Annotated in this window: 113 protein-coding genes and 1 tRNA gene; 83 read left to right on the forward strand and 31 right to left on the reverse strand. The window is 48.3% G+C overall.

From position 1 onward, the window contains the following. Positions 1-111: 111 nt before the first annotated feature. The 6 genes from BLS03_RS14585 to lolB all read right to left on the reverse strand — a co-directional run bounded on the left by BLS03_RS14585 (position 112) and on the right by lolB (position 4831). Positions 112-188 (reverse strand) — tRNA-Met (locus BLS03_RS14585). 288 nt (positions 189-476) lie between these two features. Continuing rightward, positions 477-1568, reverse strand: coding sequence for a redox-regulated ATPase YchF (gene ychF, locus BLS03_RS14590; protein ID WP_093275388.1), 1092 nt, complete (start codon positions 1566-1568; stop codon positions 477-479). Positions 1569-1578: 10 nt separating this feature from the next. Beyond that, a complete protein-coding gene (gene pth / locus BLS03_RS14595; RefSeq protein ID WP_093275390.1) occupies positions 1579-2169 on the reverse strand; it encodes an aminoacyl-tRNA hydrolase in 591 nt (196 codons plus the stop codon). 199 nt (positions 2170-2368) lie between these two features. Next, a complete protein-coding gene (locus BLS03_RS14600) occupies positions 2369-3316 on the reverse strand; it encodes a ribose-phosphate pyrophosphokinase (RefSeq protein WP_093275393.1) in 948 nt (315 codons plus the stop codon). Between the two features lie 28 nt (positions 3317-3344). After that, positions 3345-4217 (reverse strand): 4-(cytidine 5'-diphospho)-2-C-methyl-D-erythritol kinase, encoded by an 873-nt coding sequence (gene ispE / locus BLS03_RS14605; RefSeq protein WP_093275396.1) that lies wholly within the window; start codon positions 4215-4217, stop codon positions 3345-3347. Beyond that, positions 4217-4831 (reverse strand): lipoprotein insertase outer membrane protein LolB, encoded by a 615-nt coding sequence (gene lolB / locus BLS03_RS14610; RefSeq protein ID WP_093275398.1) that lies wholly within the window; start codon positions 4829-4831, stop codon positions 4217-4219. Before lolB ends, ispE begins: the two co-directional genes overlap by 1 nt. 162 nt (positions 4832-4993) lie before the next feature. Between lolB and hemA the strand changes: the two genes are divergently transcribed. The 8 genes from hemA to ybaK all read left to right on the forward strand — a co-directional run bounded on the left by hemA (position 4994) and on the right by ybaK (position 13030). Continuing rightward, positions 4994-6253, forward strand: a complete 1260-nt coding sequence (gene hemA / locus BLS03_RS14615) for a glutamyl-tRNA reductase (protein ID WP_093275401.1) — start codon at positions 4994-4996, stop codon at positions 6251-6253. Positions 6254-6274: 21 nt separating this feature from the next. Further along, positions 6275-7363 (forward strand): peptide chain release factor 1, encoded by a 1089-nt coding sequence (gene prfA, locus BLS03_RS14620; RefSeq protein ID WP_093275404.1) that lies wholly within the window; start codon positions 6275-6277, stop codon positions 7361-7363. Positions 7364-7375: 12 nt separating this feature from the next. Beyond that, complete coding sequence (gene prmC, locus BLS03_RS14625; protein WP_093275406.1) at positions 7376-8221, forward strand: peptide chain release factor N(5)-glutamine methyltransferase; 846 nt, start codon at positions 7376-7378, stop codon at positions 8219-8221. 17 nt (positions 8222-8238) lie between these two features. Next, on the forward strand, positions 8239-8622 hold the full coding sequence (locus tag BLS03_RS14630; RefSeq protein WP_093275409.1) for a SirB2 family protein: 384 nt from the start codon (positions 8239-8241) through the stop codon (positions 8620-8622). Positions 8623-8634: 12 nt separating this feature from the next. Then, entirely contained in the window at positions 8635-9444 is an 810-nt protein-coding gene (locus BLS03_RS14635) for a SirB1 family protein (protein ID WP_093275411.1), read from the forward strand. A 21-nt stretch (positions 9445-9465) separates the two neighbouring features. Beyond that, positions 9466-10317: a 3-deoxy-8-phosphooctulonate synthase gene (gene kdsA / locus BLS03_RS14640; protein WP_093275415.1), complete on the forward strand. Its 852-nt coding sequence runs from the start codon at positions 9466-9468 to the stop codon at positions 10315-10317. Positions 10318-10767: 450 nt separating this feature from the next. Then, positions 10768-12429 carry a bifunctional UDP-sugar hydrolase/5'-nucleotidase UshA gene (gene ushA / locus BLS03_RS14645; RefSeq protein ID WP_093275417.1) on the forward strand — a complete coding sequence of 554 codons (1662 nt, stop codon included), beginning with the start codon at positions 10768-10770 and terminating at the stop codon, positions 12427-12429. A gap of 124 nt (positions 12430-12553) precedes the next feature. Then, positions 12554-13030: a Cys-tRNA(Pro) deacylase gene (gene ybaK / locus BLS03_RS14650; protein ID WP_093275421.1), complete on the forward strand. Its 477-nt coding sequence runs from the start codon at positions 12554-12556 to the stop codon at positions 13028-13030. A 139-nt stretch (positions 13031-13169) separates the two neighbouring features. On the opposite strand, the gene BLS03_RS14655 is transcribed toward ybaK, so the two are convergent. After that, positions 13170-14420 (reverse strand): uracil-xanthine permease family protein, encoded by a 1251-nt coding sequence (locus BLS03_RS14655; protein WP_093275425.1) that lies wholly within the window; start codon positions 14418-14420, stop codon positions 13170-13172. 207 nt (positions 14421-14627) lie between these two features. On the opposite strand from BLS03_RS14655, the gene BLS03_RS14660 reads away from it, so the two are divergent. Beyond that, positions 14628-15860, forward strand: coding sequence for a DUF2066 domain-containing protein (locus tag BLS03_RS14660; RefSeq protein WP_093275427.1), 1233 nt, complete (start codon positions 14628-14630; stop codon positions 15858-15860). Positions 15861-15940: 80 nt separating this feature from the next. Here the strand turns inward: BLS03_RS14660 and BLS03_RS14665 are convergent, their stop codons facing one another. From BLS03_RS14665 to bepA, 4 genes are read right to left on the reverse strand one after another with little or no spacing between them, the layout of a single operon-like run. Beyond that, the gene (locus BLS03_RS14665; RefSeq protein WP_425445114.1) at positions 15941-16357 is read right to left on the reverse strand and encodes a DUF2069 domain-containing protein; all 417 of its coding nucleotides are present in this window, start codon (positions 16355-16357) and stop codon (positions 15941-15943) included. After that, complete coding sequence (gene wrbA / locus BLS03_RS14670) at positions 16357-16932, reverse strand: NAD(P)H:quinone oxidoreductase (RefSeq protein ID WP_093275433.1); 576 nt, start codon at positions 16930-16932, stop codon at positions 16357-16359. Before wrbA ends, BLS03_RS14665 begins: the two co-directional genes overlap by 1 nt. After that, positions 16929-17273: an arsenate reductase (glutaredoxin) gene (arsC, locus tag BLS03_RS14675; protein ID WP_093275436.1), complete on the reverse strand. Its 345-nt coding sequence runs from the start codon at positions 17271-17273 to the stop codon at positions 16929-16931. The genes wrbA and arsC overlap by 4 nt, the downstream gene beginning before the upstream one ends. 36 nt (positions 17274-17309) lie before the next feature. Beyond that, the gene (bepA, locus tag BLS03_RS14680) at positions 17310-18764 is read right to left on the reverse strand and encodes a beta-barrel assembly-enhancing protease (RefSeq protein ID WP_093275438.1); all 1455 of its coding nucleotides are present in this window, start codon (positions 18762-18764) and stop codon (positions 17310-17312) included. Positions 18765-19000: 236 nt separating this feature from the next. On the opposite strand from bepA, the gene BLS03_RS14685 reads away from it, so the two are divergent. From BLS03_RS14685 to BLS03_RS14695, 3 genes are all read left to right on the forward strand, one after another. Further along, positions 19001-19225, forward strand: coding sequence for a sulfurtransferase TusA family protein (locus BLS03_RS14685; protein ID WP_093275442.1), 225 nt, complete (start codon positions 19001-19003; stop codon positions 19223-19225). Then, complete coding sequence (locus BLS03_RS14690) at positions 19226-20296, forward strand: AI-2E family transporter (RefSeq protein WP_093275446.1); 1071 nt, start codon at positions 19226-19228, stop codon at positions 20294-20296. It abuts the gene before it with no gap. Between the two features lie 189 nt (positions 20297-20485). After that, complete coding sequence (locus BLS03_RS14695) at positions 20486-22357, forward strand: methyl-accepting chemotaxis protein (protein WP_093275451.1); 1872 nt, start codon at positions 20486-20488, stop codon at positions 22355-22357. Between the two features lie 73 nt (positions 22358-22430). Here the strand turns inward: BLS03_RS14695 and bcp are convergent, their stop codons facing one another. Then, a complete protein-coding gene (gene bcp / locus BLS03_RS14700) occupies positions 22431-22901 on the reverse strand; it encodes a thioredoxin-dependent thiol peroxidase (protein WP_093275456.1) in 471 nt (156 codons plus the stop codon). 12 nt (positions 22902-22913) lie between these two features. Next, positions 22914-23456, reverse strand: a complete 543-nt coding sequence (locus tag BLS03_RS14705; protein ID WP_093275461.1) for a glycine cleavage system transcriptional repressor — start codon at positions 23454-23456, stop codon at positions 22914-22916. A 374-nt stretch (positions 23457-23830) separates the two neighbouring features. Here BLS03_RS14705 and dapA point away from each other — a divergent pair, with 374 nt between their 5' ends. Together dapA and bamC are read left to right on the forward strand one after the other, a co-directional pair. After that, the gene (dapA, locus tag BLS03_RS14710) at positions 23831-24709 is read left to right on the forward strand and encodes a 4-hydroxy-tetrahydrodipicolinate synthase (protein WP_093275465.1); all 879 of its coding nucleotides are present in this window, start codon (positions 23831-23833) and stop codon (positions 24707-24709) included. 58 nt (positions 24710-24767) lie between these two features. Then, a complete protein-coding gene (gene bamC, locus BLS03_RS14715) occupies positions 24768-25805 on the forward strand; it encodes an outer membrane protein assembly factor BamC (protein ID WP_093275467.1) in 1038 nt (345 codons plus the stop codon). Positions 25806-25921: 116 nt separating this feature from the next. On the opposite strand, the gene BLS03_RS14720 is transcribed toward bamC, so the two are convergent. From BLS03_RS14720 to BLS03_RS14735, 4 genes are read right to left on the reverse strand one after another with little or no spacing between them, the layout of a single operon-like run. Further along, positions 25922-26128, reverse strand: coding sequence for a DUF2897 family protein (locus BLS03_RS14720; protein WP_093275470.1), 207 nt, complete (start codon positions 26126-26128; stop codon positions 25922-25924). A gap of 2 nt (positions 26129-26130) precedes the next feature. After that, positions 26131-26811 carry a M15 family metallopeptidase gene (locus tag BLS03_RS14725; RefSeq protein ID WP_093275667.1) on the reverse strand — a complete coding sequence of 227 codons (681 nt, stop codon included), beginning with the start codon at positions 26809-26811 and terminating at the stop codon, positions 26131-26133. Positions 26812-26828: 17 nt separating this feature from the next. After that, complete coding sequence (gene dapE / locus BLS03_RS14730; RefSeq protein WP_093275472.1) at positions 26829-27962, reverse strand: succinyl-diaminopimelate desuccinylase; 1134 nt, start codon at positions 27960-27962, stop codon at positions 26829-26831. A 15-nt stretch (positions 27963-27977) separates the two neighbouring features. Next, a complete protein-coding gene (locus BLS03_RS14735; RefSeq protein ID WP_093275475.1) occupies positions 27978-28325 on the reverse strand; it encodes an ArsC family reductase in 348 nt (115 codons plus the stop codon). A gap of 205 nt (positions 28326-28530) precedes the next feature. On the opposite strand from BLS03_RS14735, the gene BLS03_RS14740 reads away from it, so the two are divergent. From BLS03_RS14740 to modC, 19 genes are all read left to right on the forward strand, one after another. Beyond that, positions 28531-28818, forward strand: coding sequence for a winged helix-turn-helix domain-containing protein (locus tag BLS03_RS14740; protein ID WP_093275477.1), 288 nt, complete (start codon positions 28531-28533; stop codon positions 28816-28818). A gap of 262 nt (positions 28819-29080) precedes the next feature. Beyond that, positions 29081-29962, forward strand: a complete 882-nt coding sequence (gene nifH / locus BLS03_RS14745) for a nitrogenase iron protein (protein WP_093275479.1) — start codon at positions 29081-29083, stop codon at positions 29960-29962. 59 nt (positions 29963-30021) lie between these two features. Then, on the forward strand, positions 30022-31491 hold the full coding sequence (gene nifD / locus BLS03_RS14750) for a nitrogenase molybdenum-iron protein alpha chain (protein ID WP_245696704.1): 1470 nt from the start codon (positions 30022-30024) through the stop codon (positions 31489-31491). Positions 31492-31553: 62 nt separating this feature from the next. After that, the gene (nifK, locus tag BLS03_RS14755; protein WP_093275485.1) at positions 31554-33125 is read left to right on the forward strand and encodes a nitrogenase molybdenum-iron protein subunit beta; all 1572 of its coding nucleotides are present in this window, start codon (positions 31554-31556) and stop codon (positions 33123-33125) included. 59 nt (positions 33126-33184) lie between these two features. Further along, positions 33185-33409, forward strand: coding sequence for a putative nitrogen fixation protein NifT (gene nifT, locus BLS03_RS14760; RefSeq protein ID WP_093275487.1), 225 nt, complete (start codon positions 33185-33187; stop codon positions 33407-33409). Between the two features lie 24 nt (positions 33410-33433). Then, positions 33434-34102, forward strand: a complete 669-nt coding sequence (locus BLS03_RS14765) for a dinitrogenase iron-molybdenum cofactor N-terminal domain-containing protein (RefSeq protein ID WP_093275490.1) — start codon at positions 33434-33436, stop codon at positions 34100-34102. 342 nt (positions 34103-34444) lie between these two features. Beyond that, a complete protein-coding gene (nifE, locus tag BLS03_RS14770; protein WP_093275492.1) occupies positions 34445-35884 on the forward strand; it encodes a nitrogenase iron-molybdenum cofactor biosynthesis protein NifE in 1440 nt (479 codons plus the stop codon). After that, positions 35884-37272, forward strand: a complete 1389-nt coding sequence (gene nifN / locus BLS03_RS14775) for a nitrogenase iron-molybdenum cofactor biosynthesis protein NifN (RefSeq protein ID WP_245696705.1) — start codon at positions 35884-35886, stop codon at positions 37270-37272. Before nifE ends, nifN begins: the two co-directional genes overlap by 1 nt. Beyond that, entirely contained in the window at positions 37269-37742 is a 474-nt protein-coding gene (locus BLS03_RS14780; RefSeq protein WP_093275497.1) for a NifB/NifX family molybdenum-iron cluster-binding protein, read from the forward strand. Before nifN ends, BLS03_RS14780 begins: the two co-directional genes overlap by 4 nt. 116 nt (positions 37743-37858) lie before the next feature. Then, positions 37859-38125, forward strand: a complete 267-nt coding sequence (gene fdxB, locus BLS03_RS14785) for a ferredoxin III, nif-specific (RefSeq protein ID WP_093275500.1) — start codon at positions 37859-37861, stop codon at positions 38123-38125. Between the two features lie 275 nt (positions 38126-38400). After that, on the forward strand, positions 38401-39327 hold the full coding sequence (gene nifU, locus BLS03_RS14790) for a Fe-S cluster assembly protein NifU (RefSeq protein ID WP_093275502.1): 927 nt from the start codon (positions 38401-38403) through the stop codon (positions 39325-39327). Beyond that, entirely contained in the window at positions 39320-40552 is a 1233-nt protein-coding gene (gene nifS / locus BLS03_RS14795) for a cysteine desulfurase NifS (RefSeq protein ID WP_093275505.1), read from the forward strand. Before nifU ends, nifS begins: the two co-directional genes overlap by 8 nt. Before the next feature lie 204 nt (positions 40553-40756). Further along, the gene (gene nifV / locus BLS03_RS14800) at positions 40757-41920 is read left to right on the forward strand and encodes a homocitrate synthase (RefSeq protein WP_218122012.1); all 1164 of its coding nucleotides are present in this window, start codon (positions 40757-40759) and stop codon (positions 41918-41920) included. Positions 41921-41930: 10 nt separating this feature from the next. After that, entirely contained in the window at positions 41931-42233 is a 303-nt protein-coding gene (locus tag BLS03_RS14805; protein ID WP_176765607.1) for a nitrogenase-stabilizing/protective protein NifW, read from the forward strand. Beyond that, positions 42226-42702, forward strand: a complete 477-nt coding sequence (locus tag BLS03_RS14810) for a nitrogen fixation protein NifZ (RefSeq protein ID WP_245696706.1) — start codon at positions 42226-42228, stop codon at positions 42700-42702. The genes BLS03_RS14805 and BLS03_RS14810 overlap by 8 nt, the downstream gene beginning before the upstream one ends. Positions 42703-42710: 8 nt before the next feature. Next, entirely contained in the window at positions 42711-43592 is an 882-nt protein-coding gene (locus BLS03_RS14815; protein ID WP_093275513.1) for a peptidylprolyl isomerase, read from the forward strand. Positions 43593-43930: 338 nt separating this feature from the next. Beyond that, the gene (modA, locus tag BLS03_RS14820) at positions 43931-44683 is read left to right on the forward strand and encodes a molybdate ABC transporter substrate-binding protein (protein ID WP_093275516.1); all 753 of its coding nucleotides are present in this window, start codon (positions 43931-43933) and stop codon (positions 44681-44683) included. Between the two features lie 36 nt (positions 44684-44719). Then, positions 44720-45403, forward strand: a complete 684-nt coding sequence (gene modB / locus BLS03_RS14825; RefSeq protein WP_093275519.1) for a molybdate ABC transporter permease subunit — start codon at positions 44720-44722, stop codon at positions 45401-45403. Then, positions 45396-46466, forward strand: a complete 1071-nt coding sequence (modC, locus tag BLS03_RS14830; RefSeq protein ID WP_093275520.1) for a molybdenum ABC transporter ATP-binding protein — start codon at positions 45396-45398, stop codon at positions 46464-46466. Before modB ends, modC begins: the two co-directional genes overlap by 8 nt. A gap of 86 nt (positions 46467-46552) precedes the next feature. On the opposite strand, the gene BLS03_RS14835 is transcribed toward modC, so the two are convergent. After that, entirely contained in the window at positions 46553-47098 is a 546-nt protein-coding gene (locus BLS03_RS14835) for a cytochrome b (protein ID WP_093275671.1), read from the reverse strand. A gap of 325 nt (positions 47099-47423) precedes the next feature. On the opposite strand from BLS03_RS14835, the gene BLS03_RS14840 reads away from it, so the two are divergent. From BLS03_RS14840 to BLS03_RS14855, 4 genes are all read left to right on the forward strand, one after another. Beyond that, the gene (locus tag BLS03_RS14840) at positions 47424-48536 is read left to right on the forward strand and encodes an NADH:flavin oxidoreductase (RefSeq protein WP_093275523.1); all 1113 of its coding nucleotides are present in this window, start codon (positions 47424-47426) and stop codon (positions 48534-48536) included. Positions 48537-48597: 61 nt separating this feature from the next. Then, positions 48598-49182 (forward strand): sigma-70 family RNA polymerase sigma factor, encoded by a 585-nt coding sequence (locus tag BLS03_RS14845; RefSeq protein ID WP_093275673.1) that lies wholly within the window; start codon positions 48598-48600, stop codon positions 49180-49182. Between the two features lie 116 nt (positions 49183-49298). Then, a complete protein-coding gene (locus BLS03_RS14850; RefSeq protein WP_093275527.1) occupies positions 49299-50303 on the forward strand; it encodes a permease in 1005 nt (334 codons plus the stop codon). 10 nt (positions 50304-50313) lie between these two features. Beyond that, entirely contained in the window at positions 50314-50550 is a 237-nt protein-coding gene (locus tag BLS03_RS14855) for a thioredoxin family protein (RefSeq protein WP_093275529.1), read from the forward strand. Positions 50551-50563: 13 nt separating this feature from the next. Here the strand turns inward: BLS03_RS14855 and BLS03_RS14860 are convergent, their stop codons facing one another. The 3 genes from BLS03_RS14860 to BLS03_RS14870 form a co-directional block, all read right to left on the reverse strand. Then, positions 50564-51325, reverse strand: a complete 762-nt coding sequence (locus BLS03_RS14860; protein ID WP_093275531.1) for a DUF481 domain-containing protein — start codon at positions 51323-51325, stop codon at positions 50564-50566. A gap of 228 nt (positions 51326-51553) precedes the next feature. Then, positions 51554-53329 (reverse strand): purine-cytosine permease family protein, encoded by a 1776-nt coding sequence (locus tag BLS03_RS14865; RefSeq protein WP_093275534.1) that lies wholly within the window; start codon positions 53327-53329, stop codon positions 51554-51556. Between the two features lie 349 nt (positions 53330-53678). Continuing rightward, on the reverse strand, positions 53679-54155 hold the full coding sequence (locus tag BLS03_RS14870) for a peptide-methionine (S)-S-oxide reductase (protein WP_093275536.1): 477 nt from the start codon (positions 54153-54155) through the stop codon (positions 53679-53681). 293 nt (positions 54156-54448) lie between these two features. Between BLS03_RS14870 and BLS03_RS14875 the strand changes: the two genes are divergently transcribed. Next, on the forward strand, positions 54449-55042 hold the full coding sequence (locus tag BLS03_RS14875) for a P-loop nucleotide/nucleoside kinase family protein (RefSeq protein WP_093275538.1): 594 nt from the start codon (positions 54449-54451) through the stop codon (positions 55040-55042). A gap of 166 nt (positions 55043-55208) precedes the next feature. On the opposite strand, the gene BLS03_RS14880 is transcribed toward BLS03_RS14875, so the two are convergent. From BLS03_RS14880 to nifL, 5 genes are all read right to left on the reverse strand, one after another. Beyond that, complete coding sequence (locus BLS03_RS14880) at positions 55209-55793, reverse strand: nitrogen fixation protein NifQ (RefSeq protein WP_093275540.1); 585 nt, start codon at positions 55791-55793, stop codon at positions 55209-55211. Positions 55794-55913: 120 nt separating this feature from the next. Further along, entirely contained in the window at positions 55914-56222 is a 309-nt protein-coding gene (locus BLS03_RS14885) for a 4Fe-4S dicluster domain-containing protein (RefSeq protein ID WP_093275542.1), read from the reverse strand. Positions 56223-56232: 10 nt separating this feature from the next. Then, entirely contained in the window at positions 56233-57528 is a 1296-nt protein-coding gene (gene nifB / locus BLS03_RS14890) for a nitrogenase cofactor biosynthesis protein NifB (protein ID WP_093275544.1), read from the reverse strand. 305 nt (positions 57529-57833) lie between these two features. Further along, a complete protein-coding gene (nifA, locus tag BLS03_RS14895; protein WP_093275547.1) occupies positions 57834-59450 on the reverse strand; it encodes a nif-specific transcriptional activator NifA in 1617 nt (538 codons plus the stop codon). After that, complete coding sequence (nifL, locus tag BLS03_RS14900; RefSeq protein ID WP_176765608.1) at positions 59450-61057, reverse strand: nitrogen fixation negative regulator NifL; 1608 nt, start codon at positions 61055-61057, stop codon at positions 59450-59452. The genes nifA and nifL overlap by 1 nt, the downstream gene beginning before the upstream one ends. A 339-nt stretch (positions 61058-61396) precedes the next feature. Between nifL and rsxA the strand changes: the two genes are divergently transcribed. The 35 genes from rsxA to flhB all read left to right on the forward strand — a co-directional run bounded on the left by rsxA (position 61397) and on the right by flhB (position 93827). After that, entirely contained in the window at positions 61397-61972 is a 576-nt protein-coding gene (rsxA, locus tag BLS03_RS14905) for an electron transport complex subunit RsxA (protein WP_342720444.1), read from the forward strand. 24 nt (positions 61973-61996) lie between these two features. Then, positions 61997-62518: an RnfABCDGE type electron transport complex subunit B gene (locus BLS03_RS14910; protein WP_093275554.1), complete on the forward strand. Its 522-nt coding sequence runs from the start codon at positions 61997-61999 to the stop codon at positions 62516-62518. A 5-nt stretch (positions 62519-62523) separates the two neighbouring features. Beyond that, complete coding sequence (gene rsxC, locus BLS03_RS14915; RefSeq protein WP_093275556.1) at positions 62524-64041, forward strand: electron transport complex subunit RsxC; 1518 nt, start codon at positions 62524-62526, stop codon at positions 64039-64041. After that, complete coding sequence (locus BLS03_RS14920; RefSeq protein WP_093275558.1) at positions 64038-65027, forward strand: RnfABCDGE type electron transport complex subunit D; 990 nt, start codon at positions 64038-64040, stop codon at positions 65025-65027. The genes rsxC and BLS03_RS14920 overlap by 4 nt, the downstream gene beginning before the upstream one ends. A 1-nt stretch (position 65028) precedes the next feature. Next, the gene (locus BLS03_RS14925) at positions 65029-65712 is read left to right on the forward strand and encodes an RnfABCDGE type electron transport complex subunit G (protein WP_093275560.1); all 684 of its coding nucleotides are present in this window, start codon (positions 65029-65031) and stop codon (positions 65710-65712) included. Further along, positions 65705-66424: an electron transport complex subunit E gene (locus BLS03_RS14930; RefSeq protein ID WP_245696707.1), complete on the forward strand. Its 720-nt coding sequence runs from the start codon at positions 65705-65707 to the stop codon at positions 66422-66424. Before BLS03_RS14925 ends, BLS03_RS14930 begins: the two co-directional genes overlap by 8 nt. Continuing rightward, positions 66414-66671: an RnfH family protein gene (locus BLS03_RS14935; RefSeq protein WP_093275562.1), complete on the forward strand. Its 258-nt coding sequence runs from the start codon at positions 66414-66416 to the stop codon at positions 66669-66671. Before BLS03_RS14930 ends, BLS03_RS14935 begins: the two co-directional genes overlap by 11 nt. A gap of 175 nt (positions 66672-66846) precedes the next feature. Further along, the gene (locus BLS03_RS14940) at positions 66847-67380 is read left to right on the forward strand and encodes a flavodoxin (RefSeq protein WP_093275565.1); all 534 of its coding nucleotides are present in this window, start codon (positions 66847-66849) and stop codon (positions 67378-67380) included. Positions 67381-67671: 291 nt separating this feature from the next. Beyond that, entirely contained in the window at positions 67672-68130 is a 459-nt protein-coding gene (locus BLS03_RS14945) for a DUF2919 domain-containing protein (protein ID WP_093275568.1), read from the forward strand. A 125-nt stretch (positions 68131-68255) separates the two neighbouring features. Beyond that, the gene (locus BLS03_RS14950; RefSeq protein ID WP_093275569.1) at positions 68256-69161 is read left to right on the forward strand and encodes a Dyp-type peroxidase; all 906 of its coding nucleotides are present in this window, start codon (positions 68256-68258) and stop codon (positions 69159-69161) included. A gap of 201 nt (positions 69162-69362) precedes the next feature. After that, the gene (locus BLS03_RS14955) at positions 69363-70496 is read left to right on the forward strand and encodes a flagellin (protein WP_093275572.1); all 1134 of its coding nucleotides are present in this window, start codon (positions 69363-69365) and stop codon (positions 70494-70496) included. A 240-nt stretch (positions 70497-70736) separates the two neighbouring features. Then, positions 70737-71870 (forward strand): flagellin, encoded by a 1134-nt coding sequence (locus BLS03_RS14960; protein WP_093275574.1) that lies wholly within the window; start codon positions 70737-70739, stop codon positions 71868-71870. A 263-nt stretch (positions 71871-72133) separates the two neighbouring features. Beyond that, a complete protein-coding gene (locus tag BLS03_RS14965) occupies positions 72134-73267 on the forward strand; it encodes a flagellin (protein ID WP_093275578.1) in 1134 nt (377 codons plus the stop codon). Positions 73268-73343: 76 nt separating this feature from the next. Next, complete coding sequence (flaG, locus tag BLS03_RS14970; protein WP_093275581.1) at positions 73344-73772, forward strand: flagellar protein FlaG; 429 nt, start codon at positions 73344-73346, stop codon at positions 73770-73772. Between the two features lie 27 nt (positions 73773-73799). Beyond that, positions 73800-75800 carry a flagellar filament capping protein FliD gene (gene fliD, locus BLS03_RS14975; protein WP_093275586.1) on the forward strand — a complete coding sequence of 667 codons (2001 nt, stop codon included), beginning with the start codon at positions 73800-73802 and terminating at the stop codon, positions 75798-75800. After that, positions 75787-76110, forward strand: a complete 324-nt coding sequence (gene fliT / locus BLS03_RS14980) for a flagellar protein FliT (protein WP_093275589.1) — start codon at positions 75787-75789, stop codon at positions 76108-76110. The genes fliD and fliT overlap by 14 nt, the downstream gene beginning before the upstream one ends. 12 nt (positions 76111-76122) lie before the next feature. Next, positions 76123-76533, forward strand: a complete 411-nt coding sequence (gene fliS / locus BLS03_RS14985) for a flagellar export chaperone FliS (protein ID WP_093275591.1) — start codon at positions 76123-76125, stop codon at positions 76531-76533. 239 nt (positions 76534-76772) lie between these two features. Next, a complete protein-coding gene (locus BLS03_RS14990) occupies positions 76773-78236 on the forward strand; it encodes a sigma-54 dependent transcriptional regulator (protein WP_093275595.1) in 1464 nt (487 codons plus the stop codon). A 116-nt stretch (positions 78237-78352) separates the two neighbouring features. Further along, positions 78353-79411: a sensor histidine kinase gene (locus tag BLS03_RS14995; protein WP_093275598.1), complete on the forward strand. Its 1059-nt coding sequence runs from the start codon at positions 78353-78355 to the stop codon at positions 79409-79411. A gap of 2 nt (positions 79412-79413) precedes the next feature. Further along, the gene (locus BLS03_RS15000) at positions 79414-80823 is read left to right on the forward strand and encodes a sigma-54-dependent transcriptional regulator (protein WP_093275601.1); all 1410 of its coding nucleotides are present in this window, start codon (positions 79414-79416) and stop codon (positions 80821-80823) included. 95 nt (positions 80824-80918) lie between these two features. After that, positions 80919-81230 (forward strand): flagellar hook-basal body complex protein FliE, encoded by a 312-nt coding sequence (gene fliE, locus BLS03_RS15005; protein ID WP_093275603.1) that lies wholly within the window; start codon positions 80919-80921, stop codon positions 81228-81230. A gap of 16 nt (positions 81231-81246) precedes the next feature. Beyond that, entirely contained in the window at positions 81247-82992 is a 1746-nt protein-coding gene (gene fliF / locus BLS03_RS15010; RefSeq protein ID WP_093275607.1) for a flagellar basal-body MS-ring/collar protein FliF, read from the forward strand. Then, positions 82985-84040, forward strand: coding sequence for a flagellar motor switch protein FliG (fliG, locus tag BLS03_RS15015; RefSeq protein ID WP_093275609.1), 1056 nt, complete (start codon positions 82985-82987; stop codon positions 84038-84040). The genes fliF and fliG overlap by 8 nt, the downstream gene beginning before the upstream one ends. Before the next feature lie 77 nt (positions 84041-84117). After that, positions 84118-84921 carry a flagellar assembly protein FliH gene (gene fliH, locus BLS03_RS15020; protein ID WP_093275611.1) on the forward strand — a complete coding sequence of 268 codons (804 nt, stop codon included), beginning with the start codon at positions 84118-84120 and terminating at the stop codon, positions 84919-84921. Beyond that, complete coding sequence (gene fliI / locus BLS03_RS15025; RefSeq protein WP_093275613.1) at positions 84921-86240, forward strand: flagellar protein export ATPase FliI; 1320 nt, start codon at positions 84921-84923, stop codon at positions 86238-86240. The genes fliH and fliI overlap by 1 nt, the downstream gene beginning before the upstream one ends. Before the next feature lie 6 nt (positions 86241-86246). After that, positions 86247-86702, forward strand: coding sequence for a flagellar export protein FliJ (gene fliJ, locus BLS03_RS15030; protein ID WP_093275615.1), 456 nt, complete (start codon positions 86247-86249; stop codon positions 86700-86702). A gap of 92 nt (positions 86703-86794) precedes the next feature. Beyond that, the gene (locus BLS03_RS15035) at positions 86795-88309 is read left to right on the forward strand and encodes a flagellar hook-length control protein FliK (protein ID WP_093275618.1); all 1515 of its coding nucleotides are present in this window, start codon (positions 86795-86797) and stop codon (positions 88307-88309) included. Positions 88310-88341: 32 nt separating this feature from the next. Next, a complete protein-coding gene (gene fliL, locus BLS03_RS15040; protein ID WP_093275620.1) occupies positions 88342-88842 on the forward strand; it encodes a flagellar basal body-associated protein FliL in 501 nt (166 codons plus the stop codon). Positions 88843-88850: 8 nt separating this feature from the next. After that, entirely contained in the window at positions 88851-89900 is a 1050-nt protein-coding gene (gene fliM / locus BLS03_RS15045; protein ID WP_093275622.1) for a flagellar motor switch protein FliM, read from the forward strand. Between the two features lie 35 nt (positions 89901-89935). After that, complete coding sequence (gene fliN / locus BLS03_RS15050) at positions 89936-90346, forward strand: flagellar motor switch protein FliN (protein WP_093275624.1); 411 nt, start codon at positions 89936-89938, stop codon at positions 90344-90346. Positions 90347-90355: 9 nt separating this feature from the next. Beyond that, the gene (fliO, locus tag BLS03_RS15055; RefSeq protein ID WP_093275677.1) at positions 90356-90745 is read left to right on the forward strand and encodes a flagellar biosynthetic protein FliO; all 390 of its coding nucleotides are present in this window, start codon (positions 90356-90358) and stop codon (positions 90743-90745) included. A 25-nt stretch (positions 90746-90770) separates the two neighbouring features. After that, positions 90771-91610: a flagellar type III secretion system pore protein FliP gene (gene fliP / locus BLS03_RS15060; RefSeq protein ID WP_425445115.1), complete on the forward strand. Its 840-nt coding sequence runs from the start codon at positions 90771-90773 to the stop codon at positions 91608-91610. A gap of 9 nt (positions 91611-91619) precedes the next feature. Further along, entirely contained in the window at positions 91620-91889 is a 270-nt protein-coding gene (gene fliQ / locus BLS03_RS15065) for a flagellar biosynthesis protein FliQ (RefSeq protein ID WP_093275629.1), read from the forward strand. An 8-nt stretch (positions 91890-91897) separates the two neighbouring features. Further along, on the forward strand, positions 91898-92680 hold the full coding sequence (gene fliR / locus BLS03_RS15070) for a flagellar biosynthetic protein FliR (protein ID WP_093275631.1): 783 nt from the start codon (positions 91898-91900) through the stop codon (positions 92678-92680). Positions 92681-92696: 16 nt separating this feature from the next. Then, entirely contained in the window at positions 92697-93827 is a 1131-nt protein-coding gene (gene flhB / locus BLS03_RS15075) for a flagellar biosynthesis protein FlhB (RefSeq protein WP_093275634.1), read from the forward strand. Positions 93828-93842: 15 nt separating this feature from the next. On the opposite strand, the gene smrB is transcribed toward flhB, so the two are convergent. Next, complete coding sequence (gene smrB / locus BLS03_RS15080; RefSeq protein WP_093275637.1) at positions 93843-94373, reverse strand: endonuclease SmrB; 531 nt, start codon at positions 94371-94373, stop codon at positions 93843-93845. Positions 94374-94437: 64 nt separating this feature from the next. On the opposite strand from smrB, the gene prmB reads away from it, so the two are divergent. After that, complete coding sequence (gene prmB / locus BLS03_RS15085) at positions 94438-95370, forward strand: 50S ribosomal protein L3 N(5)-glutamine methyltransferase (RefSeq protein ID WP_093275639.1); 933 nt, start codon at positions 94438-94440, stop codon at positions 95368-95370. Between the two features lie 189 nt (positions 95371-95559). Then, positions 95560-96645 (forward strand): chorismate synthase, encoded by a 1086-nt coding sequence (gene aroC / locus BLS03_RS15090; RefSeq protein WP_093275642.1) that lies wholly within the window; start codon positions 95560-95562, stop codon positions 96643-96645. A gap of 99 nt (positions 96646-96744) precedes the next feature. On the opposite strand, the gene BLS03_RS15095 is transcribed toward aroC, so the two are convergent. Next, entirely contained in the window at positions 96745-97368 is a 624-nt protein-coding gene (locus tag BLS03_RS15095) for a trimeric intracellular cation channel family protein (RefSeq protein ID WP_093275644.1), read from the reverse strand. 90 nt (positions 97369-97458) lie between these two features. Here BLS03_RS15095 and BLS03_RS25675 point away from each other — a divergent pair, with 90 nt between their 5' ends. From BLS03_RS25675 to BLS03_RS15110, 4 genes are all read left to right on the forward strand, one after another. Next, positions 97459-97599 (forward strand): hypothetical protein, encoded by a 141-nt coding sequence (locus BLS03_RS25675; RefSeq protein WP_176765609.1) that lies wholly within the window; start codon positions 97459-97461, stop codon positions 97597-97599. Next, entirely contained in the window at positions 97589-98119 is a 531-nt protein-coding gene (locus BLS03_RS15100) for an elongation factor P hydroxylase (RefSeq protein WP_093275646.1), read from the forward strand. The genes BLS03_RS25675 and BLS03_RS15100 overlap by 11 nt, the downstream gene beginning before the upstream one ends. A gap of 42 nt (positions 98120-98161) precedes the next feature. Further along, positions 98162-98425 (forward strand): YfcL family protein, encoded by a 264-nt coding sequence (locus tag BLS03_RS15105; protein ID WP_093275648.1) that lies wholly within the window; start codon positions 98162-98164, stop codon positions 98423-98425. 126 nt (positions 98426-98551) lie between these two features. Beyond that, on the forward strand, positions 98552-99079 hold the full coding sequence (locus tag BLS03_RS15110; protein WP_093275651.1) for an NADPH-dependent FMN reductase: 528 nt from the start codon (positions 98552-98554) through the stop codon (positions 99077-99079). 101 nt (positions 99080-99180) lie between these two features. On the opposite strand, the gene BLS03_RS15115 is transcribed toward BLS03_RS15110, so the two are convergent. From BLS03_RS15115 to mnmC, 3 genes are all read right to left on the reverse strand, one after another. After that, on the reverse strand, positions 99181-99621 hold the full coding sequence (locus BLS03_RS15115; protein ID WP_093275654.1) for a hemerythrin domain-containing protein: 441 nt from the start codon (positions 99619-99621) through the stop codon (positions 99181-99183). Positions 99622-99704: 83 nt separating this feature from the next. After that, positions 99705-99884 carry a DUF1328 domain-containing protein gene (locus tag BLS03_RS15120; protein ID WP_093275657.1) on the reverse strand — a complete coding sequence of 60 codons (180 nt, stop codon included), beginning with the start codon at positions 99882-99884 and terminating at the stop codon, positions 99705-99707. Positions 99885-100112: 228 nt separating this feature from the next. After that, positions 100113-102131 (reverse strand): bifunctional tRNA (5-methylaminomethyl-2-thiouridine)(34)-methyltransferase MnmC2/FAD-dependent 5-carboxymethylaminomethyl-2-thiouridine(34) oxidoreductase MnmC1, encoded by a 2019-nt coding sequence (gene mnmC, locus BLS03_RS15125; RefSeq protein WP_093275658.1) that lies wholly within the window; start codon positions 102129-102131, stop codon positions 100113-100115. Positions 102132-102257: 126 nt separating this feature from the next. Here mnmC and fabB point away from each other — a divergent pair, with 126 nt between their 5' ends. The 4 genes from fabB to BLS03_RS15145 form a co-directional block, all read left to right on the forward strand. Next, positions 102258-103469, forward strand: coding sequence for a beta-ketoacyl-ACP synthase I (gene fabB, locus BLS03_RS15130; RefSeq protein WP_093275661.1), 1212 nt, complete (start codon positions 102258-102260; stop codon positions 103467-103469). A 226-nt stretch (positions 103470-103695) separates the two neighbouring features. Beyond that, complete coding sequence (locus BLS03_RS15135; RefSeq protein ID WP_093275663.1) at positions 103696-104829, forward strand: 4-phosphoerythronate dehydrogenase; 1134 nt, start codon at positions 103696-103698, stop codon at positions 104827-104829. After that, positions 104826-105839, forward strand: coding sequence for an aspartate-semialdehyde dehydrogenase (locus BLS03_RS15140; protein ID WP_093275665.1), 1014 nt, complete (start codon positions 104826-104828; stop codon positions 105837-105839). The genes BLS03_RS15135 and BLS03_RS15140 overlap by 4 nt, the downstream gene beginning before the upstream one ends. A 218-nt stretch (positions 105840-106057) precedes the next feature. Then, positions 106058-108749: FimV/HubP family polar landmark protein (locus tag BLS03_RS15145; protein WP_281241238.1), on the forward strand; the 2692-nt coding region annotated here is incomplete at its 3' end.

A 108749-nucleotide genomic window follows, 5' to 3' on the forward strand; every position in this document is an offset into this window, starting at 1 on the left:
GAGAGACTTGAACTCTCACACCTTGCGGCGCCAGAACCTAAATCTGGTGCGTCTACCAATTCCGCCATTTCCGCATTATTCCTAAAAACTCTTATAAAAAGCGTTTAGGAATGGTGGCTACGACGGGATTCGAACCTGTGACCCCATCATTATGAGTGATGTGCTCTAACCAGCTGAGCTACGTAGCCATAAATTTTTTGTTTTCTTTGCTCCCAAATCAAGACCACATCTTGCGGGAACGGGGCGCATTATGCGGATATCGATTAGAACCGTCAACTTTTTTTTTGAATAAATCGGGATAAACGAATCGTTCGGTTTCTTTTTAAACAAAGAGGCGCGTTAATGATCAAAAACTGTTAGAAAACACGCTTTTCACCGCAAGTAAGATTGCCGCTAATTTTTATTTTTCTAATAAAAAAGCCAGTTAAAAAACTGGCTTTTTCAAAACAACTTTTAGCTAAGTTTCATAAACTTAATTAGACGTTGAAACGGAAGTGAACCACATCGCCATCTTTAACAATGTATTCTTTACCTTCCAAACGCCATTTACCCGCTTCTTTGGCGCCACTTTCACCATTGAATTGAATAAAGTCATCGTAGCCAACTACTTCTGCGCGGATGAAGCCTTTTTCAAAGTCAGTGTGGATTTTACCTGCGGCTTTTGGTGCGGTTGCGCCAACAGGAATGGTCCAAGCGCGAACTTCTTTAACACCGGCAGTAAAGTAGGTGTGAAGGCTTAGCAGTTCGTAACCTGCGCGAATAACACGGTTTAAGCCAGGCTCTTCAATTCCCATATCAGCGAGAAACTCTTCACGCTCATCATCTTCCAGTTCAGAAAGTTCAGACTCGATGGCGGCACAAACAGGAACGACAACGTTGTTCTCTTTTTCTGCGAACTCGCGTACTGCATCAAGGTATGGGTTGTCTTCAAAACCATCTTCATTGACGTTAGCAATGTACATCGTTGGTTTTAGAGTCAAAAAGTTAAGGTAACCGATAGCATTGAGCTCTTCTTTTGATAGCTCAATGCTGCGTGCCATTCCGCCTTCAGTCAGTACTGGTAGCATTTTCTCAAGCACGGCTAACTCAAATTTAGCGTCTTTATCGCCGCCTTTGGCTTTCTTCGCGTTACGTTGAATTGCACGTTCACAAGAGTCCAGATCCGCCAGCGCAAGCTCTAGATTGATAACTTCGATATCTTCAATTGGAGATACTTTACCTGCTACGTGAACGATGTTTTCGTTTTCAAAACAGCGAACTACGTGACCAATCGCGTCAGTTTCGCGAATGTTTGCCAGGAATTTGTTACCAAGGCCTTCACCTTTAGACGCGCCGGCAACAAGACCTGCGATATCAACGAATTCCATCGTGGTTGGCAATACTTTCTGCGGATTAACGATTTTTGCCAATGCATCAAGACGTAAGTCTGGCACAGGTACTACACCGGTATTTGGCTCGATAGTACAGAAAGGGAAGTTAGCGGCTTCAATTCCCGCTTTAGTGAGTGCGTTAAACAGAGTTGATTTACCAACGTTTGGCAAACCAACGATGCCACATTTAAAACCCATGATAGTAACCTTATTCAGCTTTGAACGTGTGTAATCGATTTTGTGCTTTGCTTAGGCCATCTTTAAGTAAGATATCTAGGCAGCGAACAGATTCGTCCACTGCAGCATCTAAGCATTGTTGTTCACTTGCAGGTGCTTTACCCAGCACATAGCCTGCAACTTTATCTTTGTGTCCCGGATGGCCGATGCCAATCCGCAGACGGTAGAAATCTTTGTTATTGCCCTGCTTACTAATGATGTCACGCAGCCCATTGTGCCCACCGTGACCGCCGCCTTTCTTAAATTTAGCGACCCCTGGGGGTAAATCCAATTCATCATGGGCGACCATGATCTCTTCGGGCGTGATTTGATAGAACTTTGCCAGTGCTGAGACAGCTTTGCCCGACAAATTCATAAAGGTAGCAGGGATAAGAAGACGGAGATCTTGACCATTGACCAGAATGCGTCCCGTCAAACCGAAAAATTTCGGTTCATGTTTTAATACCACGTTGTGTACGCGAGCCAGTTCTTCAACCACCCAAGCGCCGGCATTATGACGAGTGTTTTTGTATTCTGGCCCAGGATTGGCTAGCCCAACCAGCAGTTTTATCTGTTGACTCAAGGTAGGTTCTCTCTGGATTCTTAAAAAGCGCGGTATGATAGCACAGAAATATCGCTTGGTGCGAGACAGGCGATATTTGGCTTAGGATCGTGGTGCGCAAACAAAAAAGCACTCCTATAAAAGAAGTGCTTTTATCTGTATTCGACGGATGTTGACTCGCGACGAATGATTAACAGCGACAGATTGTATACACGCAGTATTACGCGTTAAACATCGCTGAAATAGACTCTTCATTGCTGATGCGGCGAATCGCTTCTGCCAGCATAGTTGAAAGGGTCAATTGGGTCACTTTGCCTGTTGCCGCCATTTCTGGTGCCAGTGTGATTGAGTCAGTGATGATCACTTGGTCAAGCACAGAGTTTTTGATGTTGCTTGCTGCGTTACCAGAGAATACCGCGTGAGTTGCGTAAGCAAATACACGTTTCGCGCCGCGCTCTTTTAGCGCTTCAGCCGCTTTACATAGCGTGCCGCCAGTGTCGATCATGTCATCGACGATGACACAGTCGCGACCTTCAACATCACCGATAAGGTTCATGACTTCAGAAACGTTGGCACGTGGGCGACGTTTGTCAACGATAGCGATATCGATATCACCCAGTGCTTTTGCCGTTGCGCGAGCACGAACCACGCCACCTAAGTCTGGAGAAACCACAACTGGGTTTTCTAGGCCGCGGTTTTCCATATCTTCAAGTAGAACTGGTGTACCGAAAATGTTATCTACTGGTACATCGAAGAAGCCTTGGATCTGCTCTGCATGTAAGTCGATAGTCAGAACGCGGTCAACACCAACGTTAGAAAGGAAATCAGCGACAACTTTGGCGGTGATTGGCACACGGGCTGAACGCACGCGGCGATCTTGACGTGCATAACCGAAGTAAGGAATAACTGCTGTAATACGACCTGCTGAAGCACGGCGCATTGCATCAATCATAACCACAAGTTCCATTAGATTGTCGTTGGTTGGGGCACAGGTAGATTGAATGATGAATACATCGCTACCACGTACATTTTCGTTGATTTGCACTGCGACTTCGCCATCAGAAAAGCGAGAAACGGTGGCATCACCAAGGGAAATGTAAAGACGGTCAGCAATACGTTGGGCTAGTTCAGGCGTTGCGTTACCAGCAAATAGCTTCATATCAGGCACGGTGGAAACCTCAAGGTTGCGTCCAGTTTTAGATAGATTTTTGGTCGACTAAACGATAGTTAGTCAGTGTCTCATGTAACGGCGAAGTGTTCTTGCCTTTTGCCACAAAAGCCGAGGTTGAGTCGGGCAATTTATGAAGGACAGAAAGCGCATCGTCCTGGGTTGAGAATTCAGCAAAAACGCATGAACCCGTCCCCGTCAATCTAGACGGCGCGTATTGTAGCAGCCAAGAAAGTTGCTTATCAACCTCTGGGTAGAGCATTCGAACAATTTTTTCGCAATCGTTTTCGTATGGTGAGTCAAGAAGCGTTGTCAGTGCTCGCTTGGGCGTGTTACGCGTCAAATTTGGGTGAGTAAAAATATCGACTGTCGAAATACTGACGCTCGGCTTGACCACTAAGTACCACTTTTCTTGCGGTTCAGTTGGTTCAAGTCTCTCACCCACACCTTCTGCGAAAGCAGCACTGCCACGTACAAAGACAGGAACATCTGCGCCAAGTTTTAAGCCAAGTTCGGCGAGCTCACCAACCGGTACGTCGGTTTGCCATAAGTAATTCAGTGCCACTAACACGCTGGCTGCATTGGATGAACCACCGCCGATGCCACCGCCCATCGGCAGGATTTTTTGTAGCTCGATATGGGCTCCATACTGACAACCAGTATAGTCCTTGAGTGCTTGAGCCGCTTTCCAAATCAGGTTGTCATGCAAGGCGACGCCTGGAATATCAGGAGTAAGACGGATTTCACCGTCTTGAGTGGCCTCGATGGTAAGTTCATCACCGTAATCAAGGAATTGAAATAGCGTTTGCAGGTCGTGATAGCCGTTGGGGCGTTGACCGGTGATGTACAGAAAGAGGTTTAATTTGGCCGGTGATGGCCAAGTTGTTTTACGTGTGATCATTATTTCACTGTCCATTTCGAAATCACCAAATTAATGGTTGTAGTGTCTTGGGTCAGCTTGAGTTTATGGGGGAGCGGTAAAGTAGTACCGTTTACGTCAATGTCCTGATAAGACTGGTAATCAAGGTGCCAGCGCTGGGCATTGATGGTCTTGTCTAACCAATCTAACGTATTGGTTTGGTTCAATTGGTAATCGTCGGCGTTTTGTGGCGAGCCGAGCAGCCAAGAAGAAAGGGGCGCGATAGGGATTTGTAGCCCGGTTAAGCGATAAATCAATTGCTCTGCACTTTGCGCTTCAAATTGCTGATCGTCATAGGTATCGACGCGCGCGCCTTGCGGCGTGACGGTCATATTGAGAACGGTTTGACCAAGAAAGCTGGTGAGCCTGAGCTGACTTTTAGCGGCAGAATGGGTCCAAACAAAGTTTAGCGATTGACGCTCAGCTGGGGAAATGTAACCCAGTTTGCCAGACACACGATAGTCAGAAATGGTGCTTAAACGCTGTTGATGGCTTTGCCATTCAACGTTGGTGGTACTGTTGTCTATGCTGCTACAGCCTGCTATTAACCAAGTCAAAAACAGCAACCAACCAAAACGGAATTGAGATTTAATCATAAAGGCTCTATATTTTTCAGGCATCTAATCGCATGCGGTGTACTATAACATTGTTATCACTAACTCACGAAAACAAATACCGAATGCCCTTTCATTCATACGGGGCATCAAGTAAAATTCTTTCCTCACTCATTTTGACCAGATTCAGAGAACCCACGATACATGTCCTTGCTCGCTATTGGTATTAATCACAATACGGCGTCTGTCGAGCTGCGCGAAAAAGTTGCGTTTGGCCCCGATAAGCTGCCAGAAGCTTTGCAACAGCTGAGTGTGAATCCAATTGTCAACGGCAGTGTTATCGTCTCTACTTGTAACCGCACCGAAATTTATTGTGATGTGAAATCGTCAGGAAAAAGTAAGCTGATTGATTGGTTATCGCAATTTCATCAAGTTAACCCTGATGAGCTCAAACCCAGCATCTACATTCACGAAGAGCAGGCGGCCATTCGCCATTTAATGCGCGTGTCGTGTGGGCTTGATTCGTTGGTGCTTGGTGAGCCGCAAATCCTTGGTCAAGTGAAGCAAGCGTATTTTGACTCTCGTGGTAATAAAGCCGTTGACCCTGCGATTGAGAAACTGTTTCAAAAAGCCTTTTCAGTTGCGAAACGTGTACGTACCGAAACAGATATTGGTGGCAATGCCGTATCGGTTGCTTATGCTGCATGCACGCTTGCGAAACATATTTTTGAATCTCTGCACGATACCACCGTGTTGCTAGTGGGCGCAGGTGAAACGATTGAACTGGTGGCTAAGCACCTTGCCGCTAATGGCTGTAAAAAAATGATTGTCGCCAACCGTACTCGCGAACGTGCGATGGAATTGGCCAGTGAGTTTGGCGCAGAAGTGATAGGCTTGCCAGAAATTCCCGATCATCTTGCCAAAGCGGACATTGTGATCAGTTCAACCGCCAGCCCATTGCCTATTATAGGTAAAGGTATGGTTGAAACGGCGCTGCGAGCTCGTCGCCATCAACCTATGCTGCTGGTGGATATCGCGGTGCCGCGCGATATCGAAGCGCAAGTCGGCGATTTGAACGATGCTTACCTCTATTCGGTGGACGATTTACAGTCGATCATCGATAGCAACATTGAGCAGCGCAAAGTTGAAGCGATTCAAGCCGAAGCGATCGTTAGTGAAGAAAGCGCAGCCTTTATGTCTTGGATGCGCTCCCTTCAAGCGGTCGACAGTATTCGCGAGTATCGTCAATCGGCCAACCAGATTCGTGAAGAGTTGCTGGCGAAAAGTTTGCAATCTCTTGCTCAAGGCGGCGACCCAGAAAAAGTATTAACTGAGCTGAGTAACAAGCTCACCAACAAATTGATTCACGCCCCGACCCGAGCACTACAAAATGCCGCAGAGCAGGGCGAACCGGCAAAACTGACGGTAATAAGACAAAGTTTGGGTCTTGACGACCCGCAATAATCATCATCCCTGAGTACAACTATGAAACCCTCAATTCTTACTAAGCTAGAAACTCTCGTTGAACGTTATGAAGAGGTTCAGCATCTTCTCGGCGATCCTGGTGTGATTGGCGATCAAAATAAATTCCGTGCGTTATCCAAGGAATATTCTCAGCTCGAAGAAGTGACCAAGTGTTTCCAAGCCTATCAGCAAGCGCAGGAAGATTTGCAGGCTGCTGAAGAAATGGCGAAAGAAGATGATCCAGAAATGCGTGAAATGGCGCAGGAAGAGATTACTGAAGCCAAACAAAATATCGAACGTCTGAGTGACGAGTTACAAATTCTATTACTGCCTAAAGATCCCAACGATGACCGTAACTGCTTCCTTGAAATCCGCGCGGGTGCGGGCGGTGACGAAGCGGGTATTTTTGCGGGTGACTTATTCCGTATGTACAGCCGCTTTGCTGAGAAGAAAAGCTGGCGCGTAGAAGTGATGTCTGCGAACGAAGCAGAGCACGGCGGTTTTAAAGAAGTGATCGCGAAAGTCAGCGGTGACGGTGCTTACGGGATGTTGAAATTTGAGTCTGGCGGTCACCGTGTACAGCGCGTTCCAGCGACAGAATCTCAAGGTCGTGTCCACACCTCTGCCTGTACAGTTGCGATCATGCCTGAAATTCCTGAAGCAGAAATCCCTGAAATCAAAGCCAGCGACTTGAAAATCGATACCTTCCGTTCATCAGGCGCGGGTGGTCAGCACGTTAACACCACTGACTCTGCGATTCGTATTACGCACTTACCGACCGGTACTGTGGTTGAATGTCAGGACGAGCGTTCTCAGCACAAAAACAAAGCCAAAGCGATGGCGGTGCTTGCGGCGCGTATTATTCAAGCCGAAGAAGCTAAGCGCGCAGCGGAAGTCTCAGACACCCGTCGTAACTTGCTTGGTTCTGGTGACCGAAGCGATCGCATTCGTACTTATAACTACCCGCAAGGTCGTGTTTCTGACCATCGTATCAACTTGACGGTTTACCGTTTAAACGAAGTGATGGAAGGCGATTTGCAAAGCTTGGTTGATCCTGTGATTCAAGAACACCAAGCGGACCAATTAGCCGCGTTGGCTGACAACAGCTAATTGGATAGCCTTGTGACCACGATTGAACAAGCGCTTAATCAAACTGCCGCGCAATTTGCACAAAGCGGCAGTGATTCGCCGCAGCTTGATGCCTCGGTGCTGCTTTGTCATGCGCTACAAAAGCCGCGTTCGTATCTGTTTACTTGGCCGGAAAAAGCGCTTACCGACAGTGAACTAAGTACGTTTGCCAGTGTGGTTGAGCGGCGTTTGGCCGGTGAACCTGTGGCGTATATTGTCGGTGAACGTGAGTTTTGGTCGTTGCCGCTTTCGGTTGCGCCATCGACCTTGATTCCAAGGCCGGATACCGAGCGTTTAGTAGAGTTGGCGCTTGAGAAAGCTCCGCAAATTCAAGGCGATATTCTAGATCTTGGCACCGGCACGGGTGCGATTGCGCTGGCGCTGGCGTCAGAGCTGCCTAATCGACAAGTGGTGGGGATTGATTTGCAACCGCAAGCGCGCGATCTTGCCGCCAGTAACGGACAAAAATTGGCGCTCAGCAATGCACAGTTTTTGGCTGGAAGTTGGTTTGAACCTCTGAAAAATGGTACAAAGTTTGCTTTGATTGTATCGAATCCACCGTATATTGACGGCGCGGACCCGCACTTGTCACAAGGTGACGTACGCTTTGAACCACGTAGTGCGCTGGTTGCCGATGATAATGGCTTAGCGGATATTCGTTATATTACTGAGCATGCGCGTCAATATTTGGTCGCCGGCGGTTGGTTGCTGTTTGAACACGGCTTTGAGCAAGGTGAAGCGGTGAGAGCCATTTTTCAGCAATTTGGTTATCAAGATGTGTCGACGCAGCAAGATTACGCCGGCAATGACCGTGTCACCCTGGGTCAATTTACAGATTAAGGACGAGAGAAAATTTTATGTATGAAGGTTTAAAGCACTTTCACCTATTAACCGTCGCGTTAAGCGCAACGCTCTTATGTATTCGCTTTGGCTTAATGATGGCGAACTCGCCTCTTACGCAAAACAAGTTTCTTAAAGTCTTTCCCCACATCAACGATACCTGTTTGTTACTCTCCGGTATCGGTCTGATTTACATCACTGGATTTATTCCTTTTACGCCAGCCGCACCTTGGCTGACCGAAAAAATTACCTGCATTTTGGCGTACTTTGCACTCGCTCTGTTTGCCCTTAAATTGGGGAAAAACCGCTTACTTCGCATCTTTGCGTTTTTAGGTGCGCTCGGTTGGTTGGTGATGGCAGGGAAAATTGCTGTGACCAAAATGCCAATTCTAATGGGATAAGGTGGCCAACCCATGCTAAATCTGTGTGATGAAGATTTTGACGCAATGGAATTGGTGGAAGGGGCGTTGGCATTAAACCAAGCCGTTAATCCTGATACCCAAGTTAGCTGGTGTGAAGCCGAACTGGCGCGTTTGCTCAAAGAAGCAGAACTGGCGTTAGTCAATGAGCGCGACGAGCAGCAACGCTTTGATGCATTTTTACGCTTGTTTTACCATCAGTGGGGATTTGAAGGCGATCGCAATGCTTATTACGATTCTGCCAATGGTTTTATCGATAAAGTCCTCAAACGTCGTAAAGGGATTCCTGTCAGCCTTGGCGCTTTATTGCTGTATTTCGGCAGAAAGCTCGGCTTTCCGCTTGAAGGGGTGACTTTTCCAACTCAATTCTTAATTAAGATCGACTGGTACGGTGAGCAAGCGCGTTATATTAACCCCTATGACGGTGAATACGTGTCAGAGCACACGTTGCACGCTTGGCTGATTGGTCACAGTGGGCCGCTGGCCAAACTTAAGGCCGAACACCTTGAAACCACCGACAACCCAACCGTGATTGGGCGTTGGTTGGCGCTACTGAAAAGTGCCTTGTTACGTGAGGAGCGTTATACCTTGGCGCTGCGCTGCACGGACTTAGCGTTAACCTTTGTGCCAGACGATCCGTATGAAATTCGAGACCGTGGCTTTATTTATCAGCAGTTAGACTGCCATCAGGTTGCACTTTCTGACTTTCAATACTTTATTGAACAGTGCCCAGATGATCCGGCTTCGGAGCTACTAAAAAATCAAGTGAGTGCATTGAGTGAAAACTCGGTGACGCTGCATTAATTTCAAATTAGAGAGAACATTATGCAACAAAAAATTGTTCATGTTGGTGATATCCCAGTTGCTAACGACAAGCCGTTTACTTTGTTTGCCGGCATGAATGTGCTTGAATCGCGCGACATGGCGATGCAAATCTGTGAGCACTATGTAAAAGTGACGGAAAAACTCGGTATTCCATACGTGTTCAAAGCGTCTTTTGATAAAGCCAACCGCAGCTCAGTACACTCTTACCGTGGCCCAGGTCTTGACGAAGGAATGAAAATTTTCCAAGAAATCAAAGAAACATTTGGCGTTAAGATCATCACTGACGTGCACACCGAAGCGCAAGCTCAGCCAGTTGCAGAAGTTGTTGATGTGATTCAGTTGCCAGCGTTTTTGGCTCGTCAAACCGATTTAGTTGAAGCAATGGCAAAAACTGGCGCGGTCATCAATGTCAAAAAACCTCAGTTTATGAGCCCAGGCCAAGTTGGCAATATCGTTGAAAAATTCGCAGAATGTGGCAACGACAAAATCATCCTTTGTGAACGTGGTAGCTGCATGGGTTATGACAACCTAGTGGTTGATATGCTTGGCTTTGGTGTAATGAAAAAAGCCTCTCAAGGCAGCCCAATCATTTTTGACGTGACACACTCACTGCAAACTCGTGAAGCGAGTGGCGCAGCATCTGGTGGTCGTCGTGAGCAAACGGTTGAACTGGCGAAAGCGGGTCTTGCCACGGGTATCGCGGGCTTGTTTATCGAAGCGCATCCAAACCCTGATCAGGCGAAGTGTGACGGACCATCAGCACTTCCACTGGATAAACTAGAGCCGTTCCTTGCGCAAATGAAAGCGCTGGATGATTTGATCAAAAGCTTTGCGCATATCGATATCAAATAAGCGGTTTATATCCGTAATCACAGATGATAGTTGCGCGCTTAGCGTTGCTTATTCTGACCTTGTAAAGGCAGCCATTTGGCTGCCTTTTTTGTGCTCAAAAGATACCCGTGAGCCAAGATAGTTCGATTATCGATGATGACGAGTTATGTGGAATGTGTGATCAAGTTAAAAAACCATGTAGGGCAGTGTATTCAGTGCAAGGAAAAGCGCGCCTAAGCTGATAGTTTGGATCGATTGATATGGCTAAGTATTTGTTTCACCGATTCTTATTCTTAATAGTGATCTAAGCATCATAAATATGAAATGCTTACCACGCTTACGTGAACTTAACTTAGACTGTGTCAAGTTTTATAGATTTGTCTGGCACTTTGGTGCCGCTTGGCTTTAGCTAATATGGACGTCTTTAAAACCAAGGCAGTGGAATCTAGATAAAGATAAAAAGGTATGACAATGAAGCAACGCCTGATTAAAACAACAGCACTGAGTGCGGCGATTTTAGCAACCTTAGTTGGCTGCGCATCGCAACCTGCCCATGAGTGGCAGGCGGATAAAACCTATAAATTAACCGTCCTTCACACCAATGATCATCATGGTCGATTTTGGCAAAACCAATACGGTGAGTACGGCATGGCGGCACGTAAAACGCTGGTTGATGAAATTCGACAGCAAGTACGTGCTGAAGGCGGAAGTGTGTTGCTGTTTTCAGGCGGCGATATTAACACCGGTGTTCCAGAGTCAGACCTTCAGGAAGCGGAGCCTGATTTTAAAGGGATGAGCAAAATTGGTTACGATGCAATGGCTATCGGTAACCACGAATTTGATAACCCACTCGATGTGCTGTTTAAGCAAGAAGAATGGGCAAACTTCCCAATGCTTTCCGCCAACATTTACGATAAGAAAACGGGTAAACGCTTGTTCCAGCCTTATCAAATGTTTGATAAGCAAGGCATTAAAATCGCGGTTATCGGTTTAACGACCGAAGATACCGCGAAAATTGGTAACCCAGAGTATATCGGCGGCCTTGAGTTTCGTGACCCGAAAGTCGAAGCCAAGCAGCTGATTGCTGAAATCAAACAAAAAGAGCATCCGGATCTTATCTTTGCTGTGACCCACATGGGCCACTATGACAACGGTAACCATGGTATCAATGCGCCAGGTGATGTGGCTTTAGCGCGCTATTTAGATGAAGGTTCATTGAACATGATTGTTGGCGGTCACTCACAGGATCCTGTGTGTATGGAAGCGCCAAATGTGATGAAGAAAAACTTTGTACCAAGCGATGAGTGTAAACCGGATCAACAAAACGGCACTTACATTGTTCAAGCGCACGAGTGGGGTAAATACGTCGGCCGTGCTGACTATGAATTCCGTAATGGCCAATTGAATCTTGTCAGCTACGATTTGGTTCCCGTTAACTTGAAGAAGAAAGTTAAAGTCAACGGTGAAAGCCAACGCGTGTTGTACGAAAAAGCCATTCCAGAAGACCAAGCTATGCTTGATTTTCTGCGCCCTTACCAAGAAAAAGGTCAAACTCAGCTTAATGTTAAGATCGCTGAAACCAATGGTAAGCTAGAAGGCGACCGCCATGTGGTGCGCTTCCAACAAACCAACTTAGGCCGTTTGATTGCCACTGCACATATGCAGCGTGCCAAAGCAGACTTCGCGATTATGAACTCCGGCGGCGTTCGTGACTCGATTGAAGGCGGTGATGTTACGTATAAAGACGTATTGCGCGTGCAACCTTTTGCCAACAACGTTACTTATGTTGATATGAGCGGCGCAGAAGTGATGGATTACCTAAACGAAGTAGCAACCAAACCGGTTGATTCGGGCGCTTATGCTCAGTTTTCGGGTATCTCGATGACGGTTGAACACGGCAAAGTCAACAACGTGTTTATCGGTGGTGAACAGCTGCGTTTGGACGACACTTACCGCTTTACCGTGCCAAGCTTTAATGCCGCTGGTGGTGATGGTTATCCGAAGATTACCAATCATCCGGGCTTTGTGAACACAGGTTTTGTGGATGCTGAGGTGCTGAAAGACTTCTTAGAGACCAATAGCCCGTTGGATGTGAATAAATTCGCGCCAGCCGGGGAAATCGTCTACAAGTAATATTGACTCCACGATTGGATTGTCATTAACTAAAACGCCGCACCAATGCGGCGTTTTGTTTTTTTATGTCTATGACGTCTGTTTACACAGCATTTTATTCATCAATGAGGGAGCTTCTGTCGCGATGACACCTGCAATCAATCTCGCTAAAAAGAAAAAAATCGTTCACACCATTCATCAATATGACCACGACCCGCGCGCACAAAGTTACGGTTTGGAAGCGGCAGAAGTGCTTGGCCAAGACCCAAGCCAAGTTTTTAAAACCTTGCTGTTTTGTCTTAACGGGGCCGCGAATCAGTTAGCGGTGGCGATCATTCCGGTTGACCATCAACTCAACCTCAAATTGGCCGCTAAAGCTGCCAAGGCAAAAAAAGCTGAGATGGCGAATCCAGACATCGCGCAAAAGACGACAGGTTATGTCGTTGGCGGCATTAGTCCGCTCGGGCAGAAGAAAGCGCTGCCGACCTTTATTCATGAAAGTGCGCTTGAGCACGCTACGATTTGTGTTAGTGCGGGCAAACGCGGCTTAGAAATTGAACTGGCGCCGAAAGATTTGGCGATGCTGACACGCGGCCAATTTGTTGCGCTGTGCCAAGATTAAACACGCGACTTTTTGGCAGGCAAAATATCGATAAAACTAACATATCGATAAAACCAAGGCGGCTATTTTTAGCCGCCTTGTTGATTTGAGATGCTCAGGCAAGTTTGCCTTATCGCCAATTGACGTTATTCATCGACAATTAGCGTGACTCATCTTCGATTTGCGCGTTATCCACAATATGATTTTCGCCAAGATCTTTTGGCAAAACCAGATTGAGCAGAATCGCGACGATGCCGCAGAGGCTAACACCTTGTAGGCTAAAGTCACCGATGCCAAACGCCATGCCACCGATACCAAAGACTAAGGTCACAGCAACAATCACTAAGTTACGTGATTTGTGTAAGTCGACGTTATTTTTAATCAGCGTATTTAGGCCAACAGTTGCGATAGAACCAAACAGCAAAATCATAATGCCGCCCATCACTGGCACAGGTACGGTTTGCAGCAGAGCGCCTAACTTACCAACTAAAGCAAGAACGATGGCGGTAACCGCAGCCCAAGTCATGATGACTGGGTTAAATGCTTTGGTCAGCATCACAGCGCCAGTAACTTCGCTATAAGTTGTGTTTGGCGGCGCGCCAACCATAGACGCCGCGATGGTTGCAATTCCGTCACCAGTGATGGTGCGGTGCAGACCGGGCTTTTTGATGTAGTCTTTACCGGTTACATTTGAAATCGCCAGCATGTCGCCCACGTGTTCAACGGCAGGTGCGATCGCCACCGGAATCATGAACAGCACTGCGTTGATATTAAATTCAGGGAAGGTGAAGTTTGGTAATGATAACCATGATGCTTGCGTAACAGGCTCAAAGCTCACCACACCAAAATACAGGCTGGTTAAGTAGCCCGCGACAATGCCGCCAAAGATAGGCAGTAGCTTCATAAAGCCTTTGGCAAACACGCTAATAGCAATCGTGGTGATAAGTGAGATCGCCGAAATCCACAGTGATGCGTTAGCGTCAATCAATTGCACCGATCCGTCACCTGCTTTGCCAAGCGCCATATTGACCGCCGAAGGCGCTAGGCCAAGACCGATAACCATAATCACTGGGCCAACAACCACAGGCGGTAGCAGAGTATGAATGAAACCCACGCCACGTACTTTGATGACCGCGCCAAGTATCACGTAGACAAAACCTGCCGCCATAAGGCCGCCCATCGTGGCAGCAATACCCCAGTTTTGGACACCAACAAGGATCGGAGCGATAAAAGCAAAAGAAGAAGCGAGGAAGATAGGAACAGAGCGGCGAGTGATTAATTGGAACAGTAGGGTGCCCATACCAGCACCAAATAGAGCAACGTTGGGGTCAAGTCCCGTAAGGAGAGGAACCAACACCAAGGCACCAAAGGCGACAAACAGCATTTGCGCCCCTTGTATCATATTTTTCATCTCGAACATTCCATGCAGTAAACAAAATTCGCGGGATTTTAGCACCACAGCAATCGTTTGCAATCTGAAATAGATCAAAGTGCGTGTTTAAAACGTTAGTTTGAAGTCAGAATCGTGACTTCACCTCTTTGTTTGGTCGCGATAAAGTTGCTCTAGATGGTATAGTTGCTTATCATCAACCATCTCAATGAATTATGTAGGACAAGTATGCGTAAATTAGCGTTATTGGCATTAGGATTGGTCCACCTTCCGGCCTTTGCTTTTAGCCATGTTGATCTTTATCGTAGCGAAGTTGTGGTAGATCAGGATGACAGCAACGCAGAAGAAGCCGCTCGAATTGCTGGTATGAAAGAAGTGATTGTTCGCGCGTCTGGCGATCAAAATACACTGGATAATCAAGCGATTCAAAAGGCTTTATCGAACAGCGCACACTATTTAGCCCAATTTAGCCAAGGCCAAGCAGATGACAAAGCAACCCTAAAGATGACCTTTAGTGGCAGTCAACTGCGTGATCTTTTTACTCAGGCGCAAGTGCCATTTTGGCCGGAAAATCGTCCCGATGTGTTGGTTTGGTTGGTGGAAGAAAACCGTTATGACCGCACCATCGCGTGGGAACATTCTGATTCAAACATTTTAACTAGCTTGCTTGCGCAAGCCAAAGTGCGTGGTTTGCCATTTACTGTGCCAGTGGGCGACTTCGATGACATTACTGGTATTGAAGTCTCCGATTTGTGGGGCGGGTTTGTTGATCCCCTGCGTCAAGCGAGTAAACGCTACCAAGCTGACGCCGTGCTTGTGGTTAAAGTGCAAGGTCCACAGCTGCGCTGGACGCTATATGACCAAAAGCCAATTATGCTTGGTCAAACCCGTCAAGCACCGCTAGTTGGCAGCGCTTCAGGCGATGATGCCGCTAAAGAGATGGTCAACAAGCTCAGTGATTACTTTGCCAAGAAAGCGGCGGTAGTGGTGGCCAGTGAGTCATCTGAATCGCTTAAAGTGCGCTTCTCTGAAATTGATGATGGCGTGAGCTTCTTTGTGTTGGAGAATAAACTTAAAGCGTTGAGCTCAGTGGCCTCGCTGGATGTTTTAACCATCAAAGCCGATACCGTAACGTTTAATGTTCATCTGTTAACCTCTGCGCAAGAATTTGAGCAGCAAGTGAATAGCATGGGTTTGGTGCTGCAATTGGAAGATACCGTTCTACCAAGCCAGACCGAAACCGCTGCCGCCAATCCTCAATCGCAAGTACAGTCTGAACTTGCTGGTGGCGCATTGCCAATCGAATCCCATGCTCAGGATGCGATTTCAATGAACAGTGCTCAAGTGCCAGTTGTTGCCCCAGAGCGAGTGTTGAACTTCCAATGGCAAGGACAAGGCGTTCATCCTGATTTTAGCGATGATCAGCCACACCTCGATGAAAATGTCGAACTCGAGCAGTAATTTGAATAATAAAAAAGAGCCGTAAGGCTCTTTTTTATTTTCTCTCTGCGGCAAATTGTCAGGGCAAAAGCGCACGAATGTTAGGATTCAAAGTCCTGCTTTTCGCGTTTTTCGACTTCGGATAATTTGCTGAGTTTAAGTCCCAACTCTTTACCGCGCAGCCGTGCAAACAAGGTATTGCCCACAAACGCGCAACTGGTCAGCAGTAATTCAATCAGTGCCAGCCAGCGTTCACCGTTATCCACATAGATTAGTGTTAACGCGTGCAGAAAATACACCATCAACACAAAGTTGGCCCAAGCATGAGTATAAGGTTTGCCAGCCAAGATGCCCGGTAGAGGCAGCAGCAAAGGAATGCTCCAAGCCAGCGCCATTGCCGCGCTATTTAAGTGTGGGTGGGGCGAGATCATCAATTGCCAAGCAACGACCCACAGCAACAGCCCAAGGTTTCCTATTAGCGCCAGCCAGCGTGATGGTCGAGTCAAACTGTTTGTCATCATAGCGGCTCGCGACTGAGTTTTAGCGCTGTGGTGGCCAAACGTTTACCAAGCTGTTTGGCCAGCGTGCTTTCCTCGCTCGACAGGTTTGTTTTGTCATTGCTTAGTGCTGAGGCGCCATAAGGCGTCCCGCCAGATTGCGTGGTATGCAAACTCGGCTCCGAGTATGGAATGCCCATGAGCATCATGCCGTGATGCAGCAACGGGTACATCATGGTGTGCAAAGTGGTTTCTTGTCCGCCGTGCATGCTTGAAGAGCTTGTAAATACGCAGGCTGGCTTATCAATCAAGTCACCTGAGACCCACAGTGCTGTTGTTTGATCCCAAAAATGCTTGAGTGGCGCGGCCATATTACCAAACCACACAGGGCTGCCCATCGCAAGCCCCGCGCAGTTTTTGAGTTCATCAAGCGTAATCACCGGGTCGAGCGGCGCAGGCTCATCCGGGGAAATCTCTGCTACGCAGCGCAGCAAGGCTTCACAGCCGTCAACCGATTCCACTCCGCGAGCAATGAATCGCGCCAAATTGCGCGTGGTGCCATGGCGGCTGTAGTACAAGACGATGATGCGAATCATAGAATCTCTAGGACTTGCTCTGGCGGACGGCCAAGTTTGGCTTTGCCATCTTTAACCACAATCGGGCGTTCAATCAGTTTTGGATGACTCGCCATCGCGGCAAACAGTTGTTCATCGTTGGCATCGGCAAGCGCTAATTCTTTATATTCGGCTTCTTTGGTACGCATCATATCGCGCACATTAGTAAGGCCAAGTTGAGCATACAAGGTTTTTAATTGTTCAACACTTGGCGGTGTATCAAGGTACTTCACGATCTCTGGCGCAATGTTTTTGTCTTCGAGTAGAGCCAGAGTTTCGCGACTTTTTGAGCAACGTGGGTTGTGGTAGATAACGACAGACATGAGCAGTTTCTCCTAATCTTATTGTTGTGGTGATGGCTATTGCAGAGCCATAAATCGGTCGCGCTGCGCCATTAATTGGTCAATGCGAGCATCATAGCGCGCTTGTTCCAGGCTTCCTAAGTCAGCGATTTTGCTGGCTTGAGTGTAATATTGAATCGCTTTATTCCAATCGGCTTTTAAGGCCAGAATTTCTGCGCGAGCGGCGAGATCTTCCGCGTTGTTACCTAAATGGGCATTAGCTTGTGAAAGCAAGTGCCAGCCATTGAGATCATTTGGATTATCGTGGGTATAACGCTGTAATACTCGCACAGCTTTTTGATTGTCTTTTGCTTCAATCAAGCTGTTGGCGTAGTTAATGGTTAGGACTGGATTTCTTGGGTTCACTTTTAGCGCCGCTTCCAGCATAGTCTGAGCTTTTTCTGGATGCTGCTGAGCGATGTACAGATCCGACATCGCATCAAGATAGAAATTATTATCTGGGTCTTTTTTAAGCAGCGCATCAAGCAAGGATTTGGCTTGGTCAAGTTTTTGGCTGTCGAGATACACCAGAGCTCGGCCATAATCAAAGGCGTCTTTGATGCTTGGTGATGATTTTTTCTCTGTGCGATCGAACCAGTCTAATGCGGCGGTACTATCAATGCCGGCATAACGCGCGATGACACGTGCTCGAGTCAGTTGGTAAGGCATCGATGGCGCGAGATGGCGCACCGGATATTGCTGCGCGCGTGCGCGGCTGTCAGTGATTCGATCTTCGGGCAATGGGTGAGTCAGCAGCATTGGCGGAGGCGTACTCGCATAACGGTATTCGTCGGCTAAACGAGTGAAAAATTGCGGCATAGCGCGCGCTTCAAATCCGGCTTTTTCCAGCGTTTCGATACCAAAACGGTCTGCCTCGCGTTCATTGGCACGCGTGTAGTTGATTTGGCTTTGCGCATTTCCCGCTGTGGTTGCGGTGATGGCGGCAATCCCTGCTTCTGGCGCGGCGATGGCTAATAACAATGAGCCAGCAAGCGCCGCTAGGGTTGCCGGTGAGCGACGCGCTTGCTCTTCCATACTTCGCGCTAAATGGCGCTGAGTAATGTGGGAGATTTCATGCGCCAATACCGAAGCCAATTCGCTCTCGCTTTTGGCATGCAAAAACAGCCCAGAATGCATCGCGACATAGCCGCCAAAAAACGCAAAGGCGTTAATATTACGGTCGCGAATCATGAAAAAGGTGAATGGGGTTTTTACATTACTGGCGTTGGCAACCAAACGGTGGCCCAAACTATCGATGTACTCATTGACCACTGGATCGTCGATGATAGGCTTACTGCTGCGCAGCATACGCATGTAAGCATCGCCATATTGGCGTTCTTGAGCAATAGTTAGGGTGCCGCTTGCCGTGGTACCAATGTCGGGAAGATCATTGCTATTGGCATAAGCGGTGAAACTGGGTGTAAGTACGGCTGAGATACATAAGTAAAGCAAAGAACGAGTTCGTTTTAGCATAACAGTGGGTAATAATCCTTATTTCTTATCGGTCTTTGACATCACTAAGGCCATTTTGTTTCAAACTGGCTTTTTGTATCAAACTATGAGTAACCCTATGGAAGCGCTCGACAAATTGGCAAATTCGCCGTCAAATGTCCGGTAAATATAATGCCATTATTTACTGATGCTTTTCACTGACGCTATTTGAAAAACACTATACAATGTCGCTTCTATGATAAGCATCAAACCAGAGAATGAAACCCAATATTTTAGATTTACGTGATGAGCGTTGCCCGATGGCACTATTACTTGCCAAGCGTCACATTAAGGCGAGCAACAGCCCACGTTATACCATTTGGGTTAGCGACAAATCTGCGCAACAAGATATTGTCAATTATCTTCATCATCAAGGGTTTAAGGTGATGTGTACTAACACAGACAGTGATTACTGTTTGGACGCGGTAAAGGAAGTTTATTGAATGTTTGAAATGATCATTCGCTGGTATAAGAGACGTTTCTCTGACCCTCATGCGGTGAGTTTGGTAGCAATCCTTCTGTTTGGATTCATCATTATTTACTTTTTTGGCCACTTAATTGCGCCGCTGTTGGTGGCGATTGTGTTGGCTTATTTATTGGAATGGCCAGTAGTGAAACTTGGCCGATTAGGGATTCCTCGAGTGCCCGCAGTGGTGCTTGTGATTGTCACTTTTACCAGTTTAATGGTACTGGCGGTATTTGTGCTTGTGCCAACGATTTGGCAGCAGGTTGGCAATCTTATCAACGACATACCGAATATGTATAACGGGGTACAGAAGTTTATTGCCGAAATCCCTCAGCGTTATCCTGAGCTGGCTAACTTGCAAATCGTTGAAACGGTTGTGGTGAACACTAAGAACCAGGTGATCCATATGGGAGAAACCGTGGTCAAAGGCTCGTTTGCCTCATTGATGAGTGTGGCAACTCTTGCGATTTATTTGGTGTTGGTGCCGCTGCTGGTGTTTTTCCTGCTCAAAGATAAACAACAGATGCTCAATATGGCGTCAGGTGTATTGCCAAAGAACCGTAAATTGGCGATGAAAGTTTGGTATGAAATGAATGATCAGATCACCAACTACATTCGCGGTAAAGTGCTGGAAATCTTGATCGTCGGTATCGCCAGTTACATTACCTTTGCGTTGCTCGACTTACGTTACTCGGTACTTTTGGCAGTAGCCGTTGGCTTGTCGGTCTTGATTCCTTATATCGGCGCGGCTGTGGTCACTGTACCTGTGGCAGTGGTCGGGTTATTTCAATGGGGACTCACGCCGCCGTTCTACTGGTTGCTGCTCGCTTACGGCATTATCCAAGCTTTGGATGGCAACGTGCTGGTGCCAATTCTGTTTTCCGAAGCGGTGAACCTGCATCCGGTGGCGATTATCGTTGCGGTGTTGGTGTTTGGCGGCATGTGGGGCTTCTGGGGGGTGTTTTTCGCCATTCCATTGGCAACCTTGGTTAAAGCGGTGTGGAATGCTTTGCCTAGCCAAGATGAGCCAGAAGCAAGCGCTTCCTAGATGTAGGCTTTGCTAAGCGGTAAATAGCATTTTATGCAGTCTAAAAACGGCCCTGTCACTTTGTGTGGCGGGGCCGTTTTGTATTGATTGAATAATATTTTCAACAATATAGATAAAATTTCTAAAACTAATTGAAAATTGACCGATATTTATAAGTAGGATTAAAAGATGTAATCAGAAAGGGATAGTATGAGGTTTAGTCAAAAGATTGTAACGGCGTCTTCGTTTTTATTGTTCATTACCATTGGGCTATTGTCGATCAAACAAGTTTTTACGATTGATACGACGATGCACAGTTTAATTGGCACCAGCTTAAAAGAGATGGTCCAAGCCACAAGGAATACCGTCGATGCCAAGTTAGACGGGAAAAAATCACTCGCACAAGCGGTGGGCGAGTCACTCGCATTAGCGCCTTTCGATAAGGCTCATATCAAAGAAGTCCTTGAGTCATCAAAGTTAAAAAATGAATTTTTGGCGGTTGGTTATGCTTATGATAGCGATGGCAGCATGATCGAAAATGATGACAATTGGGTGCCTGGGGCCGACTACGATCCCCGTGTTCGCCCTTGGTACAAAGGGCCGAAAGCTGAGCGCAAGTTAGTGGTCACTGCGCCTTACTTGGATATGGCGTCAAAGAAAATTATCATCTCAATTGGTGTGCCGATTTATCACCAAAATCAATTCGTTGCAGGCATGTTCTTTGATATTGAGCTGTCTGGATTGGCGGATTTGATCAACAGCGTTAACCTATTCGATGCTGGTAACCTGTTTTTGGTCACAGCGGATGGTATGACGATTGCCCATCCTGATGTCGATAACAACGGTGCCAAGCTTGAAACTTATTTACCTGGCTTGACGATCAAAGAAGGGCCTCAACCGTATCAACTTGACGGTAAAGATTACGTTATAGATTTCGAGAAGGTGAACTCAGAGCACTGGTTTGTGGGTGCGATTGTCGATAAATCGGTGGCGTTTGCGGCGATTGACGACATGACCATGAGTTCGATTCTGTATGGATTGCTGGGTGTGGTCGTCAGCATCGTATTGTTAACGTTACTGATTAAATTCTTAATGCGGCCTTTAAGTACGCTGAATTCCGCTATTCAAGATGTGGCGTCTGGGCAGGGCGATCTGACTAAGCGTATCGATACCAATACGGACAAAGAGTTCGCTGAGCTAGCCGATGGTTTTAACCGTTTTTCTGAAACGCTGCAAAAGCAAATTAGCCAGTCAAAAGCCATCGGCGCTGAAATTTTGCAAAATTCAGAAAAGTCGGTTATCGGCGCGCAGCAATCAGCAGATGCCATGCGCAGTCAATTGATGGAGCTTGAGCAACTAGCAACCGCAATGCATGAAATGTCGGTCACCGCTGGGGATGTGGCTAATAATGCTCAGGGCGCAGCATCGGCGGCCAAAGATGCGGAAAACGCCACTGAAGAGGGCTCAAAAGTGGTCAGTGAAACCACCTTGTCCATTGATGCTCTGTCGGCGCGAATTGATCAAGCGGTCGAAGAAGTGCAAGGTTTAGAAACCGCAACGTCTAACATTGAAACCATTTTGAAGGTCATCAATGACATTGCCGATCAAACCAACTTGCTCGCGCTTAATGCGGCGATTGAAGCGGCGAGGGCTGGTGAGTCTGGACGCGGCTTTGCTGTGGTGGCCGATGAAGTTCGCACCTTGGCTAGCCGCACTCAGCAATCGACCACTGAAATTCGCAGCATGATCGAACAGCTGCAAGCGGGCGCAAGTTCTGTAGCGGCGGCGATGAACGAGAGTAAACATACCGCGATTTCAGCGGTGGATAATTCTCAGGCGGCAAATATCGCGCTGCAAAGTATTCGTGAAGCGATCGCTCGTATCACCGATATGAATACGCAAATTGCCGCAGCATCTGAGCAGCAGAGTTTGGTGGCGGAAGAGATCAACACCAATACTGTCAAGATTAAAGATCTCTCTACTCAAGTGGCTGAGTCAGCTGAACATTCCAACATGAATATGCAAATTCAAATCGAAAATGTGCGTGACCAAGATGCGATATTGAATAAATTTATCGTTTAATCAATGATTTGAGTAATTTCTAAGGAAAAGGCCAGTGTTATTACTGGCCTTTTTTATCTGCATTTGAGCGCTTTTATGCGTTTTCATTAAGGTAGTTTAAAACCACTTCGTGGTGGTCTTTGGTTTTGAACTTGTTGAACACGTGTTCAATCACACCATCTTCATTAATCAAAAAGCTGATGCGGTGCAGGCCATCGTAGACTTTACCCATAAACTTCTTCTCGCCCCACACACCAAACTGTTCTGCAACTGCGTGGTCTTCATCAGACAAGAGAGTGAAATTGAGATTATCGCGTTCGATGAATTTACCAAGGCGTTTAACCGGGTCGATACTTACGCCAAGCACCACAACATTGTGGTCAGTAAGCTCAGCATTCACGTCACGCAGGCCTTGAGCTTGCACAGTACAACCTGGCGTCATGGCTTTCGGGTAAAAATAAAACAGGACTTTTTTGCCTTTAAAATCAGCGAGCTTAACGATGTTTCCGTCTTGATCTGGCAGCGCAAAAGCTGGTGCTGGTGCGCCCGCAGTTAACGTATTCATTGTGATTCCTTTTTATTGGCTGTTCTTTATAAAGTTGAGCGAACCTTGCACTTTAAGCTGCTCGCACAACGCATTGAACTCTTCTTGTAATTGCATCAAGTTACACGAGTCATCGACGGTTGCGGTGATCGCAATATGAAATTGGTCTGATTCGTGCTGAATTTTTGCTTTCTCAATGGTTTGAGCGCTAAGAGACGATAAGCCGATCCCTTTGGCGGCGAAAAATTGAGTGAATTTTTCCGTTAGCCCAACTTGGTCATCCGACTCAATAAACACTTCGATGGTATAGACATTACTCATCTGTTCATGTTTAGCAGTACGTTTCATCATGGTGATGAGATCATGTTGCTGGCCAAGAAATGGCAGGGTGGTTTCGACTTTGGCCAGTTCGTTGCTGTTACCTGAAACCAGCATAATCAAGGTAAATTCACTGCCAAAGATAGCGATACGGCTATCGACAATATTACATCCTGATTTGGTCACTAAACCGACGACTTCATTGCAGATGCCTGGGCGGTCAGCTCCGACTGCCGTAATCACCATGTGTTGAATCATAGTTGCGCTCTATCCATATGAACTTGATTAGTGGCTTAGCTTAGCACACATCGCTTTAATAGAAACGTTGTAGACGGGTTTGAATGGCCAAATTGGGACAGAAAAACGCTGACTGAACAAAGATATAGATGGCGCTTATAGTGGAGTGAAAAGTGATTTGTTACGCAAAAATTCGCTTGGTTTGAGGATGAAAACAATCGCCAATCGGCTTTGACGTAAAGCTGACACCGAAGCTTGAGGAAAGTGTAATTTGCCAGAGTTCTAACATTCGATAAATATTCAGCGAAATAGCGGTATTAAGCGTCGGGAATCGCTTGTTTTTATCAATCGCCTTACAGTACCATGCAGAAAGTAAAAAAATGAGGGAGAGAGACATGTTTTCAGGAAGTATCGTAGCGTTAATTACACCGTTTACTCAAGATGGCGAAGTGGATTTCGTGAGCTTGAAGAAGCTGGTTGATTATCATGTAGAAGCTGGCACCAACGGCATTGTTGCGGTTGGAACCACGGGTGAATCTGCGACGCTTACGGTTGAAGAGCACGTCAAAGTGGTTATGAAAACGGTCGAGTTTGCTGATGGGCGTATCCCTGTGATTGCAGGTACGGGCGCAAATGCAACCCACGAATCAGTGACCTTTAGTCGTCTGCTTAATAACTCTGGCATCGCTGGTTGTTTAAGTGTCACTCCTTATTACAACAAACCGACTCAAGAAGGTTTGTATCTTCACTATAAAGCGATTGCCGAAGAGAGTGATGTTCCGCAAATCCTTTATAACGTTCCAGGCCGTACTGCTGTTGACTTGCTGCCAGAAACCGTCGCACGTTTAGCTGAAATTGAAAGCATCGTTGCACTGAAAGATGCAACCGGTGATTTAAGCCGAGTTAAAATTCATCGTGAACTTTGTGGCGAAGATTTTATCTTACTTAGTGGTGACGACTCCACGGGCTTGGATTTTGTGAAAGCGGGTGGTCAAGGCGTCATCTCTGTAACCAATAATATCGCCGCCGCCGATATGGCAACCATGCTCAAATTGGCCAGTGAAGGTAAATTTGAAGAAGCAGACATCATCAACCAACGTTTGATGACGCTGCATAAGAATTTGTTTGTAGAATCAAGCCCAATCCCAGTGAAATGGGCCGCGCATCAGCTTGGTTTGATTAAAAACGGTTCACTGCGTTTGCCATTGACAGTATTGTCTGAAAAAGCACAACCGATTGTTGCACAAGCAATGAAACAGGCGTGCATTGTATAATGAACGATAAACGCCGAAGCCATCTGGGCTTCGGCCTTTAAGTTTCTTAGGAGTTTCGATGAAGTTTTCTCATCAGCTGGTTGTTAGTTCACTGGCTGTTTTTGTTTTAAGTGCTTGTTCAAGCAGTCCGACTCAGCGCCGTCAGGCGAAAGATGATTTCGAGTATTTAGATACGCCAGCTCTCAAAGCATGGAACTATCCTGCCGGTGTTAAACGTCAACATTACGCCAACTTTGATATTCCAACGGGTGAATACGCTGGTGGAACAGGTCGCGATGTGGATATTCGTCCGCCGCAGCAAGTGCTGGAATTGATTCCAGGCGCACGCGCTGAGCGTAAAGATGGTGAAGTGACCTTGTGGCTGCCTCGCGAAGCCGATCTCGACAAAGTGTGGCAAACCGCTTTGGAAATGGGCAAAGAAAACCACATTAAACTGCGTTCACAAACCGACAGCCGTTTAGAAACCGATTGGGTGACTTGGAAATCAGAAGACGAAGAGTTAGAAATCGGCAGCCGTTACGAGTTGACTAAAATCGAAAGCAACGGTCAGCATGGCTTTAAAATCTCTTTGATTGATTGGCGTGAAGGCGGCAAACAGAAGCCGGTTACCGAGACCAATAAAGAGCGTTACAACGCGCTGATGACCAACTTAGTCACCGCTCGCTACGACAGCGATTTACGCGCTGAAGCGGCACGTAAAGCGCAAGAACAGATCAAGCAGATTCCGGTTTCTATGGGGACGGATCGCAGTGGCTTGCCAGTGATTATTGCGCGCACGCCATACAATACATTGTGGGAACGTATTCCGACGTTACTGCCAAGCATGGGCTTTAGCGTTGAAGACCGTAACCAGTCGCAAGGTACCGTCAAAGCGAAATACGCCGCGCCAAAAGACGAATTTTGGACGCAAATCGGCGTGAAACCGGTGCACCTCAAAGGTGGTACTTACACCTTCTTACTAGGTGACTTGGGCAACCGTACCTCGATTAATATCACCAACAGTGATGGCAAACCGGTGACGGAATCGGTGCTTAAAGACATGGTGCCAGTGATTTCAGCGGTCGCAAGCCAAGAAGCGGCAAGTGCGACGAAATAATCGCGCCACGCTTATAGGTTAATGAGCAAAACACAAAAGGGAGCCAAGGCTCCCTTTTTTTATGCGTGTCGTTTCTTTCGCCTAGGTTGGTACAGCGTGCAGAGCCTGCGCGTGAATTAGCGCTCGCTGTCCTCGCGCGGCTCTTGATTGTTCGCATTCGCTTGTTTGCGCTTATCCAACTCATTGAGCTTATCTAAATCGGTTTTTTTCTTGCGCAGGTTCATTTGCAAATCCGCGGTCTGTTTGAGCGCGGCGATATTGCCGACAATCACACACACCACAATAATGGTGATGACCCAAGGATTAAACAGAAGATCCAGCATGGCTAACTCGCTTGATCAATATTGGCGATATAACCAGTGTAGATCGAATCGAGGTGCTCAAGTACATACTCAGCGCCCAAAAACGGCGTTTGGCTAATTTGCTCAGCGAGCAACTTAGGTGTCAGCGCCTCAAGGCAGCTCTGCGCGGTTGCGCGATGGCTAATATGCCAAGGCTCAGGCGACACGCCACCTAAATCTTGCCGATAAGGAAAGAAGAAGCCAAACTCGGCCAAATGCGTTTTTAGCCACTGATAAAACTCACTCTGATGGCCGTCAAGATACTCCCAAGGCTCAAGCTTTAAGGTTTCGCCATCGGGCAGAGCCTGGCGGTCAAAAACATCGAAATCACTGCCCCAGTGATGACGACTCGAGCCTGGTAGCGCCGACCAGCGCAAAATCGCTTGCACTTTTTGTCCGTCTGACAGCCCATGGCTGTCTAACGGTTGGCTGTTACTGTCAAGAATGACACTTTGGCCAGACATCTTGTTATTCCAGATGGTGCATTGGCGCTGGTAATCGCGAAAGCCACTGGCGATATTAAACTCAAATCCGGCGTTGTCGGCCGCCTGTTTAAGTGCCAGCAGATCATGTTCAACGTTCGGGTGAACCAAAAAAGTTTTCTGGCCAACCAAGGTAGAGCCTAGATGGCTATCCGTTTGGCCGGTCAGCTCTAAAGGAGTCATCATAAGCAATTCAGCCGTTATCCAAGGATATTTTCTAAGGTTTTCTGATACATATCAGTGAGCTTTTCCAAGTCAGCTACGTTTACGCATTCGTTAACTTTGTGAATCGTGGCATTGACCGGACCAAGCTCGACCACTTGAGCGCCCATCTTAGCGATAAAACGTCCATCTGAGGTACCACCAGTGGTGAGCAGTTGTGGCTCTTTGTGGTTGACGTCCGACACCGCCTTGACGACCGCGGTGAGCAAATCACCGGTATCGGTCAAAAATGGATGACCGCTTAGCGTCCACTTAAGATCGTAGTCAAGGCCGTGGGCATCAAGGGTGGAGTGAACGCGGCGTTTGATTTCTTCATCCGTCAGTTCCGTGCTGAAACGGAAATTGAACTGCACCGTAAACTCACCCGGAATGACGTTAGACGCCCCTGTACCTGCTGCGAGGTTAGGAATTTGAAAACTGGTTGGCGGGAAGAACTCGTTGCCTTCATCCCATTGAGTGGCGGCTAATTCGGCTAAGGCTGGCAGAGCGCGGTGCACTGGGTTGTTAGCTAAGTGCGGGTAGGCAACATGGCCTTGAGTGCCTTTGACGGTCAGATCGCCCGTGATCGAGCCACGGCGGCCGTTTTTCACCACATCGCCAACAAAGTTGGTGCTTGATGGTTCACCGACAATACACATATCGATGATTTCGCTGCGCTCCATGAGCGTATCCACCACGCGCGTCGTACCGTTAATAAACGGGCCTTCTTCATCAGAGGTAATCAAAAACGCAATTGAGCCTTGGTGATTCGGGTTTTGCTCGATAAAGCGTTCCACAGCCACCACCATACATGCCAATGAGCCTTTCATATCTGCTGCGCCGCGGCCATGCAAATGACCATCAATCACGGTTGGGCGAAACGGCGGAGTGTGCCATTGGTCAACCGGACCGGCAGGCACCACATCAGTATGGCCTGCAAAGGCAAACAGTGGCGCCTCGGTGCCGCGGCGTGCCCAAAAGTTGGTGGTATCTTCAAATACCATGGTTTCGATGCTAAAGCCTAGCGCTTGCAGTCGCTCGATCATCATCTCTTGGCAACCCGCATCTTCTGGGGTTACCGATTGGCGGCTAATTAAATCTTTGGCGAGCGCCAAAACCGGGCTATCCGTCATCCTTGAATTCCTTTATTACGCAAAAATGTCAGCGTATTGCTGAGCTTTAAAACCTAAGTGGTACTGGCCATCAACCAGCAAAATCGGGCGCTTGATCATCGCCGGTTGTTCAACCAGCAGCGCAATCGCGTTTTGCTCATTGAGGCTATCTTTCTGTTCTTGGCTTAGTTGGCGGTAAGTGGTACCGCGCTTATTAAGCACATTTTCCCAGCCCAGATGCTGACAAAACGTGCTGACTAATTCGGCGTTCACACCATCTTTGCGATAGTCGTGAAATTGATAGGCTTGATTTTCGTTCTCCAACCACTTTTTGGCTTTTTTAATCGTGTCGCAGTTGGGAATGCCGTACATGGTAATGGCCATAATGGTCCTTTCGTTATGCTGATATTTTTATTGTTCCAGCATCCTATCAGGAAGCGCCCATCGAGACAAAAGCCGCGCCAAAAATTTTATCTCGCCAGCATTTGCCTGACAAATACCCACACCGAATGGGGTGTTATTGATCGAACGCAACACATGGCCGAATAAAACAGAAATAATGACCTTGGAGATTTTTAGGGAGGTATCAATGGAGTTGAGTCCTGTTTTTGCCAGGCGTTTGTATCTGGCGTTGTTAGTCGAAAATCTGGATCGGCCAAATGTGCCGAAACTGATTGAACAAACGGGTTGGCCTCGTCGTACCATTCAAGATGTGATCAAAGCATTGCCGGGAATTGGCATTGAATTGATGTTCATTCAAGATGGTCGACGTCACAATGACGGTTATTATCAATTGTCCGATTGGGGGCCGTTTGATGCTCAATGGGTCAGCGAACGTCAATCGGACATTGCCGCCAGCTTGGGTTTTCGAGCCTAATGTGTCGCCACAATCTTCATCAAAAGCCAGCATTCGCTGGCTTTTTCTTTGTCTTCTTTATATCGCTGTTACGTCTGGCTAAGGTTTGTCGCTACGACAAGACCAACTTACAAAAACCGTGTTGCAAAACCGACAATGTCGTAAACGGAGCGAACAACGTCGTACGCCATATTTCCTAATTGATTGATTTTTAGCGGATTAATTGTTGGTGCGAATTTAGCACCTAAGGTCTGCGAGTCTTATTTAATCAAGGAGAAAGACCATGGCAATTCGTCAATGTGCGATTTATGGAAAAGGCGGTATCGGTAAATCAACCACTACTCAAAACCTCGTTGCAGCGCTCGCTGAGCTCGGCAAAAAAGTCATGATTGTTGGTTGTGACCCAAAAGCGGATTCAACTCGTTTGATCCTTCACTCTAAAGCGCAAAGCACCATCATGGAAATGGCGGCAGAAGCGGGTTCGGTTGAAGACATCGAATTGGAAGACGTACTAAAAACCGGTTACGGCGACATTCGCTGCGTTGAGTCAGGCGGTCCAGAGCCAGGTGTTGGCTGTGCAGGTCGTGGGGTTATCACTGCAATCAACTTCCTAGAAGAGGAAGGCGCGTATGAAGACGATCTCGATTTCGTATTCTACGACGTATTGGGTGACGTTGTGTGTGGTGGTTTCGCGATGCCAATTCGTGAAAACAAAGCGCAAGAAATCTACATCGTTTGCTCTGGCGAAATGATGGCGATGTACGCAGCCAACAACATCTCTAAAGGTATCTGTAAATACGCAGCAACCGGTGGTGTGCGCCTTGCAGGTCTGATTTGTAACTCACGTAACACTGACCGTGAAGACGAACTGATCGAAGCACTTGCTGCAAAAATCGGTACTCAGATGATTCACTTTGTCCCTCGTGACAACATCGTTCAACGTGCTGAAATCCGCCGTATGACCGTTATCGAATACGATCCAACCTGTGCTCAAGCGGATGAATATCGCACCCTTGCGAAGAAAATCATCGACAACAAACTGTTCGTTATTCCACAGCCATCGACTATGGATGATCTTGAAGAGTTGTTGATGGAATTCGGCATCATCGATGAAGAAGATGAATCCATCATCGGTAAAACCGCGAGCGAAGAAGCTGTCGCATAACGCCAGCGCAGCGTTTGCGCTGAACTGAAATTTAACGATATCTGGAGGCAAGGATGTCAATGAATAAGCAAGAGACACAAGCACTCATTGATGAGGTGTTGGAAGTCTATCCCGAGGTTGCTCGCGAAGACCGTAGAAAGCACCTTGCAGTGAATGACCCTGCAAGCGAAGGCAGCAGTAAGTGCATTACCTCAAACCGTAAATCACTCCCTGGTGTGATGACTGTTCGTGGTTGTGCGTATGCCGGCTCAAAAGGGGTGGTATGGGGACCGGTTAAGGACATGATTCACATCTCTCATGGTCCTATCGGTTGTGGTCAATACTCCCGCGCAGGTCGTCGTAACTACTACGTGGGTTCAACCGGTGTTGACAGTTTTGGCACCATCAACTTTACCACCGATTTCCAAGAACGTGACATCGTGTTTGGTGGGGATAAAAAACTCGCTGCTGCATTGGATGAGTTGGATGAATTGTTCCCACTTGCCAAAGGCTACTCAGTGCAGTCCGAGTGCCCGGTTGGTTTGATTGGTGATGACATCGAAGCGGTCGCCAGAACCAAGAGTAAAGATCTCGGTAAAACCGTAGTGCCAGTGCGCTGTGAAGGTTTCCGCGGTGTATCGCAATCGCTGGGTCACCACATCGCCAACGATACCATTCGTGACCATGTGCTTGATAAATCAGACAGCATCGAGTTTGAAGGCACTGATTATGACGTTGCGATCATTGGTGACTACAACATCGGTGGTGATGCTTGGTCATCACGCATCATTCTCGAAGACATGGGACTTCGCGTGGTTGCTCAGTGGTCTGGTGACGGCACTCTGCCTGAAATGGAAGCCACACCTAAGGTCAAACTGAACTTGGTGCACTGTTATCGTTCGATGAACTACATCGTACGTTACATGGAAGAAAAACATGGCGTGCCATGGGTGGAATACAACTTGTTTGGTCCAACCAAAATCGTTGAATCGATGCGCAAAATAGCCGCGATGTTTGATGAAAAAATTCAGACTCAAACCGAAGAAGTCATTAAGCGTTATGAGCAGCAATGGAACGCGGTGATTGAGAAGTATCGTCCACGCCTTGAAGGCAAACGCGTGATGCTTTATGTCGGTGGTCTGCGTCCTCGTCACATTATCGGTGCGTACGAAGATCTTGGTATGGAAATCGTCGGTGCAGGTTATGAATTTGCCCACAACGATGACTACGTCAAAACCGTTCCTGAGATGAAAGACGCGACATTGCTGATGGATGATGCATCCAGCTATGAGCTCGAAGAGTTCGTCAAAAAACTCAACCCAGACCTTATCGGCTCTGGCGTGAAAGAGAAATATGTATTCCAGAAAATGGGTTTCCCTTTCCGTCAAATGCACAGCTGGGATTACTCAGGCCCATACCACGGCGTCGATGGTTTCGCGATTTTTGCTCGCGACATGGACTTAACCCTCAACAACCCTTGCTGGAACAAAATGACAGCACCTTGGCTTGCTGAGAAAGACTCTGACGTTGAATTAGCGCAAACCGCCTAATACACGGAAGTATTTGAACCGAACCAGCGTTCACGAATGAGTGGCATGGTAGGAGAAACGTTATGACTCAAGAAGTAGATGCAATAAAACCAGGGTTCCCGCTGTTCAATCAGCCGGAATACCAAGACATGATTGCTAAAAAGCAATCGAGTTTTGAACAACATGTGGATGAAGCCAAAGTCAAAGAAGTTTTCGACTGGACTACCACAGAAGAGTACAAGGAACTGAATTTTAAACGAAAACACATCACCATTGACCCAGCGAAAGCGTGTCAGCCTCTTGGTAGTGTGCTGTGTGCCCTCGGGTTTGAGAAAACCCTGCCTTATGTGCATGGCTCGCAAGGATGTGTGGCGTATTTTCGTACCTATTTTAACCGCCACTTTAAAGAACCGGTGGCGTGCGTTTCCGACTCAATGACCGAAGACGCAGCGGTATTTGGTGGTCAAAAGAACATGTTCGCTGGCCTACAAAACGCTTATGCCTTGTACAAACCGGAAATGATTGCAGTATCGACCACCTGTATGGCGGAAGTTATCGGTGATGACTTGAATGCCTTTATCGGTAACGCCAAGAAAGAAGGTTACATCCCGGCGGAAATTCCAACTCCGTTTGCACATACGCCAAGCTTTGTCGGTAGTCATGTGGCAGGTTGGGACGGCATGTTAGAAGGGGTTTTACGTTACTTCACTTTGGCCGATAAAGACAAAAACCAAGCGGGCAGCAAGGACTCAATCAACATCGTCCCTGGCTTTGAAACCTACCTTGGTAACTATCGTGTGATCAAACGCATGATGGAGCAAATGGGCGTCGAATACACCATGTTGTGTGACCCATCTGAAGTGCTGGATACGCCAGCAGATGGTGAATATCGCATGTACGCGGGCGGCACCACCATTGAGGAAGTCAAACAGGCGCCAAACGCGAAAGCGACCTTGTTCTTGCAGCCGGATCAATCGGTGAAAAGCACCAAGTTTATCAAGACGACTTGGGAGCAAGATGTTCCTGATGTGCACATTCCGATGGGATTGGATTGGACCGACGAGTTCGTGATGAAAGTGGCGGAGATTTCAGGCAAGGAGATTCCTGAAGAGATCGTCAAAGAGCGCGGCCGTTTAGTGGACATGATGACCGACTCACACACTTGGTTGCACGGCGTGTCTATCTCGCTTTACGGTGACCCAGATTATCTGATGGGTATGGTGAAGTTCCTGTCTGAACTGGGCTGCGAAGTGAAGCATGTGCTTTGTCATAATGCCAACAAACGCTGGCGTAAGAAAATGGAAGCTATCTGCGCTGAGTCGCCTTACACCAAAGACGCGCAAGTGTTTATCGGTAAAGACTTATGGCATTTCCGTTCGTTGATGTTTACTGAGAAGCCTGATCTGATGATCGGTAACTCTTACGGTAAATTCATTGAACGTGACACCTTCACAAAAGGGCCTGAGTTTGAAGTGCCATTAGTGCGCATTGGTTTCCCAATTTTCGACCGTCATCACCTACATCGTGATACCACATTAGGTTATGAAGGCGCGATGTCGATGCTCACGACCTTAGTCAACGAAATTCTTGCCAAGCTAGACCGTGACACTAAGAAAATGGGTGTTACCGACTACGGCTTTGATTTGGTTCGATAATCTTAACAGCCCCACACCGAACACCGGTGTGGGGCTGTGTGTTTAGGAGACAGCTATTTATGGCAAACGTCATGATTCAGTACACAGAGCAAGGACAGCTATCGCTGTATCTGGCTAAGAAAGATTTAGAAGAACACATCACTCATGTTGAGTTTGAAAGCGACGAGAAATGGGGTGGTGAGCTTGAGCTAGCCAACGGCGCGGCTTACTACATTGAACCTTTTGCCGGTAAACCCAGTTTTCCCATTTCGGTGCGAGCGCGGCGACTGCGCGCCGCCGCGTAGGTCTATCATCTACAGGAGGTAAAGATGGAATCCAGTCCGCTAAGTGAACACGTGGCACTGCGTATCGGCCTTGCGGCCAGAGCGCTTCCCGGTTTGAATGTCAGAGCGCTGCTTGCGCTGCTGACCACCAATTTAGGTACGCCGTTGACCGAAGAGTCGCTGACCTCTTTGAGCCCGAAAAAATGGCGTTCGATGGCGGCCAAACTTGACGGTGAGTTTAGCCGCTTTGAACTTGATAGTGCCCATGCAGCGCTGTGCAGCTTAGCGGTGGGTGAAGTTAATGCGCCGCAAGCGGTGAGCGCGACTTCCCTTGATGGGCCAAGCATCACCGTTGCCATGACATCCAATCGCGAGCAAGAGCTTGATGGCCACTTTGGTTCTTGCCTGCGCATGTTGGTGTATCAAGTGACGGCTGATGCGCACCAACTTATCGATGTTCGTGAGGTCAATACTGAGTTAAAAGGCGAAGAGCGCTCCGTGTATCTGGTCTCTTTGCTCAATGGCTGTGACTTGTTGTTTACGTTATCGATTGGCGGCCCAGCGGCTGCCAAAGTCACCCGCGCTGGCGTGCATCCGGTGAAAGTCAAAACACCGTGCGCCTGCGCCGAGCAGCTCGAAGAGCTGTCCTCGGTGATTGCGGGTACGCCCCCAAGATGGCTTGCCAATAAACTCAGTAAGCCCTTGCCTGCCTAATCCACTCCCCCCATTCATGTGATTGTCCTTTCTAGTTTGAGCCTGCCATGCAGGCTCTTTTTTTGTCACCTTCCCGACAAATTGTTGGCTTGTTACTAAGTGTTCAAATAAAAGATTAATAAAAACATGTAGTTAATCATGGGTCAGGTTTTGCAAGCAGTTCTATTGAGGAAGCGATGTCAGTCGGTTTTCAAAAGCGGTCACCGCCAGTCGGTGCAGTTTGAGCTTAGTCAGCCGGTCTCTGGGAACGTCAGTCAGTCTGAACATCAATAAGATTCAGCGTATATCAACGATAAAAAGTCTTTTACACGGACAGGTTTTTACTCAAAAGGAGCGGCGAGTATGAAACAAAAAGAGATTTTAGAGCTGCAGAATGAACCGGCATGTGAGCACAACAAAACCAGTAACAAACAGGGCTGCGCTCGTCCAACACCTGGCGCCACCGCAGGGGGTTGCAGCTTTGATGGCGCTCAAATCAGCCTGTTACCCATCGCCGATGTCGGGCATCTAGTGCATGGGCCAATCGCCTGTGCAGGTAACAGTTGGGATAACCGCGGCACCAAAGCCACCGCCACCAACTTATTTCGTTACGGTTTTACCACCGACCTGAATGAGCAAGATGTGATCATGGGGCGCGCCGAAAAGCGCTTGCTGCATGCAATTAAAGAGCTTATCGAAGCGCACAATCCGCCGGCGGTGTTTGTGTATGTCACTTGCGTGCCAGCGCTGGAAGGTAACGATGTCGATGCAATTTGCGCACTGGCGCAAAAGCGCTGGCATAAACCGGTAATCGCCATTGATGCCGCCGGTTTTTATGGCAGCAAAAATCTGGGTAACCGCATTGCCGGTGAAGTGATGGTGGAAAAAGTCGTCGGCACCGCCGAGCCTCCAGAAAAGCCTGCGATGGCGAACGATCCGTGTCGTAAAGTCCACGACATCGTGCTGATTGGCGAATACAACATTGCCGGTGAGTTCTGGCATGTTTCGCCGCTGTTTGAGGAGCTTGGCATTCGCGTATTGTGCTGCTTGGCGGGTGATACTCAGTTCCACCAAATTCAGACCATGCACCGCGCCGATGCCGCCATGGTGGTGTGTTCTCGAGCGCAAATTAACGTCGCGCGTAAGCTCAACGAAAAATGGAACATTCCATGGTTTGAAGGCAGCTTTTATGGCATTGAAGACACCTCCCATGCGCTGCGCGAATTTGCCCGTTTGCTCGGCGATGCTCAGCTTACTCGCGATGTTGAAGCGGTAATTGCCCGTGAAGAAACTCGCGTGCGACGCCTGCTTGAACCTTATAAAGCGGCGCTTAGCGGCAAAAGAGCGCTGCTTTACACTGGTGGGGTCAAATCTTGGTCGGTGGTGTCAGCACTGCAAGAGTTGGGCATTGAAGTGGTGGCGACCGGCACCAAAAAATCCACCCAAGCCGACAAGGCGCGTATTCAAGAGATCATGGGCGACGATGCCATGATGCTCGACTCCGGCGGCGCGCGTAATTTGTTGGACGTTGCTTACAACCACCATGCCGACATCATGATCGCTGGTGGGCGCAACATGTACACCGCGCTAAAGGCCAAAATGCCATTTTTGGACATCAACCAAGAGCGTGAACACGCTTATGCCGGCTATGAAGGCATGATCACCTTGGCCGAGGAGCTCAAACGCACTCTCACGAGTCCTATCTGGCGCCACGTCAATAGTATTCCGGTTTGGCGTCAAACTCGCGACGACGTAGTGCTAAACATGTTGGATGTGCAATTTTCAATGAAGGAGGTGATGTGATGAGCGAAGTAAAAACCATCTCTAAAGCGCTGGTCACCCAGCCGCTAAAAACTAGCCAACCAACAGGGGCGACACTGGCGGCAATGGGCTTTGACGGCACCATTCCGTTGATGCACGGCTCACAAGGTTGCAGCGCGTTTGCCAAAGTGTATTTGATTCAACATCTGCGCGAGCCGATTCCGCTGCAAAATACCGCCGTGGATCAAGTTGCGGCGGTGATGGGCGCGGACGATAACCTGGTTCAGGCTTTGTATAACCTTGCTAACAAACAGCATCCGCAGTGCATTGCGGTGTTTACCACTGGCTTGACTGAAATGCAGGGCAGCGACATTCACCGCGCCGTCAAACTGTTTCAGCAGCAGTATCCGCAGTTTTTGGACATTGAAATTGTGCCGGTCGCGACGCCGGATTTCAAAGGCAGCATGGAAACCGGATTCGCTAAATTCGTTGATGCTATGGTGCGCCAGTGCGCACTGCCACAGCCTCGGGCTAAGCAGGCGAATTTGGTGAATGTGCTGTGCTCGGTCGCCACCACCGCCGCCGATTTAGACCTGCTGCGCCGCTATCTAGATGCGTTTGATTTAGAACCGATTTTTCTTCCCGATCTGTCCGAATCCGTCGACGGCCACTTAGATCAAGCCGACTTTAGCGCCACGTCAACTGGTGGCACTACCCTTGAGCAAGTGCGGCGGGTGTCATCGGCGTCAATGACCTTGGTGATTGGCGAGTCGATGTATTCCGCCGCCAAATGGCTTAAGCAGCAGTTTGGTATTCCATTTGTGTGCTGCGGTTTGGGTATGGGCATTCAGGCCACCGACCATCTGCTCGATGGGCTGGCGCACTTAAGCGGTAAACCCGTACCGCTGTGGTTTGAGCGCGAACGTAAGCGCTTGCTAGACGCCATGCTGGATACCCACTTTTTACTTAGCGGCGCCAAAGTGGCAATCGCCGCCGAGCCGGATTTGGCGCAAGGCTACATTCAACTGCTGCAAGAAATTGGCGCTGAGTTGCCGCTGGTGGTCACCACCGCGCCCGCCAAACTGTTTCAGCGTTATTTGCTGAGCAATGTGCTGGTGGGCGATCTGTCGCTGGTGGCCGAGCAGCTTGAGCATTTCGATGTGGTGGTGGGCAATTCACACTGCGCGCAGATATGCGAGCCGCAGGTGCCGGTGATTCGCGCGGGTTTTCCGTGTTACGACCACTTCGGCAACATGGATATTTTGCAATTTGGTTATGAAGGGGCGCGCTCACGGCTGTATGCGTTTGCCAATGCATTGCTGCGTAATCATCACGATGAGGTCACGCCGCACGTCAGCCAATACTACTTCTCGGCTGAGCAAGTGACGCCCAATCACACATTTGAAACTCAATCTGTGGAGGCATTATGACAGTACGCAAACTGCATTTAGAGACAGCGACAAGTGAGTTTACGCCGCTGTTAAAAGTGGCTTTTGCGACGCGGTCGCGAGTGATGATCGATGAACATTTCGGCCACGCACGCACCTTTCTGATTTACGGCGTTGACTACTCGGGTTACCAAATGCTTGATGCGCTGGAATTTACCGGGCAGCAGGTCGAAGGACACAATCGCTTGCCGGATAAAGTCAGTTTGCTCAAAGAGTGTGATGCGGTGTATTGCAACGCTTGCGGCGCCTCGGCGCTGCGCCAATTGTTGGCCCAGCAAGTGTTTCCGATCCGCGTCGATGACGACGTATCAATCAGCGAATCGCTTCAGCAGATCGAACACGATCTTAACCATCAACCCGCCGGGTGGATGACGCGAGCAATAAAACATGACTCACGCAGCGATGATGGTGCCGACAGCTATCTGGATTCGCTGCTCGATGAGCCTTGGTGAGTGTTGCGAGCCGCTAAGGATGTGCCACAAAAGTGGATAAAAATCGCCGTCGGCGCTTGAGTCGATATAGAAACCGTTTTTTTACCAATATGGAAGCAATGAAAAAGGAGTGAACTATGGACAATGTGGTGGGTTATACCCGTGGCGGCACCGAGTGGAAACCGCATTTTATCGATGGATTGGATGAGGAGAGTTGCATCGGCTGTGGACGTTGTTTCAAAGTCTGTTCTCGTGATGTGTTTGACCTAATTGAGGCCGACATGGAAGACGACGATGAAGATGACGTGATGATGGTGATGACGATCAAAAACGGCGACGACTGTATCGGTTGTCAGGCGTGCGCGAGCGTGTGCAGTAAAAAGTGCCATTCATTTACCGCTTAATCGCAGGCGCGAATCGCCAGCCATGAGCGGATTCATACCGCCTTTAATCCAACGCCGCAATTTGCGGCGTTTGTCGTTTTTTTGGCAACAAACTGTCACATTCCCGACAATTGTCCGCTTCAAGCCTTGTTGTTTTTGTGACATTGGATCAAACAACTGCTTAAAAAATAACAGCTTAATTTATATGAAAAGAGTGGATTGCTCTTTGCAACCTTAATTTCACAACTCAAGGAACAGACAAACGATTTGTTCAGACCGACACCCAAGGAGAGCTTATGTGGGATTATTCAGAAAAAGTGAAGCAGCACTTCTTTAACCCAAATAACGCAAAGGTGGTCGAAAACGCCAATGCGAAAGGAGACGTAGGGTCAATCAGTTGTGGGGATGCATTGAGCTTAACGCTCAAAGTCGACCCTGATACCGACACCATTTTAGATGCGGGATTTCAAACCTTTGGTTGCGGCAGCGCGATTGCATCATCATCAGCGCTGACTACCATGATCATCGGCAAAACCCTCGATGAAGCGAAAAGCATTACCAACCAAGATATCGCCGATTACCTCGATGGCTTGCCGCCAGAAAAAATGCACTGTTCAGTGATGGGCATGGAAGCACTAGAAGCTGCTATTGCCGATTATCGCGGCGAGACACTCGATGATCACCATGAAGAGGGCGAGCTGATTTGTAAGTGCTTTGCCATCGACGATGTGCTGATTCGTAAAGTGGTGGCGGATAACCATCTCACCAGCTTGGAAGAGGTGATCAACTACACCAAAGCGGGCGGCGGTTGTTCCTCTTGCCATGAAAAAATCGAGTTAGTGCTGGAAGAGTGCTTAGCGGCCAGTGCGCCAAGTAAAGCCAAGGCCAAATCACCCGTTGCCGCACAATCCATTGATGTCACTACCTTACCAACCAGCGGTGCATCCAAAGAGCAGTTTGAACAAGAGCTGGCCATCATCAATGAAGTAATTGAAGCCGCGCGCCCAGCGATTCAAGCCGATGGCGGCGACATTGAGTTGGTCGACTTTGAAAATGACATGCTGTTTGTAACGCTACGCGGCGCATGTACCGGCTGCGGTCTTGCAGGCATGACAGTGCATGGCATCGAAACCAAAGTCAGTATGAAACTCAAACGCTCGATCACTGTGTTCCCAGTGCAAGTGGAAGATAAAACTCAAAAAGAGGGCGCATATCATGTCTAGCTCAACCGCAGAAAGCACCAGCAAATTCGCCTATTTAGACAACAATGCCACCACCCGTATCGACCCGGCGGTTCTTGATGCAATGATTCCTTACTTAGATGAGTTTTACGGTAACCCATCGTCGATTCACCAAGTTGGCGCGCAAGTCGGTAAAGCATTGGAAGTGGCGCGCGAGCAAGTTCAGGCGTTAATCGGCGCCAAATATTCCTCAGAAGTGGTGTTTACTTCATCGGCGACCGAAGCGACCGCGACCGCGATTCTTTCTGCGCTGGAAGCGCAGCCAGAGCGCAAAGAGATCATCACCACAGTGGTGGAACATCCGGCAACGTTGTCGCTGTGCCAATACCTTGAGCGCAAAGGCTACAAAGTGCATTGGATTAGCGTTGACCGCAAAGGTCGCTTGGATCAAAAAGCGTTTGATAAAGCCTTGAGTCACAACGTCGCGGTGATGTCGATCATGTGGGCCAATAACGAAACTGGCACGCTATTCCCCGTCGAAATGCTCGCTCAGCAAGCGCGTCATTACGGGATTCAGGTTCACGTTGATGCGGTGCAAGTGACGGGCAAAGTACCGTACGAAGTTCATCGTAGCTGCATTGATATGTTGTCGCTATCCGGACACAAATTCCATGCGCCGAAAGGGGTTGGCGCCTTGTATTTGCGCCGTGGCACTCGTTTTCGTCCTTTATTACGCGGCGGACACCAAGAACGCGGTCGCCGTGCGGGTACCGAAAATGCGGCTTCAATCATTGGCTTAGGTAAAGCGGCGGAGTTGGCGATGATCTCCATGCGTGAAAATACCGAAACCATTATGACGCTGCGCGATCGGTTGGAAAAAGGTTTGCTGGCTGCGATTCCTAACAGCTTCATCACCGGTGATGTTGATTATCGCGTACCAAACACCACCAATATCGCGGTTGAATTTGTTGAAGGTGAAGCGTTGTTGCTGTTGCTCAACCAATGTGGTGTGGCGGCGTCTTCTGGCTCTGCGTGTACTTCGGGATCATTAGAGCCTTCACACGTGATGCGCGCGATGGACATTCCATTTACCGCCGCGCACGGCACGCTGCGTTTTTCATTGTCGAAATTCACCACGCAAGCGGATGTCGATTTAGTGATAGAGAAATTGCCAGCGATTGTCGAACGGCTACGCACGCTGTCGCCATATTGGAACAATGACACTCAGCAAGGGGATTTGCAGTCCTTTGAACCTGTGTATGGCTAGAGTGATGAGTGATGGCCGGCTAGCCCAGTACTTTTAGCGACAAGCAATTATTTAGCGGAAAGTCAGTATCTAGCGAAAAGTAAGTATCGATAAAAAATCGCCAATAAAGCGAATGGAAGCAATCAATTACCAACAATAACCGCCGCACGGCAACGTCAGATGTTGAGCAGTCAGTGCTTGGGCGAATAAATGGAGGGACGCAACATGGAGCAAGCGTTAATGCAACACGGAAAGTTATCTGACCTACGTGAAGTGGTGATCAACGACACCACACTACGAGATGGTGAGCAAAGCCCAGGCGTGGCGTTTCGCCTTGAGGAGAAGGTGCAACTCGCCCGTGAACTCAGCGCCGCGGGTGTGCAGGAGCTTGAAATCGGCATTGCGGCGATGGGCGAGAGTGAGCGCCAAACCATGCAAGCGATTCGCAGCGCCGTCACCGACAGCCAGTTAATGGGCTGGGCTCGAATGTCGGAAAACGATCTCAAAGCCAGCTTAGGTTTGGGTTTGGATTGGATCAATTTGTCGATTCCCGCCTCTCGTCAGCAACAAATGAGCAAACTTGGGCTTAGCCTTGGTCAAGTGTTGGCGCGCATCGATTATGTGGTGCGCAGCGCAGTGCAACATGGCTTTAAAGTTTCGGTTGGGTTTGAAGACGCCTCACGCGCTGAAATGTCGGACATGCTGTTTATGGCGGATATGGCGCAAATCGCTGGCGCTAAGCGGATGCGCTTTGCCGACACGCTTGGCGTTTTGGACCCGTTTGAAACCTTTAGCCGCGTGCATCACCTCGTCTCACACGCCAGTATTGAATGGGAGATGCACGCGCACAACGACTTAGGGCTGGCTACCGCTAATTCACTGGCGGCGATTCAAGCCGGGGTTCACTCAGTCAATACCACTTTGATCGGCCTTGGCGAACGCGCGGGTAATGCGGCGCTTGAAGAGGTGTGCGTCGCCGCCTCCGTGATGCATCACGCCGATATTCGCGTCGATTTAGCCAAGTTGCCCGCGCTTTGCGAACTGGCTAAAAGCTTTTCTGGACAGCAAGTTGCGGAACATAAGCCGATTGTTGGCGCTAAGGTGTTCTCCCACGAGTCGGGCATCCATGTTGATGGATTATTGAAAGATCCTGCGAATTATCAGGGGTTTGCGCCAGAGCTTGTTGGGCGCCAGCATCAATTGGTGCTTGGTAAACACTCAGGGCGCAAAGCGGTCATGACACTACTCAATCAACGCGGTATGGCGGTGAGTGATGCTCAGCAACCGCATTTTCTCGCCGCGCTGCGGGCTTGGTGTGAAACCAATAAACGTACGCCGTCGGACGCCGAGTTACTGCAACTGCTTCAGCAAGCGCTGGCCGCAGCGTAAGGAGGTCAATATGGACGACATTATTCACCCAGATGACATCGATGATCTGCTGTCCATTGAAGACTTTTTTGACTACTTCGGTGTGGGGTACGACGTTGACATCATGCAAAAGCAGCGCGTGCCATTGCTGCGTTTATTTCAAGCCATGTTGCCCGATGACGAACAAGGGCGCACTTATCGCAGCTATCAGCAAGCTTTAGTCAAAGCCTATTGTGGCGTGGTGAAAGGGGATTCTGTACCTGCGCTTGAGATGCGCTGCGGCGGCTGCCATGAGTGCGAAACCAGCAGTGAAGAGGGAGCGTGTTGTGAGTGAAAGCATTCGTTTTGAAATCGGCGATGAAGTGCGGGTGGTGCGCAATATTCGCAATGACGGCACCGTATTTGGCAAGGAAAAAGGCGATTTACTGATTGATGCTGGCGCAGTGGGTGTGGTGCGCAGCATCGGTTATTTCTTGCAAGATCAGGTGATTTATCAGGTGTATTTCCCCACGCTTGATCGCCAAATCGGGGTGCGCAACAAAGAGGTGATCGACGCCAGTTTGCCTTGGCAGCCCAACCCGTTTTATCGCACCGAACAAGTGGTGCTGACCAAGCACTTGGCCCATCAGGGCGAAGTGTTTGCCCACAAAGGCCAGCAAGCAGAAGTGATCGAATTTGATAGAGATTTAACCACAGGCAAAGTCAAAGTTCAGGTGTTGGTTGATAAGCTTTGGGTGTGGTTGGATTTATCGGCGATTCGTAAAGATGAAGCCGCTAAGGCTTACCAACCAGGAATGCAGTGAGGTGAAGTATGACATCAACATTAAACCGTGAGGACGACTTTACGCTTAAGCGTCAGCAATATCTGCTGATCAAATTGGCGTTGCAGCAGTTTGGCGTCAACCCAGATCAGCTCAGTCGCAGTGAGTACAGCAAAGTGATGGTCGATGCCAAAGCGCTGTCACAAATTCAAACCCTTATCTGCCACAGCGCGGAATCGGCGATTGTGCATATCAGTGAACAAGATGTCGACCAGGCGATCAATAAACTGATGGAGCAGTGCGGCGATGCAGCGCAGTTTCATCTCACCATGAATAAGCACATGTTAACTCGCGCCAGCATCGAAGCGTGTCTGCGCGAAGATTTACTGTGTGAGCAAGTGCTTGAGCGAGTTGCGGCAAATGTACCACCATTGGATTTAACCATGGCGCGTCAGTATTACTACAAGCATTTGGATAAATTTTCCCGTTTACGAATGTGGAAAGTCAGCCATATTCTAATCACCGTCAATAATGACTTTAGCGACAATACTCGCCCGGTGGTGCAAAGCCGAATTAAGAATTTGTACCGCGAGGCCAACGTCGATAATTTCGCGCAGTTGGCGCTGAAAAACTCTGAATGTCCCAGCGCGTTGGAAGGCGGCAATTTAGGTTGGTGTGAGGCGGGCAAATTGTTTGGTGAGATTGAGTCGGTGCTGCAATGGTTGCCGCACAATATCGTCAGCGCGCCCATTGAAACCGAAGCGGGTTTTCACTTGGTGTTGTGCCATGAAGAAAAAGCCGCGCGAGTAGCGAGTTTTGATGAAGCTTTACCTTCCATCGAGCAGTTGCACACCGAACGTGCTCAACGTTATTTGCAAAAGCAGTGGATCGAAAATTTGCGCCGCCGCAGCACTCAAAGTGCGATCAAATAATGGGCGAAAATAGACCAGCAGTCGAATTGGCGTAAACTCGAAGCGCGTCTTCCACGGATAAGGAAGACAAGAGCGCCAAGAGCGCTTGTTCTCGGAGGTACTCTGGTTCGTAGGTGCTTTTGTTCACAGGTATTATTTTTTGGCAGGTACTTTTTTTCGCAGGGACTCTTTTCGCAGGTACTTTTTTCACAGGTACGAGTTACATTTTTGAGCGCTTAATCAATCACATTTTAATCATAAAAGCGTCTCATCACTCAGTGTCGTCAGCACTTCAAATAGGGAAATCGATAATCATAAATTACGCGCTTTGAGCGCTTTTAAGGGTAAAGGAGTACCACATGAATAAAATTGGCGTAGCCATGCTGGCGTGCATCTTAAGTGTTTCTGCGCAGGCAGAAACCATCACCGTCGCCGTTGCGAACAACTTTTTCCAACCGATGAAGACCTTGGTGGCGCAGTACAACAAAAGTCACGATGTCACGATCAATATTTCCACCGGTTCCACTGGGCAACTGGCCGCACAGATCATGAATGGTGCGCCCTTTGACCTGTTTTTTGCCGCCGACCAAGTGCGGCCGAAAATGCTCGCCGATAAGGCCTTTGCCGATGCGCCGACCACGTATGTCCGTGGCGTGTTAGTGCTGTGGTCACCACAAAAAGACTTAGTTGATGACAACGGCAAAGTGCTTAGCTCTGATGGGTATCAACACATTGCGGTTGCCGATCCTAAACTCGCACCTTACGGCTTGGCAGCTCAGCAAGCGATGCAATATTACAAAGTGTATCAGACCGTTGAACCCAAAATTGTGTTCAGCAAAGGGGTAGGCGCAGCCTATCAATTTGTCGATTCTGGCAATGCTGAGCTGGGCTTTTTGGCGTTATCACAAGTGTTTTTAAACGGCGAGGTGAAATCTGGTTCGTACTGGATGGTGCCGCAAGAGAGTTATGCGCCAATTATGCAAGATGCCGTGGTGATTAAAAGTAGCCAGCACAGCGCGGCGGCCAAAGCGTTTCTTGATTACATTCTCTCGTCAGATGGTCAAACCATCACTCACCAGTTTGGCTATTTGCCAGCCAGTGCATCGTCTTAGTGGCGCTGTCATTCGTACATTAGGGAATTTGTACTTATGGTATTGCCAGATTGGACGGTGGTTGGCTTAACCTTGAAGTTGGCGCTGGTGGTCACCTTGTGGCTACTGGTGCTGAGCATTCCTATCGCTTGGTGGTTGTCGCAAACCCGCTCGAAGTGGAAAGGTGCGGTTGCCAGTGTCTTGACGCTGCCTATGGTGCTGCCACCGACCGTGCTGGGGTTCTATTTGTTGCTACTGTTTAGTCCAAATAGCCATTTAGGTCGCGGCTTAAAAGAGCTGGGGATCGATGCCTTGCCGTTTAGCTTTGCAGGCTTAGTCGTGGCGTGCGTGATTCATTCGTTTCCGTTTGTGGTTCAGCCGCTGCGCAATACCTTTGAAGCCCTAGGTAAAGCACCGTTTGAAGCTGCGGCAACCCTGCGCTGCTCGCCGTTTCATGTGTTTTGGGAAGTGGCTTTGCCGCTGGCGTGGCCGGGCATTTTTTCTGCCGCGATCATCGGGTTTTGCCACACCCTCGGTGAGTTTGGCGTTGTGCTGATGATTGGCGGCAATATGCCCGGTAAAACGCGCGTGATGTCGGTTGAGATCTACAACTTAGTGGAAGCGATGGAATACCAGCAGGCGCATGCGATGTCTTTATTACTGCTGGTATTTTCATTTGCCGCTCTGATGGGTGTCCATGGTTTGAATCATCTTCATCAAAGGCGCGACCAACATGATTAACGCTAAATTAAACGCGCACTATGGCGATTATCGCCTGCAGGTCGATTTGTCTTTGCCGACTACCGGCGTAACCGCGCTGTTTGGCCCATCAGGATGTGGCAAAACCACTTGCTTGCGCGCCATTGCCGGGCTAAATCGGTTGCCCAAAAGCCATGTCAGTATTGGCGAAACTCTGTGGCAATCGCACGATGAACGCTACTTTATTCCGCCTTATCAGCGCGATATCGGCTTTGTATTTCAACAGCCAACGCTGTTTTCCCATCTTAATGTCGAGCGCAACTTATTGTTTGGCTACAAGCGTTTAGCGGCGAATAAGCAGCGTATAGAGCAGGGCGTGATATGTGAATTGCTCGGTATTGCCCACTTGCTAAAGCGCCGTGTTGATCATTTGTCGGGCGGTGAAAAGCAGCGTATTGCGATTGCGCGCGCTTTGCTGACATCGCCTAAATTGCTGTTGATGGATGAGCCGTTATCGGCGCTTGACGACAGTCGTAAGCAGGAGATTTTGCCGTATTTGGAGAGCTTAACCCGCGAGCTCAAATTGCCGATACTCTATGTCACTCACAGTGTCAGTGAGGTGGCCAAACTTGCCGATCACTTAGTGGTATTGGAGCATGGGCGGGTGAAACAACAAGGTTTAGTCCGTCATTTATTAAGTGGTTTGATTCACCATGCGGGCGCCCATCAAACCCGCTCCACGGTGCTGGATATGCAAGTGACGGCCAAAGAGCATGATGGCGTAATTGAAGTTGAAAACCGCGATGTCAGTTTGTATCTCACCGACCAGCGCGCCAAGCTTGGCGAACGAGTACGCTGTGAAATTATCGCTTCCGATGTGAGTATTACTCTTGAGCCTTCATTGACCTCATCGATTTTGAATATTTTGCCCGTCACCATTCGTCATATTGACCTGACCTCTCACCCAAGTGATGCGTTGCTTGACTTGATGCTTGCCAACGACGAAACGCTGAAAGCACAAATTACTAAACGTTCAGCAACCTTGCTGGATCTACAACAGGGCATGGGCGTATGGGCACAAATTAAAGCGGTAGCAGTGTGTTAAAAAGGTTTGGATGATGAGGATATTGCTTACCTGCCATAAATTACACGTTCAGAGTGGTGAATTTATAGCAGGTAACTTTTCGAAATTTAGGCTTGTTTTTTGGATCTTAGACTGCGTGGCGTCATTGAGCGCAGTACATTATCGCGACCGAAAAAATGATGTTTCAGAACCGCGAAGATATGCAGTGTAAACAGCACACTGAGTGAAACGCAGGCGGCACGATGGATCACCAAAAAGAACGCATTGATGTCGGGGTTGGAGATCGGGTTGGGAATCTTAAATAGCCAAAAGAAGCTGTAATCTTCCTCAAGCATTAAAAATCCACTGATAAACACTACCGCCATGGTCACATATAGCAGCGAGTGAGACAGTTTGACTGCGGCTTTATGTTTGCGCGACATCGAATCAGGCAGTTGCGGCGGCTGGCGAAAATACTTCCAGACGTAGCGAGCGATGAAAATCAACGCGCCAATGGTTGCCAAAGACATATTCAAAATGGATAAAAAAGAGTGCAGGGGATGGTTGTCTTCGACCAGATGCATGCCAAAACCGGCAATTGAGGCATAGATAATGACCACGGCCATTACCCAGTGAAAAAATTGGCTTAGGGGATCGTAATATTCAGTTTTCATATCATTAGTGCGCCGCATGTCATCATTAAGAATGAATTTTCCTTATAAATTTAGTGGTTATAGTGCAGTATTCGATAAATTGTTTTATTAGCGTAGTGACAGGGTTTGGTTATAGAAATGTCTGGTGTTGCATATAAAGTAAGCTTTGCTCACAAGGAAAACAGCCCAATACGTCCGTGTCTTATTGATGGGAATCGCATAGATAATTCAATCAAATGCTGTTTGCGCTGCGTGTTATGACCTTGGCTTAATCTAGATTAAAGATTGTTGCCTTTAATGCGGTTAATCTTGGCGTTAGATAGACCGCCGTTGTAGAGGATAAGATTTGAGCACGCTATTTGCCCCAACCCGTATTGGAACCATGGCCCTGAAAAACCGTTTCGTGCGTAGCGCGACATGGGAGAACATGGCGACAGACACTGGCCATATGACCGATAAGTTGTACGCGATTTATCAAGAACTCGCGCAAGGTGAGGTGGGGATGATCGTCACCGGATACGCCAATATCGTCGCCGAAGAAAAGCCTAACGCTGGTATGATGGGCATGTATGACGATAGTTTTATTGCAGAATATCAAAAACTTACTGACATGGTGCACCGCTATGATTCCAGCATTGTGATGCAATTGGCCTATGGTGGGACAAAAACGACCTACAATCTTGGCGAGCGCGTTATTTTTGCGCCAAGTGAGGTGCCGGAACGTGGCACGCAAACGCAAGGCCAAGCGATGACGCAGCAAGACATTGATTACATTGTGAATGCTTTTGCCAAAGCCAGTCGCCGCGCGCAGCAAGCCGGTTTTGATGGCGTTGAGATTCATGCCGCGCACACCTATTTGATCAACCAGTTTCTAAGCCCTTATTACAACCAGCGTGACGATAAATATGGCGGCAGCCTAGACAATCGTATGCGTTTTCTACTCGAAATTTATGCCGCGATTCGCGCCGAGGTGGGTTCGGATTTTCCAATTCTGGTTAAATTAACCGCGACGGAGTTTTTTGACGGTGGACTCACGTTTGCACAGACGCGAGTGATTTGTCGCAAGCTAGCGGAAATCGGCGTCGATGCGATTGTGCTGTCGGGTAACATTCACGCTAAGGCCGATACTATGGTGGGTGAAGAACATGACGGTTACACCATTGAACAAGAAGGTTACTTTCATCAATATGGCGATGTGGTTAGCCAAGATATCGACATTCCGGTTATCACCGTTGGCGGCTTAACCGACATCGAAGCGATTGAACGCCTTGCGAGTACAACCAAGATTGAATATTTTGCGCTGTCACGACCGTTATTGTCTGAGCCAAACCTGATTGCGCGCTGGAAATCTGGCGATCGCACGCCAGTGGAATGTGAGCGCTGCTCAAAATGTCGCACTAAGCGTGGCAATTTCTGTGTGACCAACAAGCAGCGTAAAGCGGCGCTTGCGAGTATGTGATTTCGAACCGACTAGGCGATAATCCGTTCTCACAGTGCGCTCTGTAAGCGATGAAATGGTGATGAACTCAGAAAAAACAACCGCAGCGGTGCCATGTTTACTTGAAACCTGGCACCTTTCTGAATCTCAACTTTATCACTGGTTGCTAAAGCAATCCGGCGATGCGGAGCTGAGTTTTGATCTGCTGCAAGAGACCTTTTTGCGCGCTTTGCAGCGCGGTAAAGCGTTTTGCGATATTGAAAATCAGCGCGCTTGGCTGTATCGCGTGGCGTCAAATTTGTTGGTTGATGAGCTGAGAAAACCCACCTTTGTTCCTGTACCCGACGATTTAAGCCTAGCGCCTGAAACTCTGGCGCGTCCTGCTGTCGACAGTTTGGCGCAGTGCTTGCCCAAAGCGCTGCTGCAATTAAGCGTTGCTGAGCGGGAAATTATTCAGCAATGCGATTTAGCTGGCGTGGCGCAGCAGGCTTTCGCCAATACCCACCATTTAACGTTGCCGGCGACCAAGTCGCGCATTCAGCGCGCTCGTAAAAAACTCAAACAGATCTTAAAAACTCAGTGTCATATTCGTTTCGACGAGCAGCAGCGCGTGTGCTGCTTTTATTCCGACACGCTTGATTCAAACTCCTCTATCTCAGTGCCTTAGCGAAATATCTCTCGCAACACCAAAAAATGTGCATCTTTTAGGTGTCGTTCTCGTCTTACTAATATATCGGGATGAATGCGCAGCCGCGGTCTGCACATTAAGGTAAAGGCAAAATCATGTTCGTTATTTTTACTTGGTTGGCAGATTGGCTGACCTATCGAATATTTGCGCTTCCAATGGATTCGAAATTGGCCGATGCGGTGCATTTCTTTATCGAAGATAGCAGTAAGATTATGCTGTTACTGACGGTGATGATCTATGTGATTGCGTTGCTGCGCGCTTCGCTTAATGTCGAAACTGTGCGTGATTATTTAGCCGGCAAAAGGCGCTGGTATGGCTATTTGACCGGCAGCTTTTTTGGCGCCATCACACCATTTTGCTCTTGCTCCAGTATTCCTGTGTTCCTCGGATTTACTTCGGCAGGTATTCCACTGGGTATCACCATGGCGTTTTTGATTACCTCGCCACTGGTCAATGAAGTTGCGGTGTTACTGCTATTTGGCTTGCTGGGCTGGCAATTCACGGTGTTGTATGTCGCGGTCGGGGTAACGATAGGTGTGCTGAGCGGTTGGTGGCTTGACACAATAAGAGCAGAGCGCTGGTTACAACCAGTGGCGGTCAAAGCCACGCAGCTAAGCCAGCAGCGTTCGGTACGCCATGCGTCAAGTCCGCGGTCGGTAAGTCCAGCAACGGTGAGTTTGGCTCAGCGCCATCAATTTGCGCTTGATGAACTGCAAACCATCGTTGGCCGAGTATGGAAATGGGTATTGATTGGGGTTGGTATTGGTGCTGGGTTACATGGTTTTGTGCCTGATGGCTGGTTGCAAGCGCATTTGGGCGCTGGGCAGTGGTGGTCCGTTCCAGCTTCTGTGGTGCTTGGTATTCCACTCTATTCCAATGCAACAGGCGTGATTCCGATAATGGAAAGTCTATTAATCAATGGCTTACCAGTGGGAACGACGTTGGCATTTTGTATGAGTACGGTTGCGGTGAGTATTCCTGAGTTTGTGATGCTAAAACAAGTGATGCAGTGGCGTTTATTGGGGCTGCTACTTGTCATGTTGCTGGTGGCATTTACCTTGGTGGGCTGGATATTCAACGCCTCAATTTGGTCATTTTAGGAGAAGTATTATGAAACATTTCAAAGTATTAGGATCTGGTTGCAGTAACTGCGTTAACACCGCCAAACTGATAGAAACATTAGCTCAGCAATGCGATGTGGAGGTTGACGTCAGCAAAGTCAGCGACATGGAAGCCATTCTGGCGTACAACGTGATGTCGACGCCAGCGGTGGTGATGGATGGGCAGGTGGTTCACTCAGGTTCGGTGCCCAAACCTGAGTTGGTGTTAGCTTGGCTGAAAGAATAAACCCTAAAGTGGGTTAGAAGTCGTAACTTAAGCTTAAGGTGCTGTAGAGCTCGTCGTTGCTCTTGGTGGAGGCTACTTCGGTGTTGTAGATGTATTGTGTGTCGACCACCAGAGCCAGGTTGGTCATCAGGGTGTTTTTCAAAAATGCATCGGCGGTGTATTGAGTATTGGAGTCACCGTATTCGACTTTACCTCCGCCGCCAACCGAAAAGGTTTTACTGAGATTCTTTTCCCCCTTTAAATAGCTCGAAGCGATGATTTCATTGGTCTCTTTACTTGGGTAGTCTTCATCGTTGTCTTGGCGTTTGGTATAGCGATAACCAGGACCAAGGCCAAATTCCAGCTTGGTCTGTTTTTCATCGATGATCTTGTACGCCAAACCTGTGGTTAACGTATAGCTTTGACGATAGGTCTCATATTGGTTGTGTTCGTACTCATTCTCAACGTATCCGGCGATGGCTTTACCTAAGTCATAACTGGCTTTGTAATACAGCGAGTACTTGTTGGTGCCTTCATCTTCATCGGTTGAATCGGTGTAATAGGTATTAAACTTGGCTTCATGTTCCCACTCGCTAGGTTTATAGGTCAACCACAGCGAAGAGTTAAATGACATCGATGTGTTAGTGGTTTTTGAATAAAACAGCCCGACTTTGGTGCCGGTTTTCAACTTATCTTGATCGTCCTTGTCGCCGGATTTAGCACTGCCGGTATCGGCATAAACATAACTGCAACTGAGAGTGGAAAGTAGCGCCGCACTGACGAGATATCTTTTCATATTAATGACTCCTATTTTTGTATTCACCTTAATAAAAAGGTCATATAGGTTGTCAGATGCAAGTAATGCTGAGGTCAATACAAGGTTGGAGATTGATTGGCTAAATTTATGTCTTGAGTGCAAGATTGGCGTGTTGGGTCAATAGGTTAGAGTATGGTAAATGGTAACGCTCGGTTCACCCTAAGGTTAAACCGAGCGTTGCAGCGAATAGAGTTGCATCCAATGACGTTAGTCACTGGTTTCGTCTTGGCCTGGCCCGTCAGTGACGCGCATTGCCACCATCGCCAGAACAAAATAAGCAAATGTCAGCGCCGCAGCGGTAAAAAAATAGTCTTGCTGCATGGTTGGCATAAGTTCAGCAGCGGGTGTGCTGTAGACCAAGCGAAAGGCTAGAGCAATCATAAATACCAAAATACCACCGGCGCCGACTAACAAGATTTTCGCCATTCTTGCGGTATGAGTATCGGTTGGGTCAACGACTTGGTAATCGTCATTTTGCTCTTGCAGTAAGCGCTGACGCTCAAATTCAATCAGTACTTGCTCTCGCTCTGCTTGCAGGGTTTCATCTGCAGGCCATGAATCGCGCGCGCCCATAAAGTGAGCAGCGATCGGGTAGAGCACCAGCGCAATCACGTATTCAGGGACGAAGATAAAATAAAAACTCATGGCATTGCTGGCCATCATTAATACCGCAAACGCCAGCGCGACTCCCCATACTAAGAGCGCGGCAAGGTTGAGTTTTTGCCCAAGGTAGCGAGACCAGTAGCGCGTCATACCCAATTTGGGCAGCAGATAATGCTCAGCGATCGTAATTGCGCCGACGGGAGAGAGTAAAATCGCGCCGTAGACCGTGAGTGGCATGACCGATTGGGCAACAAACGGAAAGCATGCAGCGATGGCAATCACTACACCAATAATGGCGGTAACGCGGCTGCGGGTCATCGATGGCATCAGTGCGCTCGCGGCAAGACCAGCGCGATACAAACACGCATTGGCGGTGGTCCAGCCGGCGCAAATTACTGCGCCAAGGCCGATGTAACCTAAAGTGGCAAATGCCACGTCAGCAGAGTCGAGTGAGATGAGCGAATGGCCGACCAAAACGGCAGCGCCAGCGCCCATTAGACCTGCTGAAATCCAGCCAATGTAGTGACCGAGAAACATTCCGATACCGGAAAACACGCCGTACCACTTACGATGGGCAAAACGGAACGTCGCCATATCAATCAAACCAAGGTGCACCATAGCGCCGTTGGCCCAAGCAAACGCCGCCACTTCCCAAGTGGAAATACCTGGCTCGCCATCTGGAGTTACGCCAGTCCAAATGCTTTGCTTGGCGACATTAAGAAATTCGCTAAAGCTGCTGATGCCCGTTTCGCCGGTGACATGCAGTGCTAAGGTGGGCAGTGCGACCAGGGCGCCGCAGACAAAACAAGTCAACATCCAAGGTGAGCAGATAGTCGCGAAGTTAGCCATCGCCTCAAATCCGCGCGCCGCAACAATTACCACCACAGCTGCGAGCAGTAAAGTGACGATGATAAACGCAATTGAGGTTGGGTAAGCTTCAAGTTGAACCGGTAGGTTGAGCGCGAATCGTACCGCGTAGGCGGAAACGGTAATCATGGCCGCAGCAAGCGAGCCGTAAAACAATAAAATCGCGCTGTTATAAATTTTGCTGAAATAGGGGCCGGTGATCTGTTCTAAATATTTAAATAGTGAACGGCGGGTTTCGACGGCAATCGGGGTGGTGACCAAGGTCCAACTGGCGACGGCCAAAAGGTTACCGATAAGTAAGCCTAGCAATAATTCGGTGGTCCCGACTCCCATGGTAACGAAGGTGACACCGATGACAAACTCGGTTGCTGCGATGTGTTCGCCGCCGAAAAGTCCAGCGAAATAACGCCAGCCGCGCACGTGATGAGCCGCTGGAGGAATGGCGCTACGCAAGTGCCTTCTACGGGCTTTGGGGCTAGGTTGAGCGGTGTGATTTGGTATTGGTTGTTCCATTAACAAAGACTCCAAACATCATTTAGTCGGCAAAAATTTTCGCTCGTTCAGAGAGCGAAATTTACATGTCACTAGGTTGGCTGTACCGGAACGTTGAGGTTCTCCTGAGTGGTTGAGGTTGCGCGAAAAACCCTTTTTTTCGTTGCAACTGCCGACTAAAAATTTATAATTTTTTATTTACCTTAAGGGAATTTTCGTAACAAAACAACCGGACAGCGTATGGCAAGTTTAGTCCTTAATGTTTAGTAAAAGGTAACATTTAGAAAAATGTTGCTGCAAAAGGAGTATGAATTACTGTCTCGATAGTCGGCGTTATATATTCAATGAATAGCTAATAGAGGGAAGGTTTTTACTTGTATTTATGTAGCAGCGACCAGGGAATATGACACAAATAGTGGTTCTCTGGGTGACGGCTTAAATGGTGCTGATGCTCCGCATCGCTAGGCACAAAATTATTGAGTGGCAGCACTTCTAGAGCGATTTTATCGGCATCTTCTCGTGCGCCGATATGGTACTTAGCTGCGTCTAAATGCTGTGAATTTCGGCTATAAATACCCGTTCGATACTTTTCGCCTTGATCTTGACCTTGCTGGTTAATGCTGTATGGGTCGATGATTTCAAACAGATGATCGATCAAGGATTCGACGCTGATAACTTGTGGATCAAACATAATCCGTACACATTCCGCGTAACCATCGTATTCACCTTGAGTGTGATGACTGGTGCCGTTGGCGCGGCCAGCTTCCGTTTCGATAACGCCTGGCACGTATTTAATAAATTCTTGTACGCCCCAGAGGCAGCCGCCGGCGAGAAAAATTTCTTCCATGATGAAGAGCCTGTCAGTCGGTGATGATGGCGCGCAGTGTAACATGAGCGTGTGATGAATGAATCCCGGTTGTGATTTGCTGATGAAGAATTCAGCTCGCAGATTCGCTTATTTGCAATTTGGTGTGATACTCAACAAATCGGCGGGCTTGAGTACTTAAGCCCGCAAACTCGGATTAGTTTTGCTGTTGATTCTCAACTCTTAGCCGAATTCTAATCCTCTCGGTGGGCATTGAAGCGGTAAAAATGCCGCGGTTGAATGATGGCAGTAGATAACTTTTAAAGGAGCCTGTGATGAAACGACTTATTCTCGTCACGTCGCCGCCAGCCAGTGGCAAAACTTACATTTCCAAGCAATTGGCTAAGGCATTAAAGCATGTGGTGTATCTTGATAAAGACACCTTGATTGTGTTGTCACATCAGATTTTCAAAGTGGCCAATCAAGAGGTTAATCGCAGCTCCGATTTCTTTGAAGAGCACATTCGTAATTACGAATACGATGCCACGCTGGCACTGGCGATGGAAGCGTTAGAATACGAAGATACGGTATTGATTAATGCGCCGTTTACTCGTGAAATTCGCGATAGCCAGTACGTTGATAACCTAAAACAGCAGCTACTGGAAAAAGACGCGCGTTTGACCATCGTTTGGGTTGAAACCGATGTCGACGTGGTTAAGCAGCGCATGATCGATCGCAACTCAGACCGCGATACTTGGAAACTGGAACATTGGGACGAGTACATTGCAGGGGTAAATTTTGCGATTCCAGAAAGCCTAGATAATCCAGACATCGTTGACGATCTGCTGGTGTTTCAAAATTCCAGCGATGAAGAGTATCAAGCCTCGATGGCGCGCATTATTCCCATTTTGGAAAACCGCAGCGAATGATGAAGCTGCGCGCTCAGCTACACTGGTAAGCTTTGCACGATGTCTTTATCGTTACGACCAACGGGCCTTATGGCCCGTTTTTATTGTTGGTCACGTTTGCATGCTAATTGTTTGAAAGTGGTCTGAATGCAATGGCTCGCATGGTATCAAGGGTAAAGGTGCTTGGCTATGGGCTATCAATAAAGCACTCTTTAAAGCTGCTGCATTGATTGCAGTTTGGCGCTTTACACACATAATCGCCGCCGCGTTCACACAGCTGTTTGTAGAAGTAACGTTTCCAGCGCATATTGTTGACGTTACCCGCATGCAGGGTCGGAAAATAAAAGCCAATCAAACGTCCGAGCGTTGGCCGTTCATCCAGCCCTAAGCTTTGCCACAAATGGTAAGAGCTCATGCTGGCGTTGGACAAAACCCAAGCCACTTCTTTGTACCAGTTCAGCTCGGTATTGGCGTGATCCATTAATAAGCGAAACAGGTCGTCGCGTTCACTGGCACGTCCGGCGATAAGTTCAGCAAATAGCCGCTGAGTTTGGCTATAAAGCTGTTTTTGCTGAGTGCTAACTTCAAACTCTGCCTCGTTAATCATCTGCGCTTTAAGCTTGGCAAAGGTTTCCGCTTTCAGCCCCATATAAGTGGGCAGGGCAGTGCGCCCAGTGATAAAGCCAGCCAGCAGCGCGCGCCATATCTTCTGCTCTTGCCAGCGGTAGTTATCGATTGGTGTGACGGCCAATTCTGCAATCGGGGTTCCCATAGCATCCTCCTTGAAATAGCTTACTTTTTAAATACCTAGCCTTGAAATGCTTAGTCTTGAAATGATCTGTGCCAGTGCCGGTTTAACCCGCCACTGGCGTTGATTTATCAAATTTTACCGCTACTTATTGAGCTGGGATTCATTGACTTGAGGTTTGCTGCTCAATGAGGCAAAAAATGGTTTCAGTGCCGCCATCGGCGCTAAGCTGCCTTTGGGATTCAGCGGCTTACCTTTGAACAAAATTGCTTCCTCAATAGGGCAAATGCTGGCGCACTGCTTTTGGTCGTGAATCCCTTCACAGCCGTTACAACGTTTAGAATGAATCGCAAACAGTGGCGTTTCATCAACGGTTTTGTAAATCGCTTTGTTCGGGCAAACGCTGTAACAAGCGTGACATCCGGTACACAGGTCAGTAATCGTCATATCCATAGACGCCTCCTTAGCTTGCTTGTTGCTCTGAGCCATTTTGGTCGCTGGCGAGTTTCATCTGCTCATCGGCAATCATGCCAAGCGCTTGCTCAACATGCATGTACGCCAAGTCGACATTGGGTTTGACGCCATGTTCCTCAAGTGCTTTCCACGGCGTGATACCGATGCGCACGCTCAGCACTTCATCACAATCGCTTAAACGCTCAAACAGGGTTTCGCCTTGCTCTTCGCGGCACTCACTTTCGCCATGGCAATATTGTTCGGCTTTGCGATGTTCAACAAAGCGAATGTCGTTGCCTTCGATTTCGTAGACATCAAATCCCGTCGCGTGGCCAAAGTGGGTATCGATGATTTGGCTGCCTTTGGTGGCGACCGCAACGCGATAGCGATCTTCGCTGTTGCCTGCTTTTGAGCTACAACCGCCGCCAGATTCAGTCAGTGTGCCCACCGCATCGGCGCGGCACTGCTGGCAATGGCTCATTTGCGGCATGCTCAGTGATGAAGAGGAGCGCGCGGTTGCGATCTGTTGTTCGTTTGGACCTTTCACGTAGTTCAACCCAAAGAAGGTGCCGTGCTCTGGTTCAGAGATCAGCGGCATGATGTTGTGAAGAAACGCGCCGCGCTGTTTAAGTTCGTGCGACAACTCTGCGATGTGGTGATCATTGACGCCAGGAATCAATACGGTATTGACCTTAACCAACAAGCCAGCGTCACAGGCCATTTTTAATCCGAGCATTTGGCGGTCGAGCAGAATCTGCGCCGCTTCCAAACCGTAATGACGCTGGTGGTTGTAATACACCCAAGGGTAAATGCGCGCGCCAATGTTTGGGTCAACGGCATTAATGGTAATCGTGAGGTGATCCACGTTGGCGTCTTTAAGCTCCTCAACGTAATCGGGTAGCATTAAGCCATTGGTGGAAATACACAGCTTGACGCTCGGGTCGGCCTTTTGCACCATTTTCAGCGTCGCAAAGGTCTGTTTTGGATTGGCGAGCGCATCTCCAGGACCTGCAATTCCGACCACAGTCAGGTTAGGCATGCGCTGTTTAATCGAGTGGAAACGAGCCAAACCAGCAATCGGCTCGAGCAGGTTAGAGACCACCCCAGGGCGCGACTCGTTGCTGCAATCAAATTTGCGGTTGCAATAGTTACACTGAATATTGCACGCCGGCGCGACAGGCAGATGAATACGAGCGTATTGAGCGGCATTTTTCGAATAGCACGGATGATCTTCAATACGTTTTTGAGTATCTCTGCCAATAAAGTGTTTGATTTTATTTTCTGGCTGAGCAGTTTCTATATTCATAGGGCTTCCTTACCAAAGTGACATCACTCCATGCCAGCACTGTTGCAAACCTTATGCCTTGGGATTATTTCGTCTAACACATTGATAATTAATATTATTGAAACTTAAGCCGACAAAATGTAGCTGCCAAAATGACGCTATTGTCACAAAGCCAACAACAGCGCTTGGGTACCGACAATCATGGTTGTCGCAGTGCAATGGTAAATCTTGCCAGGTTTGATGTTTTGATTGGCGAAAGATGGCTTTTCTACCGGCAAAAAATAAGGGTGAGAATACCCTCACCCTTGGTTAAATAGCATTAAAGCTTACAACTGTTTGACTTCGATGTTCATGGTTTGAATCCGATAGGCAATTTGGCGCGGGGTCATATTGAGTAGCCGAGCGGCTTTGGCTTTAACCCAGCCACTTTGCTCTAAGGCTTCAATCACGCGAGCGCGCTCATCTTGGTCGTCCTCAAGGTTTTTGCCGCCATAGCCGTTATTGCGCAGCAGCGGGTTTGGCGACGGCGCTGGAGGCGGCGCATACGACGACATCATCGGCGCTGGCGCTTCACTTGAGTGAATGCCGTTAAACTTAGGTACGCTGGAGAGATGAATCAAATTGGCATCGATAATGCCGTCGGCACTTAAAATCGCCGCCCGTTCAATGGTGTTCTCCAATTCACGCACGTTGCCAGGCCATGAATAGTTCATGATTTTGGTCAGCGCGCTATCTCTAAGTTCTAGGCTGCGGCTTTGTACGCCAGACAGTTTCTCAAGCATGAAAGTAATCAGCTCCGGCACATCTTCCATCCGATCGCGCAGTGGCGGAACCACAATCGGCATCACGTTGAGACGGTAATAAATATCCTCGCGAAAATTTCCCGCCAATACTTCATTTTCAAGCGAACGGTTGGTCGCAGCGATGATTCTTACATCGACCATAATCGGCTCACTACCGCCAACGCGGTCAAAGGTTTTCTCCTGCAAAACCCTTAGCAATTTGGCTTGAAACGCTGGACTGGTTTCACCGATTTCATCAAGGAAAATCGTGCCGCCATTGGCCAGTTCAAAACGGCCTTTACGTTGATTCACTGCGCCGGTAAAGGCACCTTTTTCGTGGCCAAACAGCTCAGACTCCAAAAGATTGTCTGGCAGCGCTGCACAGTTGAGTTTGATGAATGGCCGATTGGCGCGCGGCGAGTTGTAGTGAATCGCGTTGGCGATCACCTCTTTACCAGTGCCGGATTCGCCGCGAATTAAAATCGTTGAATCCCAGCGTGACACCAAACGAATTTGGTCAAAAATTTCGCGCATTGGTTTGGTGTGGCCAACCAAGCATTGAAAGCCATAATCTTTACGCACTTTGCGGCGCAAGCCATCACGTTCATTGACCAGTTTTTTCTTCTCAGACTGAATGTTGTAGGCAAGCTGAATGTTGACAGTAATCAGGTTGGCGATCATCTCCAGAAAGTGGTGCAGGGCGCGCACTTGCGATTCGCTGTGGGTTTCTGGCTGAGCGCACAACGCGCCAATCACTTTTTTGTCGACGCTTTTTAGCGGAACACAAATAAACGGCTTATCGTAGTCGTAGATCTCAAGCTTGTCGGTAAAGCGAATATCGCTGCCAAGGTTCATCAGCACAATCGCATCGCCCTGTTCAAATACCGCGCCGATGATGCCTTCGCCTTGTTTGTAGCTCACGCCTTTACGTTTACGCTCTTCAACGCCTGGCGCGTGAAAGGATTCAACCAACATAATGTCGCGCAGGGGATCTTTAATGGTCAGCACACCACCGTGCAGATGACACTCTTCATGCAAAATTTTCAGCGCCGCCGGAAAGGTGTGGCGGTAATCTAAGCTCTGATTAAGGTGAGTACTTATCTTGTACAAAGTGGCAAGTAAGTTGCCTTCTTTGAGTTGTAAATCGGTTGAGCTATGCATTACTTCACCTCGCTGAGTATCGGTAAAGTTAAGGTGATTTTCGCGCCGCCAAGCACGTGGCTTGAGGTAATTTCAATCACGCCGTGGTGATCATTGATCACCTGTTGAACAATCGACATACCCACCCCACGACAGCCGTTATGGGTGGCCGACTTGGTACTGTAAAACGGTTCGAAAATCTTATTTTTGTCCTCTTCGTGAATGCCGCGACCGCTGTCTTCAATCACGATCATCACTTCATCTTGATTCGACGACGTCGATAAGCGAATCGCGCGTTCGTCCGGATTCGATTTGGCGATTTCATCAATCGCGTTATCCACCAATTGGTTCACCGCCAGCAGCAAGCGTGAAGGAATGGCGTTAATCGACATCAATGTCGCTTCAAGGTTGAGATCACAGCCGATGTAGGTTTTAAGCATGCGGTCGGTTGAAATTGCGCAGGCATCGCGCACCACTTGGTTAATATTGGTGGTTTGATACGGCTCATTTGGCCGCTCAGGAATCGCGTGTTGAATGTATTGCAGCGCATGAAAGCCTTGAGCAATCGCATCGCCCATCATATCAAGGCCAGTACAAGCGTGATTGCGATTACGCAAAATGCCGACTGCCGAATCAATCACGTTAAGCGGCACTTGCAACTGATGAATGGTCGCCATCAGCACTTCTTGCATGCTGTGTACGTGCTTACTTTCGGCGGTGAGTAGCTGAATGGTGCTGATGCGCCTTTCCTCGACAAAGCGTTTTTCTTTGGTGCGATCGTGAATCACGACAATCGCATGAGCGGAGCCGTGGTCTGAGAAAAAGTGCTCAGTTTCGCCATGAGAGAGGGTCAGGGGTTCGACGGCGCATTCAAACCAGCGATATTCACCTTTGTCGCGACACTCGATATCAAAGCGAGCGCGTTGAAAATTAAACGCTGGCGCAGAGCTTGGCAGCGGAACGCCATTGACCACATTGAGGGTGTTTTCTGCGCGCTGATTGGCATTTAATCGACCACGATGGATGCGCTTAGGCAAACGGCGAATCATGGTTTCACTGATGCTTTCGGTTAGTTGTGACATCAGTGATGTGTATAAACTGCCTTCGCCGATCTGCTGTTTTAGGCCACTATTGGTAAACACCACTTCTAGTTTGTCGTTGAGCATCAGAAACGAGACGGGCGCCGCGTTGAGTATGGTCTCAAAAATCGAGTTTTGATTGGAAAGACGCTGGTTGCCAGTGAATTGCTCAGTAACATCTTCATGAATGGCGTAGAAACCTAAATGCTCGCTGCCGGAAATTGGAAACACCGAGAGATCGGCGATGTAGACTTCGCCATTTTTCTTTTTGTTGAGTAAGTTACCGCGCCACTTTTTTCCATTCTTAATCGTTTCCCATAAGTTCTGATAGATCTCTGGTGGGGTGCGGTTGTAGGAGAGGATCGAGCAGTTTTTGCCAAGCAGTTCTGCTTCGCTATAACCGGTTAGGCGAGTAAAGTTTTGATTGAGCGCGCGAATGCAACCTTGCTTATCGGTGACGAGTAGCGCTGAAGGCATCTCTTCGATGATGTCGTTAAGTAGTGCTGGGTGTATCTCGGTTGCTAACCGCTGAAATGCTGAATTTTCCATGAGAACTCCCTGTCTTGGTTCACGAACTGTCCTTTGTTTACTTATTAAGCAGAATTCGTTCCCAATTTTATAAATCCCTGTTTTACTTGTGGGAATAGTTGCAGTGAGCTTGATCCAAGACAATTCTGAATGCCGATCACAACCCAAATTGTCACCTTTGTGACAATTTGTAGCGTCCAACTGCGGCGAAAATGCAGTTAAAACCCTATGAAATGCAGTTAATGTCTTTATACGTGATGCATTTTGGGGCATTGGCACTCTTAATGCACCAAGGCTTTTCAAAGCACAAAAGGTGGTGAGCACCTGTTTTGAATTGACTTGGAAGCATGGGAGTAAAAGATTATGGATGATTGGGTTCTGTTAGTCAGTGCCGCATTTGTCAACAACGTGGTTTTGGCTAAGTTTTTAGGTTTGTGCCCGTTTATGGGGGTATCGAAAAATCTGTCAAGTGCACTCGGTATGGGGTTTGCAACCATGTTTGTGATCACCATTGCGGCGATCGCCTCGTGGTTGTTTCAACACTGGATTCTTGAACCGCTGCATTTGGAAGTATTGCAGATCGTGTCGTTTATCGTCGTGATCGCTTCTGTGGTTCAAGTCACCGAGTTGTACATTCAAAAAAACAGTCCGGCACTGTATCAAGCGCTGGGCGTGTTCCTTCCTCTCATCACCACTAACTGCGCGGTACTCGGTGTCGCGCTGCTGGTGGTTCAAGAGCATTACGGTTTCTTTCGCACCATCATGTTTGCGCTCGGTTCATCACTGGGATTCACCGTGGTGATCGTGGTGTTTGCTGGGTTGCGTAACCAGCTCAAACTCAGCCGAGTGCCCGAGGCGCTGCAAGGCAATCCGATTGCGTTTATCACCGCTGGATTGCTGTCGATGGCGTTTATGGGTTTTGCGGGAATGGCGTAAGCCAAGCGAATAGGAGATAGAACAATGAGTTTCGTAATTTTTATTGTGCTTGGCTCTTTGATTGGTCTTGGCCTAGGTGTGGCGTCGCGCCGTTTTGCGGTCGAAGGCGATCCTCTGGTCGATGAAATTGAAGCGCTCTTGCCGGGTGGCCAATGTGGTCAATGTGGTAAAGCCGGTTGTCGCCAAGCGGCGGAAGCCATGGTCAGTGGCGATATGGGTGTTGATGGCTGTCCGCCAGCCAGCAGCGCATTTCGTCTTGCGGCGGCCAAAGTGCTGGGTATTTCCGCAAGTGGCGGTGGCGAAGATGTGATTTGGCTCGCGAGAGTCGATGAGTCGCACTGCAGCGGCTGCACGCGTTGCTTCAAAGCGTGTCCTTACGATGCGATTGTCGGCGCAACCAAACAAGTTCACACCGTGGTTAGCGATGTGTGCACCGGGTGTCGCGTATGCGCCGATACCTGTCCGCAAGGCTGCATCGAAGTCTACTCACCGCAACTGGCGGCTAACCGTTGGTTCTGGCCAAAACCGATTGAAGCGAGAGGATAAACGCCATGATTTCTGTTGATACTAAAACCACGTTTTTCCGTCCATTTAGTGGTGGCATTCATCCTCGTTCCTACAAATCGTTGACGGCGAAAAGCTCCAGTCAACGCAGCGTGTTGATGCCGGAAAAACTGTATTTTTCACTGCAATTGCCAAACGGCGAAATGTTGCGTCCGCTGGTTGCGGTTGGCGATAACGTCGTAAAAGGGCAAAAAATCGCGGTTGGGAAAAGCCCAATGCACGCGCCGCTGCATGCGTCGGCCAATGGTCAGGTGGTGGAGATCGTCTCTCACATTACGTCCCATCCGGGCAAATTGAAAAGCCCAACCATCGTAGTGGCGACCAGCAACGATCTGAGTTGGAGCAGCGATTATCACTCCCGTTCTATCGCGACCTTAACCAGCGATGAGATCATCGCCGGCATATTGGATGCGGGCATTGTCGGGCTTGGTGGTGCGGGCTTTCCAACTGGCATGAAAGCTAAATTCGCGCGCCAAAGCAAAGTTGACACGCTTGTGATTAACGGCGGCGAGTGCGAACCGTATCTGACGTGTGATGATCGCTTAATGCAAGAGCAAAGCGCGCAGATTATCGCGGGCATTCGCTTGTTAATGATCGCCGCAGGCGCCAAAAAAGCGCTGGTGGGTATTGAAGATAACAAACCGCTCAGCTTAGAGAGCATGACCAATGCGGCCAGTGAAGACCCGAGCATCGAAGTGCATTCCGTCCCTTCGCTCTACCCAATGGGATCTGAGCGGCACTTAATCAAAGCGCTGACTGGGCAGCAAGTTCCGCTTGGCGGATTGGCCAGCGACATTGGTATTTTGGTTAATAACGTTGCCACGGCGCATGCGATTTATCAGGCGCTGCGCTACGGCAGGCCGCTGGTGTCACGACTCATTACGGTATCCGGTCAAGGCATTCATCAGCCATGTAACGTTGAAGTGCCAATTGGCACGCGTGTGCGCGATGTGATCGCGTTTTGTGGCGGTCTAAATATGGATTGCGAGCGGCTTATTTTTGGTGGCCCGATGATGGGGCAGGTGATCACTGACCTCGATATTCCGGTAGGCAAAACCGTTGGCGGCATTTTAGCGCTGACGTCAGAGGAAATCGGTGACAGTGAATCCAAAGAGTGTATTCGCTGCGGTCAGTGTGTGCGCGCCTGCCCGATGGGGTTGATGCCATTTATGATTGCCGCCAATAGCCGCGCTTCTGAATTTGAAAAAGCCGAAGAGCTTGGCGTTAAGCACTGTTTGTCGTGCGGTGCATGCAGCTATATCTGCCCGTCTCGTTTGCCGCTGGTGCAGTATTTCCAACACGCCAAAGGCGTGCTCAATCAGCGTTCATCGGCGGTGCAGCGCGCCGAAAGGGCCAAACAACTGGCTGCGGCAAAAACCGCACGCTTGGAAGCCGAAGCGCAGGCCAAACTGGCGGCTAAGGAAGCCAAAGCCAAACGCGGTGGTCGCTCAGCTGGACGCCGCAGTTCTCGTAAAGCCGTTGAGGCCAAGGAAGGTGATGTATGATCAACTTTAAACCTGCCGCTGGGCCTTATGCGCACAGCGAAAATTCCTCCACCCGCATCATGTACGAAGTGGTGTTGGCACTGTTGCCGGCAACTCTATTTGGTGGAGTGCGATTTGGACCTTCTGCGTTTGTGGTGGTGATCACCTGCGTGCTGGCGTGTGTCGGTTGCGAACTGGTGTGTCTGGCACTGCAAAAACGTAAACTCAGCCACTGTTTGGATGGTTCGGCGATTCTCACCGGCTTGATTTTAGCCATGAGTTTGCCACCGGAGTTTCCGGTTAACCTGACTGTCATTGGCGCAGCATTTGCCATCGTGGTCGGCAAACAAGCCTATGGCGGGCTTGGGCAGAACTTATTTAATCCGGCGATGTTGGCGCGGGTATTTTTACTGGTGTGTTTTCCGGTTGAGATGACGCACTGGATTACGCCCATGGTCGATATCGACAACATTCAACAGTGGATGCATTTTGATGGTGTCAGCGCTGCAACCGTGCTGAGTAAAACGCTGCATAGCACGCCAACGGTGGATTTGTTGACTGGTCATCAAGCGGGCAGTATGGGTGAAACCAACGCAATTTTGCTGCTCCTTGGCGGCTGCTACCTGCTGTATCGCGGCATCATCACTTGGACCATTCCGCTGACATTTATGCTCGGTTTGACCGTGCCTGCCGCGATCGCCCATCTACTTGCTCCCGAGCAGTTTCTTGCCCCTTACACTCAACTGTTTAGTGGCGGTGCAATGTTGTGCGCCTTCTTTATCGCCACCGATTTGGTGACTTCACCCACCAGTCATCGCGGCCAAGCATTGTATGGTTTGGGCTGCGGGGTGTTGGTGTGGCTGATCCGTAGTGTTGGCAGTTATCCCGAAGGGGTGGCGTTCGCCATTTTGATTATGAATGCCGTCAGTCCATTGATTGACTACTACATTCAGCCAACCCTGTTTGGTCGTAAAGAGGCTCAAGCGTTATCGAGTAAGGAGAAGTGAGATGCAGTGGATCAACGCATTAAGGGATAATCGCGACCAGTTGCCATATCAGAGTCTGTTTCTCGGCTGCTTGTTTGGCGCCGTGACGCTGCTGTTGATTGTCGCCGCAAACTATACCGCGCCGGTGATTAATCTGGTGAATCTTAACGAGCAAAAAGCGGCGGTGGCGGAAGTGTTACCGGGGGTCGAAGTCGGTACTGACTTATTTGATAACGCCGAAACCATCGATGTTGATGGTGAAGAGTTTCAGTTTCTGACCGTCAAGGACCCAAGTGGCAATATCGCTTATCAGGTGATCACTTCGCAAGTCGAAGGCTACAGCGGCGAAATCAAATTTATGGTTGGCGTTGATAGCGATGGCGTCATTCAACAAGTACGAGTGCTTAGCCACAGTGAAACGCCAGGGCTTGGCGACAAAATCGAGAAAATCAAAACCGATTGGATCACCAGTTTTCACGCCCATTCATTGGAAAATACACCGATTTGGGCGGTGCAAAAAGACGGTGGTCAGTTTGCTCAGTTTAGTGGCGCGACCATTACGCCACGCGCTGTGGTGAAAGGTGTTCATGCCGTGCTGGAAGCGCAGCAGATTTATTTGAAAAAGAGTGCTGAGGCAAAAACTCAACCTGCTGGTGATGCAAAAGCCGCTCAGCCGCAAGTCGATGGAGGGAATACCCATGGCTAATCAACAAGAATCCACCTTTGAGCTGATTCGCCGCGGCTTATGGGATAACAACATCGTGCTCAGCCAGTGTTTGGCGCTGTGCCCGTTGCTCGCGGTAACCAATGGCGCAACCAACGGACTTGGCCTTGGCCTTGCCACCACCGCGGTGATGGTGGTGTCGAATCTGCTCGCGTCACTGAGCAAATCTTACATTAGCCGCGCGATTCGCATTCCAGTCAATGTACTGATTATTGCCAGTCTAGTGACCATGACTGACCTGATGCTCAACGCCTATTTGCATCCACTGCATAAAGTGCTGGGGCTGTTTATTCCATTGATTGTTACCAACTGCGCCATTCTTGGCCGGGTTGAGTCATTTGCCTCAAAAACCTCGCCAATTCCGGCGCTGATTGATGGCATTTCAATGGGCATCGGTTTTACCTGGGTACTTGTGGTGCTGGGCGGCGTTCGCGAGATCATCGGAACCGGTAAGCTGTTCGACAATGCCAGTCTGCTGCTGGGCGACAGCTTCCATTTTCTCGAGATTACCGTGATTCCTGATTATCGCGGGTTGCTGATTGCGATTTTGCCGCCGGGTGGATTTTTAATCCTCGGCACCATGTTAATGCTCAAGCAGAAAGGCGCAATTTTGCTGAAAAAGCGTGCCCAGCAGCGAGCAGCACTTAATGACCAAAAACAGCCATCGGTGAATGGAGGCGTACATGAAAGTTAGTGTGGTTTACGCTCTTCCTGAAGAGCAAGTGTGGATGGATGTCATGATGGAAGAGCCCGCTACGGTGTTGGCGGCGATCACTCAATCCAACATTATCCGTCTGTTTCCCAATATTGATTTGGAGAAACAGAAAGTGGGGGTATTTGGCAAGGTGTGCCAACTTGACACCCAAGTTAATGACGGCGATCGCATTGAAATTTATCGCCCGATCACTTGGAAAGATGAAGACGAAGATGACGATGATTGATTTGTACGCTTTACGACAAAGCGCGGATTTGTTGGTGTAATTGTCAGTTGTTGATTTTTAAATTTTAATAAAATCAGTGTCTTATGATTGGTTTGGGTTTTGCATTTTTGTTTAATGTAGCGCTGGTTTGTCAGGCTTAAACATACAGTTTTGTAGCAACATCAAGGAGTGGGATATGGCTCAAGTAGGAATATTTTTTGGTACCGATACCGGAAGTACGCGCAAAATCGCCAAAATGATTCAACAGAAAATGGGTGATGTGGCGGCCAAGCCACTGAACGTCAACCGCATTGAAGCATCGGCATTTGACGAGTATTCAATGTTGATTCTGGGTACGCCAACGCTGGGCAGTGGCATGTTGCCAGGGATTGAAGCGGATTGTGAAATGGAAAGCTGGGCAGAGTTTCTTGATGCCAACCCAGAGTTAAGCTTAGAAGGCAAAACCGTGGCTCTGTTTGGTTTGGGTGACCAAGTTTCTTATCCAGACGAATTCGTCGATGGCTTAGGTGAGTTGTACGATTTCGTGGTTGAAGCAGGTGCTACCGTTATCGGCAGTTGGCCACTTGATGGCTACGAGTTCAATGAATCTGGCGCGGTCGATGAGGATAAATTTGTCGGCTTAGTGATTGATAAAGACAACCAAAGCAGCTTAAGCGAGCAGCGTGTTTCGCATTGGGTTGAACAAATTTCTTCGGAATTTGGCCTATAAGCTATTTTCTCCATCGCTTGAACATAAGAGCACGCGGCGCGCGAGTGAGTTGGTATCCTCACTTGCGCGTTTTTTAGTTGGTTTATACCATCTTGGCCTTACATATCGATTCGTAGAATGTTTACACACGCGATAATGTTTACACACAAGATAATGTTTACACACGCTATCTATATTGCTATCTAAAACAGCGACAACGTGCGTGAGACGGATTTAAACTGCCAATTTGAACTAGAGTTTTGGGTTTGAATTGGGTAGCGTAGAGCCTTTATTTCCCAATTAGAAAACAGTGTGCGTTACGCGTTAGAACAATATGACAGCCATGGCTTTCTCAAAGCCCCAACCTGGCTGTGGCTTGGATGGTTATTTCTCGCTAAAGCTTGGGTAGTGTTTGTGGTCGCCGGAGCCAGCCGCGAAAGTGGTAACAAAATATTAGCGGCGGTTTATCCCGATCACCATTTTTTGTATCTTGGCCTCGCTTTGGGGCTACCGAGCATTATTTTTATGTGGCTGATTAGCCTGCGCAGGCCAGAGCGAGTTTGGCTCAACCGTTTGGTCGCAAGCGCGCGAGCGGTGACGCTTATCTCCATCGCCGCGCAATTGGCGCAGACGGGTTATCAAATCCTATTAAGTCACGGCGCGTTTACTTGGCCCAATGCGCTCACACTGGTGGTGCTGGTGTGGTTTGCCATGTATGTGATGCGTAGCCGCAGCGTGCGTGACAGTTTAAAGACGCCGGCGGTTGAATAATTCGGGAATAACCCCGAGACCACTGTCGGCGCAATCTGAAAGCAACTGGGTACTGATCACAATCAATACCAGATCGTAGAAAGCCACTAAACTGGCACTAATAAGAAATTAATGAGGACAATGTCATGTCTCAACCGCAAAGTGCAATTTTGCCGGAAGCTGGTCCATTTGCACTGTATACCTTACTTAAAGTGAAGAACAATGCCGCGCATGTGCTAGAGCAACTTCAAGCCTTGCCGACCTTAATCGATACCACAAATAACCAACAGCCGGGTGCAAACTTAACGCTGTCAGTGGCATTCAGCCAGTCATTTTGGCAACAGCTAAACAGCCCTGCGCCAAGTGAATTGATCGATTTTCCAACCTTAGGTCAAGGGGATGTGATTGCGCCAAGTACTGACGTTGATGTGCTGATCCATTGTCACTCAACGCGCCACGATTTACTGTTTTATGTGCTGCGCAAGTTTGTTGAAACTGTTGCCGATGACATCACCATTGTTGATGAAACCTACGGCTATCGTTATCTTGATGCTCGCGATATGACAGACTTTATCGACGGCACCGAAAACCCGAAAGCCGAAGCGCGTCAACAAGTGGCGATTGTGCCTGAAGGCGACTTTGTTGGCGGCAGTTATGTGATGGTGCAGCGCTTTGTGCACAATCTGCCAGCCTGGAATCGCTTAAATGTCGCGGCGCAGGAAAAAGTGGTTGGCCGCACTAAACCGGATTCCATTGAGCTAGACAATGTTCCAGCCGCTTCGCACGTGGGACGTGTCGACATTAAAGAAGAGGGGAAAGGGCTAAAAATTGTACGTCATAGCCTGCCTTACGGCTCGGTCAGTGGTGACCATGGTCTGCTGTTTATTGCCTACTGCCATACTCTGCACAACTTCCAAGTCATGCTCGACAGCATGTACGGCGTGACCGATGGCAAAACTGACCAATTGCTGCGTTTTACTCAAGCAGCAACTGGGGCATATTTCTTTGCGCCTTCGCAAGAGCTATTCAAAGCGCTGACGGTCAAAGCATAATCGATGTCAGTAAGGGTATTGTTTATTGCTCATTGATCGCGAAGCCGATCATAGCGAAACTGAAGACAAAAAAACCGAGCTTAGGCTCGGTTTTTTTGTGCCTACAAATGTGACCTTGGCGCGCTTGTCGATAAATTTATGCTAAAGATTTGCGCTAGGCCCCCGATATAAAAGCATTCATCCATTTGGAGCCTTTGCTGAATGTCCATCACTGTTAATACCAATGTGTCAGCCATGACCGCGCAGCGCCACTTAGGCAAAGCGACGGACTTGCTGAACCAATCTCTGGAGCGACTGTCTTCAGGGAATCGGATTAACAGCGCCAAAGACGATGCGGCAGGGCTGCAAATTTCCAACCGTTTAGAATCGCAAATGCGCGGCCTTGATGTTGCAGTGCGCAATGCCAACGATGGCATTTCAATCATGCAAACCGCTGAAGGTGCCATGCAGGAAAGCACCAATATTCTGCAACGTATGCGCGATTTATCTCTGCAATCCGCCAACGGTTCCAATAGCGCTGCTGAACGTAAAGCGTTACAAGAAGAAATGGGCGCTTTAAACGATGAAATGAATAGAATCGCCGAAACCACCTCTTTTGGTGGGCGAAAACTGCTCAATGGTTCGTTTGGTAGTGCTTCATTTCAGATTGGTGCCAGTTCCGGTGAAGCGGTGCAATTGTCGCTTGGCAACCTGCGCACCGATACTCTAGAGATGGGTGGGTTTAGTTATGTGTCTGCTAGCCAGCAAGACAGTTCATGGCAGGTCCCGCAAGGGCAGAACAAGCTCATCATGAGTTATACCGATGCTAACGGTCAGCAGCAAACCATTCACATTGATGCCAAAGCGGGTGACGATGTTGAAGAGCTTGCGACCTACATCAATGGTCAAACTGATAAAGTATCTGCCTCGGTGAATGAAAAAGGTCAATTACAGATCTTTATGGCCGGGCACGAAACGTCAGGAACGTTGTCGTTTTCGGGCGGATTGGCAAGTCAGCTGCAAATGAATGTCACTGGCTACGAAGCGGTCGATAACTTAGACATTACCGATGTTGGCGGCGCTCAGCGGGCGGTTTCGGTCATCGATACCGCGCTTAAGTATGTTGACAGTCACCGCGCAGAACTTGGCGCGATGCAAAATCGCTTTGGTCATGCAATCAACAATTTATCTAACGTAAACGAAAACTTAGCTGCTTCTAAAGGGCGGATTAAGGATACCGATTACGCCAAAGAAACTACTCAAATGATCAAGCAGCAGATTCTGCAGCAGGTCAGCACCTCGATATTAGCTCAAGCAAAACAGCAGCCAAACTTGGCGCTGACGTTATTGGGCTAATCGCAAAGGCGAGCATATCGACTGGGTTCGATAAAGCTTTAGCAAAAAAAACGAATTTTTGTTCTTTATTGACAACTCATCACGATCTAATGGCGAAAGACATTTTTTTTAAAAAAAGCGAAAAAAAATTCTAAAGGTTTTGAATCCCGCGCCGTTAAAAAAAGTAACTTTGAGAGAACTACTTGGTTTTCCGAGACGTCGGAAACCGGATACATCGGAAAATCAATTGGAGAAATCACCATGGCAGTGAATGTAAATACAAACGTATCAGCAATGACAGCACAGCGTTACCTAAACAGCGCTAACAATGCACAACAAAGTTCAATGGAACGTCTATCTTCTGGCTTCAAAATTAACAGCGCAAAAGATGACGCAGCGGGTCTACAAATTTCGAACCGCTTGAATGTGCAAAGTCGCGGTCTAGATGTCGCGGTACGCAACGCAAATGATGGTATCTCTATCGCTCAAACCGCTGAAGGTGCGATGAACGAGTCAACTAACATTCTGCAACGTATGCGTGACTTGTCACTACAATCTGCGAACGGCTCTAACTCAAAATCTGAGCGTGTTGCGATTCAAGAAGAAGTGACAGCGCTAAACGACGAACTAAACCGTATCGCAGAAACCACATCTTTTGGTGGTAACAAGCTACTTAACGGCACATTCGGTACTAAATCGTTCCAAATCGGTGCTGACAACGGTGAAGCGGTCATGCTATCACTGAGCGATATGCGCTCTGATAACGTTGGCATGGGGGGTAAAGCTTACCATGCAGCAAATGGTAAAGATAAAGACTGGACGGTTCAGCAAGGTTCGAACGACCTTACTATCAACCTAACCGATAAAGATGGCCAAGAGCAAACGATCAGCATCTCAGCGAAAGCAGGCGACGATATCGAAGAGTTAGCCACTTACATCAACGGTCAAACTGACATGGTAAAAGCGTCAGTTAACGAAGATGGTCAGCTACAAATGTTCGCAGCCGACAACAAAGTTGCAGGTCCAGTTTCTTTCTCTGGCGGTCTGGCTGGTGAGCTAAGCTTTGGCGAAGCGAAAGATGTGACGGTTGATGATATCGACGTAACATCAGTTGGTGGTGCACAAGAGTCTGTTGCGATTATCGACTCAGCACTGAAATATGTAGACAGTAACCGTGCTCAACTGGGTGCTTTCCAAAACCGCTTCAACCACGCGATCAGCAACTTGGATAACATCAACGAGAACGTGAATGCTTCGAAGAGCCGTATCAAAGATACCGACTTCGCGAAAGAAACGACTGCACTAACCAAGTCACAAATTCTTTCTCAAGCATCAAGCTCAGTGTTGGCTCAAGCCAAACAAGCGCCTCAAGCGGCACTAAGCTTACTTGGCTAATCAGCTTAAACCCTAGAAAAATCCAGCTTCGGCTGGATTTTTTTATGCCTGAATTTCATACATTTTTTGTCTAATTTGGCCCTTAACCAATTCGTTATCTTGATCGCAAAATTTCTCCCCTGAATAAAAAAAATGCAATTTATGTAATTTTTTTCTAAAGCTTCTTTTCACACCGCCGTTACAGGATTGAGAGAAATGAGATGCGCCGACGTGAGGTGAGAGACACGAAAGCGCATCACCCTTAAATGCCAAAGGAGATCAATATGGCAATTAACGTTAACACCAATGTGTCGGCGATGACCGCTCAGCGCTATCTAAATGGTGCTGCTGAAGGTATGCAAAAGTCGATGGAGCGTTTGTCTTCGGGCTATAAAATCAACAGCGCGAAAGACGATGCTGCAGGTCTACAAATTTCTAACCGTTTGACGTCGCAAAGTAACGGCCTAAACATGGCGGTGAAAAATGCCAACGATGGTATCTCTATTGCACAAACCGCTGAAGGTGCAATGGGCGAAACGACAAACATTCTTCAACGTATGCGCGATCTATCTTTGCAATCGGCGAACGGCTCGAACTCTAAGTCTGAGCGCGTGGCGATTCAAGAAGAGGTGACTGCACTGAATGATGAATTGAACCGTATCGCAGAAACCACGTCATTTGGTGGTAACAAATTGCTTAACGGCTCTTTTGGTAGCAAATCATTCCAGATCGGTGCTAGCTCAGGTGAAGCGGTTCAGCTTTCAATGGGTAACATGCGTTCTGATACCACTGACATGGGCGGTAAGGCTTATGTCGCTGAGGAAGGTAAATCTGCAGACTGGAAAGTGTCTGAAGGTAGTACTGACTTCACATTAAACTACACTGATAATGAAGGCCAAGCGCAAGAGCTGACCATCAACGCGAAAGCGGGTGATGATATCGAGCAGCTTGCGACTTACATTAACGGTCAAAGTTCTGACATCAAAGCGTCTGTTGGTGAAGAAGGCAAATTACAACTGTTTGCTTCGACTCAACAAGTGCAAGGTGATGTCACTGTCGGCGGTTCACTGGGTGCTGAAATTGGTTTTGGCGCAGCAAAAGATGTCACGGTTGCTGATGTTGACGTAACGTCAGTAGCAGGCTCTCAGCTTGCGGTATCCGTTATCGATGGCGCGTTGAAATCGGTAGATAGCCAACGTGCAGAGCTTGGTGCGTTCCAAAACCGCTTTGGCCATGCAATCAGCAACTTAGATAACATTAACGAGAACGTTAACGCCTCACGTAGCCGTATCAAAGATACCGACTACGCGAAAGAAACGACTCAAATGACTAAGTCGCAAATTTTGCAACAAGCGAGTATGTCAGTACTTGCGCAAGCGAAGCAATCACCATCGGCAGCTCTAAGCTTATTAGGTTAATCGATAGGTTCTTAATGAGCTTATTGGGACAAGCGATATTTATGTTGCAGACCTAAAAGGTGGAAGGGAGATTGTTATGGAATTATCGTCCTACACATCGAACGTCCAGCCTTACGGCTCACAAAGTGGCACTAAAATTGCTTCGAAAAACGATAATGCTCAAAGTATTTCTTCGCAAAATGAAGGGAATGCAGTAACAGAGGTAACAGAACAGGCTACTCAGTCGGTTGATAAAGCCATTGAACGTACTCAAATGCGTGAAAGGCTTAATCGTGAAGAGCGGCAAAAATTGGTCGATCAGATGAACGAGTTTATCTCTTCAATCAATACTGGCTTGTCGTTTCGAGTCGATGAAGAATCGGGACGAGAAGTGGTTACCATCTACGAAGCGCAAACTGGCGATATTATTCGCCAGATCCCGGATGAGGAAATGCTCGAAGTGTTGCGACGCCTCAGAGTTCAGACAGCCCGTTATTCATCAGGGTTAGTGAATGATAAGGTGTAATCGTTGTAAGTTTTTGAGGTGATTTGAATGAGTCTAGGCCCTATAGGGATGAATTCTGGCATGGATATCAACTCCATGGTCAGCAAAATTGTTGATGCGGAGCGGCTTCCTAAGCAGCAACGCATTGACAATGAGCAGGCTAAAGTTGATTCCAGCATCAGTGCCTATGGTCGGCTCAGGGAGTCGCTGGACACAATGAAAAACTTGATGGCTAATTTCCGTCAAGATAAAGCCTTCGCCGCTCGAAAAGTTGATTCAAGTGACGATGGCGTTGTGTCGGCGACCGCAACAACGGAAGCTATCGCTGGTAGATATGCTATCGATGTGTTGCAGCTTGCTCAAAGTCATAAAGTGGCGTCTGACGTGTTACCGGAAGACGCCAAGTTTGGGCCTGGTAAGCTGCAAATTTCGCTCGGCGAACGCGACTTCAGTGTTGATGTTCGCAACAATTCTAAGTTGATTGATATCGTTCGTGGTATCAATAACGACAAATCCAACCCAGGCGTTCGCGCTTCGGTCATCAATGATGTGCAAGGCCCGCGCCTTATTGTTGCGGCCAACGTGTCTGGTCAAGATCATCAAATCGGCATTCGTGTCGATGCACCTGCAAGCAATAACTTACACCGCTTTGAGTATAAAACGCTCGAGCAGCGGGTTAGCGATTTAGAAAAAGCGCGCAGCGAAGCGCAAAACCTGATTGCCCCTTTGACGCCCGAGGAGCAAGAAGTTGCCGATCAAATCGCGCAAAAAAACATCGATGCGGCAAAGTCTGTCGATAAAGAGCTTGCAGAAAGTAATCAAAAAGCGGCAGTAAATGCCGACCCTAACGCAGAAAAAGCCGGCGTTGCTGGCAATGAAATGTCGGATACAGCAGTGGCTGCGGCAGCGAAAGCTGGCGTTGATGCCAATCGCTATTTAAAACCTGAAGATCGCATTCCAGGTTGGACTGAAACTGCATCCGGCACATTGTTGGACTCCTATCGCGAGCCCGAACCTGAGCTTGATGAAAAAGCGCTCGAAAAATCAAAAGATGTGCCTGGCTGGAGCAACACCGCGTCCGGTACATTGACCGACTCCTATGTGACGCCAAAAGAAGCTCAGCAAAAGCTTGATGAGCAACTTGCCAAAGAGCAGGCTGAAATCGACGACGCAGTGAAAACTGGGGATTTAACCCCAGAGCAAGCCAAACAAATGGTGCGCGCCAAATTGCCTGAAGAACAGCGCGCTTACCTTGAACGTGTCGATCAAGCCAAGCAGGAACTCGATTCTGCCCAGCAAGCGTTTCAAGCGTATCAAGGCATGACGCAAGTACAGGCGGGTCAAGACTCGGAAGTGCTGCTTGATGGTATCGCTAAGCTTTCCAGTCATAACAACGTGATTGAAGATGCGATTGAAGGGGTGAACTTAACCCTTAAAGGCAAAACTGACCCGACGAAGCAAGCTTCAGAAATCGATGTGGAATATGACCGTGATGGGGTCAAACAAAACATTGAGCAATTTGTGAGTGCTTACAATCAGTTTTACCAAGTGGCGCAAAGCCTAGGTGGGGTTGACCCGCGTACTGGTGCGGCAGGTCCGCTTGCCGGTGACAGCGTGGTACGCAGCGCTGAATCACGACTTAAAACCGTGTTTACATCGGCCATTGATACCGCGCCGCCAGATCTGAAAACCTTGACTGAGTTTGGCATTACTACCACTCGGCAAGGCAGTTTAGAAATCAACTACAATGTGTTGAACAAGCAGCTCAATAATAACTTTACTAAGTTGGGCGATTTTTTTGGCGGCAACCAAGGTTTCGCTAAAAAAGTTGAAGACGCGATTCAGTCGATGACCGGTGTCACTGGCTCGATTCGAACTCGCGAGAAAAGCATGACGGAACGTACTTATCGTCTGCAAGATGAACAGGCGAACTTAGACCGCCGTATGGATACGATAGAGAAGCGGACTCACGCCAAATTTTCGGCGATGCAGGATGCGACCAGTAAAATGCACTCTCAATTGGCAGGAATGATGAATGCCCTTGGCTAAGTCTTTTACCGAGCAGTTGGTACTTTTGAGTGACATAGATCACGAAATTTCTAATTCTCTTGCTTTAGACGACATTAATACTGAAGAAATCCTAGCGATTGTCGATAGAAGGGAACAGTTATTGCAATCTTTGTTGAGCTACATTGAAAGTAGCCCGAAGTTTGCAGAGAGCCCTGAGTGGCGATCGGCAGTTCAAGAAACTCAGCGTATTGTTGAACTGATGCAATCAAAAACCGATCAGTTTGGCCAAGCGTTACACAAGTATCGTTATGGAAAAAAATCGGTACAGCAGTACAAAAAGTTTTTATAAAAGAGGAAAGTTATGCGTGGTTCGTTACAGGCTTATAAGAAGGTATCCGTTGATAGCCAGCTAAGTGCGGCCTCTCCGCATAAGATCGTTCAGATGCTAATGGCGGGTGCTATTGAGCGTCTGATCCAAGGTAAAGCTGCGATGCAGCAAGGCAATATTCCGGTGAAAGGTGAGCGTCTTGGTAAGGCTTTGGATATCATCATTAGCTTACGTAGCTGTCTTTCTATGGATGACGGTGGCGATATTGCGCAGAATTTAGATCAGCTCTACGAATTCATGATCACGCAAATCACCGCAGCTAACCACCAAAATGAGCCGCAGTTTATCGATGACGTGATCGATATCATCCGCGAAATCAAGTCTGCTTGGGACGCGATTCCAGCCGAATTTCATAATTTGACCGCTCCAGATGTCGGTGTGTAAGAAAAATCTGATTTAAGATCGTAATTTGCTGCGATTTTTTGTCCGGTTTGGATTAAAAGTCACATCAAACGACGGCTTGGTTGCCATATTTTTTTTATTACATAGAATAAGAAGCCACTTATAGCCTAGTGGCTTTTTTTGTTGCTGATATTTATAAGTAATGTCTATAGTTAGAGTGAAAATAGACAACTGACAAATTTCAGTCACCGCGTTTCAAACTAAGGCGATCAATCTCACCTATGCAAGGTTTAGCAAAACTACTTGTGATTGAAGATAACGCTCAAGCGCGTACCAATCTCAGTAATATATTAGAATTTGTTGGAGAGCAGTGCGAAGCGATCCCTTCGAATCAAATCCACGACATAGACTGGTCACAATTGTGGACTGGCTGCATCATTGGCTCTTTGCAAGGTGATCAGCTCACTGCCGAATTGAGTGAGAAATTATTTAAAGCGAATCATATTCCATTGTTGATCGCTGGTAAGCATTCTTATCCTGTCGATGAATTCACCAATTATGTTGGTGAGCTCGAGTATCCGCTCAATTACCCACAATTAAGTGAAGCACTGCGCCACTGTAAAGATTTTCTTGGTCGCAGAGGGCTCAATATTGTTGCCTCTGCGCGTAAAAATACTCTGTTTCGTAGCTTAGTCGGGCAAAGTCTTGGTATTCAAGATGTTCGCCATCTGATTGAGCAAGTGTCTTCTTCTGAAGCTAACGTACTGATTCTTGGCGAATCAGGTACGGGTAAAGAAGTGGTCGCGCGCAACATTCATTATCATTCTCCACGCCGCGGCGGGCCATTTGTGCCGATTAACTGTGGTGCCATTCCTCCTGACTTACTGGAAAGTGAACTGTTTGGTCATGAGAAAGGGGCATTTACCGGGGCGATTACTGCACGTAAAGGACGCTTTGAACTCGCAGAAGGCGGCACGCTGTTTTTGGATGAAATCGGCGATATGCCGATGCCAATGCAGGTTAAGCTGTTACGCGTTTTGCAAGAGCGCTGCTTTGAACGTGTCGGCGGTAACACCACCATCAAAGTCAATGTTCGTGTTATTGCCGCAACGCACCGTAATTTGGAAGACATGATTAACGATGCTTCATTCCGTGAAGATCTTTACTATCGACTCAATGTGTTCCCAATCGAAACACCGGCGCTGCGTGAACGCCGCGAAGACATTCCGTTGTTATTGCAAGAATTGATGACGCGTATGGAAGCGGAAGGGGCTCAGCCAATCTGTTTCACTCCACGAGCGATCAACTCGTTGATGGAGCATAACTGGCCTGGCAACGTGCGAGAATTGGCGAACTTGGTTGAGCGTATGATCATTCTCTATCCAAATAGCTTAGTGGATGTCAACCATCTGCCGACCAAATACCGCTACAGCGACATTCCAGAGTTTCAACCGGAATACCGTGATTCAAATACAGTAGAAGAAGAAGAGCGTGCAGCGCTGCATGACCTTTTCTCCGGTGAATTTAACTCGGAAAATCTCGATGGTTTCCAAGATGGCAATGCTCCTCAAGCACTGCCTTCAGAAGGGATTAACCTTAAAGAGATGCTCGCAGAACTTGAGATTAACATGATTAACCAAGCGCTGGATGCGCAGGGTGGCGTTGTGGCTCGTGCCGCGGATATGCTGGGTATGCGCCGAACCACCTTAGTTGAAAAAATGCGCAAATATAACCTGCACCGTTAATCGAATGTCATCTGTCAAAAAACTGACCTTTAGTTAAGTTATTGATATTTAACAAAAATAGGCTGGCGTGCTTTTTGCATCCCAGCCTATTGTAGTTTTATAGGCAGAAATACGACATGCAAACAGTACCGTCTCCACAACCAGCAAGTCCATTAGGCTCTTTAGAAGAGCAGGTGGAGCGCTATCAACAAGTGATCGAAGTAATGCCCGCGGGCGTTATTTTGCTCGACACTCAAGGTGTGGTTCATGAAGCCAACCCCGAAGCTCAGCGTTTACTCGAAGTGCCTTTAGTGGGTGAAAAGTGGTTTGCCATCATTCAGCAAGTGTTTGCGCCGCGTGAAGATGACGGTCATGAAATTTCTCTGATTAACGGACGAAAAGTTCGGCTAGCGATTTCTGCTTCTGCAACTGGGCAACTGATTTTAATTACCGACTTAACCGAAACGCGTTTGCTGCAATCGCGAGTGAGTGATCTGCAGCGCTTGTCGTCGATTGGTCGCATGGTTGCATCATTGGCGCATCAAGTAAGAACGCCGCTTTCCAGTGCCATGTTATATGCCTCAAATCTCGCTGCGCCGAATTTACCTGCGGCGACCAAAGATCGCTTTCAAACCAAATTGATGGACAGGCTCTACGATTTGGAAAAGCAGGTTAACGATATGCTGCTGTTTGCCAAAGGCGGAGACAACAAGGTGATTCAGCCATTTAGCATCAGTGAATTGGCCGATGAGTTTTCACCGATGATCGAAGCGGCAGTGAAAAACAACCACATCGATTACGGTTTGGAAGTAGAAGATGGCGACACCATGCTGATGGGCAATGCTAACGCGATAGCTTCGGCTCTAAGTAATCTGGTGATGAACGCAATTCAAATTGCGGGCAAGCAATCGCAACTCGATGTGTTCATGCGCGTGGTCGATGGCGAGTTACGCGTCTCTGTACAAGATAGCGGTCCGGGCGTGCCACCTGAGTTACAAAGCAAAATTATGGAACCTTTTTTTACCACACGTTCGCAAGGAACCGGTCTTGGACTTGCGGTCGTACAAATGGTTTGCCGAGCGCACGATGGGCGCTTGGAACTGTATTCTGAACCAGGCGAAGGCGCTTGTTTCACCGTGTGTATTCCAGTTGAGCGCAATACACAAGCCACACCAGAAATGACAGCGGGAGAATAATGATGGCTCAAAGCAAAGTCTTAATCGTTGAAGATGATGAAGGTCTACGCGAAGCGCTCGTGGATACGCTTGCATTGGCAGGGTATGAATGGCTTGAAGCGGACAGCGCCGAAGATGCGTTGGTAAAACTCAAATCAGAAAACGTCGATATCGTGGTTTCTGATGTGCAGATGGCTGGTATGGGCGGATTGGCGCTACAGCGCAACATTAAACAGCATTGGCCGAATTTACCGGTTTTGCTGATGACCGCTTACGCCAATATTGAAGATGCGGTTACGGCAATGAAAGAGGGCGCTATCGATTATATGGCGAAGCCATTTGCACCAGAAGTGCTACTTAATATGGTCAGCCGCTACGCCCCAGTTAGATCCGACGATAACGGCGATGCTGTGGTTGCCGATGAGAAAAGCCTTAAGTTACTTGCGCTGGCAGATAAAGTGGCGAAAACCGATGCCAATGTCATGGTATTAGGGCCAAGCGGTTCGGGTAAAGAGGTGATGTCACGCTACATCCACAACGCATCGAGTCGTAAAGATGGCCCTTTTGTTGCGATCAACTGTGCGGCGATTCCAGACAACATGCTTGAAGCGACCTTGTTTGGTTATGAAAAAGGCGCCTTTACCGGTGCGGTGCAAGCCTGTCCGGGTAAGTTTGAACAAGCTCAAGGCGGCACCATTTTACTTGATGAAATCAGTGAAATGGACCTCAACCTGCAAGCCAAACTGCTGCGCGTTTTACAAGAACGTGAAGTGGAGCGCTTGGGTGGCCGCAAAGCGATAAAACTCGATGTACGTGTTCTCGCAACCAGTAACCGTGACTTAAAGCAGTATGTGCAAGAAGGCCACTTTCGCGAAGACTTGTATTACCGTCTCAATGTGTTCCCAATCAGCTGGCCTGCGCTAAAAGATCGTCAAGGCGACATTGAACCGCTGGCGAAGCACTTGGTTGAGCGTCATTGTCAAAAATTGGGCATGCCTGTGCCAACCATTTCAAATGGCGCGATCAACAAGTTGCAATCCTATCCATGGCCGGGGAATGTGCGTGAACTTGATAACGTCATTCAACGCGCGCTGATTTTGAGTGAACACGGCAATATCAGTGATGATCACATTCTGCTTGAAGGTGTGGATTGGCAAGACGCCAGCAGCCTACAACACGTGGTTGAAACCGGTACAGTCGCGACGCCTGATATCGCTCCCGTGGCTGAAATGGATGATTGGCAAAGCAATTTGGCCAGTGCGTCAGGTCTTGGTAGCGAACTGAGAGATCAAGAGTATGCGATCATTCTTGAGACCTTGGTTCAATGTAATGGCCGCCGCAAAGAAATGGCTGAGAAGTTGGGTATCAGCCCACGTACGCTTCGATATAAACTAGCCAAAATGCGTGATGCAGGTATAGATATACCGGGTTAAACACTAAATTGAGTGTTATTTTTGAGATGGCATGCAAATTGCTCTATAAGTTTAGAGAGTAACTGTTTGTCAAAGAGTTGACGTCTGAGGTAGTGATGAGAATTGACGGTTTTCAAAATGAAATGCAAGCCATGATGTTGGAAGCGACGGGGTCAAAAGCGAACCCGACTGGACAACAAGTTGGCGCCGATTTTGGCAACATGCTATCGAAAGCGATCAACAATGTGAATGGGCTGCAAAAGACATCGAGCGACATGCAAATGCGCTTTGACCGCGGTGACGAAGACGTTTCCCTGTCGGATGTTATGATTGCCCGCAACAAGTCGAGCGTGGCGTTTGAAGCCACTATTCAAGTACGCAATAAGCTGGTGGAAGCGTACAAAGAATTGATGAACATGCCAGTGTAATTTTTAGGTACGACTTGTGGCTGAGCAAAACCAATCAACAGACCTGACCGTAACGGATCCTGAAGCGAGTACTGCAGTAGCAGCGTCTTCTGATATCGAAATGGAAGAGCAAAACCCAGATTTGGGTGAAAAAAGCTCGTCTAAATTCGATATGGCCGTTGGCGACCTCGACTTGATGCGCCAAGTGGTATTGGTCATCTCTATTTCTATCTGTGTCGCGTTAATCGTGATGCTGTTTTTCTGGGTCAAAGCGCCAGAAATGCGTCCTTTAGGTGCCTACGAGACGGAAGAATTAATTCCTGTTCTTGACCACCTCGATCAACAAAAAATCGATTATAAACTCGATGGCAATACCATTTTGGTGCCATCGAGCGAATACAACAACATCAAACTCGACATGGTGCGCGCTGGTTTAAACACCGAAAAGCAAGCGGGTGACGAAATCTTGCTGCAAGACATGGGTTTTGGTGTTTCGCAGCGTCTTGAGCTTGAGCGTTTGAAACTGAGCCGCGAGCGTCAGTTAGCCAAAGCGATTGAAGAGATGCAGCAAGTGCGTAAAGCACGTGTGCTGTTGGCGCTCCCAAAACAAAGCGTGTTTGTGCGCCAGAATCAAGAAGCGTCAGCGTCGGTATTTTTGACTTTGCGTATGGGCACATCGCTTAAACAAGAAGAAGTGGATTCGATTGTCGACATGGTCGCTAGTGCCGTTCCAGGCATGAAACCAACTCGCATCACCGTCACGGATCAACATGGCCGCTTACTGAGCTCGGGTTCACAGGACCCAGCCTCTGCGGCGCGTCGTAAAGAGCACGAACTTGAACGCAAACAAGAGCAAGCACTGCGCGAAAAAATTGATTCGGTTCTGATTCCGGTTCTTGGGTTGGGTAATTACACCGCCCAAGTGGATATTGAACTGGATTTCAGTGCGGTGGAGCAGACACGTAAGAAGTTCGATCCGAACACACCGTCTACGCGCAGCGAATACACACTTGAAGATTATAACAATGGCAATGTCGTTGCGGGCGTACCGGGCGCATTGAGTAACCAACCGCCGGCGGATGCTTCCATTCCGCAAGATGTGGCGCAAATGAAAGATGGCTCGTTATTAGGCCAAGGTTCGGTGCACAAAGAAGCGACTCGTAACTTTGAACTGGATACCACCATCAGCCATGAGCGTCGCCAAACGGGTGTCGTTAACCGTCAAACGGTTGCGGTTGCGATTAAAGATCGCGCGGTGGTGAATCCAGATACCGGTGAAACCACGTATCAGCCACTTTCCGATGCGCAGCTTAGCAACATTCGTCAGCTGTTAATCGGCGCCGTAGGCTATAGTGAACAACGTGGCGACTTACTTAACGTATTAAGTATGCCGTTTGTTGAGCCTGAGGTAGAACAAGTACAAGATTTGCCGATTTGGGAAAACCCGAACTTCAACGATTGGGTTCGTTGGTTCGCCAGTGCGCTGGTCATCATTGTGGTGATTTTGGTACTGGTTCGCCCGGCAATGAAAAAACTGCTCAACCCAGCGGCCGACGAAGACGACCAACTGTACGGCCCAGATGGCTTACCAATTGGTGCTGATGGCGAAACTAGCCTGATTGGTAGCGACATTGAAGGCGGTGACTTGTTTGAGTTTGGCTCGACGATTGACTTGCCAAACTTACATAAAGATGAAGATGTGCTGAAAGCAGTGCGCGCCTTAGTGGCGAACGAGCCTGAGTTAGCAGCACAAGTTGTGAAGAACTGGATGACCGATGCCTAACGAAATCGTACCTCAAAACCAAGATGGCGAGATGGATGAAAATGCCGTCGATATTGCGACTATTCCCGGTGAAGAGCGCGCTGCGATTCTGCTGTTAAGTCTTAATGAACAAGACGCAGCAGGCATTATTCGCCACCTTGAACCGAAACAGGTTCAGCGTGTTGGTAGCGCGATGGCAAAAGCGAAAGACTTAAGCCAAGGTAAAGTCAGCGCAGTGCATCGCGCCTTTTTGGAAGATATCCAGAAATACACCAACATTGGTATGGGCAGCGAAGACTTCATGCGTAACGCTTTGGTTGCTGCGCTTGGTGAGGACAAAGCCAACAACTTGGTGGATCAGATTCTGCTTGGAACCGGTTCAAAAGGTTTGGATTCACTCAAATGGATGGATCCACGCCAAGTTGCCAGCATTATTCTTAACGAACACCCGCAGATTCAAACCATTGTTTTGTCGTATCTCGAACCGGATCAGTCGGCGGAAATTTTGTCCCAGTTTGCCGAGCGCGACCGACTCGATTTGATGATGCGTATTGCGAACCTTGAAGAAGTTCAACCATCGGCATTGGCAGAGTTGAACGAAATCATGGAGAAACAGTTCGCGGGTCAAGCAGGTGCTCAAGCGGCGAAAATTGGTGGCCTGAAAGCTGCTGCCGAAATCATGAACTACATGGACAACAACATCGAAGGCATTTTGATGGAGCAGATTCGCGATCAAGACGAAGATATGGCGACTCAAATCCAAGACCTTATGTTTGTGTTTGAAAACCTCAACGAAGTCGACGATCAAGGTATTCAAAAACTGCTTCGCGACGTACCACAAGATGTGTTGCAGCGTGCACTTAAAGGTGCTGATGACACCTTACGCGAGAAGATCTTCAAGAACATGTCGAAACGTGCTGCTGAGATGATGCGTGATGACTTAGAAGCTATGGCGCCAATCAAAGTCTCTGACGTGGAAGCGGCGCAGAAAGAAATTCTGGCGATTGCACGTCGTATGGCGGACAGCGGCGAGTTGATGCTGTCTGGCGGCGCCGACGAATTCTTATAATCAGTTTTAATTAAATATGGCGGTTTGCATCGACAAGTGAGGTTTGAACCGCTAAGCAAAGCGAATCAGGAAAGCACATGGCGGGCGAACGAAAACGCGGTTTTTTGCGCATCGAAAATGACGCAGCGGTAGAGCAACCTAAAAAATGGGGGTTGCCTGATTACGGCTTAGAAACACATAAACAAGCCAAAGAGACCGCGCTGAATTACGATCCAAGCTGGACGCCGGTGTTTGACGAGCCAGATGCTGACGAACCGATTGAACTAACCGAAGAGCAGATCGAGCTTATTAAGCAGCAAGCTTATCAGGAGGGTTTGCATCAAGGCCAAGAAGCCGGCTTTAAACAAGGTTACGACAAGGGTAAAGAACAAGGTTTTGAGCAAGGCCATCAAGAGGGCTTAAATGCCGGAAAAATTGAAGGTGTTGCTGCTGGGCAAGAGTTCATTCAAGAGCAAGTTCAAACCTTTATCAATCTTGCCAATCAATTCGCTCAACCTCTTGAGTTAATGAACGCTCAGGTTGAAAAGCAGTTGGTCGACATGGTTTTGACTCTGGTAAAAGAAGTCGTTCACGTTGAAGTTCAAACCAACCCTCAGTTTATTCTCGATACCATCAAGCAATCGGTGGAGATTTTGCCGATTGCTGGCCACGCCATTACGCTAAAACTGCACCCTGATGACGTTGAGATCATTCGCTCATCTTATGGCGAAGAAGAGCTTAACTTTAGAAACTGGACTCTGCATAGCGAACCGGCATTAAATCGCGGTGACGTCGAAATTGAAGCAGGAGAGTCCAGTGTTAATTACAAAGTCGAAGATCGTATTCGCTCTGTGATTCAAAGCTTCTGCGGCGTTAATCGCCACCATCAAGGCAACGAATAATGTTAGCGCTTGCTGAACGTTTAAGTCACTACAAAGCCGAAGGGTTAACCTGCCGGCCAGTTGCGTCTGGAAAGTTGGTACGCGTGGTCGGTTTGACGCTCGAAGCAACAGGTTGCCGCGCGCCGATTGGCAGCTTGTGTAAAGTTGAAACCATGACTGGCGATATGGAAGCTGAAGTGGTTGGCTTTTCCGGCGAACGCCTATTTTTAATGCCCAGTGAGCAAGTCACGGGCGTGTTGCCTGGCGCCAAAGTAACGCCGGTTACCGGCGAAGCTGGGCTTGCGGTTGGTATGGAACTGCTTGGCCGCGTTATTGATGGCGTCGGCAATCCCCTTGACGGACTCGGGCCTATCTATACCGAAAAACGCACCTCTTTCAACTCAGAACCCATCAACCCTCTTGCCCGAAAACCGATAAAAGAGCCTTTGGACGTCGGCATTAAAGCGATTAATGGCTTACTTACGGTCGGCAAAGGTCAGCGTATTGGTCTGTTTGCGGGTTCTGGTGTGGGTAAGTCGGTGACGCTTGGTATGATGACGCGCGGTACCAATGCGCAAGTCGTCGTGGTCGGGCTCATTGGTGAGCGTGGACGAGAAGTTAAAGAATTCATTGAAGAGATCCTCGGTGTTGACGGCCGTCAGCGTTCTGTGGTCGTGGCCGCTCCCGCCGATGCTTCGCCACTGATGCGTCTTAAGGGGTGTCAAACGGCGCTTACGGTTGCGGAATATTTTCGCGACCAAGGTTTGGATGTGCTGTTGCTGCTCGACTCGTTAACTCGTTTTGCTCAGGCGCAGCGTGAAATTGCGCTGTCGGTGGGCGAGCCACCCGCAACCAAAGGTTATCCGCCATCGGTGTTTGCTAAGCTGCCCGCGTTGGTTGAACGTGCTGGTAATGGCGATGAAAATCAGGGCTCAATTACTGCATTTTTTACGGTGTTAACTGAAGGGGACGATCTTCAAGACCCGATCGCCGATGCTTCAAGGGCCATCCTCGATGGTCACGTGGTGCTGTCTCGCGAAATGGCCGACGCCGGGCATTATCCAGCCATCGACGTCGAAAAATCGGTCAGTCGTGTCATGCCGCAAATTACTACCGATGAGCATATGCTGATGTCAAAAGCGGTACGCCAAGTGCTGTCGGTGTGCCGTAAAAACCAAGATTTGGTATCGATCGGCGCTTATAAACCGGGTACGGATCCGGCCATTGATAGCGCATTTACCATCAAGCCGAAGTTAGATGAATATCTGCAGCAGAGTATGAAAGAAAGTGTGCCATACGATATGTGCGTCAATATGCTCAAGAGCTTACTTGGAGGCTAATCGGCGATGGAAAACGCATTAGATTTCTTACTTGAACAGTCAAAAGAGCGCGAAAACCAAGCGGTGATGGCGCTGGGGCAAGCTCGTACTGAACTGGATAATTACTATCGTCAGCTTTCGCAAATCGAACAGTATCGCCTCGATTATTGCCAGCAGTTGGTTGAGCGCGGTCAATCTGGGCTAACCGCCAGTCAATACACTCATCTCAATCGATTTTTAACGTCACTGGATGAAACCTTAGCCAAACAAAAGCAGGCCGAAACTCATTTCAAACACCAAGTTGAAAACTGCGAACAACATTGGATGGAGACTCGTAAGCAGCGTCGATCTTATGAATGGCTGATGGAAAAAAAACATAACGAACGCTTACGTTTACAAGAGAAGCGTGAACAAAAAGTCATGGATGAATTTTCCACCTTGCAATATGCAAGACGTCTTTCTCAAGGCAATGATTTTTCGTGAATTTAATTTTATAAAAATAACTGGCTCGTATATTGCTTTAATACTTTAGTTAAAATTATTTTCCGTAATGATGAATCGCGTGAGTGGCGTCTATGAATGTAAATTTAATGCCGTCGTCAGAGAGCAGTAAGCTGACGAAAGCATCCTCAGAAGTGGAGTCTTCTGCTAAAGAGTCGGAATCCCATGATGGATTTTTTGCCAAGTTAATGTCGTTGGTGACGGGTGAGCACAGCCGTGAAGCGTCGAAGGCTGCAGGTGATGCGGTTGATAAACTCCATAGTGGCGAAGGCGATGCCGAGGTTGCTAAAGGCGAATCAGCGCCTGAAGGCAAAGTGATTTCTGAAGACAAAGTGGCTTCTGAGGGCGATGAATCTGAGCAAGCGCTCCTTGAGCAGGCCGATGGCGATCGGTTAGTTGCTGCTGAAAGTAGCGAGGAGCAGCAAGACTCTGAAAAGATTTTAGCCAAAGGTGGCGAGATTCTTGAGCGTTTAGGTGAAGCAAATCGCGCGTTGCAAAAAGGTGGCAAAACTTTGCCTCTTGAAGACGACGCCGAGCAGGAAATTTCTGAACTGAAGGGCTTACCTGAGTCGGCCAAAGCCTTTATTCAAGGTCAGGTCGCAAGCTCAAAAGCCGCGAGTTCGACAGATTCAGCAAAATCTGATGGCAAAATCAGCGAGCAGGAATTGACGGACGAAGATAAGCCAGATTCAATGGCTGGCGTTGAGGTTCTGGGTAAAAATATCGTCTGGGGCGCAAGTGATGATGCTAAAGCAAGCAAAGACGCTTCCATTAGCAAGGATGGTCAAAGCATAAAAGCGCCGAGTGCAACGCCTGTTGCCGGCTCAGTCGCTCAAGCTTTAGCAGCCGCGCAGCCAGAAAAACCAGGCCAGCAAGCGGCTATAAACGCCGAGCTTAATGGTGCACAGTTGACGACAGTGCAGGGCGAGAAAGCCACCGCGGCGGTTGAAGGTGAAGCCTTGAAAGCGGCGTTGGGTAAGTCTATGACGGCGAATCTGGGCAAAAATGTTCAGGCGGAAAAATTGGCGACTGCTGCTCTGGGTCAAGATGATAGCTTTGCCAATCAATTAGCTCATGCGGCGGGCCATCAGGGGCAAAGTAATGCGCTAAACCCTTTGATGCGAGCAGACCAAACCGCAGCAGCGCAGCAGCCGTTAGTCTTGCAGCGTGATATGGCGGGTGAACAGCTGGCTGAACGCGTGCAGATGATGTTGTCTAAGAATTTAAAAAATATTGATATTCGCCTCGATCCGCCAGAACTTGGCCGGTTGCATATTCGCATGAATATGAATGGCGATGCGGCGAGTGTCCAATTCACGGTATCGAACCCGCAAGCCCGCGACATGATTGAGCAATCTATGCCAAGGCTTCGTGAAATGTTGACTCAGCAGGGGCTACAACTTGCCGATACTTCGGTGCAGCAACAAAGCGCCGGTCAACAGCAGAGCAGTTATGCGCAGCAAGGTAACGGTTCTGAATCGGGTGAATTGGCGACAAATACCGCAGTTGGAGATGAAAACCTTGATGCTAACGTAAAAGTTGATGTCAATGTAGCAACAAAGCGTGATGGAATCAGTTATTACGCTTAAACTATAAAAAAACAGAACAATTAGAGAGCGTTATGGCAGACGAACAGTTAGACCAAGAAGCCCCCAAAGGAAAAGGCAAGCTTCTCATTATTATTATTGCTGTGGTGGTTCTTTTACTCGGTGGCGGCGGCGCTGCCTTTTTCCTCATGGGTTCCGACGATGGCGATAGTGGTGATTCTGCTGCTGCCGCTCAACAAGTTGCGACACCGGATCAGCCCGTTTCTTATGTTAATATCGCCCAGCCGTTTATCTTCAACGTCGCTGGTGAGAAACGTGATCGCATGGTGCAGATTAAAGTTCAACTTATGGTACGCGGCTCAGAAAATGAAAACCTTGCCCGCTATCATTCACCTTTAATTGAAAGCTCTTTGTTGGCAACCTTTGCCTCGGCGACGGTTGATCAACTAAGAACTGCGACTGGTCGTGTTGAACTGCGCAACAAGGCTACCGAAGATATTAAAGCGAGTTTGACTCGCGCTGTCGGACAGCCCGTTATTGAACGTGTGCTGTTCACTGATTTTGTAATGCAATAAGGTGAAGCGTGACCGATTTATTAAGTCAAGACGAAATTGATGCACTGCTTCACGGCGTAGATGACGTCGATGAAGTAGATGATCATGGTGTCGAAGAAGAAACTTCGGCCGTCAGTTTCGACTTCTCTTCTCAAGACCGCATTGTTCGTGGTCGAATGCCAACGCTTGAACTGATCAACGAACGTTTTGCTCGTCACTTGCGGATCAGCTTGTTTAACATGCTGCGTAAAACCGCCGAAGTTTCGATTAACGGCGTACAAATGATGAAGTTTGGTGAATACCAAAATACCTTGTATGTCCCAACCAGCTTGAACATGGTGCGTTTTCGCCCACTCAAAGGCACCGCATTAATCACCATGGAAGCACGCTTGGTGTTTATTTTGGTGGAAAACTTTTTTGGCGGCGATGGGCGATTCCATGCTCGTATTGAAGGGCGGGAATTTACCCCAACCGAGCGACGTATTATTCAGCTGCTGCTGAAAATCGTATTTGAAGATTACAAAGAAGCGTGGGCGCCAGTTATGGGCGTCGAGTTTGAGTATCTCGATTCCGAAGTGAACCCAAGCATGGCGAATATTGTATCGCCGACGGAAGTGATCGTCGTAAGTTCGTTCCACGTTGAGGTGGATGGCGGTGGCGGTGATTTCCACGTGGTCATGCCATACTCAATGGTTGAGCCGATTCGCGAACTGCTGGATGCGGGTGTGCAGTCGGACAAAATGGAAACGGACGTGCGCTGGAGCAGTGCACTGCGTGAAGAGATCATGGACGTACCGGTGAATTTTCGCGTCAACCTGCTTGAACAAGATATTTCCTTGCGTGATTTGATGGAACTTCGTCCTGGCGACATTATTCCAATTCATATGCCAGAGCACGCAACCATGTTTGTTGAAGAGTTGCCCACTTACCGTGTGAAGATGGGACGCTCCGGCGATAACGCCGCGATTCAAATTTCTGAACGAATTCGTAGGCCCGATGTGGTGAAAACCGACATCGCTTTTCTGGGCAAAGACGTGATGTCCGATTTTGACGTAGACGAAGACGAAATCGAAGATTAATCACGATATAAATAAGAGATAATAGGTAACAGAGTATGGAACCAAGTGACGACCAAAAACTTGCTGACGAATGGGCGGCCGCTTTAGGCGAAGACCCAAGTGCGCCAGATATGGACACCGATGAGGTGATGGCCGCACAGCTGGATGAATTAAAGGACACTTCGTCGCCAATTTCAGAAGATGAACGCCGCAAACTGGATACCATTCTGGATATTCCCGTCACCATTTCGATGGAAGTCGGCCGTTCGCAAATCAGCATTCGTAACTTACTGCAATTAAACCAAGGTTCAGTGGTTGAACTGGAGCGTTTAGCGGGTGAATCTTTGGACGTTCTGGTTAACGGCACCTTGATCGCGCACGGTGAAGTGGTTGTGGTCAACGATAAATTCGGTATTCGTTTGACGGATGTGATTAGCCAAACTGAGCGAATTAAGAAGTTAAGGTAGTTTATGAATATGCGATGGCTCGGGCTTTTGCTCTTTGTTCCACAACTGTCTTGGGCGGTGGGTGAGGCTAATTCCGCTGCACAGCTAGATTGGGCAACCACATTTGGTTCACTGATTTTTGTTCTGGCATTTATCTTATTGCTGGCATGGCTACTCAAGCGAATGCGCTTTCCAACCATGACCAATCAAAAAGGCCTCAATATTGTTCGTCAGCTGCCAGTTGGAACCAAAGAGCGAATCGTGATTGTGCAGGCGGGGGAAGAACAGTTTCTCGTTGGTGTTACGAGCCAGTCGATTCAGCTGATTTCCAAGCTGGAAACGCCGTTATCCGAACAGGAGTTAGAACCGGCTCCGTTTGCTAATCAACTGACGCAACTGTTGAAAAAGAATGCCAAATAAATCTTTATTGCTCAGCATGGTCATTATGACCATGCTTGCGCTTTTCTCACCATGGTCGATGGCTCAACAAGAGCTAGAAACCCCAATTCCATCCAACGCTACAGGCGCCAGTGATGTCACTGTCCGTGCGATGGAAAAAGAGAGCGCAAACTCGAAAACCATTTCGACCAGTAGCTTATCCGGTGGCGGTGCAGGGATTCCTGCCTTTACCATGACCACCAATGCCGATGGTAGCGAAGACTACTCCATCAACCTACAAATTCTCGCTTTGATGACCATGCTGGGCTTTTTGCCTGCCATGGTCATTTTGATGACCTCGTTTACGCGAATTGTGGTGGTGATGTCGATTTTGCGCCAAGCGATGGGCTTGCAACAAACGCCATCCAACCAAGTGATTATCGGTATCGCGATATTTTTGACTTTCTTCATTATGTCACCGGTGCTGAGCAAAATTAACGATCAAGCGATTCAGCCTTACCTCAACGAACAGATCTCTGCTCGCCAAGCGTTTGATACGGCGCAAATTCCGATGCGCGAATTCATGCTTAAGCAGACGCGCGTTAAAGATTTGGAAACCTTTGTAAACATTTCAGGCTCTGATGCGCAAAACCCTGAAGATGTGTCGATGGCGGTGTTGATTCCCGCGTTTATTACCTCCGAACTCAAAACCGCCTTCCAGATCGGTTTTATGCTGTTCTTGCCGTTTTTGATCATCGACTTGGTGGTTGCATCGGTATTGATGGCAATGGGTATGATGATGCTGTCACCAATGATCGTGTCGTTGCCATTTAAACTGATGTTGTTTGTCTTAGTCGACGGTTGGAACTTGATTCTATCGACGCTGGCAGGCAGCTTTGCGATGTAGGGAGACGCTATGACTCCTGAAATGTTCGTCGAATTATTTCGCGAAGCTCTATGGATGGTGCTAATGATGGTCTGCGCGATCATCATTCCGAGTTTGCTTATCGGTTTGGTGGTGGCGATTTTCCAAGCGGCAACCTCGATCAACGAACAAACATTGAGTTTTTTGCCGCGTCTGATCGTGACTTTATTGGCGTTGATGATGTTTGCCCACTGGATGACGCAGACTCTGATGGACTTCTTCTACACCATGATTGAACGTCTGCCTCAGGTGCTGTACTAGGAGGCGCTATGGAGTATCCTGCTAGCGTCGTTCTTGATTGGCTCGCCAACTATTTTTGGCCCTATGCACGCATTTCCTCGATGCTAATGGTGATGTCGGTGACTGGGGCGCGCTTTGTCTCTACTCGTATCCGTCTTTATTTGGGGCTGGCGATTACGCTGGCCATCATGCCTGCCATTCCTGCGGTACCCGACAATATTGAACTGCTCTCTTTTCAGGGCTTTATGGTGCTGCTGGAGCAGATCATCATCGGTGTCGCGATGGGTACCATCACTCAGTTTATGATTCAAACTTTCGTTATTTTGGGTCAAATTTTGGGTATGCAGTCGAGCTTGGGTTTTGCGTCTATGGTTGACCCTGCCAACGGGCAGAATACGCCGCTGCTCGGTCAGCTATTTATGTTCCTCGCCACGCTCTTTTTTCTTGCCACCGATGGTCATTTAAAGATGATTCACTTAGTGGCGCTGAGTTTTAAATCGTTACCGATTGGCTCGGGGCGCTTAAACGCTGTGGATTTTCGAGAATTGGCGCAGTGGCTTGGCATCATGTTTAAAGTGGCGCTGAGTATGTCGCTGTCGGGGATTATTGCACTGTTGACCATTAACCTCTCGTTTGGTGTGATGACCCGCGCGGCGCCGCAGCTGAACATCTTCTCGCTGGGCTTTGCGTTTGCATTAATGGTTGGATTATTGCTGTGCTGGTACATTCTGTCAGGTTTATATGCGCACTATAATCTGTTTTGGCCTGATGTGGAGGGGCAGATTTGCCGCTTCATACGCTTGGATTGTTAAGGGCTAGGAGGCTGATATGGCAGAATCAGACGGTCAAGAACGTACCGAAGAAGCCACGCCCAAGCGCTTGCAACAGGCGCGAGAAAAAGGGCAGGTTGCAAGGTCAAAAGAGTTAGCGTCGGTTTCCGTTCTGGTGGTGGGCGCGATTTCATTAATGTGGTTTGGCGATTCGCTGGCCAATGGCTTGTTCCATACCATGGGTAGGCTATTTAGCTTAAGCCGCGAAGAAATTTTTGATGTGCCTAAGCTGTTCGACATCGTATTGGGCGCACTCTCGAGTCTGATTTTGCCGCTGCTGCTGATCCTGATTACGCTATTTGTTGCCGCGACCATCGGCGCAGCAGGCGTTGGCGGGATCAATTTTTCGATGGAAGCGGCGCGGCCGAAACTTTCCAAAATGAACCCACTTAGCGGCATCAAACGTATGGTCGGAATGCAGAGCTGGGTTGAACTTATCAAATCGATTTTGAAAGTGGCGCTGGTGTCGGGTGTTGCCTTCTACCTGATCAATTCCGCCAAAGCTGACCTGTTTCAGCTCAGTATGGATGTGTTTCCGCAAAACATCTTTCACGCCCTAGATATTCTGCTTAATTTTATCCTGTTGATTAGCTGTTCGCTGCTGGTGGTGGTGGCTATCGATATTCCATTCCAGCTGTGGCAGCACACCAATCAGCTTAAAATGACTAAGCAAGAGGTCAAAGACGAATACAAAGAAACCGAAGGGAAACCGGAAGTCAAAGGGCGTATTCGTATGTTGCAACGTGAAGCAGCTCAGCGCCGAATGATGGCGGATGTCCCGCAAGCGGATGTTATTGTCACCAACCCGGAGCACTTCTCGGTGGCACTGCGTTATAAGCATGACACCGATCGCGCGCCAGTTGTGGTGGCAAAAGGGGTGGATCATTTAGCGCTAAAAATTCGTGAAGTGGCGCGCGAGCACGATATCTATGTGATTCCAGCGCCGCCACTGGCGCGTGCGCTGTACCATACCACTGAGCTGGAACAAGAAATTCCAGACGGTTTGTTTACCGCGGTGGCGCAAATTCTGGCGTATGTTTTCCAGCTAAAACAGTACCGTAAGCGTGGTGGTCAGCGTCCGAAGTTGAAACCGGAGGAGTTGCCAATTCCGCCGGATCTTCGCCACTAAATGCGTCTAGAAAGGTTACTTTTCAGGGATGGAGAGTAGCACCAGCAGCGCACCATTTCCGCCAAACTCAAGCGGAGCTTGGTGAAACGCCATTACATCTGGGTGCTGTGCAAGCCACAGTGGTGCTTGCTGTTTTAGAATATGTTTGCCGATGCCATGTTGCACACAGGCGCAGTGAACATTGTTTTTCACGCAGTAGGCAATCATCGAACCAAGCTCCCGTTTGGCCTCAACTTGCGTCATTCCGTGCATATCCAAAAAAACATCCGGCACATACACACCACGACGCAGCCGTTTTACTTCATAATTAGAAACATCACTACGCGCGTAACGAGTCGGACCATCGTCACTCAGATGGGGGACGAATTCGTCGGAGAAGTAAAACTCGTTGTCGCTCGATTCACGTTGGTTACGCAGGATCTCTTTTTGTTTAGTGTTTCTTTTTGGCTGCTGGACTATGGTATCCTGTTGCAACTTTTTGACGCCTTGCATCGCTTCCTTGAATAAGGAGAAATCGTCATCTAAATGGGAGTCTTTATCGCTCATTGGATTGTATCAACGGTTTGTTCAAATCAAGTTGGCGGTATTGTAGCGCTTTTCGGAGGCAATTTTGGATAAGATTTTTATTGAAGAAGCAGTTTCAGAACTTCATACGCTTCAGGATATGATTCGCTGGACGGTAAGTCGTTTTAACGCTGCCAATCTTTTCTACGGTCAAGGGACCGATAATGCTTGGGACGAAGCGGTTCAGCTTATCCTTCCTACACTCTATTTGCCGATAGATGTCCCTCCGCATGTATTGAATTCTCGTTTAACCAGTAGTGAGCGTTTGCGCATTGTTGAACGTGTGATTCGTCGTATTAACGAAAAAACCCCAACCGCGTACCTAACCAACAAAGCGTGGTTCTGCGGTTTAGAGTTTTTCGTCGATGAGCGCGTGTTGGTGCCACGTTCACCGATTGGCGAGCTGATTCAGAATCAGTTCCAGCCATGGTTGGTGGAAGAACCAATGCGCATTATGGATATGTGTACTGGCAGCGGCTGTATTGCGATTGCTTGTGCGCATGCTTTTCCAGATGCCGAAGTGGATGCGATTGATATCTCTCCGGGCGCTTTGGAAGTGGCTGAGCAAAATATTCAAGATCACGGCATGGAGCAGCAGGTATTTCCTATTCGCTCGGATTTGTTCCGTGACCTGACGCAAGAGAAGTACAACTTGATTGTCACTAATCCACCGTATGTGGATGAAGAAGACATGAGCAACTTGCCAGAAGAATTTACTCATGAGCCAGAACTCGGCTTAGCGGCGGGCAGTGACGGCCTGAAACTCGTGCGCCGCATTTTGGCGAATGCGCCTGATTATCTCACCGATGACGGTATTTTGATCTGTGAAGTGGGCAATTCCATGGTGCATATGATGGAACAGTACCCTGAGATTCCGTTTACTTGGATTGAGTTTGAAAACGGCGGTCATGGCGTATTTATGCTGACTCGCGCTCAATTGGTCGACTGCGCAGCGGAATTCTCACTTTATAAAGATTAAGTGAGTTTGTATCAGTGATGAATTGAAAGATGCCAGCAATAAGCTGGCATTTTTTTATTCAAACAGAATGCGGATTTGATCGATTTTAGGGCTTTACATCCAAGAATAGAAAAGCGAGTATGAAAATACGAACAATGGAACGCACGGTTGATAGTGAAGGGCTCACTATCCCGCGAATTTGAGGAACTAATGGCAGGAAATAGCATCGGACAACATTTCCGAGTAACCACGTTTGGCGAAAGTCACGGCATCGCATTGGGCTGCGTCGTTGACGGTTGTCCTCCCGGCTTAGAGATCAGTGAAACGGATCTGCAAACCGATCTCGATCGACGTAAACCGGGCACGTCGCGTTACACCACCCAACGTCGAGAGGCGGATGAAGTTAAAATCCTTTCTGGCGTGTTCGAAGGTAAAACCACCGGTACATCAATTGGCTTGCTGATTGAAAACACCGATCAGCGTTCGAAAGATTACTCTGATATCAAAGACAAATTCCGTCCCGGTCACGCTGACTATACCTATCATCAAAAGTATGGCATTCGCGATTATCGCGGCGGGGGTCGTTCATCGGCGCGCGAAACGGCGATGCGTGTGGCGGCAGGTGCGATTGCGAAGAAATACCTTAAGCAAGTGTTTGGCGTTGAAATTCGCGCCTATCTAGCGCAAATGGGCGATATTTCTATCGACAAAGTCGATTGGAATGAAATCGAGAACAACGCGTTCTTCTGCCCAGATGTGGACAAAGTCGACCAATTTGACCAATTGATTCGTGACTTAAAGAAAGAGGGCGATTCGATTGGCGCTAAAATTCAAGTCGTTGCGACGCAAGTGCCAGTCGGCCTCGGTGAGCCAGTATTTGACCGTCTTGATGCGGATATTGCTCATGCGTTAATGAGCATTAATGCGGTGAAAGGCGTTGAAATCGGCGATGGTTTCGATGTGGTTGGGCAAAAAGGCAGTCAGCATCGCGATACCCTTAGCCCAGAAGGCTTTGGCAGCAACCACGCTGGTGGCATTTTGGGCGGGATTTCAACCGGTCAAGACATCGTTGCCAACATTGCGCTGAAACCGACATCCAGCATTACCGTACCGGGTAAAACCATTACTAAGCAGGGTGAGCCGACTGAGCTTATCACCAAAGGCCGCCACGACCCATGTGTGGGTATTCGCGCGGTGCCGATCGCGGAAGCGATGTTGGCGATTGTATTGATGGATCATTTACTGCGTCATCGCGGTCAGAACTTTGCGGTCGAAACTGAAACGCCAAAAATCTGATGATTTGAGCCTCTTGCGCCAAGTCGATAGCAACAAGTAAACAAAAAGCTCGCTAAGTGAATTAGCGAGCTTTTTGTTTTTAGTGCTTTGAAGCTATGCCTAATGCAGCGAGTTTTCGGACTCAAGATGAAAGCTAGGTAGGCACCATTTAAAGCGTACAGCGGCCATTCGCAGCAGATAGCCAATCAAAATCGTCACTATGGTGGCGGTAATGTCATCGACTGCGTAGCGAATCATCACCAGATACACCCCTGAGGCAACCGCTGAAACGGAAGCGTAAAGCTCCTCATGCAACACTAACGGTGTGCGGCGACAGATTAAATCGCGGAGTAACCCACCAAATACGCCAGTGACGACGCCGGAAACCACGCAGATCAGCGGATGGTGAGCCATCCCCATCGCGACTTTGGTACCTATGATGCTAAACACCACTAAACCAAGAGCGTCGAGGCGTATGAACAGGCCTCTAAGACGAATCACCCATTTATATAGCCAAGTGGTCAACACCCCAGCAAGGCAGGTGATCATCAAAAAATGCGGGTGTGCAACCCAACCAAGTGGGTAGTGGCCCAGTAGAATATCCCTAACGGTGCCGCCGCCAATCGCTGTCGCGCTGGCAACTAAAATTACCCCGAACCAATCCATTTTACGACGTCCGGCACTAAGTGCACCGGTCATCGCCTCGGCGGTAATTCCTATGATATACAAAACACTGAGTAACATAATTCGATCAATTGAGTTTCACTGCCCGTTGAGTCAAAAGCAGCGTAAAAAATGAGCCGCAAGTGTAGTGGTTTCTTGTGGTGATGACGAATGAATTATATCGGTTTAGAACGCCATTCGAATAACATTGACTCATTTCTCAACTTCGCGATTGTCTTTACCTTACAAACGAAAAAAGCGAAAATGCCGACCTTTAAACTCGACAGCCAAACCGCAAGCGATGACCCATAGCTATCAAGATCTAATTGCGATTTTTAATGCCACGTTTTTTGAGCACTACAACACTAAGCTTGAGCTGGGTGGTGATGAACCCATTTACCTGCCGGCCGATGATCAAATTCCTCATCATCGAATCATTTTCGCCCACGGTTTTTTTGCCTCTGCGCTGCATGAAATTGCCCACTGGTGTGTGGCAGGCCCTGAGCGTCGGCTGCTGGAAGATTTTGGTTATTGGTATGAACCGGACGGGCGCACCGAACAAAAACAAGCGGAGTTTGAAAAAGTCGAAATTCGCCCGCAAGCGTATGAATGGATATTATCCGTCAGCGCTGGGTTTCCTTTTAATGTCAGTTGTGACAATCTACACGGCGATTTTGAGCCTGATCGATTGGGCTTTTTCTCGCGCGTGCATCAAGAAGTCTTGACGATTCTTGACAACGGATTGCCTCCTCGTGTGCAGCAGTTATCTGATGCACTCGCAGCGTTTTATGCCACTCCAGCGCTTAGCCGCGATGATTTTATCGTTAAGTAATAGCCAATTTGTAACCTTAACGACTTAGACTAAGAGACGAATATGATTATTGAATTTGAAGAAAAACTCCTTGAGCTTATTGACCAGCGCATCGCTTCGGCATCCGACGACGAACTGTTTGCAGGCGGCTATTTGCGTGGACATATTTCTCTTTCAGCAGCGGCGTGTGAAGAAGCAGGCGAAGAAGATATCGCGATATTGAAGTCGCGCATTGAGTCGAGCCTAGAAGAGGCGCGCGCGGAACTTTCGCCAGCAGACAGAACGATTGTCAGCGAGCTATGGCAAGAGTTGGTGGCCGAAGTTTAAGACGCGAAAAATGAGGCTCAGAGGCATTGTTCGAAAAATTTGAACCTGACCATAGAATTTTTGTGGTTGTTGAATTGACGGCGATTTCCTATTCTAAATCCACTCCCTAAGAATAAGGAAAAGATGATGAAAATTATTGCGTTCGGTGCGTCTACTAGCTCTACTTCAATCAACAAAGCCCTTGCCACTTACACTGCTAACCTAGTAGAAGGTGCAGACGTTAAGGTGCTTGATATCAACGATTTCCAAGTTCCAATGTTCAACGAAGATTTGGAAAAAGAAATTGGTAAATCGGAAGGCGCGCAAGCGTTCTTACGTGAGCTAGGTGATGCGGATGCATTAGTCATCTCTTTTGCTGAGCACAATGGTCACTACGCTGCGGCCTACAAAAACTTGTTTGACTGGGCAACACGTATCGACCGTGAAGTGTACCAAAACAAACCAGCGGTATACCTAGCAACTTCACCAGGCCCTGGCGGCGCTCAATCTGTATTAGCCGCTGCGCAAGGTTCTGCGTCATTCTTTGGCGGTAACGTCAAAGCGGCGGTTTCTGTACCAAACTTCTACGATGTGTTTGATATGGAAAATGGCACAGTGACCAATTCAGATGTAGAAAAACAGCTTAAAGAAGCGGCAGCAGCGCTTACTGCCTAAGTTTTTCTTTTCAATCTATTATGAAAACGCCTTACCCATATGGGTAAGGCGTTTTTTATTGCCTCTGTTTTCACCATGCCGGCTCTGAAGTTATTAGGTATTTAATGAACCACTTCGCCCATCTCTTGCTGATATTTCGCCGCGAGATCGGTTTTTTGTTGCTCGCCCATGACTTTCCCCGCCATTTGGAAGATACGTTGCTCTTCCTCTTCTAAATGGTGTAATACCTGATGGCGCAACGATTTCATATGCGTAAGCCAAGCGGGAGAGTCCAAATCGGTGTTATCTAATTCGGCGATAATTTTGTCGATTGAATGATGTTCAGAAATACCGTGGCGGCTCATGTCGATGGTCGCATCTTTTTTCATCAACGGAATATAGAAATGGCGCTCTTCGGCTTCGGCGTGCAGCTGAAGTTCTTGTTTCAATTGTTGGTAGAACTCGCTGCGTGATTTACTTTCGCCGCTGGTTTTTAGTAAAGCGTCGATCAATAAACGTTGTTTTTCATGGCTTTCACGTAGTGCATCAAAAATCGTATTCATTTTTCACCTCTTTATTGCTGTGACTTACTGTTGCTGTAACTTATCGTTGCGGTTGACGTTACTATTTGTTCAAGGCTTCGTGATTACAGTCTGCGATTACTGCCCATAGCACTAAAATTCATGACGAGCGCAACGATAAACAGCACAACAAACACATAGAACAAGACTTTTGCAATGCTTGCGGCTACGCCAGCAATACCGGTAAAACCTAGGGCGCCAGAAATCAGCGCGACAACTAAAAATATCAGCATCCATTTAAGCATTTTGACTCTCCTACAGATTTTGCAATGAGTGTAAGGTGAAATAAGCGAACGCTGTGCCAGTTTTTAACTAACTGTTTTTATTGTATTTTTGTTTTTTAGAATGGATTCCAACGGCTTGGATGTGAATTTATTACCGACGCCTGTGTAAGAAATAGCGAGAGGAAGCAATAAGATACCGCTACCTGGAAGTAGCGGTATCAGCGGGAAATTTGTAAGTGCGAAGAGCAATTAGGCTTGGCTTAGCGCTTTGCCTTTACGCAGTTTACGAACCCACATGCGACTTGGGTGCAGTGCTTCCAGTAAGTCGACGGCGAGGGGAAGCGGATCGGCGCAAATATGCGAGGCTAACAGTTCTGCCATCAGTGGCGCAGAGCTTAAGCCGCGGGAACCAAGCCCTACGAGGCAATATAGCTGCTGATAGTTGGCGACTGGCTCGGCATGCTGCTCTTCAAGCTCAGCAAGATTGCGATAGTTTTCGACGATCGCATCAAAGTCGCCGACGTTACCAATAAATGGCAGATGATCGCGACTGACGCAGCGCACGCCTTGACGCGACTGATTGGCGCTCACATCGACATCGTGTGGCCAAGTTTGGCTTGGCAAACATTGCGCGAGTTTCTCTGCGTTATCTTGCTGAGCTTGCGGGTCAAATTGTTGGTCGATATGCGTGCGATCGTAACTGGCTCCGATACAGTGCTGCTGATTATTCGGGTTACATGGCGTCATATAGCCGTCATAACACAGCACTGTGTTGAGTTTGCTCAGTTTGGGCGTGGTTGGAATATGGCTGACTTGACCTTTAACTTTGGCAAGAGGCAAAGATTGGCTTTGCGCAAAACGGTCAAACTCGTGGCCGTTCGCTAGGACGACCACTTGGTGCCGAAATTCACCTTGCGAGCTGGAAAGTTGCCAACATTTGGTGTTGTTCAGCCATGTTAAGTTGGTCACTTGATGCTGATAGTGGCAGGTCAAAGCGCCACTTTGCTCAAGCTCATTCAAGATAGCTTGAGTGAGCTGCGAAGGTGACAACCAGCCTCCAAGTGGATAATCGACACTGGCGCAGCCCGTTGGCAGGCCCACGCGCTCGGCGGTTTGCTGTTGGTCGAGTTCGCAGATTAGCTGCGGATTAAACTCTGCGGCGACAATGCGTTTTAGTTTCTCTGTTGCACTTTCATTCCACATCAGCTGGGTGACGCCGCACCAGCTGTGGTCAAAGCTGTGCTGCTGTGCGATTTGAGTAACAAACTGACGCGCAAATAAAAAGCTCGCTGCAAACACTCGCGATACGCCGCTATGGTTGTGATTGAGCAGCGGATACACCGCACCTTGGCGATTACCTGATGCGCCTTGAGCGGGTCTTGCATCTTGACAGTATAAGGTGACCTTTTTGCCGCGCTGGGCCAGCTGTTTGGCGAGCGTTGCGCTAGCAATACCGCCGCCGATGATCGCGATATCATTACACTCTTCGGCGTGGCTGCGTGCAAACCATGGTTTGATATTGCCGCGACTGACCCTTTTCGGGAGGTGACCGGCGATCATTTCACGCTTAGTGCCAAAACCTTTGACTTTTTTCATCTCAAAGCCAGCTTCAATCAAGCCGCGGCGCACAAAACCAGCAGAGGTAAAGGTGGCGCAGGTACCACCAGTTTTGGCCAGTTTCGCCATGCCATCAAATAGCTGTTGATTCCACATCTCTGGGTTTTTGCTCGGTGCAAAACCGTCAAGGAACCACGCATCAATGATACCCGCTTCCCCGCATGGCACTTGAGGCAAACAATCTTTGATATCGCCAAACCACAGATCGAGCGTAATCATCCCGCCCGCCAATACGATGCGATGGCATTCTGGCACTGCGATAGGGTAGTGGGCTTGAAGCTGTTTGGCGTAATGTGCCAGCTCTGGCCATGCTTGATGGGCTTTAACTAGGTCATCAATATTAAGTGGGTACTTCTCAAAACTAATGAAATGCAGTTCTTTGAGTGGCGCGTCTGGATTTTGCTGTCTAAATTGTTCAAACCACTGCCAAGCGGCAAGAAAGTTGAGGCCAGTTCCAAACCCAGTTTCACCCAATACAAAACGGCGCTTTTCATAACTTTGCCATCTTTGTGGCAGATGATTTTGCGTGAGAAACACATAACGTGTTTCTTCAAGACCGTTGACGTTAGAAAAATAGACGTCATCGAACTGATCGGACACTGGAGTGCCAGCTTCATTCCAGTCGAGTTGGGCGTGGTTTATGGTTGTCATAATGTCTGAGAACTGTGAATATAGAAAATTATTTGGAAGGATTGTACGAATTTCTAGGAAAGCTGACCACTTTTCCAGCCCTTCTTAGTTATTATTTAGCGGAATTTTGAATTATAGGAATGTCACATGAAACGAGTCGTAATCACCGGTATGGGTATTGTTTCAAGTATCGGTAACAACGTCGAAGAAGTTCTAGCGTCTCTTAAAGCGGGTAAATCTGGCATTACTGCTTCAGAGCAGTTTAAAGAAGTCGGTCTGCGTTCACAGGTTTGGGGTGATCTGAAGATCAATCCAGCAGAACACATTGACCGCAAGCAGATGCGCTTTATGGGTGATGCGGCTGCGTATGCATACCTATCAATGCAACAAGCCATTGCTGATGCGGGCTTAAGCGAAGATCAAGTCTCTAACGAACGTACTGGTATCGTTGCAGGTTCTGGTGGTGCTTCTTCACTGAACCAAGTCAACGCGGTAGACATTTTGCGTGAAAAAGGCGTGAAACGCGTGGGTCCATACATGGTGCCACGCACTATGTCTTCAACTGTGTCTGCTTGTCTTGCGACACCGTTTAAAATCCGTGGTGTGAACTACTCAATGAGTTCTGCATGTGCAACTTCAGCACACTGTATCGGCCACGCAGCTGAACTGATTCAACTTGGCAAACAAGACATCGTGTTTGCAGGTGGCGGTGAAGAGCTTGATTGGTCATTGACCATGATGTTTGATGCGATGGGCGCATTGTCGACTAAATACAACGAGACACCAGATAAAGCGTCACGTACTTATGATGCAGACCGCGACGGTTTTGTTATCTCTGGCGGCGGCGGTATGGTCGTGGTTGAAGAACTTGAACACGCTCTTGCACGCGGTGCAACTATCTACGGTGAAATCGTGGGTTACGGCGCAACATCAGATGGCTACGATATGGTAGCGCCATCAGGTGAAGGTGCAGTGCGTTGTATGAAGATGGCAATGCAAGATGTTGACGGTGTTGATTATGTGAATACTCACGGTACATCAACTCCAGTTGGTGACGTGAAAGAGCTAGGCGCGATTCAAGAAATCTTTGGTGGCAACAGCCCAGCGATTTCAGCGACTAAAGCCATGACAGGTCACGCTCTGGGCGCGGCTGGTGTTCATGAAGCAATCTACTCAACTTTGATGCTGCACAACAACTTTATTGCGCCAAGCATCAACATTGAAAACCTTGACGAAGCGGCACAAGGCCTTGATATCGTAACTGAAACTCGCGATGTTGAGTTGAACACTGTGATGTCAAACAGCTTCGGTTTTGGCGGTACAAACGCAACCTTGGTGATCAAAAAATACCAAGCTTAATGCGGACCTGCCCTAAGCGGGCAACCTGTTTCCAGAGCGGGTCAGCATAGCGACCCAAACAGACGCAGACTCTGTCCCATGGAGAGCGGGACAGGATCCTTTTGTTCTGGAATATTACCCGGCCACTGCGCCGGGTATTTTTATCTCTATGAACTGCTTAGTTTTCCCTCGACACGCATTGGGCTTTTTTGCACAATCGTCACACCTTTGTAAATTGTGAACCGTTATGAAAATCCTTATTGATGAAAATATGCCTTATGCTGAGCAGCTTTTTAGCCAGCTTGGTGAAGTGGTCCTAAAATCCGGTCGTCAAATCAGCGCAGATGATCTTGTCGACGTTGATGCACTGATGATTCGCTCGGTTACCAAAGTGAACCAAGCGCTGCTTGAAAAAGCCAACAAGCTTAAGTTTGTCGGCAGTGCAACCGCAGGTATGGACCACGTTGACCAAGCATTCCTCAAACAAAAAGGCATCTTTTTCACTGCCGCGCCAGGCTGCAATAAGGTTGGCGTCGCCGAATATGTGTTTAGCGTGATGATGGTATTAGCGCAGCAACACGGCTTTTCGGTGTTTGATAAAACGGTCGGTATCATTGGCGCAGGGCAAGTTGGTAGCTACCTAGAACAAAGCTTAAAAGGCATTGGCATCAACGTATTGATTAACGATCCGCCGAAACAGCAGCAGGGTGATGAGCGCGATTTTACGCCGCTGAATCAATTGCTTGAGCAGGCCGATATCATCACGTTACATACTCCAATTACCAAGCAAGGTGAACACCCCACGCATCATCTTATCGGTCAGGATGCGTTGAATTCGCTACGTAGCGATCAGATTTTGATTAACGCAGCGCGCGGCCCTGTGGTGGATAATCAAGCGCTTAAGCAACGTTTAACCAAAAATGACGGTTTTATCGCAGTATTGGATGTTTTTGAATACGAGCCAGAAGTTGATATTGAATTGCTACCTCTGCTAGCATTCGCAACCCCTCACGTTGCAGGTTATGGGCTAGAAGGAAAAGCGCGCGGTACGACGATGATTTTTAACAGCTATTGTCAATTTATTGGCAGTGACTTGTCGGCGAGCGCGAGCGAACTACTACCTATTGCTCCGGTTCCTTACGCCAAGTTGGACCGAGCTTGGGATGAAGCGACGCTGCATAACCTGACGCAACTGGTTTATGATGTACGTAAAGACGATGCGCTATTTCGTCGTGAAATCCATAAACCCGGCGCGTTTGACCAGATGCGTAAGCAGTATTGGGACAGACGTGAGTACAGCGCAATTACAATTGCAGGTGATGAAGCATCCAATCTTTCACCACTTGCGAAACTCGGTTTTCAGGTTGAGGTAAGTCAATGAGCCAACAATTTAACGTCGCCATTTTGGGCGCGACAGGTGCCGTCGGTGAAACGATTCTAGAAGTTCTGAAAGAACGTAAGTTTCCTGTCGGTGAACTGTATCTACTCGCGAGTGAACGTAGCGAGGGCAAAACCTACCGCTTCAATGGTAAAACCATCCAAGTACAAAATGTTGAAGATTTTGATTGGAGCCAAGTGCATATTGGCCTGTTTTCTGCGGGTGGCGCATTATCAGAGCGTTGGGCACCGATTGCCGCTGACGCTGGCGTTGTCGTTATCGACAACACCTCGCAATTTCGTTACGAATACGATGTTCCACTCGTGGTGCCTGAGGTGAACCCTGAGGCGATTGCAGAATTTCGTAACCGCAACATCATTGCCAACCCAAACTGCTCTACTATTCAAATGCTGGTGGCGCTTAAGCCAATTCACGATGCGGTAGGTATTGAACGCATTAACGTTTCGACTTATCAGTCGGTTTCTGGCGCAGGTAAATCGGGTATTGACGAGCTTGCTGGTCAAACGGCTAAGTTGCTCAATGGGTTGCCAGCAGAGCCTGAGCAGTTCTCGCAACAAATCGCGTTTAACTGTATTCCGCAGATCGACCAATTTATGGATAACGGCTACACCAAAGAAGAGATGAAAATGGTGTGGGAGACTCAGAAAATCTTCAATGACCCCTCGATAGCGGTTAACCCGACCTGCGTTCGTGTGCCGGTGTTTTATGGCCATGCAGAAGCGGTGCATTTAGAGACTCGCGCGCCTATCGATGCGCAAGAAGTGATTCAGCTACTTGAGCAAACCGAAGGGGTAGAAGTTTTCCATGGCGAAGATTTCCCAACGCAAGTGCGAGACGGCGGTGGTAAAGATACCGTGTTGGTTGGACGAATTCGCAACGATATTAGCCATCACAGTGGCATCAACTTGTGGGTTGTTGCTGATAACGTTCGCAAAGGTGCCGCGACCAACGCTGTACAGATTGCCGAAGTTCTGATTCGCGATTACTACTAAGGTTTACCGAAGCCCCAGCCCATAAACTGGGGCTTTTTTATGCACCCTGTAAGGTATCGCACAAATATTGTGTGAGATTACTGCGATTATTGCGTTTGACACACATTTTTTGTCTTACAACCTATAGTTTTAAAGCGGTTATCCGATATATTTAGAAGATCCGTGTTTTTAACTTTGATATAGCACACAGCTTGAGCCTTTATATGCGTCGATTTTTTATGCGTTTATTAGTGCCAGTCGCACTAGTAGCCGTGACACAGACTTCATTCGTTAGTGCAGAGAGTATTCGTTTAAAAGGACCGAATGGTGAAATTCAAACGTCACCGCAATTTTCCGATCCTATCGTCAGAAACAACAATAGCGAACCTTCCCGTTTTTACGGTCCGACGAGCTCAGACGACACTTTGTGGAGCATTGCCACGCGTCTTCGTCCATCGACCGATGTTACTGTTCAGCAAACTCTACTCGCCATTTTTAACCTCAACCCTCAAGCGTTTGAAAACCAAAATATTCATGCTTTGATACCAGGCAGTCGTCTGCGCGTGCCATCGCTTGCTCAGGTCGTAGGTACATCGAATGATGAAGCGCTGGCGGTGCTTGCTGCTCATCAAGCGAAACTCAATGGCGCCAACAACCGAATCGTACGTCCAGCCCCTGCGGTTGCTGCGCCGGCCCCTGCACCGACTCCGACGGCTGCGCCTGTAACCGCACCACCAACAGTAACGCCGCCACCTGTCGCGAATCCAGAGCCACAACCTGCATCCAATGCGAGTGAGCCAAGCGCTGAACAACAAATCGCTGCGCAAGAGAAAGCCACTCAGGTTAAGCAGTTAGAGAATCAGCTTCAGTCGTCAGAATCTGAAATGATGGCGCTGGAAGAGAAAAACCACAAATTGCGTCTCATGCTCGCCGATGTTCAATCTGAAGTGGATGTACTTAAAGGCGAATTGAGTGATGAAAACCGCATTCGCAGCGAAGTAGAAAAATTACTTGAACAAGAGCGTCAGCGAGTTGCGAAAGAGCAACAACTGGCACCGACAGAGTGGGACAAACTGCTTTCCAATACTTGGGTACTTGGCGCTTTAGCCGTGATTCCAGGTTTGTTGATTGGCTTGATTGTGATGATGCTGCTTGGCCGACGCAATAAAAATAATCAGCAAGATCAAGAACAAACGGCTCAAACAGAGCCTGTGATGCCAATCAATCCTGAGCAGATGAACGAGGATGTTGATGATGATCTCGTTCTTGATGATGATCTGTTTGGTGATTCTGGTAAAGAAGATGAAGAACTGCTGTTTAGCGATGATATGGATCTTGATGGTGATGAGCCGAAAGATGACACGCAAGAACAGCCAGAAGATGACATTTTTGCCGACCTCGATGATAGCGACCTTGATTTCAACCTCGAAGATGAAGATGGCGAAGATCCGTTTGCTGGTATTGGCGATGATGGCGATCTAGATACCGAGCTTGCTGATAGCGTTAGTTCAAATGGCATCAGCGTTAATGCAGACGACAAAGCGCTTGGCCTTGAGGAAATGGAGAAGGCGCTTGACGATGTCGCCAATGGTGCTGACGTGCAAGATGATTTTGACCTTGCCGATCAAAACTCATTAAGTGAAGACGATATTGACTCGTTACTGTCTGACAATGAAGAGCTTGATGGTGGCGAAATTGATCAGTCAATGCTGGATGATCTGCTGTCAGAAATGGATGATGACGATTTCGATTTAAGCAGTGAAGAAGATATCCCGCCAGCAGAGCAAGCACTGGCTGATGAGCCCAAACTGGCCTCGGATAGCGATATTGATGACATCTTTGCTAAGTTGGAAGCAGAGCCTGACCTTGAAGAGCTTGAATCTCAAGATGAGCCCACACCTTCGGCCGCTGAGGAAGCTCAGTTGCTTGATGAATTACTTGATTCTGACGAAGACCAAGACTTCGATCTCGCGGATGACCAGATGCTGGACGAGCTCTTGGATGACGAGCTGTCAGAAGACGAGTTGCTGGATGACGAGTTAAGTGAGCAACCTGAAGAATTGGCCAGTGACGCTGAACAGGTTGAGCCGCAAGCCGATACGAACAGTCAGCAATCACTAGATGAAGCCTTTGATGCGTCTCTTGATGAGCTGGCCAATTGGAGCGAACTCGACGACGAACAACAAGAGTTCGAGCTTGGTGAAGACCAATTGCTTGATGAAGTTCTTGAATCTAGTCCACAAGCCGATTCTCAAACACAACCAGAGCCTGAAACACAACCTGCTCAAGAACCTGAAGAAGAGTTTCATTTAGCCGCCGACCAAATGCTTGATGAAGCCTTGGAGTCGGATGAAAGCGAATCGCTTGAGTGGGATGAAACCAGTACCGACCTTCTTGATGAGCTGATTGATAGCGAACAGAATGAATTCGATGCTGATTCAGCAGCGATGCTGGACGAGTTACTTGACGAGTCTTCAGAGCAGCCACTTGAAAGCGAATCCGATGCTGCCCCTGAATCCGAGCAAAGCCAAGATTTCGATGAAGTATCGGCAGACAGTGATGATGTGTTCGAAGACGAAGCAACCGAACTGTTTGAAGAGCTGCTGGAAATCGAAAAACAAGCGCAGTCACAGCCCGATGAGCAAGATCTCGAAGCGCAAGACGACGAAGAATTTTCAAGCCAAGAGTTTGTCGATGACCTGAGCAAGATGGCACCAAGTGCAGATCCATTAATGGAGCCATCGCAACAGGTGGATGACGCTGAGACTGAATTCGAACAACCTGAGCAAAATGTTTCTTCAGAACTTGACGAGTTCGAAGCGCAATCAAACACTGAAGAGCCAGAGCCAGAGCCAGAGCCAGAGCCAGAGCCAGAGCCAGAGCCAGAGCCAGAGCCAGAGCCAGAGCCAGAGCCAGAGCCAGAGCCAGAGC

Origin of the sequence: Vibrio xiamenensis (assembly GCF_900100015.1) — a bacterium.
Classification (GTDB): Bacteria; Pseudomonadota; Gammaproteobacteria; order Enterobacterales; family Vibrionaceae; genus Vibrio; species Vibrio xiamenensis.

Excerpts from the sequence above, each read along its gene's own strand:
- ybaK (WP_093275421.1), top strand. The coding sequence starts at position 12,554 with ATGACACCTGCAATCAATCTCGCTAAAAAGAAAAAAATCGTTCACACC.
- nifV (WP_218122012.1), top strand. The coding sequence starts at position 40,757 with ATGGAGCAAGCGTTAATGCAACACGGAAAGTTATCTGACCTACGTGAA.
- BLS03_RS14870 (WP_093275536.1), bottom strand. The coding sequence starts at position 54,155 with ATGGAAGAAATTTTTCTCGCCGGCGGCTGCCTCTGGGGCGTACAAGAA.
- fliI (WP_093275613.1), top strand. The coding sequence starts at position 84,921 with ATGTTAGCGCTTGCTGAACGTTTAAGTCACTACAAAGCCGAAGGGTTA.
- ushA (WP_093275417.1), top strand. The coding sequence starts at position 10,768 with ATGAAGCAACGCCTGATTAAAACAACAGCACTGAGTGCGGCGATTTTA.
- wrbA (WP_093275433.1), bottom strand. The coding sequence starts at position 16,932 with ATGATTCGCATCATCGTCTTGTACTACAGCCGCCATGGCACCACGCGC.
- BLS03_RS14705 (WP_093275461.1), bottom strand. The coding sequence starts at position 23,456 with ATGATTCAACACATGGTGATTACGGCAGTCGGAGCTGACCGCCCAGGC.
- lolB (WP_093275398.1), bottom strand. The coding sequence starts at position 4,831 with ATGATTAAATCTCAATTCCGTTTTGGTTGGTTGCTGTTTTTGACTTGG.
- bcp (WP_093275456.1), bottom strand. The coding sequence starts at position 22,901 with ATGAATACGTTAACTGCGGGCGCACCAGCACCAGCTTTTGCGCTGCCA.
- fliN (WP_093275624.1), top strand. The coding sequence starts at position 89,936 with ATGGAACCAAGTGACGACCAAAAACTTGCTGACGAATGGGCGGCCGCT.
- BLS03_RS14940 (WP_093275565.1), top strand. The coding sequence starts at position 66,847 with ATGGCTCAAGTAGGAATATTTTTTGGTACCGATACCGGAAGTACGCGC.
- fliG (WP_093275609.1), top strand. The coding sequence starts at position 82,985 with ATGCCTAACGAAATCGTACCTCAAAACCAAGATGGCGAGATGGATGAA.
- BLS03_RS14965 (WP_093275578.1), top strand. The coding sequence starts at position 72,134 with ATGGCAATTAACGTTAACACCAATGTGTCGGCGATGACCGCTCAGCGC.
- BLS03_RS14855 (WP_093275529.1), top strand. The coding sequence starts at position 50,314 with ATGAAACATTTCAAAGTATTAGGATCTGGTTGCAGTAACTGCGTTAAC.
- BLS03_RS14735 (WP_093275475.1), bottom strand. The coding sequence starts at position 28,325 with ATGGCCATTACCATGTACGGCATTCCCAACTGCGACACGATTAAAAAA.
- BLS03_RS14955 (WP_093275572.1), top strand. The coding sequence starts at position 69,363 with ATGTCCATCACTGTTAATACCAATGTGTCAGCCATGACCGCGCAGCGC.
- BLS03_RS14930 (WP_245696707.1), top strand. The coding sequence starts at position 65,705 with ATGGCTAATCAACAAGAATCCACCTTTGAGCTGATTCGCCGCGGCTTA.
- kdsA (WP_093275415.1), top strand. The coding sequence starts at position 9,466 with ATGCAACAAAAAATTGTTCATGTTGGTGATATCCCAGTTGCTAACGAC.
- BLS03_RS14685 (WP_093275442.1), top strand. The coding sequence starts at position 19,001 with ATGAAACCCAATATTTTAGATTTACGTGATGAGCGTTGCCCGATGGCA.
- modA (WP_093275516.1), top strand. The coding sequence starts at position 43,931 with ATGAATAAAATTGGCGTAGCCATGCTGGCGTGCATCTTAAGTGTTTCT.
- BLS03_RS15120 (WP_093275657.1), bottom strand. The coding sequence starts at position 99,884 with ATGCTTAAATGGATGCTGATATTTTTAGTTGTCGCGCTGATTTCTGGC.
- BLS03_RS14720 (WP_093275470.1), bottom strand. The coding sequence starts at position 26,128 with ATGCTGGATCTTCTGTTTAATCCTTGGGTCATCACCATTATTGTGGTG.
- flaG (WP_093275581.1), top strand. The coding sequence starts at position 73,344 with ATGGAATTATCGTCCTACACATCGAACGTCCAGCCTTACGGCTCACAA.
- BLS03_RS14995 (WP_093275598.1), top strand. The coding sequence starts at position 78,353 with ATGCAAACAGTACCGTCTCCACAACCAGCAAGTCCATTAGGCTCTTTA.
- rsxC (WP_093275556.1), top strand. The coding sequence starts at position 62,524 with ATGATTTCTGTTGATACTAAAACCACGTTTTTCCGTCCATTTAGTGGT.
- BLS03_RS14950 (WP_093275569.1), top strand. The coding sequence starts at position 68,256 with ATGTCTCAACCGCAAAGTGCAATTTTGCCGGAAGCTGGTCCATTTGCA.
- hemA (WP_093275401.1), top strand. The coding sequence starts at position 4,994 with ATGTCCTTGCTCGCTATTGGTATTAATCACAATACGGCGTCTGTCGAG.
- nifU (WP_093275502.1), top strand. The coding sequence starts at position 38,401 with ATGTGGGATTATTCAGAAAAAGTGAAGCAGCACTTCTTTAACCCAAAT.
- BLS03_RS14665 (WP_425445114.1), bottom strand. The coding sequence starts at position 16,357 with ATGACAAACAGTTTGACTCGACCATCACGCTGGCTGGCGCTAATAGGA.
- fliT (WP_093275589.1), top strand. The coding sequence starts at position 75,787 with ATGCCCTTGGCTAAGTCTTTTACCGAGCAGTTGGTACTTTTGAGTGAC.
- BLS03_RS14630 (WP_093275409.1), top strand. The coding sequence starts at position 8,239 with ATGTATGAAGGTTTAAAGCACTTTCACCTATTAACCGTCGCGTTAAGC.
- BLS03_RS14835 (WP_093275671.1), bottom strand. The coding sequence starts at position 47,098 with ATGAAAACTGAATATTACGATCCCCTAAGCCAATTTTTTCACTGGGTA.
- BLS03_RS14740 (WP_093275477.1), top strand. The coding sequence starts at position 28,531 with ATGGAGTTGAGTCCTGTTTTTGCCAGGCGTTTGTATCTGGCGTTGTTA.
- BLS03_RS14655 (WP_093275425.1), bottom strand. The coding sequence starts at position 14,420 with ATGAAAAATATGATACAAGGGGCGCAAATGCTGTTTGTCGCCTTTGGT.
- BLS03_RS15110 (WP_093275651.1), top strand. The coding sequence starts at position 98,552 with ATGAAAATTATTGCGTTCGGTGCGTCTACTAGCTCTACTTCAATCAAC.
- BLS03_RS14780 (WP_093275497.1), top strand. The coding sequence starts at position 37,269 with ATGACAGTACGCAAACTGCATTTAGAGACAGCGACAAGTGAGTTTACG.
- BLS03_RS14725 (WP_093275667.1), bottom strand. The coding sequence starts at position 26,811 with ATGACTCCTTTAGAGCTGACCGGCCAAACGGATAGCCATCTAGGCTCT.
- fliR (WP_093275631.1), top strand. The coding sequence starts at position 91,898 with ATGGAGTATCCTGCTAGCGTCGTTCTTGATTGGCTCGCCAACTATTTT.
- nifE (WP_093275492.1), top strand. The coding sequence starts at position 34,445 with ATGAAACAAAAAGAGATTTTAGAGCTGCAGAATGAACCGGCATGTGAG.
- BLS03_RS14815 (WP_093275513.1), top strand. The coding sequence starts at position 42,711 with ATGACATCAACATTAAACCGTGAGGACGACTTTACGCTTAAGCGTCAG.
- nifD (WP_245696704.1), top strand. The coding sequence starts at position 30,022 with ATGAATAAGCAAGAGACACAAGCACTCATTGATGAGGTGTTGGAAGTC.
- fliO (WP_093275677.1), top strand. The coding sequence starts at position 90,356 with ATGCGATGGCTCGGGCTTTTGCTCTTTGTTCCACAACTGTCTTGGGCG.
- BLS03_RS15105 (WP_093275648.1), top strand. The coding sequence starts at position 98,162 with ATGATTATTGAATTTGAAGAAAAACTCCTTGAGCTTATTGACCAGCGC.
- bepA (WP_093275438.1), bottom strand. The coding sequence starts at position 18,764 with ATGCTAAAACGAACTCGTTCTTTGCTTTACTTATGTATCTCAGCCGTA.
- BLS03_RS14925 (WP_093275560.1), top strand. The coding sequence starts at position 65,029 with ATGCAGTGGATCAACGCATTAAGGGATAATCGCGACCAGTTGCCATAT.
- BLS03_RS14865 (WP_093275534.1), bottom strand. The coding sequence starts at position 53,329 with ATGGAACAACCAATACCAAATCACACCGCTCAACCTAGCCCCAAAGCC.
- BLS03_RS14690 (WP_093275446.1), top strand. The coding sequence starts at position 19,226 with ATGTTTGAAATGATCATTCGCTGGTATAAGAGACGTTTCTCTGACCCT.
- fliE (WP_093275603.1), top strand. The coding sequence starts at position 80,919 with ATGAGAATTGACGGTTTTCAAAATGAAATGCAAGCCATGATGTTGGAA.
- nifK (WP_093275485.1), top strand. The coding sequence starts at position 31,554 with ATGACTCAAGAAGTAGATGCAATAAAACCAGGGTTCCCGCTGTTCAAT.
- ispE (WP_093275396.1), bottom strand. The coding sequence starts at position 4,217 with ATGATCACACGTAAAACAACTTGGCCATCACCGGCCAAATTAAACCTC.
- BLS03_RS14910 (WP_093275554.1), top strand. The coding sequence starts at position 61,997 with ATGAGTTTCGTAATTTTTATTGTGCTTGGCTCTTTGATTGGTCTTGGC.
- dapE (WP_093275472.1), bottom strand. The coding sequence starts at position 27,962 with ATGACGGATAGCCCGGTTTTGGCGCTCGCCAAAGATTTAATTAGCCGC.
- fliQ (WP_093275629.1), top strand. The coding sequence starts at position 91,620 with ATGACTCCTGAAATGTTCGTCGAATTATTTCGCGAAGCTCTATGGATG.
- aroC (WP_093275642.1), top strand. The coding sequence starts at position 95,560 with ATGGCAGGAAATAGCATCGGACAACATTTCCGAGTAACCACGTTTGGC.
- BLS03_RS15115 (WP_093275654.1), bottom strand. The coding sequence starts at position 99,621 with ATGAATACGATTTTTGATGCACTACGTGAAAGCCATGAAAAACAACGT.
- fliL (WP_093275620.1), top strand. The coding sequence starts at position 88,342 with ATGGCAGACGAACAGTTAGACCAAGAAGCCCCCAAAGGAAAAGGCAAG.
- modB (WP_093275519.1), top strand. The coding sequence starts at position 44,720 with ATGGTATTGCCAGATTGGACGGTGGTTGGCTTAACCTTGAAGTTGGCG.
- nifL (WP_176765608.1), bottom strand. The coding sequence starts at position 61,057 with ATGGAAAATTCAGCATTTCAGCGGTTAGCAACCGAGATACACCCAGCA.
- mnmC (WP_093275658.1), bottom strand. The coding sequence starts at position 102,131 with ATGACAACCATAAACCACGCCCAACTCGACTGGAATGAAGCTGGCACT.
- BLS03_RS15035 (WP_093275618.1), top strand. The coding sequence starts at position 86,795 with ATGAATGTAAATTTAATGCCGTCGTCAGAGAGCAGTAAGCTGACGAAA.
- ychF (WP_093275388.1), bottom strand. The coding sequence starts at position 1,568 with ATGGGTTTTAAATGTGGCATCGTTGGTTTGCCAAACGTTGGTAAATCA.
- BLS03_RS14875 (WP_093275538.1), top strand. The coding sequence starts at position 54,449 with ATGAAACGACTTATTCTCGTCACGTCGCCGCCAGCCAGTGGCAAAACT.
- BLS03_RS14695 (WP_093275451.1), top strand. The coding sequence starts at position 20,486 with ATGAGGTTTAGTCAAAAGATTGTAACGGCGTCTTCGTTTTTATTGTTC.
- BLS03_RS15100 (WP_093275646.1), top strand. The coding sequence starts at position 97,589 with ATGACCCATAGCTATCAAGATCTAATTGCGATTTTTAATGCCACGTTT.
- BLS03_RS14635 (WP_093275411.1), top strand. The coding sequence starts at position 8,635 with ATGCTAAATCTGTGTGATGAAGATTTTGACGCAATGGAATTGGTGGAA.
- bamC (WP_093275467.1), top strand. The coding sequence starts at position 24,768 with ATGAAGTTTTCTCATCAGCTGGTTGTTAGTTCACTGGCTGTTTTTGTT.
- fliH (WP_093275611.1), top strand. The coding sequence starts at position 84,118 with ATGGCGGGCGAACGAAAACGCGGTTTTTTGCGCATCGAAAATGACGCA.
- BLS03_RS14935 (WP_093275562.1), top strand. The coding sequence starts at position 66,414 with ATGAAAGTTAGTGTGGTTTACGCTCTTCCTGAAGAGCAAGTGTGGATG.
- modC (WP_093275520.1), top strand. The coding sequence starts at position 45,396 with ATGATTAACGCTAAATTAAACGCGCACTATGGCGATTATCGCCTGCAG.
- BLS03_RS14765 (WP_093275490.1), top strand. The coding sequence starts at position 33,434 with ATGGAATCCAGTCCGCTAAGTGAACACGTGGCACTGCGTATCGGCCTT.
- BLS03_RS15135 (WP_093275663.1), top strand. The coding sequence starts at position 103,696 with ATGAAAATCCTTATTGATGAAAATATGCCTTATGCTGAGCAGCTTTTT.
- nifB (WP_093275544.1), bottom strand. The coding sequence starts at position 57,528 with ATGAATATAGAAACTGCTCAGCCAGAAAATAAAATCAAACACTTTATT.
- fliD (WP_093275586.1), top strand. The coding sequence starts at position 73,800 with ATGAGTCTAGGCCCTATAGGGATGAATTCTGGCATGGATATCAACTCC.
- nifS (WP_093275505.1), top strand. The coding sequence starts at position 39,320 with ATGTCTAGCTCAACCGCAGAAAGCACCAGCAAATTCGCCTATTTAGAC.
- BLS03_RS14960 (WP_093275574.1), top strand. The coding sequence starts at position 70,737 with ATGGCAGTGAATGTAAATACAAACGTATCAGCAATGACAGCACAGCGT.
- BLS03_RS14885 (WP_093275542.1), bottom strand. The coding sequence starts at position 56,222 with ATGGATATGACGATTACTGACCTGTGTACCGGATGTCACGCTTGTTAC.
- fabB (WP_093275661.1), top strand. The coding sequence starts at position 102,258 with ATGAAACGAGTCGTAATCACCGGTATGGGTATTGTTTCAAGTATCGGT.
- BLS03_RS14990 (WP_093275595.1), top strand. The coding sequence starts at position 76,773 with ATGCAAGGTTTAGCAAAACTACTTGTGATTGAAGATAACGCTCAAGCG.
- BLS03_RS15140 (WP_093275665.1), top strand. The coding sequence starts at position 104,826 with ATGAGCCAACAATTTAACGTCGCCATTTTGGGCGCGACAGGTGCCGTC.
- arsC (WP_093275436.1), bottom strand. The coding sequence starts at position 17,273 with ATGTCTGTCGTTATCTACCACAACCCACGTTGCTCAAAAAGTCGCGAA.
- flhB (WP_093275634.1), top strand. The coding sequence starts at position 92,697 with ATGGCAGAATCAGACGGTCAAGAACGTACCGAAGAAGCCACGCCCAAG.
- BLS03_RS14850 (WP_093275527.1), top strand. The coding sequence starts at position 49,299 with ATGTTCGTTATTTTTACTTGGTTGGCAGATTGGCTGACCTATCGAATA.
- BLS03_RS15000 (WP_093275601.1), top strand. The coding sequence starts at position 79,414 with ATGGCTCAAAGCAAAGTCTTAATCGTTGAAGATGATGAAGGTCTACGC.
- BLS03_RS14845 (WP_093275673.1), top strand. The coding sequence starts at position 48,598 with ATGAACTCAGAAAAAACAACCGCAGCGGTGCCATGTTTACTTGAAACC.
- fliJ (WP_093275615.1), top strand. The coding sequence starts at position 86,247 with ATGGAAAACGCATTAGATTTCTTACTTGAACAGTCAAAAGAGCGCGAA.
- dapA (WP_093275465.1), top strand. The coding sequence starts at position 23,831 with ATGTTTTCAGGAAGTATCGTAGCGTTAATTACACCGTTTACTCAAGAT.
- fdxB (WP_093275500.1), top strand. The coding sequence starts at position 37,859 with ATGGACAATGTGGTGGGTTATACCCGTGGCGGCACCGAGTGGAAACCG.
- fliP (WP_425445115.1), top strand. The coding sequence starts at position 90,771 with ATGACCATGCTTGCGCTTTTCTCACCATGGTCGATGGCTCAACAAGAG.
- BLS03_RS14860 (WP_093275531.1), bottom strand. The coding sequence starts at position 51,325 with ATGAAAAGATATCTCGTCAGTGCGGCGCTACTTTCCACTCTCAGTTGC.
- BLS03_RS14805 (WP_176765607.1), top strand. The coding sequence starts at position 41,931 with ATGGACGACATTATTCACCCAGATGACATCGATGATCTGCTGTCCATT.
- fliS (WP_093275591.1), top strand. The coding sequence starts at position 76,123 with ATGCGTGGTTCGTTACAGGCTTATAAGAAGGTATCCGTTGATAGCCAG.
- nifA (WP_093275547.1), bottom strand. The coding sequence starts at position 59,450 with ATGCATAGCTCAACCGATTTACAACTCAAAGAAGGCAACTTACTTGCC.
- BLS03_RS14660 (WP_093275427.1), top strand. The coding sequence starts at position 14,628 with ATGCGTAAATTAGCGTTATTGGCATTAGGATTGGTCCACCTTCCGGCC.
- BLS03_RS14880 (WP_093275540.1), bottom strand. The coding sequence starts at position 55,793 with ATGGGAACCCCGATTGCAGAATTGGCCGTCACACCAATCGATAACTAC.
- prfA (WP_093275404.1), top strand. The coding sequence starts at position 6,275 with ATGAAACCCTCAATTCTTACTAAGCTAGAAACTCTCGTTGAACGTTAT.
- BLS03_RS25675 (WP_176765609.1), top strand. The coding sequence starts at position 97,459 with ATGAATTATATCGGTTTAGAACGCCATTCGAATAACATTGACTCATTT.
- smrB (WP_093275637.1), bottom strand. The coding sequence starts at position 94,373 with ATGAGCGATAAAGACTCCCATTTAGATGACGATTTCTCCTTATTCAAG.
- BLS03_RS15095 (WP_093275644.1), bottom strand. The coding sequence starts at position 97,368 with ATGTTACTCAGTGTTTTGTATATCATAGGAATTACCGCCGAGGCGATG.
- nifT (WP_093275487.1), top strand. The coding sequence starts at position 33,185 with ATGGCAAACGTCATGATTCAGTACACAGAGCAAGGACAGCTATCGCTG.
- nifH (WP_093275479.1), top strand. The coding sequence starts at position 29,081 with ATGGCAATTCGTCAATGTGCGATTTATGGAAAAGGCGGTATCGGTAAA.
- BLS03_RS14920 (WP_093275558.1), top strand. The coding sequence starts at position 64,038 with ATGATCAACTTTAAACCTGCCGCTGGGCCTTATGCGCACAGCGAAAAT.
- nifN (WP_245696705.1), top strand. The coding sequence starts at position 35,884 with ATGAGCGAAGTAAAAACCATCTCTAAAGCGCTGGTCACCCAGCCGCTA.